Source organism: Dyella sp. OK584 (assembly GCF_057787755.1).
Genome location: NZ_CM173542.1, coordinates 1,374,451 through 1,486,896, shown reverse-complemented (window position 1 = coordinate 1,486,896; position 112,446 = coordinate 1,374,451). Strand labels below are relative to the sequence as shown.

At 59.7% G+C, this 112,446-nt stretch carries 113 protein-coding genes and 4 pseudogenes (2 of these 117 cut by a window edge); 40 read left to right on the top strand and 77 right to left on the bottom strand.

The annotated features are described in order from the left end of the window. A protein-coding gene (locus AC3CBN_RS06705; protein ID WP_488636674.1) for a c-type cytochrome crosses the window boundary here: on the top strand, positions 1–501 show its 3' portion. The gene continues 21 nt to the left of window position 1, outside the view; only the last 501 of its 522 coding nucleotides appear in the window; the start codon falls outside the window, past its left edge; it ends in the stop codon at positions 499–501. A 187-nt stretch (positions 502–688) separates the two neighbouring features. Here AC3CBN_RS06705 and AC3CBN_RS06700 read toward each other — a convergent pair whose 3' ends face one another. Then, positions 689–1,300 carry an acyl carrier protein phosphodiesterase gene (locus AC3CBN_RS06700; protein ID WP_488636034.1) on the bottom strand — a complete coding sequence of 204 codons (612 nt, stop codon included), beginning with the start codon at positions 1,298–1,300 and terminating at the stop codon, positions 689–691. 57 nt (positions 1,301–1,357) lie between these two features. Here AC3CBN_RS06700 and AC3CBN_RS06695 point away from each other — a divergent pair, with 57 nt between their 5' ends. From AC3CBN_RS06695 to AC3CBN_RS06685, 3 genes are all read left to right on the top strand, one after another. Next, positions 1,358–2,047: an alpha/beta hydrolase gene (locus tag AC3CBN_RS06695; protein WP_488636033.1), complete on the top strand. Its 690-nt coding sequence runs from the start codon at positions 1,358–1,360 to the stop codon at positions 2,045–2,047. 72 nt (positions 2,048–2,119) lie between these two features. Beyond that, the gene (gene zapE / locus AC3CBN_RS06690; protein ID WP_488636032.1) at positions 2,120–3,238 is read left to right on the top strand and encodes a cell division protein ZapE; all 1,119 of its coding nucleotides are present in this window, start codon (positions 2,120–2,122) and stop codon (positions 3,236–3,238) included. Positions 3,239–3,449: 211 nt separating this feature from the next. After that, positions 3,450–3,827: a peptidase C13 gene (locus AC3CBN_RS06685; RefSeq protein ID WP_488636031.1), complete on the top strand. Its 378-nt coding sequence runs from the start codon at positions 3,450–3,452 to the stop codon at positions 3,825–3,827. Positions 3,828–4,018: 191 nt separating this feature from the next. Here AC3CBN_RS06685 and AC3CBN_RS06680 read toward each other — a convergent pair whose 3' ends face one another. Then, entirely contained in the window at positions 4,019–5,698 is a 1,680-nt protein-coding gene (locus AC3CBN_RS06680; RefSeq protein WP_488636030.1) for an AMP-binding protein, read from the bottom strand. Positions 5,699–5,819: 121 nt separating this feature from the next. Between AC3CBN_RS06680 and AC3CBN_RS06675 the strand changes: the two genes are divergently transcribed. After that, positions 5,820–7,118, top strand: a complete 1,299-nt coding sequence (locus AC3CBN_RS06675; RefSeq protein ID WP_488636029.1) for an amidohydrolase — start codon at positions 5,820–5,822, stop codon at positions 7,116–7,118. On the opposite strand, the gene AC3CBN_RS06670 is transcribed toward AC3CBN_RS06675, so the two are convergent. Then, entirely contained in the window at positions 7,099–7,572 is a 474-nt protein-coding gene (locus tag AC3CBN_RS06670) for a hypothetical protein (RefSeq protein ID WP_488636028.1), read from the bottom strand. The two genes, AC3CBN_RS06675 and AC3CBN_RS06670, sit on opposite strands and share 20 nt — an antisense overlap. A 30-nt stretch (positions 7,573–7,602) precedes the next feature. On the opposite strand from AC3CBN_RS06670, the gene AC3CBN_RS06665 reads away from it, so the two are divergent. Together AC3CBN_RS06665 and AC3CBN_RS06660 are read left to right on the top strand one after the other, a co-directional pair. Next, positions 7,603–9,891 (top strand): CmcI family methyltransferase, encoded by a 2,289-nt coding sequence (locus tag AC3CBN_RS06665; RefSeq protein ID WP_488636027.1) that lies wholly within the window; start codon positions 7,603–7,605, stop codon positions 9,889–9,891. Next, positions 9,888–10,781: a class I SAM-dependent methyltransferase gene (locus tag AC3CBN_RS06660; protein WP_488636026.1), complete on the top strand. Its 894-nt coding sequence runs from the start codon at positions 9,888–9,890 to the stop codon at positions 10,779–10,781. Before AC3CBN_RS06665 ends, AC3CBN_RS06660 begins: the two co-directional genes overlap by 4 nt. A 4-nt stretch (positions 10,782–10,785) precedes the next feature. Here AC3CBN_RS06660 and AC3CBN_RS06655 read toward each other — a convergent pair whose 3' ends face one another. The 9 genes from AC3CBN_RS06655 to AC3CBN_RS06615 all read right to left on the bottom strand — a co-directional run bounded on the left by AC3CBN_RS06655 (position 10,786) and on the right by AC3CBN_RS06615 (position 21,210). After that, entirely contained in the window at positions 10,786–11,820 is a 1,035-nt protein-coding gene (locus tag AC3CBN_RS06655) for a phytanoyl-CoA dioxygenase family protein (protein WP_488636025.1), read from the bottom strand. After that, positions 11,807–14,233 carry a glycosyltransferase family 2 protein gene (locus AC3CBN_RS06650; protein WP_488636024.1) on the bottom strand — a complete coding sequence of 809 codons (2,427 nt, stop codon included), beginning with the start codon at positions 14,231–14,233 and terminating at the stop codon, positions 11,807–11,809. The genes AC3CBN_RS06655 and AC3CBN_RS06650 overlap by 14 nt, the downstream gene beginning before the upstream one ends. After that, entirely contained in the window at positions 14,233–15,588 is a 1,356-nt protein-coding gene (locus AC3CBN_RS06645; protein WP_488636023.1) for a class I SAM-dependent methyltransferase, read from the bottom strand. The genes AC3CBN_RS06650 and AC3CBN_RS06645 overlap by 1 nt, the downstream gene beginning before the upstream one ends. Further along, positions 15,578–16,960, bottom strand: a complete 1,383-nt coding sequence (locus AC3CBN_RS06640) for an ABC transporter ATP-binding protein (protein ID WP_488636022.1) — start codon at positions 16,958–16,960, stop codon at positions 15,578–15,580. The genes AC3CBN_RS06645 and AC3CBN_RS06640 overlap by 11 nt, the downstream gene beginning before the upstream one ends. After that, positions 16,950–17,717, bottom strand: a complete 768-nt coding sequence (locus AC3CBN_RS06635) for an ABC transporter permease (protein ID WP_488636021.1) — start codon at positions 17,715–17,717, stop codon at positions 16,950–16,952. The genes AC3CBN_RS06640 and AC3CBN_RS06635 overlap by 11 nt, the downstream gene beginning before the upstream one ends. Positions 17,718–18,425: 708 nt before the next feature. Beyond that, positions 18,426–18,629, bottom strand: a complete 204-nt coding sequence (locus AC3CBN_RS06630; RefSeq protein ID WP_488636020.1) for a hypothetical protein — start codon at positions 18,627–18,629, stop codon at positions 18,426–18,428. 66 nt (positions 18,630–18,695) lie between these two features. Further along, positions 18,696–19,373, bottom strand: coding sequence for a methyltransferase family protein (locus tag AC3CBN_RS06625; protein WP_488636019.1), 678 nt, complete (start codon positions 19,371–19,373; stop codon positions 18,696–18,698). A 78-nt stretch (positions 19,374–19,451) separates the two neighbouring features. Further along, complete coding sequence (locus AC3CBN_RS06620; RefSeq protein ID WP_488636018.1) at positions 19,452–20,423, bottom strand: aldo/keto reductase; 972 nt, start codon at positions 20,421–20,423, stop codon at positions 19,452–19,454. Between the two features lie 19 nt (positions 20,424–20,442). Continuing rightward, positions 20,443–21,210, bottom strand: a complete 768-nt coding sequence (locus AC3CBN_RS06615) for an EamA family transporter (protein WP_488636017.1) — start codon at positions 21,208–21,210, stop codon at positions 20,443–20,445. 182 nt (positions 21,211–21,392) lie between these two features. Between AC3CBN_RS06615 and AC3CBN_RS06610 the strand changes: the two genes are divergently transcribed. Continuing rightward, positions 21,393–21,968, top strand: a complete 576-nt coding sequence (locus AC3CBN_RS06610) for a CGNR zinc finger domain-containing protein (protein WP_488636016.1) — start codon at positions 21,393–21,395, stop codon at positions 21,966–21,968. A gap of 63 nt (positions 21,969–22,031) precedes the next feature. Here the strand turns inward: AC3CBN_RS06610 and AC3CBN_RS06605 are convergent, their stop codons facing one another. The 11 genes from AC3CBN_RS06605 to AC3CBN_RS06555 all read right to left on the bottom strand — a co-directional run bounded on the left by AC3CBN_RS06605 (position 22,032) and on the right by AC3CBN_RS06555 (position 34,099). After that, positions 22,032–22,550 carry a hypothetical protein gene (locus AC3CBN_RS06605; RefSeq protein ID WP_488636015.1) on the bottom strand — a complete coding sequence of 173 codons (519 nt, stop codon included), beginning with the start codon at positions 22,548–22,550 and terminating at the stop codon, positions 22,032–22,034. Between the two features lie 85 nt (positions 22,551–22,635). After that, entirely contained in the window at positions 22,636–23,007 is a 372-nt protein-coding gene (locus AC3CBN_RS06600; protein WP_488636014.1) for a hypothetical protein, read from the bottom strand. 72 nt (positions 23,008–23,079) lie between these two features. After that, a complete protein-coding gene (locus AC3CBN_RS06595) occupies positions 23,080–23,508 on the bottom strand; it encodes a DUF4259 domain-containing protein (RefSeq protein ID WP_488636013.1) in 429 nt (142 codons plus the stop codon). Between the two features lie 220 nt (positions 23,509–23,728). Further along, positions 23,729–25,687, bottom strand: coding sequence for a M61 family metallopeptidase (locus tag AC3CBN_RS06590; protein ID WP_488636012.1), 1,959 nt, complete (start codon positions 25,685–25,687; stop codon positions 23,729–23,731). 192 nt (positions 25,688–25,879) lie between these two features. Further along, a complete protein-coding gene (locus tag AC3CBN_RS06585; protein WP_488636011.1) occupies positions 25,880–26,275 on the bottom strand; it encodes a hypothetical protein in 396 nt (131 codons plus the stop codon). Between the two features lie 117 nt (positions 26,276–26,392). Next, a complete protein-coding gene (locus tag AC3CBN_RS06580) occupies positions 26,393–27,010 on the bottom strand; it encodes a hypothetical protein (protein ID WP_488636010.1) in 618 nt (205 codons plus the stop codon). Between the two features lie 1,193 nt (positions 27,011–28,203). Beyond that, positions 28,204–28,590: a hypothetical protein gene (locus AC3CBN_RS06575; protein WP_488636009.1), complete on the bottom strand. Its 387-nt coding sequence runs from the start codon at positions 28,588–28,590 to the stop codon at positions 28,204–28,206. A gap of 45 nt (positions 28,591–28,635) precedes the next feature. Then, positions 28,636–29,901, bottom strand: coding sequence for an IS110 family RNA-guided transposase (locus AC3CBN_RS06570; RefSeq protein ID WP_488635434.1), 1,266 nt, complete (start codon positions 29,899–29,901; stop codon positions 28,636–28,638). 593 nt (positions 29,902–30,494) lie between these two features. Next, positions 30,495–31,778, bottom strand: coding sequence for a M24 family metallopeptidase (locus AC3CBN_RS06565; RefSeq protein WP_488636008.1), 1,284 nt, complete (start codon positions 31,776–31,778; stop codon positions 30,495–30,497). Between the two features lie 92 nt (positions 31,779–31,870). Continuing rightward, a complete protein-coding gene (locus AC3CBN_RS06560) occupies positions 31,871–32,257 on the bottom strand; it encodes a hypothetical protein (RefSeq protein ID WP_488636007.1) in 387 nt (128 codons plus the stop codon). Between the two features lie 462 nt (positions 32,258–32,719). Then, the gene (locus AC3CBN_RS06555) at positions 32,720–34,099 is read right to left on the bottom strand and encodes a hypothetical protein (RefSeq protein ID WP_488636006.1); all 1,380 of its coding nucleotides are present in this window, start codon (positions 34,097–34,099) and stop codon (positions 32,720–32,722) included. A 923-nt stretch (positions 34,100–35,022) separates the two neighbouring features. Between AC3CBN_RS06555 and AC3CBN_RS06550 the strand changes: the two are divergent. Beyond that, positions 35,023–35,227: pseudogene (locus tag AC3CBN_RS06550) on the top strand (MFS transporter); the annotation flags it as partial. A gap of 39 nt (positions 35,228–35,266) precedes the next feature. On the opposite strand, the gene AC3CBN_RS06545 reads toward AC3CBN_RS06550, so the two are convergent. Together AC3CBN_RS06545 and AC3CBN_RS06540 are read right to left on the bottom strand one after the other, a co-directional pair. Next, positions 35,267–35,938, bottom strand: coding sequence for a toll/interleukin-1 receptor domain-containing protein (locus AC3CBN_RS06545; RefSeq protein ID WP_488636005.1), 672 nt, complete (start codon positions 35,936–35,938; stop codon positions 35,267–35,269). A gap of 3 nt (positions 35,939–35,941) precedes the next feature. Continuing rightward, on the bottom strand, positions 35,942–36,805 hold the full coding sequence (locus tag AC3CBN_RS06540) for a Tll0287-like domain-containing protein (protein WP_488636004.1): 864 nt from the start codon (positions 36,803–36,805) through the stop codon (positions 35,942–35,944). Between the two features lie 1,257 nt (positions 36,806–38,062). Here AC3CBN_RS06540 and AC3CBN_RS06535 point away from each other — a divergent pair. The 4 genes from AC3CBN_RS06535 (at position 38,063) to AC3CBN_RS06520 (ending at position 42,038) form a co-directional block, all read left to right on the top strand. After that, entirely contained in the window at positions 38,063–38,611 is a 549-nt protein-coding gene (locus AC3CBN_RS06535; protein WP_488636003.1) for an EF-hand domain-containing protein, read from the top strand. 411 nt (positions 38,612–39,022) lie between these two features. Further along, on the top strand, positions 39,023–40,240 hold the full coding sequence (locus AC3CBN_RS06530) for a hypothetical protein (protein WP_488636002.1): 1,218 nt from the start codon (positions 39,023–39,025) through the stop codon (positions 40,238–40,240). A gap of 3 nt (positions 40,241–40,243) precedes the next feature. Continuing rightward, positions 40,244–41,011 (top strand): Ig-like domain-containing protein, encoded by a 768-nt coding sequence (locus AC3CBN_RS06525; RefSeq protein ID WP_488636001.1) that lies wholly within the window; start codon positions 40,244–40,246, stop codon positions 41,009–41,011. Positions 41,012–41,555: 544 nt separating this feature from the next. After that, entirely contained in the window at positions 41,556–42,038 is a 483-nt protein-coding gene (locus tag AC3CBN_RS06520; RefSeq protein ID WP_488636000.1) for a nuclear transport factor 2 family protein, read from the top strand. A gap of 30 nt (positions 42,039–42,068) precedes the next feature. On the opposite strand, the gene AC3CBN_RS06515 is transcribed toward AC3CBN_RS06520, so the two are convergent. The 3 genes from AC3CBN_RS06515 to AC3CBN_RS06505 form a co-directional block, all read right to left on the bottom strand. Further along, on the bottom strand, positions 42,069–42,998 hold the full coding sequence (locus tag AC3CBN_RS06515; protein WP_488635999.1) for a Dyp-type peroxidase: 930 nt from the start codon (positions 42,996–42,998) through the stop codon (positions 42,069–42,071). A 117-nt stretch (positions 42,999–43,115) separates the two neighbouring features. Next, complete coding sequence (locus AC3CBN_RS06510) at positions 43,116–44,381, bottom strand: IS110 family RNA-guided transposase (RefSeq protein ID WP_488635434.1); 1,266 nt, start codon at positions 44,379–44,381, stop codon at positions 43,116–43,118. A 365-nt stretch (positions 44,382–44,746) separates the two neighbouring features. Next, positions 44,747–45,361, bottom strand: coding sequence for a peroxiredoxin (locus tag AC3CBN_RS06505; RefSeq protein WP_488635998.1), 615 nt, complete (start codon positions 45,359–45,361; stop codon positions 44,747–44,749). Positions 45,362–45,925: 564 nt separating this feature from the next. On the opposite strand from AC3CBN_RS06505, the gene AC3CBN_RS06500 reads away from it, so the two are divergent. Both AC3CBN_RS06500 and AC3CBN_RS06495 read left to right on the top strand, forming a co-directional pair. Continuing rightward, positions 45,926–46,594, top strand: a complete 669-nt coding sequence (locus AC3CBN_RS06500) for a hypothetical protein (protein WP_488635997.1) — start codon at positions 45,926–45,928, stop codon at positions 46,592–46,594. Positions 46,595–46,597: 3 nt separating this feature from the next. Next, positions 46,598–47,248 (top strand): helix-turn-helix transcriptional regulator, encoded by a 651-nt coding sequence (locus tag AC3CBN_RS06495; RefSeq protein ID WP_488635996.1) that lies wholly within the window; start codon positions 46,598–46,600, stop codon positions 47,246–47,248. Between the two features lie 101 nt (positions 47,249–47,349). On the opposite strand, the gene AC3CBN_RS06490 is transcribed toward AC3CBN_RS06495, so the two are convergent. The 3 genes from AC3CBN_RS06490 to AC3CBN_RS06480 all read right to left on the bottom strand — a co-directional run bounded on the left by AC3CBN_RS06490 (position 47,350) and on the right by AC3CBN_RS06480 (position 48,633). Then, on the bottom strand, positions 47,350–47,631 hold the full coding sequence (locus tag AC3CBN_RS06490) for a hypothetical protein (RefSeq protein ID WP_488635995.1): 282 nt from the start codon (positions 47,629–47,631) through the stop codon (positions 47,350–47,352). Between the two features lie 72 nt (positions 47,632–47,703). Then, positions 47,704–48,219 carry a hypothetical protein gene (locus AC3CBN_RS06485; RefSeq protein WP_488635994.1) on the bottom strand — a complete coding sequence of 172 codons (516 nt, stop codon included), beginning with the start codon at positions 48,217–48,219 and terminating at the stop codon, positions 47,704–47,706. A 69-nt stretch (positions 48,220–48,288) separates the two neighbouring features. Beyond that, the gene (locus tag AC3CBN_RS06480) at positions 48,289–48,633 is read right to left on the bottom strand and encodes a hypothetical protein (protein ID WP_488635993.1); all 345 of its coding nucleotides are present in this window, start codon (positions 48,631–48,633) and stop codon (positions 48,289–48,291) included. Between the two features lie 257 nt (positions 48,634–48,890). On the opposite strand from AC3CBN_RS06480, the gene AC3CBN_RS06475 reads away from it, so the two are divergent. Further along, a complete protein-coding gene (locus AC3CBN_RS06475; RefSeq protein ID WP_488635992.1) occupies positions 48,891–50,051 on the top strand; it encodes an IS30 family transposase in 1,161 nt (386 codons plus the stop codon). Between the two features lie 44 nt (positions 50,052–50,095). On the opposite strand, the pseudogene AC3CBN_RS06470 reads toward AC3CBN_RS06475, so the two are convergent. From AC3CBN_RS06470 to AC3CBN_RS06440, 7 genes and pseudogenes are all read right to left on the bottom strand, one after another. Then, positions 50,096–50,340 (bottom strand): annotated as a pseudogene (locus AC3CBN_RS06470) (hypothetical protein). 53 nt (positions 50,341–50,393) lie between these two features. Then, on the bottom strand, positions 50,394–51,074 hold the full coding sequence (locus AC3CBN_RS06465) for a hypothetical protein (RefSeq protein ID WP_488635991.1): 681 nt from the start codon (positions 51,072–51,074) through the stop codon (positions 50,394–50,396). A gap of 440 nt (positions 51,075–51,514) precedes the next feature. Continuing rightward, positions 51,515–52,375: an energy transducer TonB gene (locus AC3CBN_RS06460; protein WP_488635990.1), complete on the bottom strand. Its 861-nt coding sequence runs from the start codon at positions 52,373–52,375 to the stop codon at positions 51,515–51,517. Positions 52,376–52,660: 285 nt separating this feature from the next. Beyond that, positions 52,661–53,713 carry an SEL1-like repeat protein gene (locus AC3CBN_RS06455; protein WP_488635989.1) on the bottom strand — a complete coding sequence of 351 codons (1,053 nt, stop codon included), beginning with the start codon at positions 53,711–53,713 and terminating at the stop codon, positions 52,661–52,663. A gap of 27 nt (positions 53,714–53,740) precedes the next feature. After that, entirely contained in the window at positions 53,741–55,006 is a 1,266-nt protein-coding gene (locus AC3CBN_RS06450) for an IS110 family RNA-guided transposase (protein WP_488635434.1), read from the bottom strand. Positions 55,007–55,354: 348 nt separating this feature from the next. Continuing rightward, positions 55,355–56,281 (bottom strand): MBL fold metallo-hydrolase, encoded by a 927-nt coding sequence (locus AC3CBN_RS06445; RefSeq protein ID WP_488635988.1) that lies wholly within the window; start codon positions 56,279–56,281, stop codon positions 55,355–55,357. Between the two features lie 442 nt (positions 56,282–56,723). Continuing rightward, a complete protein-coding gene (locus tag AC3CBN_RS06440) occupies positions 56,724–57,836 on the bottom strand; it encodes an NADH:flavin oxidoreductase (protein WP_488635987.1) in 1,113 nt (370 codons plus the stop codon). A 133-nt stretch (positions 57,837–57,969) separates the two neighbouring features. On the opposite strand from AC3CBN_RS06440, the gene AC3CBN_RS06435 reads away from it, so the two are divergent. Continuing rightward, a complete protein-coding gene (locus AC3CBN_RS06435) occupies positions 57,970–58,848 on the top strand; it encodes a LysR family transcriptional regulator (RefSeq protein WP_488635986.1) in 879 nt (292 codons plus the stop codon). Positions 58,849–58,981: 133 nt separating this feature from the next. Next, a complete protein-coding gene (locus AC3CBN_RS06430; protein ID WP_488635985.1) occupies positions 58,982–59,518 on the top strand; it encodes a carboxymuconolactone decarboxylase family protein in 537 nt (178 codons plus the stop codon). A 78-nt stretch (positions 59,519–59,596) separates the two neighbouring features. Here AC3CBN_RS06430 and AC3CBN_RS06425 read toward each other — a convergent pair whose 3' ends face one another. Next, entirely contained in the window at positions 59,597–60,655 is a 1,059-nt protein-coding gene (locus AC3CBN_RS06425) for an AraC family transcriptional regulator (RefSeq protein ID WP_488635984.1), read from the bottom strand. 24 nt (positions 60,656–60,679) lie between these two features. On the opposite strand from AC3CBN_RS06425, the gene AC3CBN_RS06420 reads away from it, so the two are divergent. From AC3CBN_RS06420 to AC3CBN_RS06405, 4 genes are all read left to right on the top strand, one after another. Beyond that, positions 60,680–61,216: a carboxymuconolactone decarboxylase family protein gene (locus tag AC3CBN_RS06420; RefSeq protein ID WP_488635983.1), complete on the top strand. Its 537-nt coding sequence runs from the start codon at positions 60,680–60,682 to the stop codon at positions 61,214–61,216. A gap of 33 nt (positions 61,217–61,249) precedes the next feature. After that, positions 61,250–61,747, top strand: a complete 498-nt coding sequence (locus tag AC3CBN_RS06415; protein ID WP_488635982.1) for a YkgB family protein — start codon at positions 61,250–61,252, stop codon at positions 61,745–61,747. A gap of 88 nt (positions 61,748–61,835) precedes the next feature. Beyond that, positions 61,836–62,375, top strand: a complete 540-nt coding sequence (locus AC3CBN_RS06410) for a DoxX family protein (RefSeq protein WP_488635981.1) — start codon at positions 61,836–61,838, stop codon at positions 62,373–62,375. Next, positions 62,287–62,886 (top strand): HPP family protein, encoded by a 600-nt coding sequence (locus tag AC3CBN_RS06405; RefSeq protein ID WP_488635980.1) that lies wholly within the window; start codon positions 62,287–62,289, stop codon positions 62,884–62,886. The genes AC3CBN_RS06410 and AC3CBN_RS06405 overlap by 89 nt, the downstream gene beginning before the upstream one ends. Positions 62,887–62,993: 107 nt before the next feature. On the opposite strand, the gene AC3CBN_RS06400 is transcribed toward AC3CBN_RS06405, so the two are convergent. The 8 genes and pseudogenes from AC3CBN_RS06400 to AC3CBN_RS06365 form a co-directional block, all read right to left on the bottom strand. Further along, entirely contained in the window at positions 62,994–63,209 is a 216-nt protein-coding gene (locus tag AC3CBN_RS06400) for a DUF3820 family protein (protein WP_488635979.1), read from the bottom strand. 116 nt (positions 63,210–63,325) lie between these two features. Further along, a pseudogene (locus AC3CBN_RS06395) lies at positions 63,326–64,486 on the bottom strand (IS30 family transposase). 509 nt (positions 64,487–64,995) lie between these two features. Beyond that, the gene (locus tag AC3CBN_RS06390) at positions 64,996–65,415 is read right to left on the bottom strand and encodes a hypothetical protein (protein ID WP_488635978.1); all 420 of its coding nucleotides are present in this window, start codon (positions 65,413–65,415) and stop codon (positions 64,996–64,998) included. A gap of 83 nt (positions 65,416–65,498) precedes the next feature. Continuing rightward, a complete protein-coding gene (locus AC3CBN_RS06385; RefSeq protein ID WP_488635977.1) occupies positions 65,499–65,801 on the bottom strand; it encodes a hypothetical protein in 303 nt (100 codons plus the stop codon). Positions 65,802–65,866: 65 nt separating this feature from the next. Beyond that, positions 65,867–67,132: an IS110 family RNA-guided transposase gene (locus AC3CBN_RS06380; RefSeq protein WP_488635434.1), complete on the bottom strand. Its 1,266-nt coding sequence runs from the start codon at positions 67,130–67,132 to the stop codon at positions 65,867–65,869. Positions 67,133–67,470: 338 nt separating this feature from the next. Next, positions 67,471–67,941, bottom strand: coding sequence for a hypothetical protein (locus tag AC3CBN_RS06375; RefSeq protein ID WP_488635976.1), 471 nt, complete (start codon positions 67,939–67,941; stop codon positions 67,471–67,473). A gap of 136 nt (positions 67,942–68,077) precedes the next feature. Next, positions 68,078–68,413, bottom strand: coding sequence for an antibiotic biosynthesis monooxygenase (locus AC3CBN_RS06370; protein ID WP_488635975.1), 336 nt, complete (start codon positions 68,411–68,413; stop codon positions 68,078–68,080). 154 nt (positions 68,414–68,567) lie between these two features. Next, on the bottom strand, positions 68,568–69,128 hold the full coding sequence (locus AC3CBN_RS06365; protein ID WP_488635974.1) for a methyltransferase family protein: 561 nt from the start codon (positions 69,126–69,128) through the stop codon (positions 68,568–68,570). Between the two features lie 31 nt (positions 69,129–69,159). Here AC3CBN_RS06365 and AC3CBN_RS06360 point away from each other — a divergent pair, with 31 nt between their 5' ends. Then, positions 69,160–69,582: an antibiotic biosynthesis monooxygenase family protein gene (locus AC3CBN_RS06360; RefSeq protein ID WP_488635973.1), complete on the top strand. Its 423-nt coding sequence runs from the start codon at positions 69,160–69,162 to the stop codon at positions 69,580–69,582. Between the two features lie 62 nt (positions 69,583–69,644). Here the strand turns inward: AC3CBN_RS06360 and AC3CBN_RS06355 are convergent, their stop codons facing one another. The 4 genes from AC3CBN_RS06355 to AC3CBN_RS06340 all read right to left on the bottom strand — a co-directional run bounded on the left by AC3CBN_RS06355 (position 69,645) and on the right by AC3CBN_RS06340 (position 72,921). Continuing rightward, entirely contained in the window at positions 69,645–70,961 is a 1,317-nt protein-coding gene (locus AC3CBN_RS06355; protein WP_488635972.1) for a Xaa-Pro dipeptidase, read from the bottom strand. 250 nt (positions 70,962–71,211) lie between these two features. After that, positions 71,212–71,544: a hypothetical protein gene (locus AC3CBN_RS06350; RefSeq protein WP_488635971.1), complete on the bottom strand. Its 333-nt coding sequence runs from the start codon at positions 71,542–71,544 to the stop codon at positions 71,212–71,214. Between the two features lie 169 nt (positions 71,545–71,713). Next, positions 71,714–71,866 carry a GDCCVxC domain-containing (seleno)protein gene (locus AC3CBN_RS06345; RefSeq protein ID WP_488636673.1) on the bottom strand — a complete coding sequence of 51 codons (153 nt, stop codon included), beginning with the start codon at positions 71,864–71,866 and terminating at the stop codon, positions 71,714–71,716. 182 nt (positions 71,867–72,048) lie between these two features. After that, the gene (locus tag AC3CBN_RS06340; RefSeq protein ID WP_488635970.1) at positions 72,049–72,921 is read right to left on the bottom strand and encodes a helix-turn-helix domain-containing protein; all 873 of its coding nucleotides are present in this window, start codon (positions 72,919–72,921) and stop codon (positions 72,049–72,051) included. A gap of 146 nt (positions 72,922–73,067) precedes the next feature. Here AC3CBN_RS06340 and AC3CBN_RS06335 point away from each other — a divergent pair, with 146 nt between their 5' ends. The 3 genes from AC3CBN_RS06335 (at position 73,068) to AC3CBN_RS06325 (ending at position 76,499) form a co-directional block, all read left to right on the top strand. Continuing rightward, positions 73,068–74,048 carry an alpha/beta fold hydrolase gene (locus tag AC3CBN_RS06335; RefSeq protein ID WP_488635969.1) on the top strand — a complete coding sequence of 327 codons (981 nt, stop codon included), beginning with the start codon at positions 73,068–73,070 and terminating at the stop codon, positions 74,046–74,048. A 199-nt stretch (positions 74,049–74,247) separates the two neighbouring features. Continuing rightward, positions 74,248–75,018 carry an ATP-binding cassette domain-containing protein gene (locus tag AC3CBN_RS06330; protein ID WP_488635968.1) on the top strand — a complete coding sequence of 257 codons (771 nt, stop codon included), beginning with the start codon at positions 74,248–74,250 and terminating at the stop codon, positions 75,016–75,018. Further along, positions 75,015–76,499 (top strand): ABC transporter permease/substrate-binding protein, encoded by a 1,485-nt coding sequence (locus AC3CBN_RS06325; RefSeq protein ID WP_488635967.1) that lies wholly within the window; start codon positions 75,015–75,017, stop codon positions 76,497–76,499. Before AC3CBN_RS06330 ends, AC3CBN_RS06325 begins: the two co-directional genes overlap by 4 nt. Positions 76,500–76,531: 32 nt before the next feature. Here the strand turns inward: AC3CBN_RS06325 and AC3CBN_RS06320 are convergent, their stop codons facing one another. The 4 genes from AC3CBN_RS06320 to AC3CBN_RS06305 all read right to left on the bottom strand — a co-directional run bounded on the left by AC3CBN_RS06320 (position 76,532) and on the right by AC3CBN_RS06305 (position 79,765). After that, positions 76,532–78,157, bottom strand: coding sequence for an MFS transporter (locus AC3CBN_RS06320; RefSeq protein ID WP_488635966.1), 1,626 nt, complete (start codon positions 78,155–78,157; stop codon positions 76,532–76,534). Positions 78,158–78,333: 176 nt separating this feature from the next. After that, positions 78,334–78,708: a hypothetical protein gene (locus AC3CBN_RS06315; protein ID WP_488635965.1), complete on the bottom strand. Its 375-nt coding sequence runs from the start codon at positions 78,706–78,708 to the stop codon at positions 78,334–78,336. A gap of 1 nt (position 78,709) precedes the next feature. After that, positions 78,710–78,853, bottom strand: coding sequence for a hypothetical protein (locus tag AC3CBN_RS06310; protein ID WP_488635964.1), 144 nt, complete (start codon positions 78,851–78,853; stop codon positions 78,710–78,712). Positions 78,854–78,937: 84 nt separating this feature from the next. Then, positions 78,938–79,765, bottom strand: coding sequence for an AraC family transcriptional regulator (locus AC3CBN_RS06305; RefSeq protein WP_488635963.1), 828 nt, complete (start codon positions 79,763–79,765; stop codon positions 78,938–78,940). Between the two features lie 178 nt (positions 79,766–79,943). Here AC3CBN_RS06305 and AC3CBN_RS06300 point away from each other — a divergent pair, with 178 nt between their 5' ends. Together AC3CBN_RS06300 and AC3CBN_RS06295 are read left to right on the top strand one after the other, a co-directional pair. After that, the gene (locus AC3CBN_RS06300) at positions 79,944–81,062 is read left to right on the top strand and encodes an isocitrate lyase/PEP mutase family protein (RefSeq protein WP_488635962.1); all 1,119 of its coding nucleotides are present in this window, start codon (positions 79,944–79,946) and stop codon (positions 81,060–81,062) included. Further along, on the top strand, positions 81,059–82,027 hold the full coding sequence (locus AC3CBN_RS06295; protein WP_488635961.1) for a transporter: 969 nt from the start codon (positions 81,059–81,061) through the stop codon (positions 82,025–82,027). Before AC3CBN_RS06300 ends, AC3CBN_RS06295 begins: the two co-directional genes overlap by 4 nt. Positions 82,028–82,109: 82 nt before the next feature. Here AC3CBN_RS06295 and AC3CBN_RS06290 read toward each other — a convergent pair whose 3' ends face one another. Next, a complete protein-coding gene (locus AC3CBN_RS06290) occupies positions 82,110–82,358 on the bottom strand; it encodes a hypothetical protein (RefSeq protein ID WP_488636788.1) in 249 nt (82 codons plus the stop codon). Between AC3CBN_RS06290 and AC3CBN_RS06285 the strand changes: the two are divergent. Further along, positions 82,354–82,587 (top strand): annotated as a pseudogene (locus AC3CBN_RS06285) (IS30 family transposase); the annotation flags it as partial. The gene AC3CBN_RS06290 and the pseudogene AC3CBN_RS06285 overlap by 5 nt on opposite strands. An 88-nt stretch (positions 82,588–82,675) precedes the next feature. On the opposite strand, the gene AC3CBN_RS06280 reads toward AC3CBN_RS06285, so the two are convergent. Beyond that, positions 82,676–83,572, bottom strand: coding sequence for a LysR family transcriptional regulator (locus tag AC3CBN_RS06280; RefSeq protein ID WP_488635960.1), 897 nt, complete (start codon positions 83,570–83,572; stop codon positions 82,676–82,678). A gap of 109 nt (positions 83,573–83,681) precedes the next feature. Between AC3CBN_RS06280 and AC3CBN_RS06275 the strand changes: the two genes are divergently transcribed. The 3 genes from AC3CBN_RS06275 (at position 83,682) to AC3CBN_RS06265 (ending at position 87,131) form a co-directional block, all read left to right on the top strand. Further along, a complete protein-coding gene (locus AC3CBN_RS06275; RefSeq protein WP_488635959.1) occupies positions 83,682–84,560 on the top strand; it encodes an aldo/keto reductase family oxidoreductase in 879 nt (292 codons plus the stop codon). A 640-nt stretch (positions 84,561–85,200) separates the two neighbouring features. Further along, entirely contained in the window at positions 85,201–85,878 is a 678-nt protein-coding gene (locus AC3CBN_RS06270; RefSeq protein ID WP_488635958.1) for a MarC family NAAT transporter, read from the top strand. Between the two features lie 398 nt (positions 85,879–86,276). After that, positions 86,277–87,131 carry a PA4780 family RIO1-like protein kinase gene (locus AC3CBN_RS06265; RefSeq protein WP_488635957.1) on the top strand — a complete coding sequence of 285 codons (855 nt, stop codon included), beginning with the start codon at positions 86,277–86,279 and terminating at the stop codon, positions 87,129–87,131. A 263-nt stretch (positions 87,132–87,394) separates the two neighbouring features. Here AC3CBN_RS06265 and AC3CBN_RS06260 read toward each other — a convergent pair whose 3' ends face one another. The 3 genes from AC3CBN_RS06260 to AC3CBN_RS06250 form a co-directional block, all read right to left on the bottom strand. Beyond that, on the bottom strand, positions 87,395–87,895 hold the full coding sequence (locus AC3CBN_RS06260; RefSeq protein ID WP_488635956.1) for a hypothetical protein: 501 nt from the start codon (positions 87,893–87,895) through the stop codon (positions 87,395–87,397). A 325-nt stretch (positions 87,896–88,220) separates the two neighbouring features. Continuing rightward, positions 88,221–88,667, bottom strand: coding sequence for a hypothetical protein (locus AC3CBN_RS06255; protein WP_488635955.1), 447 nt, complete (start codon positions 88,665–88,667; stop codon positions 88,221–88,223). A gap of 280 nt (positions 88,668–88,947) precedes the next feature. Further along, positions 88,948–89,391, bottom strand: coding sequence for a winged helix-turn-helix transcriptional regulator (locus AC3CBN_RS06250; RefSeq protein WP_488635954.1), 444 nt, complete (start codon positions 89,389–89,391; stop codon positions 88,948–88,950). A gap of 102 nt (positions 89,392–89,493) precedes the next feature. Here AC3CBN_RS06250 and AC3CBN_RS06245 point away from each other — a divergent pair, with 102 nt between their 5' ends. The 3 genes from AC3CBN_RS06245 to AC3CBN_RS06235 all read left to right on the top strand — a co-directional run bounded on the left by AC3CBN_RS06245 (position 89,494) and on the right by AC3CBN_RS06235 (position 92,565). Then, complete coding sequence (locus tag AC3CBN_RS06245; protein WP_488635953.1) at positions 89,494–90,309, top strand: oxidoreductase; 816 nt, start codon at positions 89,494–89,496, stop codon at positions 90,307–90,309. A gap of 43 nt (positions 90,310–90,352) precedes the next feature. After that, on the top strand, positions 90,353–91,354 hold the full coding sequence (locus tag AC3CBN_RS06240) for an NADP-dependent oxidoreductase (protein WP_488635952.1): 1,002 nt from the start codon (positions 90,353–90,355) through the stop codon (positions 91,352–91,354). A gap of 134 nt (positions 91,355–91,488) precedes the next feature. Then, a complete protein-coding gene (locus AC3CBN_RS06235) occupies positions 91,489–92,565 on the top strand; it encodes an alkene reductase (protein WP_488635951.1) in 1,077 nt (358 codons plus the stop codon). Positions 92,566–92,825: 260 nt separating this feature from the next. On the opposite strand, the gene AC3CBN_RS06230 is transcribed toward AC3CBN_RS06235, so the two are convergent. The 15 genes from AC3CBN_RS06230 to AC3CBN_RS06160 form a co-directional block, all read right to left on the bottom strand. Next, on the bottom strand, positions 92,826–93,524 hold the full coding sequence (locus AC3CBN_RS06230) for a potassium channel family protein (protein ID WP_488635950.1): 699 nt from the start codon (positions 93,522–93,524) through the stop codon (positions 92,826–92,828). A gap of 561 nt (positions 93,525–94,085) precedes the next feature. Next, positions 94,086–94,739 (bottom strand): glutathione S-transferase family protein, encoded by a 654-nt coding sequence (locus AC3CBN_RS06225; protein ID WP_488635949.1) that lies wholly within the window; start codon positions 94,737–94,739, stop codon positions 94,086–94,088. A gap of 211 nt (positions 94,740–94,950) precedes the next feature. Beyond that, positions 94,951–95,112 carry a hypothetical protein gene (locus tag AC3CBN_RS06220; RefSeq protein ID WP_488633722.1) on the bottom strand — a complete coding sequence of 54 codons (162 nt, stop codon included), beginning with the start codon at positions 95,110–95,112 and terminating at the stop codon, positions 94,951–94,953. A 242-nt stretch (positions 95,113–95,354) separates the two neighbouring features. After that, the gene (locus AC3CBN_RS06215; protein ID WP_488635434.1) at positions 95,355–96,620 is read right to left on the bottom strand and encodes an IS110 family RNA-guided transposase; all 1,266 of its coding nucleotides are present in this window, start codon (positions 96,618–96,620) and stop codon (positions 95,355–95,357) included. Positions 96,621–96,951: 331 nt separating this feature from the next. Next, positions 96,952–97,602: a hypothetical protein gene (locus AC3CBN_RS06210; protein WP_488635948.1), complete on the bottom strand. Its 651-nt coding sequence runs from the start codon at positions 97,600–97,602 to the stop codon at positions 96,952–96,954. A 60-nt stretch (positions 97,603–97,662) separates the two neighbouring features. Then, positions 97,663–98,055, bottom strand: coding sequence for a hypothetical protein (locus tag AC3CBN_RS06205; protein ID WP_488635947.1), 393 nt, complete (start codon positions 98,053–98,055; stop codon positions 97,663–97,665). A gap of 72 nt (positions 98,056–98,127) precedes the next feature. Beyond that, entirely contained in the window at positions 98,128–98,565 is a 438-nt protein-coding gene (locus AC3CBN_RS06200) for a hypothetical protein (protein WP_488635946.1), read from the bottom strand. 103 nt (positions 98,566–98,668) lie between these two features. Continuing rightward, positions 98,669–99,007, bottom strand: a complete 339-nt coding sequence (locus AC3CBN_RS06195; protein WP_488635945.1) for a hypothetical protein — start codon at positions 99,005–99,007, stop codon at positions 98,669–98,671. A gap of 54 nt (positions 99,008–99,061) precedes the next feature. Next, positions 99,062–99,385, bottom strand: coding sequence for a hypothetical protein (locus AC3CBN_RS06190; RefSeq protein ID WP_488635944.1), 324 nt, complete (start codon positions 99,383–99,385; stop codon positions 99,062–99,064). Next, positions 99,363–99,683 (bottom strand): hypothetical protein, encoded by a 321-nt coding sequence (locus AC3CBN_RS06185; protein WP_488635943.1) that lies wholly within the window; start codon positions 99,681–99,683, stop codon positions 99,363–99,365. Before AC3CBN_RS06185 ends, AC3CBN_RS06190 begins: the two co-directional genes overlap by 23 nt. A gap of 513 nt (positions 99,684–100,196) precedes the next feature. Beyond that, the gene (locus tag AC3CBN_RS06180) at positions 100,197–100,532 is read right to left on the bottom strand and encodes a hypothetical protein (RefSeq protein WP_488635942.1); all 336 of its coding nucleotides are present in this window, start codon (positions 100,530–100,532) and stop codon (positions 100,197–100,199) included. 111 nt (positions 100,533–100,643) lie between these two features. Beyond that, positions 100,644–101,504 (bottom strand): SDR family NAD(P)-dependent oxidoreductase, encoded by an 861-nt coding sequence (locus AC3CBN_RS06175; RefSeq protein ID WP_488635941.1) that lies wholly within the window; start codon positions 101,502–101,504, stop codon positions 100,644–100,646. Between the two features lie 184 nt (positions 101,505–101,688). Beyond that, positions 101,689–102,087, bottom strand: coding sequence for a DoxX family protein (locus AC3CBN_RS06170; RefSeq protein ID WP_488635940.1), 399 nt, complete (start codon positions 102,085–102,087; stop codon positions 101,689–101,691). A gap of 420 nt (positions 102,088–102,507) precedes the next feature. Further along, positions 102,508–103,800 (bottom strand): hypothetical protein, encoded by a 1,293-nt coding sequence (locus AC3CBN_RS06165; RefSeq protein ID WP_488635939.1) that lies wholly within the window; start codon positions 103,798–103,800, stop codon positions 102,508–102,510. 1,273 nt (positions 103,801–105,073) lie between these two features. Further along, entirely contained in the window at positions 105,074–105,505 is a 432-nt protein-coding gene (locus AC3CBN_RS06160) for a WapI family immunity protein (protein WP_488635938.1), read from the bottom strand. Positions 105,506–105,998: 493 nt separating this feature from the next. Here AC3CBN_RS06160 and AC3CBN_RS06155 point away from each other — a divergent pair, with 493 nt between their 5' ends. Beyond that, positions 105,999–106,472, top strand: coding sequence for a YehS family protein (locus AC3CBN_RS06155; protein ID WP_488635937.1), 474 nt, complete (start codon positions 105,999–106,001; stop codon positions 106,470–106,472). Between the two features lie 234 nt (positions 106,473–106,706). Here the strand turns inward: AC3CBN_RS06155 and AC3CBN_RS06150 are convergent, their stop codons facing one another. Continuing rightward, entirely contained in the window at positions 106,707–107,177 is a 471-nt protein-coding gene (locus AC3CBN_RS06150) for a hypothetical protein (protein WP_488635936.1), read from the bottom strand. Between the two features lie 485 nt (positions 107,178–107,662). After that, positions 107,663–107,791, bottom strand: coding sequence for a hypothetical protein (locus tag AC3CBN_RS06145; RefSeq protein WP_488635935.1), 129 nt, complete (start codon positions 107,789–107,791; stop codon positions 107,663–107,665). A 523-nt stretch (positions 107,792–108,314) separates the two neighbouring features. On the opposite strand from AC3CBN_RS06145, the gene AC3CBN_RS06140 reads away from it, so the two are divergent. The 4 genes from AC3CBN_RS06140 to AC3CBN_RS06125 form a co-directional block, all read left to right on the top strand. After that, a complete protein-coding gene (locus tag AC3CBN_RS06140; RefSeq protein WP_488635934.1) occupies positions 108,315–108,563 on the top strand; it encodes a hypothetical protein in 249 nt (82 codons plus the stop codon). 57 nt (positions 108,564–108,620) lie between these two features. Further along, positions 108,621–110,276, top strand: coding sequence for an acetolactate synthase large subunit (locus AC3CBN_RS06135; RefSeq protein ID WP_488635933.1), 1,656 nt, complete (start codon positions 108,621–108,623; stop codon positions 110,274–110,276). A 64-nt stretch (positions 110,277–110,340) separates the two neighbouring features. Beyond that, positions 110,341–111,822 carry an NAD-dependent succinate-semialdehyde dehydrogenase gene (locus AC3CBN_RS06130; protein WP_488635932.1) on the top strand — a complete coding sequence of 494 codons (1,482 nt, stop codon included), beginning with the start codon at positions 110,341–110,343 and terminating at the stop codon, positions 111,820–111,822. Between the two features lie 384 nt (positions 111,823–112,206). Then, on the top strand, positions 112,207–112,446 hold the 5' end (the start) of the coding sequence (locus AC3CBN_RS06125; protein WP_488635931.1) for a TetR/AcrR family transcriptional regulator. It continues 474 nt past the right edge of the window; 240 of the gene's 714 nt are visible here — the first part of the coding sequence; it begins with the start codon at positions 112,207–112,209; its stop codon lies beyond the right edge, outside the window.

The following is a 112,446-nucleotide window of genomic DNA, read 5'->3' as shown; positions in this document are numbered from 1 at the left end:
TTCATGCGCAGCTTTTCGCTGCTGATCGCGGGCCTGAGTGTGTTGACCCTGCTGCTGATCGGCGGCGCCTGGTTGATCTACGACCACGAGCCCAAGGAAATCAATCCGGAGACTCCCAAGCAGGTGGCCGAGCGCATTGCTCCGGCGGGCGCTGTCTACGCCGGCGACACCGGCCGCGCCGCCATGCAGGCCGCCCAGGAAGCCGCTACCAAGGCTGCCGCTTCGCAGGTCGCGTACGGTGGCAGCACCGACGGCAAGACCATCTACGACAACCTGTGCCACAGCTGCCACACCGCTGGCGTGGCCGGCGCGCCCAAGCTGGGTGACAAGAGCAACTGGGGCCCGCGCGTCGCCCAGGGCTTGGACACCCTGGTCAAGCATGCCATCGACGGCTACAAGGGTCCGGATGGCAACATGATGCCGGCCAAGGGCGGCAACCCGTCGCTGACCGACGAGCAGGTGAAGAACGCGGTGCACTGGATTGTGGATCAGGCCAAGTAAGGCCTGATCAAACGAGCTTTCGAGAAACGCCGCCCAAGGGCGGCGTTTTGCTTTTACTTCCTCTCCCCGCTGGGGAGAGGATTGAGGTGAGGGGCGGGTGCTCGCGGCAACCTTTCAAAAAACGCTCCGACTACACCCCACCGCAAGATTGCCCCCTCACCCCAGCCCTCTCTCCCACAGGGACTACCTACGGGTCGCCCGAAGGGGAGAGGGGGTTATTCGCTTCGATCCATTGCGCTGCGAACGACTGCAGCTGCGGATAGAACACCTCGAATCTCACTTGCAACGGACGCTCCAGCCCGATCAGCACCGGCATCGCCTCACCCACAGGATTGGCACGACTGAGCCGCTGCGAGATGCCGCTCAAAGCAGCCGCCAGCTCTTCGGGCCTGGCATATCCGCCGGGCAGCGCGTGGGCATCCATGTAGCGGCGAAAGCGCTGCAGACCCGGCGGCAACAGCGACTCGTGGCGGCTCAGCAATTCGCGCACGCTGGCGGAATAAGCCTCCAATCCCCGTTCACTCCAGCGGGGAAAGTCGCGCGCCAGCAGGTGATCGAACCACATGTCGAGCAAGATGCCGCCATAGCGACGGTACGGCGGCGGCAGCAGCGTGCGCGCGGCAACCACCTCAGGGTGACTGTCCGTATAAACGTCGATGGCGCGATGCAGGCGGATGCCCGCGATCAACCCTTCGGGCAGCGCCGGATCGGGCTGGCCATGCACGAAATCGCCCATCAGGCCGCCCAGCTTCAGCAGCTCGTCATCGCCGGCCAGCAGTGTGTGGGCCAGGTGATTCATGCACGCCTCCATGCCGGGTGCGACCGGTGGACACACGCGGCGGTTATCATCTTGGCCATGAATCCCGTCATGCTTCCCACCCAACCCGACCATTTTCCCGAGCAGGCCGCCAGCTTCGCGCTCCAGGGGCCTGCCGGCAAGCTTGAGGCGATCAGCGACGTGGCCGTGCCCGAAGAGGCACGACGAGGCACCGCGGTAATCTGCCATCCCCATCCGCTGCAGGGCGGCACCATGCACAACAAGGTGGTGACGATGGTGGAGCGTTCGCTGCGCGAATCGGGCCTGGATACCGTCCGTTTCAATTTTCGCGGCACCGGCGAATCCGAAGGCACTTACGACCACGGCAACGGTGAAGGCGATGATCTGGCTGCCGTAGTGTCCTGGGTGCGCCGCTTGCGTCCGGACGATGCGCTCTGGCTGGCCGGGTTCTCGTTCGGCAGCTATGTCTCGATCCGCAACGCAATGCGGTTGCATGCAGCCGCGCTGGTCAGCATCGCCCCGCCCGCCGGCCGCTGGCCGTTCGAAGGTTTCGAGATGCCCACCTGCCCGTGGCTGGTGGTGCAGGGCGAGGAAGACGAAGTGGTCGATCCGCAGGCGGTGTTCGACTGGATCGACGGCATGGCGAAGAAACCCGAGCTGGTGCGCATGCCCGAGACCAGCCATTTCTTTCATCGTCGCCTGATGGATTTGCGCGGCGTCATCAAGCACGCCGTGCAACCGTGGCTGCCGCCGCTGCGCCAGGACTGATGTCTCGTTCGTTTTACCTGTCCGTTTCGATGCCCCGCCGCAAGCGGGTCGTCCTGAGAGTCTGTCGTACCCATGAGTGACTTCCCCCTGCTTGCGCCCAGCGCGCGTTACCACGAAGGCGTTGCCGCGCACCGCTGGGAGGCCGACCCGGCCCAGCAGGCGCTGCTGCCCGAGTTCGATCGCATGCACGGCGAACTGATCGCCGCCACCGATAACGGCAGCGGCGGTCTGTTTGGACGTCTGAAATCGCTGCTCGGCAACGACGTCCGCGAAGGCGTGCAGGGGCTGTACCTGTGGGGCAGCGTCGGGCGTGGCAAAACCTTCCTGATGGATCTGTTCGTGGCCAGCCTGCCTTCCGGCATGGCGCTGCGCCGCCACTACCATCGCTTCATGGGCGAAGTGCACGAGCAGCTGCGCGCGCTGGGCGAGCGGCAGGATCCGCTGCTGCAGGTGGCCGCCGACCTCGCCGCGCGCTGCCGCGTGCTGTGCCTGGACGAATTCCTGGTCAATGACATCGGCGATGCGATGATCCTGGGCACGCTGCTGCAGTCTCTGTTCGAGCGCGGCGTGACGCTGGTGACCACATCGAACACGGCGCCGGCCAACCTCTACAAGGACGGCCTGCAACGCGCCCGCTTCCTGCCGGCCATCGCGCTGATCGAGAAGCACTGCCGCGTGGTGCAGATGATTTCCTCGCACGATTGGCGCCTGCGCGCGCTGACCCAGGCGCCGGTGTACCTCACGCCACCGAGCGCGGAGGCCGAGCGCGCATTGACGCGCATCTTCACCAGCCAGGCGGAGGGTGCCGTGCAGGAGGGTGGCGAGATCATCCTCAATGATCGCCGGGTGCCGGTGCGCAAACGCGCTGCGAACATCCTGTGGTTCGAATTTTCCGCGCTGTGCGAGGGTCCGCGCGCAGTGTCGGACTATATCGAGCTGGCCAAGGCCGGCCCGGCGGTGATCATCTCCAACGTACCGCAGTTCACCGTCTATACCGACGATGCCGCGCGCCGCTTCGTGCAGTTGGTGGATGAGTTCTACGATCGCCGCGTGAAGCTGGTGCTCTCCGCCGCGGCGCCGATCACTGAGCTTTATGACGGCGAGCGCTTGCGCGCCGAGTTCGGGCGCACCGAGTCGCGACTGATCGAGATGCAGAGCGAGGAATACCTGGCAAGCGAACACTTGCCCTGAAGCTGGGCTCTTGTAGGAGCGCACCCAGTGCGCGACCGTCCCGCGACGGTGCACCGGCAAGCAACCGCTTTGTACGAAACCTGCCACCGGCGCGCAAAGTTTCTGCGCTGCGGCAACCCACGACGCCGTGGTCGCGCACTGGGTGCGCTCCTACATGGGCAAGCATGCGTTGCGCTGGTAACGTGAGCCTTCCCGAAACATCGGAGCCGCCATGTCCATCCTGCTCGCCGTCGCACTGCAACTAAGCCCCGCCACCGGTGCCGACTTTCAAACGCGGGTGGCCCAGGCAAAGCTGGCCGAAGGCGCCGCCACCGGGCCGGCCTATCAGAAGCAGATGTGGGACCGCATCGGCAACCCGACCACGGACGCCTACAAGTCGTGTCTTGCCAGTAATGCACCGGCCGACAAATCACCGTTCACCTTGGTAGCCAACGTGCTCGCCGACGGACGGCTCGCACGCATCGACGTGCAACCGCAGACGGGAATCGCCAAGTGCATGGCCGGCCAGTTGGCCAGTTGGACACTGCCCGCACCGCCGGCGTCGCCCACGCCTTATCCGGTCGAGATCGATTTCAGCATCAAGAAGTAAGCTGCGTGACCGATTGATGCTGCGGAATCAGATGCAGAAAATCATGCGCCCGGCCTTCCATTTGTCTGAGTGCGACGTTCCTCGCCCCTGCAGTGCTTCCGCTGACGGAGACGCTAAGCCGTATCTCACAGTTGTGATCTCGCGACACGCATGACCACAGGATTCGACCCGGTGGCGCACGCGGTGCGCTGCTACAAAGATTTGGCTGCGAGCTCTTCCACCATGGCTTCACGCATCAGGTACTTCTGCACCTTGCCGGTAACCGTCATCGGAAACGCATCGACGAAGCGCACGTAGTGCGGCACCTTGAAGTACGCCAGATGGTGGCGACAGTAGCTCTGGATCTCCGCCTCGCTCGATTCGCACCCCTCGCGCAGGCGAACCCAGGCACACACCTGCTCGCCGAATTTTGAGTCCGGCACACCGAACACTTGCACGTCCAGCACCTTCGGATGGGTATAGAGGAATTCCTCAATCTCGCGCGGGTACACGTTTTCGCCACCGCGAATAACCATGTCCTTGAGACGACCGACGATGGTGCAGTAGCCATCGTCGTCGATCACGGCGAGGTCGCCCGTATGCATCCAGCGTGCCTCGTCGATGGCCTCCCGCGTGCGCGCCTCGTCTTCCCAGTAACCCAGCATCACCGAATAGCCGCGGGTGCACAGCTCGCCCGTCGTACCGCGCGGCACAGTGCGGCCGTGCTCATCCACGAGCTTCACTTCCACATGCGGATGGATAAGGCCCACGCTGTCCACGCGACGCTCCAGTGGATCATCGGGGGTGGACTGGAAACTCACGGGGCTGGTCTCGGTCATGCCGTAGGCGATGGTGACCTCGCTCATGTGCATCTCGCTCACCACGCGCCGCATCACCTCGATGGGACACGGCGAGCCCGCCATGATGCCGGTGCGAAGCGAGCTGAGATCGAAGCGATGAAACTCCGGATGCTCCAGCTCCGCAATGAACATGGTCGGCACACCGTGCAGGCCAGTGCAACGCTCTTCCTGCACGGTCTCCAGTGTGGACAACACATCGAAGCCTTCACCCGGAATGACCATGCAGGCGCCATGCGTGACGCAGGCAAGATTGCCCAGCACCATGCCGAAGCAGTGATAGAACGGCACGGGAATGCACAGCCGATCCTGCTCGGTAAGGCGCATCGCCTCGCCGATGAAATAGGCGTTGTTGATGATGTTGTGATGCGTGAGCGTGGCACCCTTGGGTGCGCCGGTGGTGCCTGAAGTGAACTGGATGTTCACCGGGTCATCGAAACCCAGCTCGCTCTCCACCCTATGCAGCTGCGCGATCGCCTGCGCGTCGCCACGCTCAATCAGCTCGCGCCAGAGACGCGTACCTGGCGCGGCTTCCTCATCGAGCAGGATCACTTCGCGCAGCGCCGGCAGCCGTTCGCACGCCAGTTCGCCCGGGATGCAGGTGGCCAGTTCCGGTGCCAGTGCACTCAGCATGTCAAGGTAATGCGAGGTCTTGAACCGGCGAGGCAGCACCAGCGCGCGACACTTCACCTTGTTGAGCGCGAATTCCAGCTCATGCAGGCGATAGGCCGGGTTGATGTTGACCAGGATCAGCCCCGCCTTGGGCGCCGCGAACTGCAACACCACCCATTCCGCGCGATTGGGCGCCCAGATACCGATGCGATCGCCGCGTTGCAGCCCCAGCGCCAGCAGCCCTGCCGCCGCACGTTCCACTTCCGCGTGAAATTCACGATAGGTCAGGCGCACATGCTGCGAGCGCGCCACCAGGGCGGGACGGTTCGGGTACGCGGCCGCGATGCGGTTGAGCAACGACCCCACGGTGTCGCCAAGCAACGGCTGTCGACTGACGCCCTGGACATAGCTCGCCGCCCGCATCGCATCACCCTCTCTGATCGGCGATCGAGCATAGCATTCACCCTGGCGACTCGTGCCGATCTTCAACGTTTGCGGGAGCGCAGACGCGCTAGGATCAGGGCTCCTCACGTGGAGAGCTTCCATGCGCCATACCGTGCTTGCTTTTGCCCTTGCCACCGCCGTCGCCGCAGGTTCCGTCCACGCCGCCGACACCACGCAACTCGTGCAGAACGAGCTGCCTCAGGTGACCAGCTGGCGTCGCGACATCCACCAGCATCCCGAGCTGAGCAATCGCGAGACACGCACCGCCGCACTGGTTGCTGCCCAGTTGAAGAAGCTGGGCCTGGAAGTGCATACCGGCATAGCGCACACCGGCGTGGTCGGCATTCTCAAGGGAGCAAAGCCGGGGCCGAAGCTGGCCATTCGCGCCGACATGGATGCATTGCCCGTCACCGAGGAAGTGGATGTGCCGTTCGCTTCCAAAGCCAAGGGCGAATACCGCGGCAAACCCACTGGCGTCATGCACGCGTGCGGCCATGATGCGCACACCGCCATGCTGCTCGGCCTCGCCACGGTGTTGTCCGGCATGAAGAAAGACCTGCCTGGCGAAGTGATGTTCGTGTTCCAGCCAGCCGAGGAAGGTGCTCCGGCTGGGGAAGAAGGCGGTGCTTCACTGATGCTCAAGGACGGCGTGTTTCGCGATTTCAGGCCGGATGCGATGTTCGGCATGCACGTGGTCAGCGGGCTCAACGTTGGCATCGTGGCAGTGCGTCCTGGCCCCACCATGGCCGGCTCGGACGCGTTCAAGATGGTGGTGCATGGCCGCCAGACGCACGGCGCAACGCCCTGGAATGGCGTCGACCCCATTGTCACCTCCGCGCAGATCATCGAGACGGCGCAGACCATCGTCAGTCGCAAACTCGATATCGGCACACTGCCGGCCGTGCTCAGCTTCGGCATCGTCGAAGGTGGTTCGCGCTACAACATCGTGCCGGACAAGGTCGAGTTGCAGGGCACGTTGCGCACTTTCGACGCCGGCATGCGCCAGCAGGCCATCGACAGCCTCAAGGGCATCGCCGAACACGTGGCCGCAGCCAACGGCGCTACCGTGGAAACCCAGATCCCCATGGGTGACAGCAACCCGGTGCTGGTCAACGACCCCGCTCTCGCCGTGCGTGTGCGCAACAGCATCGGCAAGGCCATAGGCAGCGATCACGTGATCGAAGCAAAGCCGTGGATGGCTTCGGAAGACTTCGCCTACTTCGCCAAGGAAGTACCAAGCGTGTACTTCTTCGTCGGCTCCACATCAGCGGGACAGGACGCACTGAAGGCACCCACCAACCACTCGCCGAAATTCTTCATGGACGAAGGTGCGCTGAAAGTCGGCATGGAATCGATGTTGCAGGCCACGCTGGATTACCTCAACACGCCGGCGTCCTGACTCTTCGCTGGATGGCCACGCCAGGAGCAACGCCTGGTAACCAGTCATCACTCTTGTTCAGATGCGCCGCCGCGCCGTCCATGACCCGCAAATTGACCCGGGGAATCGACTGCGCGCCCGCTTCAAATCCAAACGAAACCGCCGCGATGGGGTGGGCGCTGGTTACTTTGATGTTGTCCATTTGCCTGGCACGTCGCGGCACTTTCCCGCCATCGCCCTCCGCTGAGGTTCCGCCATGCTGCACCGCCACACAGCCAACTTTGTAAAAAGCATACCTTGGCGTATTGCGCGCATCGGTGAGAAACGCGATCTTTAGTCCCTGGCGGCCCAGCCGCATTGACTGTTTTTGCGAGAAGATTTGATGATTCAGTTGCGCCGTGATCGCCTCCGCACCGTGTCGGACGAAGATGTTGTGGAAGGAGTGGTCGATGGCCTGAAAGAAGGCACCTTGCATGGCTGGGCCTGGTTTCCCCGCAAACCAGGGGTGGCAGCTAGGGTTATCGTACGTGCCGGCAATAACGTGTTGGCCGAGGCTGATGCCACTGCATTTCGCGCCGACCTGGCGGCAGCAGGCAAGCGTGATGGCTATTGTGCGTTTGCTCTCGCGCTTCCGTCGTTTCCCGAAGAAGTCACCACCGTTACCGTAACGGTTGCTGCACGGGAGTTGACGGGTAGCCCGCTAAAGCTACCGGCGACACCCGTGCCATCGACAGCTGAAGGCATGCCGGATGTGTTGCCGCTGCCGCTCGGCAGCAAGCGGCTGCGTGGCTCGTTGGATGCCTGTGGCCCTTCGCGCATTCGCGGCTGGGCCCATTGGCTGGATGCGGCGGCTCACCCGGTCACCTTGCGCTTGCTTGAAGGTGAGCGCGAATGGCTTCGCTTCGAAGCGAGCCAATGGCGCGCCGATCTTGCCGAACTCCGCCAAGGTGATGGCAGCTGCGGCTTCGACCTGCCGCTACCAGAGCAACTTTGCGACGGCAGGCTGCATACACTGGAACTGCGAACGGTCGATGACGACGCATCACCCCTGGCCACATCTTTCCGCATGCGGGCCGCGCCGGCACAGACGACCGCCAAGGCATCGGCCAGGTGGTCGCCGGAGCCGCTGCTGCGTAATGCGGGCGGCGGTACGCTGACCCTCTCGGTGATCGTCAATTTCTACAACATGCCGCGTGAAGCGGCACGCACGCTGACGTCGCTGAGCCGTAGCTACCAATCCGATATCGGTGATCTGGATTATGAAGTGCTGTGCGTCGACAACGGCTCGCAGCCTCCGCTCGATCCGGCGTGGATCGCCGGCTTTGGTCCCGAGTTTCGATTGATTCGCCCATCGCGCCTGCACTCGTCACCCTGTTCGGCCATCAATGCGGCAGCCATGGAAGCGCGCGGACGTTACCTGGCCATCATGATTGATGGCGCCCACCTGCTGACGCCAGGCGTATTCCGCGAGGCTACGCAGGCTTGGCATGAGCAGGCCGATGCCGTGGTCGCGGTGCGCCACTGGTTTATCGGCGGTGACCAGCGCTGGCTCGCCATGGCTGGCTACGGCACCGAACAGGAAGACCGCCTTTTCGAGCGCATTCGCTGGCCCAACAACGGCTACGAGTTGTTCCGCATCGGCGCACCGATTGGCGAGAGTCCCGAACCGTGGTTTGACGGCCTGAGCGAGAGCAACTGCCTGATGTTGCCAACGGCACTCTATGACCGCATGGGTGGCATGGACGAGGCATTCGACGAGGCCGGCGGCGGCTTTGCCAATCTGGATCTGTGTCGCCGCGCCAGTGTGATGGCCGAAGGGCCGCTGGTCTCATTGATCGGCGAAGCCAGCTTCCACCAGTTCCATGGCGGCACCACCACCAACGTGGACGACGCTGCAAAAGACCTGCGCGTGCGCAGCTATGCGCGTGCCTACCGCACGCTGCGCGGCGAGGAATTCACAAGCATTCACCGCTCTCAGCTGCAGTACCGCGGTCGCATGCCATCGGAGTTCGCCACGGGCGTGCGTCAACGCGTGCTGTTGCCGATGCGAATGGAAGTAACAGAGCAAGTGCGGCCTGGGCAACTGGCGCTGCATTTTGATGATGGCGCGCAGGCCTACCTGCAATCGGTCTACGGTGAAGCCGCATTGCACCGCGACGTGACGTGGCTGGGTCACCCGGTGGGCGTAGCACCGGCGGATTTGATCAGTCTGCAGGACATCATCCACCGCGTGCGCCCGGATGCCGTTATTGCAGTGAACTCGCTGGGCGGCCTGACGCACTTCCTGGCGAATGCGCTGCAGGCAGCCGCATGCGAAGGCGCGCGCATTCTGCACGTCAATCCAAACGACGCGGCGGCGCTGCCGCCAAACGTAACCGTGCTGCATGGCAACCCGCAGGACCCCCACACGTTGGCCACCGTGCGGCACTGGACTGGGTCGGCCGAATCCGTGCTCGTCCTGTTTGCCACCGAGCCCGCCGATCAATTCACCAAGGATGCGCTGCATGCATACGGCACCCTTGTTTCACACCGGTCCTACCTGGTGTGCCTCGGCACGCTGTTTGGCCAACCATGGCTGGGTTACTCCAAGCACCAGCACTTGCGTACCATCCAGGATTTCATCGAAAGCGAGGCCGCGTTCGTCATCGATCGCAGCTGCCATCGCCAACTACTCAGCACCTGTCCTTCCGGCTACCTGCGCAAGGTCGGCGGCGCGATTACCGCGGCCAGCTATGACCCTGCGCTCGACGACATTGCCGTCGTGCCATCCACATCTTCGGAGACTTTCGCGTGAACCGCTTCTGGCATCGTTACATCAAGCCGCTGATCGAAACTGCGCAGCCGCGACGCCTCATTGAGATCGGCGCCGACCGGGGCTGGAACACACGCAACATTCTTGACTACTGCCGGGAGACTGGTGCGCGTGCCGACATCATCGACCCGGCGCCACAGCCTAGCTTGCATCAAGTGCTGGCAGATTTCGGTCCGGCTGAATTTCGCTATCACCCGCTCAAGAGCGTGGCGGCGATTCCGCAACTCGACACACCGGATATCGCACTGATCGACGGCGACCATAACTGGGCCACGGTCTACAGCGAACTTACCCAGCTGCATGCGCGTGCCGAGCAGCAACAACTGCCACCTCCGATCGTGTTGGGGCACGACGTGGCGTGGCCGTATGCGCGGCGCGACATGTACTACAACCCCGACGATCTGGAGGCCTCGCAAAAACACGCCTACGCCTATCGCGGCATGCTGCCAGGCGTCAATGAACTGGTCGAGCACGGCATGAATGGCGTGTTGGCCAACGCCCTGCACGAGGGTGGCCCCCGTAACGGTGTGCTTACCGCCTACGAGGACTACATGGCCAGCTCGGGCATCGACTACACGTTCCGCAAGCTGCCGTTCTTCAATGGACTGGGCATCCTGATTCCGGCCGCCCGCATGACGCCAGCCCTGCAGTCTCTGGTCGACAGCTTCTTCACGGCCGAGAGCCTGCTCGAGGCGAGCATGGCGCTGGAAGCAGACGGCATGCACCTGCGCGCCATTCTCGCCCAGACCGAATCGTGCCTCACGCGCCGCACCGAAGCGCTGGAGCGTGCCCGCGAAGCAGTCGAAGTGCAGCGGCAGCGCATCATCGAGCTGGAGCAACAGCTGGCAGCTCGCAACCCTACCGCCGCGTGATCATTCAGAGGCGCAGCGGCACTTGCTGCGCCGGGTAGGCCGAGGGCGCAAAGAACCAGGATTCGATCGCGTAGCGATCCTTGGCGATACCTGCCGGAACGCCCGTGCGATGCAGAAAAAGGTGATCGAACAACAACGCGTCGCCGGGCGCGAATCGCGGGCTCACCGTTGACAACCCCTCGGCCGCCTCCGTCACCATGCCCGGCCCCACCGACCAGCCAAAGTTTGCGCCGTGACTGCCGGTAGGCAGCACGCGAGAAAGCCGACGAGGCAGAATCTCAAGCCCGGACGCATCTTCGCCGCAATGTGACAGGCTCAGCCACAGATTCACGCTGCGAACCTCTGCACCCATGAATGCGCCATCCTGATGCCAGTCGGCCTCGCGCTGGCTGGCCGGAACGCAACGCAACGTGGATTTGCCCACCGACAGCAGCGGACGCTCACCGAAATAGCCGGCAATGGCGTCGACCACTCCGCAGGCCTCAAACAGCGTCGTCACCTCGTGCAACATACGCGGCGAATCGGCTGTCCATACACCGCCAGAACCTTCGATCCAGTAACGCGCTTCGGCCAGGTCGCAGTCTTCGCGCAACGGCAGGCGCGCATACCACGGAGAAATCGGCTCGCCGCCGCCGCGATTGTGCCAATCCATGCAATCGTCGATGGCCTTGCGGATGCCGCCAGCTAGCCGTGCCGCGGTCTCGGGCGACAACAGGCCTCGCACAAGCAGCGCGCCGTGGCGGCGAATGCCCGCCACCAGATGGGCCGCGTCGAGCTGCTCGGCGGCGATTTCCGGCACGCCACCCACGCCGGCGAACGGGTCGGGCAGCGCGTCGGCCCATGGATCGCCCGCAGTCGACTGCGGTGGCTGCTCGACATAGGCAAGGTAACGGCATTCGGCCAGCAACCGTTCCAGCTGCATGTCGTTGCGCCCCTGCAATGCCTCCACCAGCACGGCGATCGCGTCGACATGCCGACGCTCGTGCATCAATGCACGCACGCGCGCAAGCAGACCCGTCTCTGCTTCACAAGCTGCCATTGGCTATCTCCACATTGACTCCTGTCGCCTCGCCAAGCCTCAACCCATTGGCCGGCTCCGGTAACGAAAAGCCCGGTGCATCGCCGGCAAGCGTCTCAGCGGGAACAACTGGCGACGGCCACTCGCGCGGGGGAAAGGCGAGGGTAAATGGCTCACCCGCCAGCGTCAGGTTGGGGTTATAAGCCGGGTCAATTTCGAGCCTGTCTCCCCAGCGACGCTTCATCAACTCCACTTCGCGCTGGAAGCGCGCGCCCTTCTCAGGCGTGTTCTCCTGGCCTCGCGACGCCGACTCGTGATGCGTCAGCTCGGCAAACGGCGTCCAGATGTTGGTGTAGCCACGTTCGCGCAAGCGCAGGCAGAAATCGACATCGTTGAACGCGACGGCAAGCGTTTCATCCAGGCCTCCCACTTCCAGATAAACCGCACGTCGCACCACCAGACACGCGGCAGTCACCGCACTCATCGACTGGGTAAGGCGCGCGCGCGACATCTGCCCCGGATAACCTTTGGGCATGCCGCTATAGGGATGCGCGGCCACGCCGTGCACGCCAGTCACGACACCCGCATGCTGGATGCCGCCATCGGGGTAGTACAGCATCGCCCCGACCGCGCCAACATGCGGTCGCAGGGCGTGGCTGACCAGCTCCTCCAGCCAGTCCGCGGTGATGACCTCGATGTCGTTGTTGAGCAGGCAAACAAGTTCGCTGGTGCACTGTTGAACGGCAGTGTTGTTGATATGCGAGTAGTTGAACGGGTAGTCGTGTGACAAGACGCGCACGCGCGCATCTTTCGTTACGGCGGCGAGGTAATCCAGCGTCTTGGCGTCGGCCGACTGGTTGTCAACGATGACAATCTCGTAGTTCGGGTAGCTCGTGCGCAACAGGATCGAATCCACGCACTGCCGCAACAGCTCCACCCGGTCTCGCGTCGGAATCACGATGCTCACCTTCGGCGGCAACTGCGGCAATGGATGGCGCACGCGAAACATGCCAAGGCAGCCGTCAATTTCCATCACTGCGGTATCGGAATCCCCCAACCGCTGAAAATGTTCACGCACGGCGCGTAGTCCGGCGTCATGCGCGTAGCCTTTCTGTGCCACGCCCTGCGCTGTCGAGCCTTGCACGGCACGCCAGTGATAGAGCACCCTCGGTACGTGGCCAATCTCGTGGGATCGCAAGCGCTCGATGCAACGCAGCGCCAGATCCCAGTCCTGGCTGCCTTCCAGCCCTTGGCGAAAGCCACCGACGGCATTCACCAAGGCGCGCTCATAGACACCCAGGTGGCTGACACAGTTCTGGCCGTAGAAAAGGTCTGGATTCCAGTCCGGCTTGAAGTACGGATCGTAGCGCCTGCCTTCGGTGTCGATCTTGTCTTCGTCCGAATAGGCCATCCGCCATTGCGGGTGCTGCTGCAGCGCCGACACCATGATGGCAAGTGCCTGCGGGTGCAGCTCGTCATCATGATCAAGCAACGCCACATAGTCTCCACTCGCCATAGCCAAGGCGCTGTTCGAAGCGGCGGATATGTGACCGTTGTGCTCGCGCCAGTCAACTCGGATGCGTGAATCGCGGGCGGCATATTCCTCCAGCACGAGACGCACCTGCGGTTCCGTCGAGGCATCGTCGGCGACGCACAATTCCCACAGGGCATAGGTCTGCGCGAGCACGCTGTCCAGGCAACGGCGCAACCAGATTTCGGGCGTGTTGTAGGTTGGAAGCAGGATCGATATGAGGTGCGACTGCTTGGCGTGCGTCTCCGTGACGCTTGCTCGGCCATACAGGTCTATCCAACGCTCATAAGCCGCCAGAGGTGCTCCCTGCCGCGCATAGCATCCGTGCAACCACGCCGCAAAGGCGCCGACGCCATTCCGGCGCAAGCGACGCCATGCCTCGATCAGCACGCCATCGGGGTAAGCTGCAACCTCGTCGCCGTGCCGATATACATCACGCAACATGCGCCACGCCGCGCCCCCGCGGGACAACGGCATCAGCTCGAAACCTCGCACGCGAATCGTGCACGGACCCTCTGCGGGATCGAAACGCAATGCGCGAACGTCGTGTGGCAGCAGTACGACACCCGCATGGCGTCGCCGCCCCGCACGAATAAAGCCAAGCTGCACCGACCAGGCCTCATGCATGCCCTGTCCAAAATCGAGATACAAGCGTGGCGCCATGCGGCTTGGATCATCTCCTTCCATCTCGATCGACAGCCGATACCAGCCGGCGCGCAACGGGAACTGGTCGGTATAACAGGCAAAATGCGGATCGTTGCCCGTGGCACTCCATGTATCCGGCGCCAGCAGTTCCAGCTCGCGCAGGGGGTGCATGCCCAGCCGGCCACCGCATACGGGCCAAAGCCGGTGACGCAGCCAGCGACGCCATTGTTGCGGAATCAGGAGATGGCGAAGTGACATCAGCCGGCACCTCGCTTGAACCAGGACAGGACATTACGACTTGCCAGCTTGCTCAGGCTTTGCTCGACCTGTTCGATGCGCCCCCTGAGCGCCCTGATCTCTGCGTTGCTATCGCGCATGTCCATCCGTTGCCGTGAGAGCTCTGCCATGTCGCGCACAGATTTCGCGTGGCGCTCCATCAATTGACGGGCAGCTGGATCGTCCAGCACGATTTCGTAGGCGATCCTCGCTGTGACTTCGAGCGCACCGTCACCCTCCAGAACTTCCAACGCGCTTCCAACTTCAAATTCGAGGTAGGGATCATTGTCGAACCCGGCCATGCGCAAGCCATCGTCGCGCAAGCCGGGCAGAAATTCTCCGTGTACGAAACCAAGGCGACCGGAGAGATTCTCCAACGGCATGGAGGAACCACCGTCCCGCTTTACGCTGACGCGTTGCAGCTCGTATACGCCGGGGAAATCGGAAAAGTCCAGGCGCAAGTAGTCAGGGCGAACGCCTGGCGGCAGTCGAAATCGCACGTCGACCTGTCGGTCTGCGGCATCCAGGATCACGGGGACTGAGCGGCCGTCGTCGTACCCCTCATGACGTTCCCGGTAATAGAGACGACAAACGATCGGCTGTCGCTCCGGCAAAACTCCGCCGACGGGTCTTCCATCGACTCCCACCAGCGTTGCCGCCAAGGCCTCAAAGAAATGTCGCATCACCGTCGGCTCGTCGCGCGCCTGCCGCACAAATGCCGCGAACGCTTCAGGCACGTCATCGCCGACGATGACGACGCCAAGGCCGTTGCTGTGCATGAAATCGAAGCAGGTGTATTGCGCGGCCAGCTCGTCGAAGAATCGTCGCACGCCAAAACCACGCTCATCCACGCTCGTGTCATGCAGCAACACGACTGCACGCCGGCTCAGTTTACTGCGCCAGCTTTCGAAATCGTGGCGCACGGCGTCGTAGGTGTGAAGGCCATCGATATGCAGCAGGTCGATGCTACCGTCGGCAAAATGGTCGACGGCGACATCGAAATTCATGCGCAGCAGCTGCGAGAAATCGCCGTACAACGGATCGTGACGACCGCGCAGCGCGTCGTAAACTTCCTCGCTATAGCGCGAGGCATGTTCATCACCTTGCCAGCTGTCGACTGCCCAACAACGGGTTGGCAGGCCCAGTCCGCGCACGGCCTGACAAAACGCCAGGTACGAATTTCCCGAATGCGTGCCCAGCTCGACGACACTTAGCGGCTTGAGCAAGTCCATCGCCAGGTAAGCGAACGGGATATGCCCGACCCAGCCATAGGGCGCCACGATGCGCGGCTTCATCAGGATGGCCGGGTGCGCCTCCAGGCGAAACTCATTGCTCATGCGTTACATGCTCCAACCTGATATCCAGCATGGGCAACCCCACCAGTCCAGTTACGTACGAGCCACCCAGGGCCGAGAAACGCAGCGCTTCATGCAGCCAGTGTTGAATCACATGCTGGTCCTGGGTTCCCTCGGCCACGCCAACGGCCACGAAGTAATCGCCATTGCCCAATCGCGGCATCTCGAAACGGAACAAGGCGCGGAACGACTGCCCGGCCGACACCGCAAAACCATCTTCATGCACGAACACGGTGTTTTCGCCAAACAGCAATTGGCCGAGTCTGTCTTTCACGTAGAAGCCGACGATGACGCTATCCATGGCGACTTCGGCCTGCAACTCGATTTCGAGCTCAACACTCTCGCCCGCGTGAACGGTAAACACCGCCTCGCCACTCTCATTGCGTAGTTGCGCATGGACAACCCGGGCGTGACATTCGCCAAAGCCCTCCGCTTCAGGGTTGAAGGGGAAGATGTGAATATCGTTGCGCAGCACCGAACGGTCGATCAGCTCTTGCCTGGCCTGGACTTGTCGACTGCGGCGCCGTTGCACTGGCGCCTTTGGCTGTGACTTGCGCGCGCCAACATGGCCCTGTCGCTCTATCAGTGCGGCCTCCAGGTAGGACTCCATGACCGTTCGCGCTTCGCCTACACGCTGGATCCGCCCATGTTCCAACCAGATGGCGCGGTCGCACAGACTGGTGACGGCGCCCCCGTCGTGGCTGACAAACAGCATGGTGCCGCGCTTGCGGAACTCGCGCAGGTAACGCATGCACTTCTGCATGAAAAACGCGTCGCCAACTGCCAGCGCCTCATCAATGATCAGCACGTCGGCGTCGACATGCACCACCACCGCAAATGCCAGACGCATCACCATGCCGGTGGAGTAGTTGCGTACAGGCTGATCGACGAACTCGCCGATGTCGGCATAAGCGAGAATGTCGCCGATGCGCGCGTCGATCTCAGCGCGACTCAGGCCGAGGATCGATGCGTTGAGATAGACATTCTGGCGCCCCGTGAACTCGGGATTGAAGCCGCTACCAAGCTCCAGCAACGCCGCCACGCGACCGCGCACAGCGACATTGCCCTCGGTGGGTTTCAGAGTTCCGGCGATGAGCTGCAGCAAGGTGGACTTGCCCGCGCCATTTCTACCGACGATGCCAAGGGTTTCCCCGCGGCGCACCTCGAAGCCCACTTCACGCAACGCCCAGAACTCACGATAGAAGCGATGCCGGCCACCCACCAGGCTTTGCAGCATGCGGTGCACAGGCTTCTCGTAGAGCTGATAGCTTTTGCCGAGGCCATGCACCTCGATCGCCACCTCTTTGGCTGCCGCAGGTGACGGCAACATGGCTTCGGCAGGTTCAGAGGACATCGGCAAATCCATCCCGGGTACGCTGGAACCAACCATAACCGAACAGCAACACCGCAAGCGCCACCAGGGTGTACATGCCCAGCGCGTGCCAGTCGGGCGCGTGGCCAAACAACACCACGTCGCGCGTCTGCTCAATGATCAAGGTCAGCGGGTTCCAATGCAGCCACGAGCGATACGGCTCGTGCAAATTCGACGCCGGATAGAACACCGGACTCAGGAACATCAGGATGGCGGAGATCACCCCAGCCACTTGGGCAATGTCGCGAATGAACACACCCAGTGCCGCCATCAGCCAGCAGACGCCGCACAGCAGCAACACGTAGGGTGCGAACACGAAGGGGAGATAGAGCAGGCTCGCGTGCAGCGAATGCTGTGTCAGCAGTACGAAACCCAGCAGCACAATCACGCTAAGCAAGGTATTGAACAACGAAGAGGCGACCGTCACGCACGGCAAAATGGCCAGGGGAAACACCACGCGCTTGACCAGATTGCTCTGCGAAACGATCACCGTGGGCCCCCGCGTGATGCACTCCGCCATCAGTGAATGGACAATCATGCCGGAGAAAATCATCAGCGAAAAATCCGCGCCTGCGGCCAGATTGGGCCAGCGCATGCCGAGAAATTCGCGAAAGGCCAGCGTGTAGACGCCGAGCATCAGTAACGGATTGAAGAAGGACCACAACAGTCCGAGAAATGAGCCGCTGTAGCGACTGGCGATATCGCGCTTGAGCAGCTCCAGGAAGACATCACGCCTCATCCAGGCTCTTCCCAACAGGGATTTCTGTGCCTTATCCATCATTGTTCCAACCTCAGGCCAATTGTCTCAGGGGTCGGCCGGACCCTTGCTGTGGAGAGAAACCGGTTGTTTGTGCAGGACGGTTCCCCTTGGGCCTCGTTGCTTCCACTCCCGGAGCGATACACCCTGGAATTTCTTCAGACCAGGCAATCAGGCAGCGCGAGTCGCCCCCAACTACCGACTCGGCCGTTTGCGAACTCGCCATTCCCCGGAAACAGACACTCCGGCGGCTTGCATCCATCAACAGTGGCATCGAGGAGACACTTACATTCCGGAAAATCAGGGCCTCAGTATCCTGAAAGGCCCCCGGGAAGTACACACGATTTCCCGGGCTATCGACACATCGGCCCAGCCCCAAAACCATCGGTCGCGACAACCATCGTTTGACTGGACTGCCTTCCACGCGCGAATCAGGCACGTGCGGGAGCTGCCACGAGAACTCGGCCAGTCCCTTGCGAGGGACTGCGGTAAGGAGGCGGCCGATCCAACGGCTTTACTTTGGGGACCGATACCCAGTCCAAAGCTGGGGCCCTCGATATCGCTGGCTCGCGATGGAGCCCACCATCCGCCCCACCTCAACGTGCCAGCCTCGAGATACCAAACAGCCAGTCACACCAAGGAATACGTCATGAGGCCTGCACGCACGGGTGATTGGCGTGGCGAACCCGCTCAGGCCAAAGCACTGGCGTCGCGCACGCTTTCAGCCATGACGTGCACACCACCGTGCCGCCCGGCCTCGCCAAGGTATGGTCCGGCATGAGGAGAGACCCGCCTGGCGAAGTGATGTTCGTGTTCCAGCCAACCGAGCAAGGCGCTTCGGCTGGTGAAGAAGACGATGCTCAACGCCGGCATGGAATCGATGCTGCAGGCCACGCTGGGCTACCTCAACACGCCGGCGTCCTGAGTCTTCCCTGCCCGCGGGACTTGCGGCTCCGGTCGCTACCAGATGCCCGGAAGCAGCCGGAAGCGCACCTGCCTGCGATATGCCGCGTAACCAGGCAGCTCGTGCTGCAACTGTTGCTCTTCGTCCACCAGACGAACGGCCAGCATCAGCGTTGCCGGGACGGCAGCCAACCAGGCCCATAGCGAACCAAGCGCAATCGGGGTCACCAGAAAAGCCACGGCACTGGCGAGATACATGGGATGACGAACCCACGCGTACGGGCCGGTGGACACAACCGTCTGATCGGGCGCGACCTCCACGACACTTCCCGTATAGCTGTTCTCCCTGAAGACGAAGAAGATCAGCAATAGCGCGGCGATCAGCAAGCCATCCGCCAGCAATGACATGGCCCCGGGCAGGCGTGACCACGACCATCGATGGTCGAGCCCCGCGACGATGAAGATCAAACCGATACACACGCCCGAAATGGACTGGGTGATCTGCTGGTTGCGCGAACGCTCGGCCGCGGGGCCGGCCTTGAGGCGTCGGCGGACCAGTTCCGGATCATGTCGGAGGAAGTACCCGGTATTGAAACCGGTTGCGACGGCGTACACGGCCCAGTAGAGCCACGCCTGCCAGTACTGAAGCGTCCATGCCGATACGAACAGCAGCAGGCCAAGTATCAGCTGCGTATTCAGCACACCGGCCCAGGCACTCGAAGATAAATTCTTCATGGTGTGATGGCTTCAAGCGGAACCGGATCACCACAAGATGCCACGTTGCAACGGCACTCCCGCTTGCCTCGACAATGTCTATGCATGACCAAGCACTCGATGAGGCTGGTAGGGCGCTTCAAGATTCGCGCATTCCTCAGGCGACAGTGTCAGTGCCATCGCCTCAACCGCCTGTTCGAGATGCGACAGCTTGGTGGCACCCATGATCGGCGCGCTCACGCCTGGCTGATGCAGCAACCATGACAGCGCCACTTGTGCCTGCGCGACACCGCGATCGCTGGCGAGCTGTGCCACGACATCAACGACCCGATAGTCGTGGTTCGCGTAATACAGCTCGTGGGCAAAGGTGTCGTTGTCTGCGCGCGTGGTCGTCATTTCACTGCGAGGTCGCGTCAAAAAACCCCGGGCCAGCGGACTCCATGGAAAGATCGCCACGCCTTCCGCACGGCAAAGCGGCAGCATTTCCCGCTCTTCTTCACGGTAAACCAGGTTGTAGTGGTTCTGCATCGAAATGAAACGGGCCCAGCCGTATCGCTCGGATGTCATCAGCGCCTTCTGGAACTGCCAGGCATACATGCTGGAAGCGCCGATGTAGCGCGCCTTGCCGGAACGCACAATATCGTTGAGCGTCTCGAGCGTTTCCTCGATCGGCGTTTCGTCGTCCCAACGATGGATCTGGTACAGATCGACGTAGTCCATGCCAAGGCGTTGCAGCGACGCATCGATCGCATCCAGCAAGTGCTTGCGTGACAGTCCCCGCTGATTCGGCCCCGTGTCGGTGGGATAGAACACCTTGGTGGCGACCACCACTTCGTCTCGGCGCGCGTAATCGCGCAAGGCCCGCCCCAACACACGCTCACTTTCTCCGCCGGAATACATATCCGCGGTATCAAAGAAGTTGATGCCGAGTTCCAGCGCGCGCCGGATGATCGGCCTGCCCTCCTCCTCGGTCAGTATCCAGGCCTTGGCTGTCGGTGTGCCATAGCTCATGGCGCCGAGGCACAACCGTGAAACCTTAAGACCGCTGCGTCCAACGTTGACGTACTGCATGACAACTCCCGCCTGCCAATTAGCTGGCTGGCCGATGAAGCGCAACGCCAGATGCCACCAGCGCCACACCGACGCCTTCGGCAAACGAGGGAATCTGGCGAAGAACGATGATGCCGATGATCACCGCCGTCGCCGGCAGCAATGCAACGAACAACGCATAGGTCGACCGTGGCAGGCGGCTCATCGCCAACTGGTCGAGCACATAGGGAATCACCGACGAACTGATGCCGACCGCAATACCTGCACCCAAGGCGATAGGGTCGAGCAACGCGGGAGCGGCATCGCGAAAACCCAGCGGGGAGATGATCACGCCCGCCAGCATCATGGAGGCACCGAGTCGATCGATAGGACTGGTCGCTGGGTCGGCCCTGGCGACGTCATGCGCCAGCACGATGTACAGCGTGAAGAGAATGGCGTTGGCGAAAGCCCATACAAAAGCCATGGGCGTGCCCGCGAGCCGAACCTCCGTCAACAGATAGACCCCGCCCACGGTCACAACGAGCGCCGCCAGATTGCGCGTCGAACGCGCGCCCGCCAGCGCCAACGCCACCGGCCCGGCAAACTCGATAGCCGCCACCGTGCCCAACGGCAACTCGGCGATGGCCCGGTAGAAGCAATAGTTCATGGTCGCGAAAACGGCGCCGAGTGCAGCAATCGTCCATCGCGTACGGTTCGTTGCCGCCAGGAAGGCCCGCCAGGGCCGCCGCCAGAATGCAAACACCAGCGCGGCAGAGACGATGCGCAACCACGCAACGCCCGCGACCGGCACGCGAGCAAAGAGAAGCACCGCAAACGAAGGCCCCAGGTAGTGAAAAATCGCGCTACCTACGAAAAACGCCTGTGGTGGAATCCGCCGTGCGAGCGGCGCCAGCCTTGATCTGTTATTACCATCTATCGCGCTCATGATGGTGAAGTTTATAGACCCATAAACCTCACCAGTCAACAATAAATAGATGGTAAACTTGGCACATGGATGCGATCGACCTCAACCCTGGCGACTACCAGGGCACGTACAAGCTCGTGGGCGGCCGGCTCTGCCTGGATTTCGTCAACACGATCAGCTGGCCGGAGACGGACCAGGCACACGACTGGCTGACGTCCCCAGAGAACGTCAAGCACTGGTTCGCAGCGGTCGACCTGCCCTTCCCGCGCGGCAAGGACATTGAACTTCAAACCTTGCATGAGGCGCGCCGGTTGCTTGCCGCTGTGCTCACACCATTGGCACACGCGGAGCAGCCAAAAAATGTCGCCATCGCGGACCTGAGCAAAGCGGTGGCAAGAGCCAACCAGGGGCGCGTCATCGACCCCGCCACGCTTGCCTGGCGCTGGCCATCGCCGCACAACACGGCGGACGCGTTGTCACCCATCCTGATCGACGCCGCCGAACTGGTCACTGCGGGCAATCACGACCGCTTGCGCCACTGCCCCTCATGCGACTGGCTGTTCGTGGATCAAACCCGCAACGGCCAACGCCGCTGGTGCGACATGGCCGACTGCGGCAGCCGGGACAAGGCACGCCGTTACTATCATCGGTCGAAGTCGTAACGCAGTAGATCAGTCAGCCTGCTTTCGGCCAGCAGCGGACCCTGCGCACGCACAGCGGTTCTTTCATGGAAGGGACGGAAAATGAAATTTCTGTCTGTATGAAATAACGATATCGCCGCCCACCCTGCACGTGGTGTTTTCGATGGCCTCGGTTGCCGATGAATCGTGGAGTTCAAAAACGACGTACTGGGCCTCAAAGCGATGACCCGTGCCTTTGTCGAGCGGAAGCTCAAAAGTGAACTCTTTGACGCTTGACTTAGCCGCACCATCAGGATTGCCCTCAAGCGTCGGCATCGAACTTGTCACAGTGCAAACAAGCTTCGTTCCTGGCTCAGCATTTTTGTAGTCAAATTCGATGCCGGTCCACGTGCATGGCACTTCTCTCTTGTCATAGACGCAGGATCCCTGGTCAACGACAAAGATGTCTTCGGTGGGGTGGCAAACAAACCCGGGACTGCCAGCTCTGACCTCCGTCTTGATACAAGCAAGGCCAGTCTTGACGTTGGTAATTTCAATCGCGTGGACGTCGGTTATTGCGGAGCCAAAAACCAACGCCGTCAAAACAAACAGTAGTCCGCGCATCTCCCCTCCATAGCATCCATTGGCTGGTCATCATCAAGCTAGGCTGGAATGGTCGCCTTGGGTCGCTAGCGGACCTTTCCAGTCTCTATGACGATTGCACTTTAACGTCTCGCGCCGAGCGAATGCAGACCATCTGCATTTCACCCTGTTTGGCCTTGGTAACGGGGCAAACTTCCAAGTCTGCGATGGCAGACTGATCAAAGGTGACCACTCCTTTGATGTTCGCTGGGGCGTCTTCATCCTCCGCTGGAACTACCCCGAGCAACCTTTCAGAACCGATCTGCCAAATCCGCATCGACGGGGTTCCGTTGTAAAGCGAAACGCGCCCTCGCAGGGTAAAGCACTTTCCACCGATGACGGGTGCTTCTTCGCATGCCAATACGACACTGGCCACAGAGCCCAAAGCTAGCGCGAAGCAAACGGAGCCCGCCATCTTCTCCAGCCACGAAATCACCATCCCAAAGACTCCCTCAAACCTCTTGATAAGGTCCGTTTCGGGTCGGAAGCAGACATCTCGCGCCTATGCAGGTCACTGGCCTGAACGGCTGTGCTTCAGGCCTTCTGCAAGCGATTCAACATTGCGAATCCAGGCGGCAAACAAATCCTCATCCTCTTCCCAAAGCTCTCTGAGTTCGCTGGACTCGCCACATACCCGCAGACAAGCCTTTGAACCAAGTTCAGCCAGCGAGGAAAAGTCAAGCCTGGAAAGTCTCTCGCGCCAACTTATCCGGGCTTCGGTTTCGTCATCGTCCAACGGCTCCCCGCTTTTCGCAGAGACGATGACCGCCGCAGAAGCGAGCACCGCTTGGCCAGCGTCATATTCCAAGTAGTCCGCAGCAAGTGCGGTCTCGAACGCTTCCTGCATGACAACCCGTGGGTCGGCCTGCGGGATTAGCTGCTCTTCGAGGAAATCCAAAGCGGAGTCGTCCTCGAAGACTTTCGCACCCCAAGCGCCCATGCGCCCCTCCATAGGTGAATAGTTGTCTGAAACACCAAAATAGCCGGCTCGCGACTACTCCGAAAGTCGACTCTGATCGCCCCTTACAGAGGTCCGCTTCGGGTTGCGGATTCAACCGATCGACGCAACACCCTGCAGCAACGGCGCGCGGAGCGGTGCGGCGTAGGCAATATCTACCTACGCCGTACCGCTTCGCTCATTCATGCACATACCTCAGCGCTTACTTTCGCGGCGCAATAATCTCGTCCAGGTAATTGGGCGTGCCTTCAACGCGCACGAGGTGCGGGTATTGCAAGCCGTCGTGATAATCCACCGGCACCGTGCGATAGCCGCCCTGGTACTTCAGCAGTAGTTGGATGGGCGCCTTGCTCGACTTGGCGGCTGCGATTGCACTCTTCAGCACGTCGCTAGAATAGGTCTCGCCGTTCACCGCGACCAGGGTGGCGCCAGTGCTGACGCCGGCCTTGAACGCTGGTCCGTTCCAGCGCACGTCATTGACCTCATTCTTGTCGTTCATCGTCAGGCCGATTGACCAGGCGAAGTTGTACAAGTGTCGGGACGGTTCCTGTCGGCTGTTGTACTGCTTCTCGAACTCGCTTTCCTTGTCGGTGTAGACCAGCTTCCAGCCGGTGGCCGCGATGCCGTTCTCCAGCGGCGGATCGAGCGTACTGACGCGGGCGCGAAGGAAGCTCGCCCAGTCATACGCGACTACGCCATTCAGGGCCGCCACCACGTCGTCAAAGACATAGGTCTTGGTGACGTAGCTTCCGTTGTCGACGCCGAAGAACGCGCGCGCAAAATCATCAAGCGATTTGTGGTCATTCGTGAGGGCGCGCAGCTTGGCGTCCACTTCCAGCCACATCATCTGACCGCCGCTGTAGTAGTCCTCGCTCATCTGCCAGCTTCGGTACGGCAGGCTCGAGCGACGGGCGGCGGTGGGGTCGTTGGTGGTGTCTTCAAGCGTGCGCCACTTGAAACCTTCGCGGTTACGGTCGTAGTTGGCCGCCACCATGGCCATCGCGTCGCGGAACTGCTGCGGCGTCCACATGCCGGCGCGTGCGGTCAGCACGTAACCCCAGTACTGCGTCTGCCCCTCATACACCCACAGTAGTGAATCGCCCATCGGCACGTTGAAGTTGGGCGTCCACAGGTCGGCCGGACGACGGAACTTGCCGTTCCACGAATGCGCGTACTCATGAGCCAGCAGGTCGCGGTCAGGCGCGGCGTCCTTCCATTCGGTGAAGTAGTCGGTGCCCAGACCATCCTCACTGGACTGGTGATGCTCGGTGCCATTGCCACCAAGCTGATCCGACAGCGAGAACAGGAAGTCGTAGTGGTCATAGTGGTGCGAGCCGAACAGACTCTCCGCCTGCGTTACCAGGGCGCGGTGTACCTTTACCTGCTCAGGCGTCATTTCCAGGTACTTCGGCGCGTCCGCAACGATGTCCATGAAAACCGGCGCCTTGCCGCCCGGGTTGAGATCGACACGCTTGAAGTACCGGCCGGCGTAGATCGGCGAGTCGACCAGCGTGTTGAACGTCACCGGCTTGAAGGTGATGGTGTCGCCCGACTGCGAGGCTGTCTCCAGCGCGGTGCCGAGCTGCCAGCCATGCGGCAGCGTCACGCTGGGTGCGAAGGTGATGCCGCGCGAAAAATAGCCTGCCGGATACAGCGCCACCTTGCTCCATTCCATGTCCATCATGCGGTCGGTGATCTCGAAACCCTCGCTGTCGGTGCGACCCGACAGGTACTGGAATGACGCATCGATCGATGACACGCCTTCGGGCACGTCGAGATGAAGCGCGTACACGTTGTACTTGTCGCGCTTCCACATAAGTGGCTTGCCGTTGGCGCTGAGTTCAAGGCCGGCAAGCATGGCGATCGGGCCTGTCGGTGAGTGGTCACCGGGAATCCACTGCGGGTACAGCAGCGTCAACGCGCCTGCCTTCACCGGAATCGTTTCCTTGACCCGAAAAATGCCCTGTGCCGTGTCGCTGGCATCGACGTGAATCCCCACCGTGCCGAGGTACGGCGTGTCCTGAGGCGGCGGCACATCATCGGTATGCGCTTGCTGCGCACCAGCGGTGCCGGCCGCGAACGCCATCGCGACGGCCAAGGCGAGGCGCGAAAACATACGACGCGCGGCAACCGGCGAACCGGCGAGAGGGACACGGGACATGACGGGCTCCGACGAGCGAATGGATGGTGGCGCAACTTAACACCACCGGCGCAAGGCAGGGCTAGAGGGGTGAACGCGTTTTAGCCCGGCTGGACACGGTTTGTTCGCAAGAGGACGTCCGCCAACGGTAAAACATGATGTGATGCCAGAGCATGGACGGCGGGGTGCCCTGCATGGCGCGGCAGGAAATCCTTACCCGGCGGAAACAGAAATATAGATATCTGTGCAACCGCTGACGATGCCCTGCTTGACCATGTCATCAAGGGTCGATCGCTTTCGTGAGCCATCAGCGTCCAAGACGCTGAAGAACGCAGGACCAAAATCGTCCTTGACGCCGGGGTGTGCATCGAAAGCCTCTTGGAGCTTCTTCGCGTTAGCTGCCGATGCCCGGTCGCAAACGTTGCGCCCTTCAATCTTGTTGATGTTCACCGAGTAGACGTCAGACCCACTGATGCCGATAGACAAGCCCGTGCTCGTAACCACGTCCTCAACTATTTTTGCCAGACGCGTATCGACCTTTGGTGAGTCCGCTCCGATCGCCGCGCACGAAAGACAAAACAGTAGGAATGCAAATGCGATTCTTGGCATACCGCTCCTTCCTGTCTGGACTGAGTTCATTTGTGTCGTGCAACTACGGGGCATGGGAGAAATGTACGGCATGGGTCAAAAGCGGACGCTCCTGCCATTGGCTTACCCAAGCCAAACTCAATAGAGGTCCATCCGTTTTCGTGGCTTCACTGCCTGAAAAAACGAGTGTCCAAGCATGATGTCTGTAACGAGTCGCGCGATCACGGCAGGTATGGCGATTAGCGCGTGAACAACCATGGCGGCCGACGCGTAGAAGAAAAATTCCAGCATGCGAAGCGTGGCAAGCGGCCCCCGAGTCTTGCTGGAAACGAATGCTGCCCTGAGCGCGGCGACATCGGGCCACCGCTCTTGGTCGACGTCCTTACGAATCCGGGCTTGGTAAAGGTTACGACTACAGCAGCCACGAACAAACGACCGCCACATTCGCCGTGGCTTGAGCACAAGTCCTGTGGAAAGTGCGATGAGATTCATAAGACCGAGCGCCGGCGAAACGAACATCGAACCCGTTCCAAGTTCCCACGCACTCACCTCGCCCTCACCGATGCGTCCGACGCTGTAGCCCGTCATCAGGTGATGGAGATCGTGATACTTCAGATAGCGATGGCGCACTTCAGTATTCGGTAGAGGTACAAGCATGCAGCCAGTGAACACAGGCACAGTGCGCTGCCGCGCCCCCAATACCGGACCAAAGCCGCTGCGCACGTAAAAGTCTTTCAGCTCGTCACTTAACGCCATGAAGCCCCCTCGAAGCTCCGGCTACTGCGCACCCATCGGCGGCGAAGCCCACTCTTGAATCCTATTCGATGTCCGCTCCGGGTCGGAAGCGGACCTTTCTGCCAGCGTCAAACCGGCCAATCCTGTCACGGGCCCCAATAGTCGAACTTGAATACGGTTCCGCGTGTAACTTGGAACAAAATGCCGTTCGATCCTTCAATGGTTGGGTCTACCGCTCCGCAGTCGATCGCATGAGAGCCGGGTGCTATCGGTGCCGCGTCCCCAAGCTTGTGAGGCCAGACCTTACCGTCGATTCTGATCGGAAAACAGGCACTCCCACTGCTACTCATCACCGCAAGGTATGTCTCCCCGTCCGAGGTTTTCTCAACAGAGCCTCTAAGCGGGCGGTCTGAGCAAGATACGAGCAACACGGCGCCCATCGCCATAAAAATCGGAACCCGCATTGCTACGCCCTCCCTTCGTGGTGAACTGTCGGCTACGGGTCGCAAGCGGACGGCTTAGCTTGCTCCACCCAAGCCCCTGAGGCCGGGAAATTCAGCGATGGCCCCGCAAAGCCCGAAGAAAATAACCGCCTTCAAAATGAGCTCAGCCCAAGGGTATGGCAGCTTACCGTCCGGGTTGCTCCAACCACCGGGAGCGTCGTCATCAGCGGTCACAACGTGGCCTATGAAGGCCCAGCCAGCAAATCCAGTCACCGTGAAGATGTACGGAACGGCAAGTGTCAACGAAAGAACGACTACCGTTGATACAACAACAACCAATAGGACGATGTAGCGCCGCCTATCCGACATCGTTTTTTGCCCCTTAATGGTTAGGTCTGCTCCGGGTCGGAAGCGGACCCTTCGTCTTGCTTCACGTCGCCCTCGCTGAAGGCCAGCCACGCTAGCCGAACCGCCATCCCAAAGCCAACCCCAAGATCCCCGCGAAGGCCAGCCCACCAGAGACCACGATGGCAGTCCAATAGAGGCCGGGATCTTCGGATCTCTTGTACGTTCGATGCGTAAGTATCGCTCCCCCCGTTACAAGGCCACTGATTAAATTGAATAGAACAATGCAGACACAAGCCAACACGATCCAGTTCTGACCAAGCCAGCTACTTGTCTGCACAGATATTCCCCTCTTTCCGGATTGCACCAGCAATTTGAAGCCGATCGTTTAGGTCCACTCCGGGTCGGAAGCGGACCTCGCACACCTTACGTTGCGCTTGTGTAGAACTTCTTCAAATCTGCCACATCATTCGGGCTCAGGTGATAGCCAAAGACCGGAATGAGGTCGGTGAACTGCTTTTGCGAGAACCAAGAGCGAAAGAGCGGCCAGTATTCGCGACGCTGCGGCAGGTGTTCATAAAAGGCACACGCAGCGGCGGTCGAGGCTTCACTTGGAAGGCGGCCTGCTTCTTCTGACATGCACCAATCCGCATACCGTAGAAAGCGCCTCACCATGTTCTGGTCGCCTTCGGTGACGGCATCTTCGAAGCGAAGATGGAGCTCAATCCACATCGCCATAGGCGTCTTAGCGCGATCAATGACCTTCCTGTGCTCAGGAAGGTGCTCGATAGCTTTGCGTTTCCATGTGCTCATGACCATCCCTCCCTGAATGTCGGCTTCATGCCCTGAGCCGTTCCGTCAACTATCTGACGAAGCCAGGCCAGCGAGCAAGGGCGAGCCACGGCGCTGCAGGGCCATAAGGTAGCGCGACTCGTCGTAGGGTGTGTGGGACTGCCAACAGCGATGCAGGATGCGGATCCACTTGAAGGCTAGCGCACGCACGGCCACTTGGTGCGGGCTGCCCTTGGCGCGCTGTTGGCGATAGAAGGCTCCGGCCCAGAAGGACTTGTTGATCGTTTGGGCAGCCCACTCGATGAAGGTCTGGCGGACGAACGTAGGGCATTGCCAACGCCAGTGCACCCAGCTTTTCTTGCCGCTTCGCTCCGTCACCGGCGCCACACCGGAATAGCGCTGCAGTTGCTCGGCGCTGGCGAAGCGTTCGCGTTGCTCGCCGAAGGCAGCCAACAGCCGTGGCGTCAGGATCGGCCCACTACCCGGCAAGGCTTCGAAGAGCGCGTAGTCCGGAAGCGTGGGAGCGAGCACGGCAATCTCTTCGTCGAATCGTTCGATCGCACGCAGTGCCACCTGCAACTGCTCGACCAGGGCCTCAGCCAGCAGCTGATGCGTGGTGATCACGGCCGGATCCTCGGTCAACGGCATGGCTGTGCGGATCGCCTCCACGCGGTCGGCAATGACCGTGGCAAAGCGTACGTTGTGGGCACGGAAGAACGCTTCAAGCGTGGCCTTGCGCGCCCGCTTGGCCTGCTTGAGCGTGGGCCAACGTCGCAAGAAATCGAAGAACACCACGGTATCGTGCTGCTTAAACCAGTCCAGTAGCTGGGGGTAATACTGCTTGAGTGTGTTGCCCAAGCGATTGACCAAGCGCTTCTTGTCGTCGACCAGCAATCGTCGCTGCTCGACGAGGAAACTCAAGGTGCGCATCTCCACACTTTGGGGTTTGAGCGGCGTAACTCGGTCGGGATAGCGTTGCATCAGCTCCAATGCCAGCTGTGCATCGGTCGGATCGTCCTTCGCCCGGCTGGGTTTGAACGCCCTGCGATACATGGCCAGCAGGCTGGCATCGATCGAAAACAGAACGATGAAATCGTACTTCTGCAGTGCATACACCACGGGCCCTTTGGCCAGCTCCAACGCGATGGCAATGCGCCCACCGAAGCGCTGATGCAATCCACGCGCCCACGCATCGATGGCATCGGGCTGATGGGCGAATGTGCCGAACTCATACGCGTCGCTGCCAGCCGGTTGCAGGCAGACGTCGTGCTTCGCATCCGCCCAATCCAAACCGATGAACGCCGTAAAATCGTCATCCCGATGTGTGCGCATACGTCACCTCGTGGCGTGATCACGATACGAGACCTGCGTGCTTAAGCTCGGCGAAGCCAATATAGAGAGCCGATCACTCGGCGAGCCCTGAGTATTCGTTAGGGAACTCAAGCGCACCGGCCGGCTCGAAACCAAAGCGGCGAACATCGGATGTTTGGGTCGGAATATTCGTAGCCGGCCGGTGCAAGTCCCGCCCTCGCTGCCAGCTACCTGGCAGCCGTGACATGGTCACCGAGAACGGAACGGAATACCTATATTGGGTCGGAAGCTGACATATCCAGTCTGACTACAGTCACCAACTTGGGGCCGCTTTCAGCGCCATAGCGGCGTTGTCTGATCAGTCCGTTGGGCTAGGACAATAACGACGGTAACCGATGCTTCGCGATCAAAAACGTGGCCGCCTCACGCCGCTCGGACCGGTTTACAGTTTTCGGTCAATCAGATCCTTCTGGGCGCGGTCCTCCAGCGCCATGTTCGCCCTCGCATTCGGCCCACTTGAGCCATTCTCCAAGACTCCGTTTAGCCGCTTTGAACGGCTAGCATTTATAGAGCCACCGACTTTGCCGGTAACTACTTACTTGCCCCGGAACCGATCAGATCGGATCTTCGATCGACCTGGCGAGCTCGGTGAAAAGTTTCGGGCCGGCCTCGGTCATATGCCAGCAGTCTTCCAGCCGGATGCCGAATTCGCCGGGAATGTAGATGCCCGGCTCGTCGGAAAAACACATGCCGGGTGCCAGCGGCGTGGCGTCGCCATGTACGAGATAGGGCGGCTCGTGGCCGTCCAGCCCAATGCCGTGGCCGGTGCGGTGAGGAAGACCGGGCAAGTGGTAGCCGGGGCCCCAGCCTTCCTTTTCGTAGTAGGCGCGCACGGCGTCGTCGATGGCGCCCACTGGGGTGCCCAACTTGGCGGTGGCCAACGCGAGCTCCTGGCCCCGCTTGACGGTGTCCCAGACCTTTCGCTGTTTCGCAGTCGGCTGGCCCATCACCCAGGTGCGCGAGATGTCCGATTGATAGCCATGCACGGTGCAGCCCACGTCCATCAGGATGACCGAGCCCTCGTGCAGGGTCTGCGGCTGGTGCGAGCCGTGCGGATAGGCGCTGGCCTCGTTGATCAACACGAGGGCGAACTCCGGCGCACCGCCCAGGGCCACGGTGGCGGCGTTCATCATGGCGGCGATCTCGTCGGGGCGCATGCCGGGGCGGACGTTGCCATGGACGTAGCGCAGCGCCGCCAGGGTGACGTTATTGGCGGTTTGCATCAGCGCGAGTTCGGCCGGGGACTTGATCAGCCGGACGGCTTTCACCAGAGCGTCGCCGGAAACCACACGGTAGGCCCCGGCGCTTGCCTCACGCACCCCGTCGACGATGAACAGGCGCGTGGTGGATTCGAAGGCGATCGGGCCGGAGGTAACCCCGCGGTCGGCAAGCGCGCCAACAAGGCGGGCGAACGGGCTCTCATGCTCATTCCAGGGCCGCACGTCGCCGCCCACCGCCAGGGTCTCGCGAACCGACGGCTCTTCGAAGGCCGGCGTCACGACGACGATGTCACCCCGGGCCGGGATCACGGCGGCCGTCGTACGCTCCGAGCGATGCCACTGGACGCCGGTGAAGTAGTCCAGGCTGGAGCCCGACTCCAAGATCAAGGCGCCAATTTTCTGATCGACCATCAACCGCTGCAGCTTGGCGATCCGCGCCAGGCGCTCCTCCACCGAAATCGGCTTGGCGCCGGCGGTCATGGAGGCCAATCCGGCCAGCCCGGTAGGCGCAGGAGATGCAGCAGGCGCGGCCTGCGCCGAACGGCCGGCCAGCATAAGGGCAGTGGACGCAGCGGCGGTGGTGGCTACAGCTGCAGCGAGAAAGTCGCGACGACGCATGGAGACTCCGAACCGGTTCTAAGGATGCTTCGCAGTATGAGGCCGGAGACGGCCTCGTGAAGGTCGGCGTCGGGTCGGAAGCGGACCTTAGCTCAAGAATGTCTTGGCTTGCCGAATCGTGGATTGCGCCAGAATGCCAACAACCAGAACACCCCACCCGCAATGACTGCGTTTATCCCGGCTGACAGCACCAAGGACAGTCCGCTTGCTATGAAGTACTCCTTTGTTGAGCTAGCAAACCAGAGCACAAGAAACATCGCCGCGGCCAAGAGCGCTCCGAGCACAACCTGCCACCATGCGATCCAAGCTTTCCGGACAAATATCCAAATAAGTGGCAGCCCAAAAAGCACCATTACTATGTAATAGATCGCCAATTCGAGCTTGAACCACCAAAGGGTGTAGGGCCCGTAAGGTGGAAAGAGGTAAGCAAGCTGAAGGAGCAAAGGGGTGACTGCTATTGCGAGCAAAACACGCAGCATCTTGGGTACCCCGACTCAGTTCAATGATCCGAAAGGTGGCAAGTCCGTAGAGTGCAATGTCTGCTTCGGATTGATTGCGATTTCAACCAATCAATGCAACACATGGGCGAAAACGTTCGTAAGTAACTGGAAATTCAACGCCTTCCTCGGCTGCCCGTTGAAGGGGTGTACTACGCCCTGGGGTTGAACGGCTCCCTAAATTTGGGCACTTCCGGCCTTCTTGCTTTCGTTTGATGAGTACGGAGCCCAGGCGCCATCACAACACGCTCCCCGTTTGCACAAACTTTGGGTGTTGCATTGACCGGTTGAGTCCGCAGTCGGAAGCGGTCATTTCCATTTGGTCGTCAAAACAATGAGGCTTGCATAGCCGGCTGGCCTCTTCCTAGTGGACGAGACAACGTCGTCACTACTTGGAGTGAACACCGTACGCGGCATCTGGGCAAGGTTCCCTGCCTCTTTCGTTTATGAATCATTGCCCTGGGCGTCGTATACCTTGCCTATACACCGATCGTCGCTTGACAGATCGCTTGGCCCGTCGTCGTACCACGAGATGCCTTCGCATGGCCTCGTGTTCGGCCCCTCCGATGTCGACATAAACTCTTTCCACATGACGGTTCGCCTATCAGAAAGAACGACCCAGTAGATGGGCCTTATACCCTCTTTCACCAGAACGGCGTCGTGTACCAAAGGCGAGGTCGCTTTCAGATCGACAAGCGCCTTCATGTCATGCATCTGACGGACGAACTGCGTGATGACTTTCTTACTTGGCCACGCAGCGGGATAGCCGTATCGGATCGAGAAATCAGCGTGATCACTGGACAATACCCGCGCCAACAGCACGGGGGAGGACTGGACCAAGCGGAGCATGTTCCGAACGCGATCGAGTTCTCCTGCGTTTTTCAAGCCAGTCCCTGCGAGCGCCATACGCGCCCTGACGGTAAGATTGGACGGACTTTCGGCCAATCGAAGATCGGCATCTACGTTCGAGCCATTCCAGTGGTTTAGGGAAATGCGCTCAACGGTGAAATGCGCTTCCATCGCGCTCAATACGCCCGGTGCTTCTTTTTCGACTTGGAATCGGGTAATTGCATCCTCGAGACCGAACGACAATGTTTCATCGAAGTCGCTCTCACTGAAAACCCCTTCCAAGTTGGCAAGGTTGACGGCCTTGTCCGGCAGCAAAGCGTGCACGGCCCGAGCGATGGCCGGGGAGTAGGTCAGGTTGCCCCTGTTGTTAATCCACGGCAACAGGAGGTGATGCTGTGAGCTTGAGCACGCCGTCATTGTGGAACCGTCGGCGAGCGTCAGCGTGACCTTTACGTAAGGGTAGTCATCCGTATGCTTTGCGGAAAATCCGTGGGCAAGCACCGCACCCAACACTTCTGGATTTTTCAGACTTTGACGCCATTCGGCAATCCGTTTTGCGAGAGGCGGCGCGACTCGAGTCAAGCCTGCTTCTTTCAGACTCTTGTCGATCTTGAATTGAACGCCATTGATGGCAGGCTCAAGATCACGCAAATCGAGCATCGGCTGAGGTTGCTCCGATACCGCATCACGCAGGTGTGCGATCAATGCAGGCGGAACCACGGTAGATGCAAACGATAGATTCTCGGGTCCCTTGTCGGACCAATGCCGTTCGCTATGGCTGCCCGTCAGGCTATAAACGTTGCCCTGCCTTTCGATCACGATGTGGTCCTGCAAGGGCGAGCGTGGATCTAACCCCGCCCAGCGCGATTCGATTTCTACGCGCTTCACAGTAGAGCTGGCGGTGCTCTGCGCTAACGCCGTCGAACACAAGCCAAGTGATAGCGCCAGGAGCATATACCGCATGAATAAATCCATCCAACGCCCTCCGTCATGGGTCTCACTTGGGACCTTCAAGTCAAACTGGCGAGGTGACATCCGCTTCGGGTCGATAGCGGGCATTTGGGGTTGCGGGCCGACTAGCTGTCAGGACTGCCACCCGTATCGATGCCGCCTTCATTTGATAAGGACGGCTCCGAATGGACCGTTTGTCGAACTATAGATGCCGCCACCAACGGACTGCAGGAACAACAGGTACGTCGATCCGGTGACACAACATGCGGGGTCAAATTCAGCGATGGGACCATCGACGAGAAGCACGATTTCATCGACCTTCGGGCCTTTCAGAGACTTTGTGACCCTTAAATGTGCACACGAGTAATCCCTTCCACAGCCCTTTTGGTCGACTCGAAGGACAGTGGCAATGGCAACGAGGTCAGACGTCGCTGCCCTCTCTTCCAGGCTTCTCTCCGGCACCTGATTGCTCAATGCGACGTCGATTGGCCCGATTGCAAGCAAGAAGGTTACGATCAACGACAGGGTGCTAAATCTTAGTCCTGACATAAGAATCCCCTGTAAGCCCAACGTCTGCTTTGGATCGAAAGCGGACGTCGCCGTGTGCTGACTATCGCAAACAACCCGCGCGCAGTTCCAGAATTTCCGAGCGTTCGCTAGTTGGTTCGCCGGTCAGCTCCCATCCCGAGGCCCGATAGAAACCGTAAGCGCGCAGCGCCGGATCGGACGGAACGGCAAGCCAGGTGCTCTTGGCGCCCCACACCGCAGCCAAGCGAAGACAGTGAATAGAAGCTTCCTGGCAACCCCTTGGCTTGATAGGCGGGAAGAATCGAGAGCCCCGGAATTTTCCCGGTATCCATATTTCTCACACAGTGGCCGACAACCAGAGCGGCATGTACACATTTCCAGCTTCGGATCCGACCGTTCGCAACATGTGCGTACGCGAGCTGGTGTTGGGCGGCTGGTTCCTTTCGCCTGCGATAGGTGCCTTCCTGAGCGTCTCGCTGGCCGGCTATATCAGCGCCGAAAACGGCATGACCGTCGCTTCGGCGCTCTCCGGCTTCACTCGGCTTCTGGCTGCTGGCCGGGGCGGCCGTACCGTTGTTGTTGATCTCGCCGCGGATCAACAAGCTGATGCATGGCGTGCGCTGATCAGCGCGCAAAGCAGCGCATGCACGATCGCTCCGCCCGCTATTTGTCCTTGCCGATCCGCCAGCAGGCTTCAAGGAAAATCCGTCGTTCCGGCTCGCCGTCAATTTCCGGTGCGAGGCGCCGCGCAAGGGCATCCAGGTCGCCGCCGCCCTGTGCGGCCCGACGTACCAGGTGTCCGGCCACGGGCCCGATGCGCTTGGCCAGTTCTGCCTCCAGCTGGCGCAAGTGCGCCGCGTCGACGCCGCCGGTCGGCTGGGTGCTATCGCCCCGCGATGGTCGGTGCTCGGCGGGGAGGTTGTGGGCGGCGACCCCGCCGAGGGCCATATCGAGGTAATCGCACAGGCGATCGATGTGCGGTTCGAGTGGCGGCGGGAATGCATCCATCCAATGTTGTGTGCTGAGGAAGTACTCCAGGCTCTTTGATGGCAGCACATCCTCGATCCGAAACGGAAGTATCGGCAACTGCTTGTGCACGGCCCGCTCTACCTCGCGCCGCACTTGGCCCGAGTCGTTGCTGCTGCCGGAGAAGACCAGAACCATGAGTCGCGCACTGGAAATCGCATCGATGATTTCGGCGGCCCAGTCGGCTGCCGGTGATACGTCGCGCGGCGCGATCCATACGCTGATGCCGCGCGCCTCCAGACGCTGCACGAGCGCGAACGCAACTGTTCGATCCGGCTGCGAGTAGCTGACGAACAGGTCGTGTGCCATGGCTCAGCCGCCTAACATCCGCAGCGCCTTGTCCAAGCTCTTGCGCATGCGGTTAAAGGCGGCCGACAACGCCGCCACTTCAGGCCCTCCGCCACTCGGGAATTCCGGGGCTGAGGTATCGCCGAGGCTCACCTGGTCGGCTATCCGGGCGATCCGGCGCACCGGGCGGATGACCAGCACATAGAGTGAGGCGTTGACGATCAACAGTACGCTGGTGAGCATCGCAGCGATGGCGGTCAGCACGTCGCGGCGCACGCGCTCGGCGCTCGACTCGGCACTGGCGAACGGCACCGAGACGATTTGCGCGCCGACGACCTCGTTGGGCTGCCAGCCAAATCCGTTGTCGCGGCCATAGCGCGCTAGCATCGTTGCGGGTGCCGCCGAAGGCAGGCTGTGACAACCCAGGCAGCCGGCATCGACACGGATCGGGCGAGCCAGGTAAAGAGTTTTGCCTATCGGGGTGTCGCGTGTTCCGCTCACTTGCCTGGCGGTGCTGTCGTTGCGGAAGCGCTGCACGATGTCCGCCTCCCAGTCCGTCGCGCGATCGCGTGGATTGGTCGGGTTGAGCGTGGCTTCCTTGTAGGAGTAGTCGGGGTGCTCTTTGTGCAGTGTGAGGAAGTTTTGCGTCGCGGCGTAGAACGGCACGCTCTGCGGGCGGAACGCACTGGCCATCTTTTCATCGAGCAACGGCACGATTTCGGTATCGGTGTAGGAGCGGACCGCCGAAGCGCCGTCCAACATCAAACCGGCTTGGGCAAGCACTTCGCGCGTCGCGTTTTCCTGCAGCGTTGATGTCACGACCAGAGAGATCGCGACCATGCCGAGCGCGAATGCGACAAGCAGTATGAGGTTGATCCGCAGCAGCACGCTCGGCCCCCTTGCCGGAGCACAGGTCCACGGACCCGACCCCGACGGTATTCATGGCAGTTGGAACTTCGATAACGTCCTGCAGACGCGCCACCCATGCCCTCTTGGAAATCATGACACAAAGCGCCAGGCGGGGGACCCGCCCGGTTTTTGCGTGATTTTTCCGTCAAAGCGGGGGTTTGTTACCGCCGCGAAGGGTGGGGTTGATCGACTTTCGGAGATCCCTGGTTGCGAGCTCGATAGGGATTTAAGGCGCGCTTGGCCGCGGCTTGCCGAGACTGATCTGCAACGGATTGGGATTCGCCGACCTTGTATATGCGCTTCCCCGCTTGGTCGGCGGCAGCAACGGGCTGATTCCGTTCTGGCCGTTGATGCTCTTTTACGTGCTGCAGACGGCATCGAAACCATCACTTGGGTATGGATGGTGTCGCGATGAAAAAGTCGCCTCCCTGCCCGTACTCCGCTACTTCTGATTAGTAAGGGATTGCATTGGCTCGGCGATCTTCAATGCTATTGAGGACTGCATTCTCCATCCCGTGAAAGCGCGACTTGCCGGATGATGGCCATCTGAAAATGTTCGCTTTGGGTCGACAGCGGGCATTACCTGCAGTATCACGCCTTGGTCTCGCGCGAGCTGCCAATGGCGGACGTCACCTCATCCACATGGCTGCCGATCCACCAAGACTTGCCTCTTATCGACACACTTCTACCGGGCTTGATTCCGCCAGAGAGCCTGGTGGGCCAGAAAAATTGGACGCTTCTTTGACTTGGCAGCACCACCTCAATCTGGTTGGATCCCCATGTACACGCGCCAGGGACTTCTCCGAGTAGTGACCGTTCCGGTATGCGACGGTCACTCGTCTATCGAGGCGGCGGGCCAGCATCAAAAACGCTAAGTGGGCGCCGGATGGAAGCATCCTGTGCCGAGTGGCGTGGGCTGTCACAGATTAGTCAGCACAAACGTCCTCCTTATATGGACGCCGCTACTGCCACCTTTTGCCACCTCCGCCCAAGCCTGCATGGGATTGCCCACCGCATGCTCGGTGCCGTAACAGCCGGCATGACACAAGGCCAGGCTCAATCGGCAGCCTGAAGCGATCAGAACTTGCTCTTACTGCGCAACCGAAACAGATCACATTGCAACTGAGATTCTGGACAGAGCTCGGAAGTTCTTGTCGAGCAGCATCCGCGGGTCCGTGCCTCTGACAGGCCGGTGGCACGAACTAAACATCCACGCACAGCGCACGACAGGTGATCATGAGCAACAGCATCTCGTCCATCTCACAGACAAACCCGTATACATCAGTATCGGCGCCGAACGGTGGATCCAGCGGCAACCTGGGATCTACTTCGTCACCGCGGGCGGCTGTCTCGCAGGCCAGTGACTCCGTGACGTTGAGCGATTCCTCGCAATTTCATTCTCTACTCGAGCGTTACGGCTTAAAAGTCGAGGGAGGGACGCTGGGTCAGCTCTTTTCCCCGGCCTTCTTTGCAGGTGCCGACTCCAATAACGATGCGCGACTTTCTTCTTCAGAGTTCACGTCATTCGTCGAGCAGAATGGCGGCAATGCAAGTCAGGCGAGCAGGCTCTATCAAGAGATGGGTGGCGGTGACAACGGCCTGTCCTACGATCAGTTTCGCCAGGGCGTTGGGCAAGGTGACGCGAAGGACTTCTTCAATAACCTGGTGATGACGCGCATCAAGGGCTCGAGTTCCGACCACGCCATGTGGCTGCAGGGGCTGGCTCAATTGGGCGCCGAAAGCGATGCGGCCAGCACCAAGATTGCCAAAGAGCTCAACGGCTGATTGGTTCTCAGCTTTTCAGGTCGGGCCTTGGCAAGAGAGGGCCCGACCAAACGGATTCCAGACACGATCGCGCTGGCAACAGGCCCCACCACGCGTTCGACGGATGGTTGACGGAGCAGGTCGAGCGCTTCCAGGAATACGGTGCCTTGACCGGTTGAAGTGTCCACCGAAAGAGGCCTTTGCTTACGCATAAAACACGCCGGAAGTAGCACATTTTGTCTTCGGCTATTGATGCCAATCGATCACCACAGTGATTCGTCGCGCGTAGCTACCGGTAAGAGTTGGAGACTCCATAGCATCGGCGCAATATACGGAGCTACCCGGCCCCGCCTTGCAAAGCATGCAAGCCAATACGGGCGATGACTCCAGCTCGCCGGAGTTTCATTTCACAGTCGTACCAAGGGGTAATTTATGCGCATTTCAACTATTGCCATGGCCTGTATGTTGGGGCTATCCGCTAATGCATTCGCCGCGGACGTCAAGTCGATTTCGCGACTGGCCGCCGGGCCAGACGACGTCCTCTTTGTTGCCGACTGGAAGGCCGCCGAGGTTCACGCGATCAAGCTTGCACCTGTTTCCCACCAACCCGCAGGTGCGGGGTTCAACGTTCTTGACCTGGAAAAGCTGCTGTCCGACCAGGTAGGTGGTGCCAGGATCAACGTTGAGGATATGGTCGTGCGTCCTGGCACCGGGGAGGTGTATGTAGCCATCAGCTATGGTGCGGACAAGACCCCGGCACTGTTTATCGTGACCAGCGACAAGAAGGCACGCCGCGTTGACCTGAAGGCCGCGCAGGGGACCTCGATCGCGCTTCGCGACGCGCCAACGACAAACGAAAAGTTCTGGAAGCAGATCCCCGAGCGCAGTTTCACGGTCACCGATATGAAGTGGCGCGATGGTGAACTCTTCGTCGCCGGACTTTCGAATCAGGACTTCGCCTCGACCTTGCGTCGGGTCCACTACCCCTTCGACGCCAAGCAGTCGATCACCTCCGTCGAAATCTTCCATGGCGGGCACGACCAGTTCGAGACACGCGCGCCGATCCGAGCAATGAGCTTCGCGGACCTTGGTGGCAAGCCCTACCTCATCGCCGCCTACACCTGCACACCGCTGGTAATCATTCCGCTCGATGACCTGAAGGATGGTGCGCACGTGCGCGGCAAGACCGTCGCCGAACTCGGCTACGGCAATACGCCCGCCGACATGGTCTCATTCACGAGGACCGAGCAGGGGAAGGCCAAGGACTTTCTCATGCTTGTGAACTACAACCGCGTGTCGGATGTCATCCCCGTGTCGGAACTGGAGGCGGCACGTGTCCGCCCCGGCATCGAAAAGCAGGTTCCGTATGGGCAGATCACCGGGCTTGCTGTGGGGGAGGCCCCTCTTGCGGGCGTGATGCGCATTGACAACCTCGACGACCAGTCGTTCGTTGTCGTTCGCCGTGACCTCCAGCGCGATGCTCTGCAACTGGTCTCCATGGGTAAGGACCTGAGCTTCCGGTTGACGGATCACATCTCGGAGTACACGTTTCCCGATTTCAGTTTCAAGGGCAAGGCACCCCAGCAGAAATACGTCAACATGCTGCTGAAAAATGAAGAGCTACCCGAGTTCATCAAGGCGTCGGAGTAAATCATGGGGCTGCGTCGACTCCTTGGTGGCGCAGCCCTTGCGGCCGTACTTCAGGTCGCACAGGCCGGGCAACCGGAGCCGCACATTGTCCTCGTCCAGCCATCCGCGGCAGAGGTTTCCGCCAATCTCCTGCGCTTGTCCATCATGTTCGCGGCGCCGATCGAGGGGCCCGTACTGCCGAGGATCGCACTTCGGCGCGCCGATGGAGGATCGCTGCAGGAGCCGTTTCTGCAGCAGGAATTGTGGTCGCCCGACGGAAAGATTCTGACACTCCTGTTGAATCCCGGACGCGTCAAGACCGGCCTTATTGCGCGGGAACAGTGGGGGCCCATCATGCGTCAGGGTGACGACGTGATCCTCATGCTCGACGGACGCCCCATCAAGCGGTGGCATGTGGATCCCGTGGATGCGAACGGCCCGGTCCCATCGGCATGGAAGCTGGCATCCGTGCGCCCCACGTCGCGACAGCCCCTTGTCGTCACCCTTGATGGGCCGATCGACGGCCGGGACGCTGACTATCTGGCAGTCGTAAATGCCGATGATCATCTCGTGGATGGGCACGCGATGCTGCGGGATGGCGAAGCGACTTGGACATTCACGCCGGACGCGGCATGGGAGCCCGGCGAGTATCGGCTTATCGTGCGAGGCACGCTGGAAGATCCGGCCGGCAACCGCCTGGGCGGACACTTCGAGACCCCGATGAGCTCAGCGCAGCCAGCCGCAACCGATTCCATCATTGCCTTCAAAGTCGGTCCGCTCGATCCGTTGTAGTGCGACGCCCCGCTTTACACCTTGCCGGACAATGCACGCGCGCTACTGGCGTCGAAGCACCGCGTTGCCGAGCCGACTGGTGACGTAAATGAAAGGTGCCGCAGTGGTGGCAGCTTTCATGCTGCGGCACGATCTGCGCCTTTGAAACCATGGGCGAAGACTCAATCCACCTGACGTCCTTGTTGACCGCCGTTGCCCCCTGAGTGTGGCTTCCGCCGCAGTCGCCACCACTTCTCCCGCGCGGGCCTTTTCTCCGCTTCGGGTCGAAAGCGGCCACCCTCTGAGCGGCGATGGCATTCCAACCAAACATCACGCCGTTGTGCCTCTTTGCTTCATGACATGGGCTCCATTTACACGCGGCACCAATGCGCTTTAAGAGCGGACGGGCGCCGGCCTCTTCAGCAAACCAAAGCGTTCGCGAGCCGCCGTTCGCACCTCAAAAATGCCGCTAGGCACGGCGAGGCGGCCGTTTGTACCAAAGGCGGTGCGCAGCTCCCTGGAGCGTTTCAATCTGACCCAACATCCACAACAGCCAGGGGTCGTCATGTCCCGCATCACGCTCTCCATTGCCGCACTGGCGATGCTCTGTCTTGCCAACACCGCCATGGCCACCAATGGTCCCACGCCTGCGGGCCCGCACGAAGCCGAGAAGACCGAGGATGGTGCGAAGGCGGCGGACGACCATTGGCTGCGCGCCGAGGTGACCGGCGACACGGCCTTCCTAGAGCAGTTGTTGCTACCGGGCTATCGGTCGATCGGTGCGGACGGTGTCACGCACTCGCGCGAACGGATCATAGCCGGCGCGGCGAAGAACAAAGACTCGGATGCTGAGAAGCAGAAAGTGGATGCGTGGATGAAAGCCCACCCCACCGGCACTCACGTGCTCCTACAGGGCGATGTCGCCGTCGTTTCCTTCTACGACCCCAACCTGGGCATGGAGAAGGGTGTTCGCTCCTCCGACATCCTGCTTTATGAAAACGGTGGCTGGCACGCGGTTTACTCGCAACACACCGCGCTGAACAACTAGAGCGCGATCCTACGAGCAGTGCAGTCCCATCTAACCATCGCCAAGGCTCTCCAGGAATGTAGCCGATGGGATGAAGAACAGGGTTCCGGTCACGGCTCTACTGTAGTCAAGCAAGCGGTCGTAGTTACCAGGCGGGCGGCCGACAAACATGTTTTGCAACATCTGTTCAATTCGCTGTGGAGAGCGTGCGTAACCGATGAAGTAGGTGCCGAATTCCCCTTTGCCGATGTCGCCGAACGGCATGTTGTCGCGCACGATATCAAGCTGCTTGCCGTTCTCGACGATCGTCGTCAGTGCATTGTGCGCATAGGTCGGCTTTACGGAATCCTCCAGTTCGATGTCGGCCATCTTGGTCCTGCCAACGATCTTTTCCTGCTGTTCTACGGGCAGAGAATTCCATCGTTGCAGGTCATGAAGATACTTCTGCACGATGACGTAACTGCCGCCCATGAATGTCGGGTCTTCCTCGCCAATGATCGCAGCGTCCATGGCCGCCTGGTCCACCGGATTCTCCGTCCCATCGACAAAGCCGATCAGGTCGCGGTCGTCGAAGTAACTGAAGCCGTGCACTTCGTCGACCGCAACCACGGCATCGTGGAGGCGGGACATGATCTGGGTCGCCAGCTCAAAGCACAGATCCATACGCGTCGCGCGTATATGAAGCAGGATGTCTCCAGGCGTGGACACGGCATGATGCTGCCCCTGTATTTCTCGAAACGGATGAAGATCTTTGGGCCGCGGTGCCCCAAAGAGTTGGTCCCATGCATCGGAACCAAAGCCCATCACGCACGACAGGCGCCCTTCAAGATCGCGGAAACCCACCGCGCGCAACAATCCTGCCAAGTCGCCACAAACTGCCCGGACGGTGTCACGGGACGGCGGCTCTGGCCTCAACGTAAGCACCAGGAAAATGGCGGCGCGCGTAAGCTTGGCTACGACCGGCTGCGGAATGGTGGACACGCTGCACTCCCAGGTGTTGTTTCGTTCGTTCAATCACGATCCGCCCCTGGCGAAGGGGAAACCACAACCCTTCTCGCTTGCGTAGCCGGCGCCCGCTTCATGCCCTGAGCCGTTCCGTCAACTATCTGACGAAGCCAGGCCAGCGAGCAAGGGCGAGCCACGGCGCTGCAGGGCCATAAGGTAGCGCGACTCGTCGTAGGGTGTGTGGGACTGCCAACAGCGATGCAGGATGCGGATCCACTTGAAGGCTAGCGCACGCACGGCCACTTGGTGCGGGCTGCCCTTGGCGCGCTGTTGGCGATAGAAGGCTCCGGCCCAGAAGGACTTGTTGATCGTTTGGGCAGCCCACTCGATGAAGGTCTGGCGGACGAACGTAGGGCATTGCCAACGCCAGTGCACCCAGCTTTTCTTGCCGCTTCGCTCCGTCACCGGCGCCACACCGGAATAGCGCTGCAGTTGCTCGGCGCTGGCGAAGCGTTCGCGTTGCTCGCCGAAGGCAGCCAACAGCCGTGGCGTCAGGATCGGCCCACTACCCGGCAAGGCTTCGAAGAGCGCGTAGTCCGGAAGCGTGGGAGCGAGCACGGCAATCTCTTCGTCGAATCGTTCGATCGCACGCAGTGCCACCTGCAACTGCTCGACCAGGGCCTCAGCCAGCAGCTGATGCGTGGTGATCACGGCCGGATCCTCGGTCAACGGCATGGCTGTGCGGATCGCCTCCACGCGGTCGGCAATGACCGTGGCAAAGCGTACGTTGTGGGCACGGAAGAACGCTTCAAGCGTGGCCTTGCGCGCCCGCTTGGCCTGCTTGAGCGTGGGCCAACGTCGCAAGAAATCGAAGAACACCACGGTATCGTGCTGCTTAAACCAGTCCAGTAGCTGGGGGTAATACTGCTTGAGTGTGTTGCCCAAGCGATTGACCAAGCGCTTCTTGTCGTCGACCAGCAATCGTCGCTGCTCGACGAGGAAACTCAAGGTGCGCATCTCCACACTTTGGGGTTTGAGCGGCGTAACTCGGTCGGGATAGCGTTGCATCAGCTCCAATGCCAGCTGTGCATCGGTCGGATCGTCCTTCGCCCGGCTGGGTTTGAACGCCCTGCGATACATGGCCAGCAGGCTGGCATCGATCGAAAACAGAACGATGAAATCGTACTTCTGCAGTGCATACACCACGGGCCCTTTGGCCAGCTCCAACGCGATGGCAATGCGCCCACCGAAGCGCTGATGCAATCCACGCGCCCACGCATCGATGGCATCGGGCTGATGGGCGAATGTGCCGAACTCATACGCGTCGCTGCCAGCCGGTTGCAGGCAGACGTCGTGCTTCGCATCCGCCCAATCCAAACCGATGAACGCCGTAAAATCGTCATCCCGATGTGTGCGCATACGTCACCTCGTGGCGTGATCACGATACGAGACCTGCGTGCTTAAGCTCGGCGAAGCCAATATAGAGAGCCGATCACTCGGCGAGCCCTGAGTATTCGTTAGGGAACTCAAGCGCACCGGCCGGCTCGAAACCAAAGCGGCGAACATCGGATGTTTGGGTCGGAATATTCGTAGCCGGCCGGTGCAAGTCCCGCCCTCGCTGCCAGCTACCTGGCAGCCGTGACATGGTCACCGAGAACGGAACGGAATACCTATATCGGGTCGGAAGCGGACGCTCACATCTTATGTATCCGTGACTATATATACGTCGGCGTTCGCTTGGCGGCATCCCTGCTGCATGGAGAACGCCGATATATGGGTGCCCCTCAGGGCGCCTTCCCGGACTGTAGCTGCTGGACAATGGCAAGTGACTTGCTCACATGATCCTGCGGATGAAGGTGGTCGGTTTCCGAGGAGAAGACGGCCGCAACCTTCCCGTCGCGCCCAATGACGAAGGTGGTGCGCGATATGAAGCCATGGTCGATCACTACGCCTCGTACATCGGTCGCGTTGGGCTCGGCCTCAGACATTTTCAGATCGTACGAAGCGGCGATCTTGCCGTCAGGGTCGGACGCTATCGGAAATTTTCCGGCGCAGTAGTTCGGATCAGCCGAGAATGAATTGAGTCGCTGAATGCTGTCGGCCGAAACGCCGATGATCGTCGCCCCAGCGGCCGTAAACTTTGCCGCTTCAGTGGCGAAGGCATGCGCTTCAATATCGCAGCCACCGGTATAAGCCGACGGAAAGAAGTACACGATCACCGGCCCGCTCTTGAGCGCATCGGCAAGCGACAGCGTGAAATTTTTTCCGGCCTTGCTGGCCTGGGCGGTGAAGATGGGTGCGGTTGTACCTTGACCTATTGCTGCAAACGCCGACGGCACCATGGCCGTTCCAGCGGCCAGGACAGCGGCAGCCAGCGAATACATAAGACGCTTATTCATTGCAGTAACCCTCGTTGTACACGTGGAAAGAGACAGTGCGGAAGCCCCGTCCGGGCCGCGATCCATGTTCTCGATGAAGCACATCATCACCCATGGCGAATGCGCAGGCTGTGGACAGAAAGCGACTTTGACCACGTGACGTGAGTCGAACGCGGCCACCGAGATATCGTGGGTAATGATGAGGCATGAAGAGCGACGACGTCGAAGAAAATTCAGGGGCGGCGGAACGCAAGGTGAGTGCCTTTGATGCAACCAAAGGTTGCCGTCAGCTCAGACATAGACCACGGCGCGAGAACCTGCGAATTCGCAGACAAGTGTCCGCCTTGAGTCGAAAGCAGACATCACGAATATGCCGCGCGACATTCCGCTCCCCAACATCCGATTACTGCGGGTGCTCCATACCGGCACAGCGCCTGAGTGTGGCGCGATCTGGGTGCTTTCCGCAATCAGGGTTAGGCGCCATGTGACCAAGTAGAATAGGCTTTACACATAGACCTATTGCGCGTAAATCTGGGGCCTCCAGACTGTCCGGAGTCGCATTGGGCGGCATCACCGGAGACACCCATGAAACCTCGTTCCTTGCTGTTCGCCATCGCCGCCATGGGCTGCGGCGCCATGCTTGAGCCGGCCCTGGCTATGTCGGCAGCGCACGACATGGCAGCAATGACCCAGAACGCGCCAGCCGCCGCACCGGTCACCGCGCCAAAACTGCAGGCGGCAATGCGTGCACTGTGGCAAGGCCATGCACAACACACGCGCGAGTACGCCATGGCCGTGCATGCGCATGACAACGCCAAGGCGAAAGCGGCTGCCGATGCCGTGGTCGCCAATGCCAAGCAGATCGCCGATGCCGTGGCAGGCTTCTACGGCAAACCCGCGGGTGAGCAAATGCTGACGTTGCTCGCCGGTCACTGGGGCGGCGTGAAAGCACTCACCGATGCGCGCGCTGCCAACGACTCCGCCGCCGCGAGCAAGGCCATGACCGACCTCAACGAAAACGTCGTCGCCATTGCCAAGTTCCTCTCCGGAGCCAATCCCAACCTGCCAGAAAATGCCGTACAGGGATTGCTCGCAGGCCACGTGGCGCATCACTCTGCGCAGATTCAAGAGATCATGAGCGGCGATACACAGGGTGAACAGGTCACCTGGAAAGCCATGCGAGCCCATATGAACACCATTGCCGATGCGTTGAGCGGTGCGATCGCCAAACAATTCCCGGACAAAGCAAGCTGAGTCATGAGTGCGCTCGGACAACTCGGTGCCACGCAACAGCGCCTATTGCGACATCTGTTGATGGCCAACGAAGGCGGCACGGTGGAATCGCTGTGCGCGCAGTTGCGCATCAGCCATAACGCGGTCCGCCAACACCTGAGTGCACTGATAGCGCGCGGCTGTGTGGAACGCACACAGTCGCGCCCCAGCGGAGGGCGCCCCGTGACGTGCTACCGCCTGACAGAGGCGGGGCACGCCCTGTTTCCTCGTAACTACGGAACCATCGCAGCCGCACTGTTGAGCCAACTGAACGCACGCCTTGGCGAAGCTGAGCTTGAGACGCTATTGCGAGAGCTGGGCCACACGCTGGGTCTTCGAGAAGTAGCGCCCGATGCGAACACACCTCAAGCCGAGGTGGTGCAGGCACTTGCTCAACGACTCGATGCACTGGGCTACGAAGCCGTCGCTGCGCGGCATGGCGATGAACTGCAAGTCGAAGCCTTCAATTGCGTATTTCACGCACTCGCCAAAGAGCTTCCACAGATATGCAAATTTGACCTGGCCTACATGGAAGCCGCCAGCGGAAGACGTATCCATCACCTGGAATGTATCGTTCGCGGCGGCCACGTCTGCCGCTTCCGTGTGGGGGTGCCGCTGCCGCCGGAGAAAGGCTAAAGCCGCTGGATGATTTGCAGACTTGTCCCCGGGCAGGCATTCAAGGAAGGAGCTGGAATGTCCGCTACGCTCGAAAGCGGACATTCCTAGCCTACCGAAAACTAGCCAAGGCCGAGCTTCAACACGAATCCGGCAACCATTGCCGCCAAACCAAACCATCCGTAGAAGCGGCCGCGGCGGTCATACCCTTTGCTTCTAATAGACGAGACGAGATCATCAGCTCGGACAGTCAACAAATGACTATTCAATAGGGCTGAAATGCCCGAAAGCAGCCCTCCAGCACTGATGAGCGCTGATGGCAGAGAGTGCTCTATCGAAGCATAGACCAGTGCGCAGCCCAAGACGGCCATGAAGAAGTAAATCAGTACGCGCGCCACATTCATCCAGGCATCAGTCCTGTGAGTTGGAAGTCCTCTACGTCCGCTTGAAGTCTGCCGTCGGAAGCGGACGTTTAATCAATCTAAGACGCAATCGCGAACAGTAAGGACATTGTTTTCGCCTTTCTCGCCCGCGTAGACGGTTGTGAACGTGATTGCCCGTGTTCTTTTATCAACGATCGTAATCTTTTTGAGAGCTCTTCCTCCCACGTCCAGCAGCGACGCATCTCCTTCTCTCAAGAGATGCACCAAGGTCGATTCTATGGGCGTCACGACGTACCAGTCGGAAAAGCTGTACCTAAAAAGATCATGGTCTTCGTGTAGCGGCATATCTGCGCGGATTGCCTTGACTAGGGGAACGTCTTGGGACGACGGATCCAACTTGTCCAAGAACTTCGTCATCGCCGCCTGGCTTACAAAGACTGTGAAGTACAAATCGGTTCGATAATAGAAGCCAGGTTCTGTCGGTCTACCCGGAGGCTTCACAACGACTGTTTTCGTGCCTGGCTTTTCTCCGGGGCTGAGACAGCCATCGGCAGCCGCCACGACGGGGTAAACCAATGCGAGGAAAACCAAGATCTTGAATTTCTTCATTAGCGCCTCAAAATGCCGGCAACAATAAAGTCCGCTGTGGGTCGGAAGCGGACGCTAAATTAGTGCCCTTCACGAGCGGTCCCGGAACGCACTCCACCACAGCACACAGATGATAAACACTGTAAATGCCACTGCATGAGCAGTGAGCAAGGTAAGAGAGAGCTGACCAAGTCGCCTTAGCGCTGGATCTGAAAGGTCCTTGAAGCGCTTTCCTTTCAGGTAAGCCATCTTCGATGGAAGGATCGGCCCGTATCGCGTCGGCAGTGACGGCCGGGGAATGGAATTGGCGAGCTCAGGATGTTGTGCAATGAGTCGCTGAAAGAAGCGCCCTGAAACGATGCATGTGGCGAAGGTCAGGCTGGCCGCTACAACCCCGGCAGCTATGGCCAAAACGGCCGCAAGACTGAATGTCATGGGAGTCAACTGCTCAATATTCGGGCTCGTGGGCCCGGCCATACATCCCTGATCACGCTCGGAGATCCCTGCGCAACCCCCCTGTTCCAAATGAAGCTTACCGGCGCTGAGTCCGGCTAACAATGGAATGTCTAAGTGAATCCGGCTCGCAAAGCTATCGCTGCACGCGAGCTGTCATGCAATGTCTGCTCCGGGTGGCGGCCTCAACCGATCGATGCAACACACTAGCGACTGCGCAAGCAGCAGGAGTGTTGCAGATGAGGCACCGGACCCGAATCTATTACACCGATGAGCAAAAGTCCCAGATGTGGGATCGCTGGCAGCGGGGTGACTCGTTGCACCAGATTGCCCGGCTGTTTGATCGACACCATTCGTCGGTTCGCGAGATTCTCGCGGCTTCCGGCGGCATCCGTCCACCCATGCGACGCCGCTCGCCCCGAGCGTTGACGTTAGCCGAGCGCGAGACCATTTCGCGGGCTTTGGTGGCGGGGCATGCCATCCGCGCCATCGCGCTGTCCCTGCAGCGCGCACCCTCGACCATCAGTCGTGAGATGGCCCGCAACGGTGGCCCGGGAGCGTACCGTGCCAGTGAGGCGGATGAGGCGGCCTGGGCTAGAGCACGACGCCCCAAGCTCTGTAAGCTGTCCACGCATCGGGTCTTGGCGCGATGGGTAGCGGCGAAGCTCCAGCACCACTGGGCGCCCCAACAGATAGCCGGATGGCTGAAGCACTCTTATCCCGACGATACGAGCTGTCAGGTGTCACACGAGACGATCTATCGCACGCTTTACATTCAGTCCCGCGGAGCCTTGAAAAAGGAGCTCCTCGCGCATCTTCGGCGATCGCGCGCGATGCGCCGTTCGCGCCATCACACGCAAAAGACTGACGACCACGGAAGGATCACCGGAACTGTCTCCATCAGTGAGCGACCGGCGTGTGTCGAGGATCGCGCGGTGCCCGGCCACTGGGAAGGTGACTTGCTCTTTGGTAACAAGAACAGTCAGATCGCCACCCTGGTCGAACGGAAGACGCGTTACGTGATGCTGGTCAAGGCCGATCGGCGTGACACCGAGACGGTGATCAACGCACTGATCAAGCACGCGCACAAGTTGCCTCGGGAGCTCTACAGGTCGCTCACTTGGGATCGGGGATCAGAGATGGCGGGTCACCATCGCTTCACCCTGGCCACTGACATCAAGGTCTACTTTTGCGATCCGTACCATCCCTGGCAACGTGGCTCCAACGAGAACACCAATGGACTGTTGAGGCAGTACTTTCCCAAAGGCATGGATGTATCGGGTATCACCCAAGCGAAGCTCAATGCTGTCGCAAGAGAATTGGACGAGCGGCCTCGAGAGACGTTAGGCTTTGAAACACCGGCCGAACGATTCCAACAAGCTGTTGCATCGACCGGTTGAGGCCGCCGTCGGAAGCGGACGTTGCACATATGCGCCGAACAGCTTTACATGGGCGATTTACGCCTTTGCTTGCCTTCCTCGTATTGCTCAGCCGTTATCTCATCTCCGTAAAGCAGCGCGTCATTGAACTGGCGATTGTCATGCGGAACCGAGCCGGTGTATTCGGCCTTTCCGTAGACACGTACAAAGACCTTTTTGCCAGGTGGTCCCATCGGAACATCACCTCCTCAAACGGATAGTCGAGGTAGATGTCACGCAGAGCGAAGTGCTCTCCCTTACCAACCAGCATGACTCGCCTCCAGTTCTGTGATGTCTGTTATGGGTCGGAAGCGGACCTCGCCCCTACTGGCCCTTCACTCTTGGCCCCAACTGGCTCCCGAACTTCCTAACTAACTCAGACGAGTTGTACTCGCGTCGAATCTGTCCATCGCGCACAGAAAGCTCGTACCCTCGAATAGTCCCCATGTCTTTGCAGCTACTATGCGGAGGTGCTTCCGCGACTACTAGCAAAAGGTCGGGACCAAGCCACCCGGCTGCGGCAACATTTGGGATCTCGTCGCACCCACCTTTTCTGGTTTGAAACCTGGCCGCAATCAGCGGCGACACGTCGAATTTTTTCGCACCCGCTGGAACCAATGTGTAGACGGTCGCTGCCCAGGTGCCGACCCAGCCACCATCACTCGCGGTGACAGCGAACTCCTTCGAATCCGGCCCCCACGACACCTCTGCCAGGTCTTCAATGTCCAGCGGGCTCGCTACTGCCGCCCCGTTCGCCCCATATACGACCAGCTTGTTTTCGTTGACCTGCAGGGTAAGCCTCTGGTCCGGGGACCGAATCGTGGCGATCCTCGGCCCATCGGGCGCATCGGCTATGGCGGTCGGGCCGGGCCACAAGTACATGGCCCTCGCATCCCACTGACCTGGTCGCTTGATCTCGACTGCATCCGGCTCGCCAGCACAAGCCAACATGCTGCAGGCGGCAATCGCCGCCGCAATCAGCCCCAGAAGCACCGATCTACTCATGGATTCCATACTCGTTCTGATTTTTTGTCAGTTGACCAAGGATGAGGGAGACCGAATTCCGTCTGCTTCATGCCCTGAGCCGTTCCGTCAACGCTCTGCCGATGCTATCGCGTATCGAGGCATCCCCGGATTCGCCTCCACCCCGACCGATCGGATGCATCCGTCCTGCTCTAACTCTCTCAGCGCAAGCATGAGGCTTCCGATCATTTCAGGGGTCGTGGCAGCCAGATGCCGGTCAAGCTGGTACCAGGTCCACGCCCCGTCGTGCTACGCGATTGCCGCGAGAACACGCGACTTAAAGCTGTTGTAGTCCATAGCTTCCCCTTGGGTATCCGCTCTCAGCGTGGCGTCCGCTCAGGGTCGCAAGCAGACCGCGGCATCATCAGCCCTCTCTGACTGCCGCGAGCGCATAAACCCCCAAACCCGCCAACTGCCGCCTCCTAACTGCCACCCAAAGGCGTAGTCAGCTTTACCGATGAGTCGGTAAGGTGAACGGTACCGTCAGCCATGGCATCCGATGCCTGGGCATGCGCATCGGGCTCAGCTTCGCCAAAAGTCACCGCAGCGCGCGGCCCCGGGATGTAGACGTCCCAATCGCCCGGCCCAGGCTGCTTAGGCTCCGGGGTGCCATAGACGCGCCCGATGAAAGCGACGGGAACCCGAACCCACCAACCGGATTGGTTGGCGAACTTGCCTGATGTTGGCACGTGCCATGTCCAGGACTTCAAAGCCTTGGTGGCGGCATACTCAAGGTCCTTTCGAAAGCGCTCCTGAGCATCAGCGGGTACTGCCGTGCGCAGATTCACCTGTTCAGCAATGGCCTTCTCGGAATGGCCGTCCTTTCCAACCAAGATCAACGTATAGACCGTGCCGCTTACCCCTGCGCTAAGCGATGTCCCGGGATATAGCGGTTGCACTTGTTTATCCGGCTTCACGGTTTCGTCGACGGATTCGAAGTCATCGTCAAACGAGGCCGAAACAATGCTTATGGTGTCGTGCTTATCGTCGACGACCTTGGCCAGAAGACGGATGGTCATTCGCTCGGTGATATCCACCGGCAGGGTCATGGCCCTTTCAAATGTCCACGTGGGGATGTTTTTGTCCAGCAAGTCACGAACGAACGGCGGAAGCTTCGCTGCCTGGTCAATGGTGTAGCTATCCACCTTGCCCTCGGGACTGATCTTCACCGTGCCGGTCACCAGAGTACTCGCCACTACTTGCTTGCGCAGATCGTCTGCGTGGCCAGCAAACGCTATCAATCCCAGGCACGCGCAAAGCACGGCCGCCTTCCCTATTCGCATACAAGCCCCCTTGTTTATATGTAGAAGTCGTAACAATAGATTCCGGTCAAATCAGCGCGTCCAAGTCCGCATTGAGTCGGAGGCAGACACTCGCTTTCCGAAACTGACATGCACTCATGCAACCTTCTCCACAAACGTTTGCTTTCCAGGGCCGGATCAGCGAAAGAACGGCCTACTCACGTAACCCAACGAATCAAGAATATGGATGTACGCACAGCCACAGATCGGCCCGGTGAGGAGGCTTCCGAACTCAATGGTCCAGCCGCCTTTTCGGTAGCCTCGTTGCTATTGGGCCGCCTTTGCGAGCACCTCTCTGAATTCTCCGTTTTGAGACAGTGCCTTGGCGAGGTCGCGGCCGGTGCGTAGCTGGTCATCTGACATCTTGCCTTGAATCTTCTCGACATTGCCCGGAGCGTAGTTGTCCTCTGAGCCGTCCAATGCCGCGGATACGGTATAGAGCGCGTACGCGATGACTAGATCTCTACGAACCCCATCGCCCTTCTGGTACAGAATGCCGAGGTTGTTCATAGCCATCGCATGCCGGTGCTCTGAGGCTTTGAGAAGCCAATCGGCGGCCATGCTCATGTCGTGGGGAACACATTGGGCCTTCTCATACAGAGATCCAATCTCGTACTCCGCTTGCGCCGAGCCCTGGCTCGCTGCCTTGTTGTACCAGGCCATACCCCTGGCACAATCCTGCGTGACCTCATCGCCACTCACGAACCGCGTGCCCAGGTTCACCTCCGCCGTGACATAGCCAAGCGCGGCTGCTTTTTCGTACAAAGCCGTGGCCCGTGGCTCATCCCACTCCACGCCCAAACCCTTGGCATACATGGTGCCGAGATTGTTTATGCCACCGGGATATCCGCGCTGAGCGGCTTTCGTGTACCAGGCAAAAGCCTCCTTGTAGTTCAACGCTACGCCGTTGCCTGTGTCGTACATAATGCCAATGCCGTTCTCTGCACGGCCATCCCCCTGATCTGCCGCCTGACGATACAGAGACATGGCGAGTACAGGGTCTCGTGCTACCCCCTGGCCCTCGAGGTACATCTCGGCAAGAAGCGTTTGTGCCGGAGCGAGCCCATGTTGGGCCAAGGGCTGTGCAATCTGGAGTGCTGACGCGTATTCGCCACGATCAACCGCAGCCCGCGCTGTATCTATCCGTGAACTGTCGTCGTCACGCTTTGAAATACCGGTGCTGCATCCGCAACACAGTGCAATGACAGCCAAAAGTGCCAGTTGACGCATGAGCTTGCATCTCCCCTCAGAGACAAGAAATGGTCCGAACGAGCTGATTTTTAACCCGTCAGTTGGTAAGCAATCACGGTAGCCGACCATGTCCGCTTCATGCCCTGAGCCGTTCCGTCAACTATCTGACGAAGCCAGGCCAGCGAGCAAGGGCGAGCCACGGCGCTGCAGGGCCATAAGGTAGCGCGACTCGTCGTAGGGTGTGTGGGACTGCCAACAGCGATGCAGGATGCGGATCCACTTGAAGGCTAGCGCACGCACGGCCACTTGGTGCGGGCTGCCCTTGGCGCGCTGTTGGCGATAGAAGGCTCCGGCCCAGAAGGACTTGTTGATCGTTTGGGCAGCCCACTCGATGAAGGTCTGGCGGACGAACGTAGGGCATTGCCAACGCCAGTGCACCCAGCTTTTCTTGCCGCTTCGCTCCGTCACCGGCGCCACACCGGAATAGCGCTGCAGTTGCTCGGCGCTGGCGAAGCGTTCGCGTTGCTCGCCGAAGGCAGCCAACAGCCGTGGCGTCAGGATCGGCCCACTACCCGGCAAGGCTTCGAAGAGCGCGTAGTCCGGAAGCGTGGGAGCGAGCACGGCAATCTCTTCGTCGAATCGTTCGATCGCACGCAGTGCCACCTGCAACTGCTCGACCAGGGCCTCAGCCAGCAGCTGATGCGTGGTGATCACGGCCGGATCCTCGGTCAACGGCATGGCTGTGCGGATCGCCTCCACGCGGTCGGCAATGACCGTGGCAAAGCGTACGTTGTGGGCACGGAAGAACGCTTCAAGCGTGGCCTTGCGCGCCCGCTTGGCCTGCTTGAGCGTGGGCCAACGTCGCAAGAAATCGAAGAACACCACGGTATCGTGCTGCTTAAACCAGTCCAGTAGCTGGGGGTAATACTGCTTGAGTGTGTTGCCCAAGCGATTGACCAAGCGCTTCTTGTCGTCGACCAGCAATCGTCGCTGCTCGACGAGGAAACTCAAGGTGCGCATCTCCACACTTTGGGGTTTGAGCGGCGTAACTCGGTCGGGATAGCGTTGCATCAGCTCCAATGCCAGCTGTGCATCGGTCGGATCGTCCTTCGCCCGGCTGGGTTTGAACGCCCTGCGATACATGGCCAGCAGGCTGGCATCGATCGAAAACAGAACGATGAAATCGTACTTCTGCAGTGCATACACCACGGGCCCTTTGGCCAGCTCCAACGCGATGGCAATGCGCCCACCGAAGCGCTGATGCAATCCACGCGCCCACGCATCGATGGCATCGGGCTGATGGGCGAATGTGCCGAACTCATACGCGTCGCTGCCAGCCGGTTGCAGGCAGACGTCGTGCTTCGCATCCGCCCAATCCAAACCGATGAACGCCGTAAAATCGTCATCCCGATGTGTGCGCATACGTCACCTCGTGGCGTGATCACGATACGAGACCTGCGTGCTTAAGCTCGGCGAAGCCAATATAGAGAGCCGATCACTCGGCGAGCCCTGAGTATTCGTTAGGGAACTCAAGCGCACCGGCCGGCTCGAAACCAAAGCGGCGAACATCGGATGTTTGGGTCGGAATATTCGTAGCCGGCCGGTGCAAGTCCCGCCCTCGCTGCCAGCTACCTGGCAGCCGTGACATGGTCACCGAGAACGGAACGGAATACCTATAATGGGTCGGAAGCGGACCTTTAGGCGCCCGATCTTTCGTTTAGACCGGCCAGCCGGTTCTCCGCCGTGAAGCTGCCGGTCCAATCGAAGGGCTTATTTCACATTATTGCTTTGGTCATGCAAGTGGCTGTAAGCGGCCGGCACATTGACTTGGTTATGCGCCCAATCGAACAGGCTGTATTCGCCATAATCGGCCATCTCGACGGTCTTGAGCGTCTCCTCGACCGAGCGGCCCTCTTCGACCGCTTTACTGACCGCGCTGTCGAGTTCGCGCAGGTAGCGCAGCGGAAACTCTATATCCGCCGGGCTCATCGGTCGGCCGTGACCGGGGATGATGGTGGCGTCTTCCGGCAGGAAGTCGCGAACTCGAGCGAGCGTGGCCATCGTTTCCTTGTGCCGTCCCTCCAGCAGCCACGGAAGCGCCGGCGAGGGTGCTTGGATCATGTTGCCCACCCACAGCACCTTGGCGTCGGGCGCCCAGATGACGAGGTCGCCGGGTGTCTGCGCGAAACCAAAGTGGCGGATCTCTACCGTGCGCCCGCCGAGATCGACGCTGATCATGTCAGGAACGGTGATATCGGCGGAACGTGACTGCACGCGCTCGATGCCCTTGCCCTTGCCCATGAGGCCGAGCATGAACTGACGGTCGTCCTCGAAGTTTTCATCCATATAACGTTTGGTGGCCGGGTGTTGGATCACCACCGTGCTGTCGGGGAACAAGTAGTTTCCATAGGCATGATCGCCGTGATAGCTGGTGTTGACCAGAAAGCGAATCGGCTGGCGCGTTTCTTTGCGCACCAGCCCGATCAGTTGCGATGCGAGGTCACCATTGAGCATCGCCTCGACGACCAGCACACTGTGCTCGCCGATGATGAAGCCGGCGGTCGTGGCCACATGGTCTTTCGCAAACACGTCGTCAGGCATGACCGCAAAGACGCCAGGCGCCAACTCTTTCGACGTGAGGTTCACCCGCGAGGCATCCCACGGGGCTGTGGATTCATGATCAGTTTCGTGCGACATCGTTTGTTTCCTCAAGGTTGTATGACGAAATGCAACGCCCGCCGGGCACGTTGAAAAAGCAAAGACAGGGTGTCCGCTCGGCGCTAGTCTTTTTAAAGCTCTCGCGTTCGCCGCCATTTCAGGGACGGCTTTCGTGTCACCGGGAGCCACCGCTCCCACGGTGCCGTCAATGGCGTCAAGCAATGTTCCAATCTCATGGGTCGCGTGTAACGCAACCGGAATCTGCGGATCTGGCGAATCTCAAGCCCGAAGTCTTCGCTCGGTGCGAAGCGCTACGTTGGCGTGCGCTCAGCGCAAGCGATCGGTGCCTTGTCATCCGTCATTTAGCAAAACCATCGACGGCCCGACGTGAATTTAGTTAAGGGGTAGTTCCGCTGATTGGCTCGCACGTGTCGAAGTATTCCAACGACGTCGGCATGCTTTGTAACGGCCAACAGGTTGCTTAACGACGCAGCGCCAACTCGCTGTCTTTGATATCGGCGATCGGTCCAAGAATGGCGCTATCGAAGGGTCGCAACGCATGTCCGGCGGCCAAGAGCGCTGGCATATTCGGATTGGCCAATGCGCCTCGCCCCATGGCAATGACATCCACACCGGCGCGCAACAATGCTTCGGCGCGGCCAAGATCGTGAAGGCTGCCGTTGGCAATAATCGGAACATTCGGCGCGTATGTTTTGGCCAGTGCAGCCAACGAGTCGACACCGCCTTCAAAGGCCGGGCGCCAGGCTTCGAACTCGGTGACGTGGATGAAATCGACGCCAGCGTCGGCCAACGCGGAGAAGATGATGGCCGCATCCACTTCGCCACCCATCCACTTGGCGTGAAAATCATTCACCTTGCCTTGGGAGATGCGAATACCCACCGGTGCAGTGCCGTGTATCGCGCGCTTTACGCGACGAACCGTCTCCACCAGAAGGCTGACTCGATTGGCGACGCTGCCGCCCCAGCGGTCGGTCCGCTGATTCGAATATTCGGTGAGGAATTGATCCAGCAGATACCCATTGGCTCCGTGGATCTCTACCGCATCGAACCCGGCCACGGTGACTGCACGTTTGGCGCTTGCCACGAAGCCCTCGATGGCCTCTTCGATCTGCGCCTCGGTCATTGCCATCGGAACCTTGTAGGGCCCCTCGCCGTAGTAGAACGCCAGCTGCTGGCCCTTGGGTTGAATCGCGGAAGGGCCGATGCTCTCGTCGCGATGGCGATTGCCCTGGCTCAAGGCACCCGCATGCATGAGCTGCGCCACGATCTTTGCGCCTGAGGCGTGAACGGCCGAGGTGACCGCCTGCCAAGCCCTCGCCTGCTCGTCATCGGCCAGTCCAGGCTGGTTGAGGTAACCCTGCGAGTAGGCGTGGTCGGGATAAATGCCTTCGCTGATCAAAAGTCCGAACCCACCCTCGGCAAAGCCGCGGTAGTACTCGACCATTCGTCCGGTCGGCAGTCCCTCAGGCGTCGCGGTGACGCGGGTCATGGGAGCGACGGCCAGGCGATTGGCCAAGAGGACGCCATGCATATCAAACGGCGTTAGAATGGGTGACGGCTGATCGGCGGGCATGTTTCGCACTCCTGGTAGCAACTGGGTCATCAGGGCGCCACGCATTGGCGTCTGTGCTACATGCTAAGGAGATTTGGCAGGGTGCCTAGCCGCTGGGAACGAGATGCGGCCTTATCTGAATTGGATGTACTGCATGCATCTGCCGGATGTTCGGATCTTTGCGATGGTGGCGTCAGGCAAGAGCCTTTCCGCCGCAGCCAGGCGGCTAGGTATCACGCCGATGCAGGTGTCCCGGCGCATCGCCGCCCTGGAAGAAGAGCTCAGCACGCGCTTGCTGCACCGGACAACGCGCTCCGTATCGCTCACTCCCGAGGGCGAAGCTTTTCTACCGTATGCGCTGGTGATCCTCGATGCCGAAGAGGGCGCGCGTAGTGAACTGGGGCAAGAGCGCTCTGCAGTTCGCGGTCATCTCAAACTCACCGCACCCAGCGTTTTCGGCCAGGAAGTGATCCTTCCTTTGCTGACAACCCTCTTGAGGCAACACCCCGGACTCAAGGTCGAACTCGATTTGAGCGATCGGGTATTCGACATCGTCGCGAGCGGCTACGACCTGGCCATTCGCATCGCAACGTTGAAAGATTCCGACCTGGTCGCGCGCCGGCTCGCCGCCAATGCACGTGTCCTTTGTGCGTCCCCGGAATATCTCGCTGATCGCGGCGTCCCCAGAAAGCTCGCCGATCTGGATCACCACGACTGCATTCTGCTCACGCCGGTGGGTAAGTGGCCTTTCGTGATCGATGGCGAGCTCCATCGCGTGCCACTGTCAGGGCGCTTCACGACGACGAGTGTCGAGGCCGTCAGGGCAGTCGCGTTGAATGGATGCGGAGTCGCCATGCTCGCGCGCTGGGATGTGCGGCAATATCTGCTGACAGGACGCCTGGTGGAGCTGCCGCTTCAAGATGCATCGACCGAGCAACTGTCCATTTGGGCCGTCACGCCCACCCGTCGTTATGTGCCACCCCGCGTCAAAGTCTTTCTTGATGCCCTCGAGCTCGCGCTGTCTGCCGATTGACGCAAACGTCCGCCACGATCCGTTCGGCCCGATCGGCGAGACGAATGAGCATAAAACGGACAATGTAAAGCATTAAAGAACTCCATCCCCACAACTAAAGTGACTCCACCTCAACACCACCACGGAGTCACTTATGTCACGCATGCTTACCCCCGCCGTCGATGCCGCCACCGGTGCAACGGCCGAAGTCTTCGAGCAAATTCGCAAGGTCGCCGGCGGCGTCCCCAATACCTTCGCAGCCATTGGCGCCCTGAACCCGGCAGCCCTGCAAGCGGTCCTGAATGCCGATGGCGTTCTGGCCCATGGCTCGCTCACCAAGCAGGATCAGGAAACGATCAAGCTGGTCGTCAGCGCCGTCGCCGGCTGTGACTACTGTGTCGCGGCGCATAGCGTGCTTGGCAAGATGACTGGCCTGAAGCCGGACGTGCTCGCCCAGCTTCGCGCTGGTGGCGCCACGGGCGACGCGAAGCGTGATGCGCTGGTGGGTTTTGTCCGCACGCTTACAAAGACCTCGGGCACCATCACCGACGACGAGTTCGTCGCCATCAAGAACGCCGGTTATACCGATGCACAGCTGGTCGATATTAGTCTGGCGATCGCCGTCACTGTGTTTACCAACGTGTTCAATCGCATCAACGACACTGACGTGGATTTTCCCGCGGTGAAGTGAGTGCGTCATGGGGGCGCCGCAACGGCGCCCCAGACCCGGTGCGCTGAAGAGCCGTGATGCCGCCAGTGCACAGGCGAGCTATAAGAGATCGGCCATGCCTTCGTTGACGTCGGCTTGCTTGCGCCAGCGCGCTGGCGTCTCGCCCATATGAAGTTTGAACGCGCGTTGGAACGCCGCCTCGGATTGATATCCCACGGCCTCCGCAATCGCGCCCGTCGAGTTTGATGTTTTCCGCAGCTCGTTCGCCGATAGCGTCATGCGAATATCAGTGAGCAAGTCACTCGCCGAAATCCCGAACTTTTCCTGGAAAAGGCACACAAACGTCGCGCGCGACATATTGCACTTGTCGGCCAGCAGCGGCAGCGTCCATGCATGCCCGGGATCGTGGAACATGGCTTCCAGCGCTGGTGCCAGTCGCGGATAACCGGCCAAAGCAAGCAATCCGGCAGGAGCTTGCTGCGACTCGCTGGAGAAGCGCAGCGTCAGTGCGAACAGCGCAGTCGACAAAGCGTCGAGCATGGCGCGACCTCCCAGGAAATCCGCCCCACTCTCTGCCTGCATGAGTGCCATGAGACCGTGCAACTCGGCGCCGCTTCCCGGATTTCCCAAGACTTGCCTGGACAGACCGGTACGCACGATCAGCCGCGGTGGAAGATAACGGCGCAAGAGTCGAGCGTGCTGCGGGGACAATACAAAGCGACCGCACAACATATCCAGGCGAGCGCCTGTTCCTTTGTTCTCGCTGAAAACCACGTTGGCCGCGATTCGGCTCGTGGCTGGCTTGGCCCGTGCACCACTGCCATCGTGCAAGGTGTGCGCTTCGTCATTGACCATGAGCAACAGATCGCCGGCCTTCAGTTGCTCCGTACCTCCCCCATGCGGATCCGCCAGCGAAGCGGTGCCACTCAACACGATGTGATAGGCCATCTCACCGACTGCCGACGCCTCCTGGTCGATGCGCCATGGCGCGCCGTATTGGCAGCGCAGATCGAGCTGCCCCCGTACTGGCGTGATTTCCAGCAGACGACTTAGCCAATCGAGCGGTGGGGACATGGCGAGTCTCCATTGATACTTTTGAGCATAAAAACAATACATGTGAACATTAACGTGCTCAGCACGGCCGCGTAAAGTGCGCATCACCACTTAACGAAGGCGTGTGTCATGCAGCGCATCAACACTCCCAAATTCGAGTCGGCTACGGGGGCAGCAGCAGCCATCTTTGAGCGAATCCGTGAATCCACCGGTGCCGTACCCAATTGCTACGCAGCCGTTGGGCATCTGAACCCCGCGGCACTGAAGGCCATTCTGCAAGCCGACGGCGTCCTGGCCTCGAGTTCACTGAGAAAGCAGGAGCTGGAAATCGTAAAGCTCGTCGTCAGTGAAATCGCGCGCTGCGACTACTGCATGACGGCACACGGTCTGTTGTCCCTCCTCGCGGGCCTCTCACCGGAATCACTGAAGGCCATTCGCGAAAAGCGGCCCACCGGCAATCGCCGCCATGACGCGCTGGTTCGCTTCGTCCATGCGGTGGTGACGACGCGCGGGACCGTCAGTGACGACATCTATGCCGAGATCAAGTCGGCTGGGTACACCGACACGCACCTCGTGGACATCAGCCTGGCCATCGCCACGGCGACGTTCACGAACGTCTTCAACCGCATCAACGACACGCCGATCGATGTCACGGCATTCGTCTAAGTCATCCCATCACAACGATTGAGGTAGATCGCCATGAACGCACTCATCCAACTCCTTGCAAAGTCCGGCCTCTTGAAAAAGGATCTCGATTACCACCTGCTTCGCGCGGCGATGGTCGTCATCTTCGCGTGGTTCGGCTACGACAAATGGTTCCAGTCCGAGATCACCGCACTGGCACCGCTGATCGAGCACGGGCCGCTGATCTTTTGGACCATCCCGGTACTGGGCATTCACGGCACCGCCATCCTCCTGGGCACCGCCGAATGGAGCTTCGGTTCGCTGATACTGCTGGGCTTCTGGAACAAGAAGCTGGGCGTGCTCGGTGCCCTGGGCTCCATCGCCACGTTCATCTCCACCCTGACGATCCTCCCCTTCGTTCCCGATGGTTGGGATGCCGGTGCCGGCGGTTTCCCCGCGATGGCGATGAATGCGGCCTTCCTGTTGAAGGACCTCGTACTGCTGGTGGTTTCGGTTTATCTCCTCAAGCAGGACGTGGTTCGCTCGCTCGGCCACGAAAGCCGCGAGTCATAAGTCCGACACCGCAGAAACGCCGGAGGGCGCCATCCCTCCGGCGACCGATAACGACGACACCAGCATCCCCCACCAAGGCGGCCTTCACATGAACCAGAGATTCATCGCCGGATTTTTAAGCGCTTCAACGGCCTTGCGGCATTGGCAAGCGTTGCCGTTGAGGCTCATCGTGGGATTTGGCTTCATGCAACATGGCTATGCGAAGCTCGCGCGCGGGCCGGATGCATTTGTTGCCATCCTGCATGCGATCGGAACGCCGCTGCCCGAGTACCTCGCTTGGGCCACCATCGTGGTTGAGGGCGCAGGCGGATTTCTGGTTCTCGCCGGGGCACTCGTGCCCTTCGTGGCGCTCCCAATGCTGACCGTGCTCCTTGTGGCCATCTTCACGGTGCATCTGCCGAACGGATTCAGCTCGATCAAGTTGCTGTCCTACGACGTCGCCGGCGCGCACTTCGGCCAGCCCGGCTACGAGACAGATCTGCTCTACGGAGCAGCGATCATTGCACTTCTCATCGGAGGCTCAGGCCCCTATTCGCTTGATGGCTACCTGGTCTCTCGTCGCCGTCGAGAGAGAACCTATCACGAGCGCCACACGGTCAATCGCTATGTCCACCGCATGCATCCATGAAGCAAAGAGGGGCTACTGCGTCTATTGGATCGCTGCAGCCTTGTTTTTCAGCATCGCTGCCATCGGATACATGCCGCCGCTCCTCGTTGGACAGTCGCTTGGCACGACACCGTTGATGGCACCAATGGGCGCCTCAGCCATGCTGATGTTGACCCAGCCAAAGAGTGACTTCGCCAAGCCTTGGACCGTGTTGATCGCAAACGCGGTGGCTACCGGCATTGGATTGCTCATGCCACACCTAATTTCCTCACCGGTGATCGCTGGAGCGGCTGCGATGGCAGCCACGGTGATCACGATGGGTGTGCTGCGCACTATCCACCCGCCGAGCGCAGGCGTCACCCTGATGGCCGCGTCGCTTGGGGCACAGTCCCTGCCCGTAAGCCTGGAGTTCCTGGTCGGGAAAGTGATGCTGGGGACAGCGCTGCTAGTCCTCGTAGCGGTCTCGCTGAATTACGCCGGCAATTTAATCTTCGCTGCGAGAAAGCCCCCGAAAGGGTCAGCTAGTCCATAAGGAACAGTCCCTGCGAGCCGAAGGAAAAGGTCCGCTATGGGTCGACAACGGACATAATCAGGCGCCGGTTTCCATCAGAGAACTCAAGGCCACGGGTATCCGTGTCCTTATTGACGCTTTCGTAGCGGATCGAGCAACGGCTTCAATCCATTGTGATCAAGTTCGAGTGCCAACGCGAGCAGGTTTCCAAGATCGCCAGGTGGAAAGCCTTTGCGCGCATACCATGCAAGGTAGGCACCAGGCAGGTCAGCGATGAGGCGACCTTGGTACTTACCATAGGGCATGGTCATGGTGACCAGACGGTGCAGGTCTTCGGGCTTCAATTGCCGAACAGCCGCAAGCGATCGGTTTGAGGTGCGATCTCTTGATTTGCACTCTTTGCCATGCACTCTCTCGAACTCAAACCCATTACTTCGTGTGTCCGCTGTGGGTGGCGGTCTCAACCGGTCGATGCAACAGCTTGTTGGAATCGTTCGGCCGGTGTTTCAAAGCCTAACGTCTCTCGAGGCCGCTCGTCCAATTCTCTTGCGACAGCATTGAGCTTCGCTTGGGTGATACCCGATACATCCATGCCTTTGGGAAAGTACTGCCTCAACAGTCCATTGGTGTTCTCGTTGGAGCCACGTTGCCAGGGATGGTACGGATCGCAAAAGTAGACCTTGATGTCAGTGGCCAGGGTGAAGCGATGGTGACCCGCCATCTCTGATCCCCGATCCCAAGTGAGCGACCTGTAGAGCTCCCGAGGCAACTTGTGCGCGTGCTTGATCAGTGCGTTGATCACCGTCTCGGTGTCACGCCGATCGGCCTTGACCAGCATCACGTAACGCGTCTTCCGTTCGACCAGGGTGGCGATCTGACTGTTCTTGTTACCAAAGAGCAAGTCACCTTCCCAGTGGCCGGGCACCGCGCGATCCTCGACACACGCCGGTCGCTCACTGATGGAGACAGTTCCGGTGATCCTTCCGTGGTCGTCAGTCTTTTGCGTGTGATGGCGCGAACGGCGCATCGCGCGCGATCGCCGAAGATGCGCGAGGAGCTCCTTTTTCAAGGCTCCGCGGGACTGAATGTAAAGCGTGCGATAGATCGTCTCGTGTGACACCTGACAGCTCGTATCGTCGGGATAAGAGTGCTTCAGCCATCCGGCTATCTGTTGGGGCGCCCAATGGTGCTGGAGCTTCGCCGCCACCCATCGCGCCAAGACTCGATGCGTGGACAGCTTACAGAGCTTGGGGCGTCGTGCTCTAGCCCAGGCGGCCTCATCCGCCTGGTTGGCACGATACGCCAGCGGGCCGCCGTTGCGGGCGATCTCTCGACTAATGGTCGATGGCGCCCGCTGCAGTGAGAAGGCGATAGCGCGGACGCCATGCCCAGCGACCAGTCCGCGTGAAATGACCTCGCGCTCGGCCAACGTCAACGCGCGCGGCGAGCGTCGACGCAACGGTGGACGGATGCCACCTGAAGCCGCGAGAATCTGGCGAACCGCCCCATGGTGTCGATCAAACAGCCGTGCGATCTGATGCAGCGACTCACCACGCTGCTAGCGATCCCACATCTGGGACTTCTGCTCTTCGGTGTAATAGATTCGGGTCCGGTGCCTCATCTGCAACACTCCTGCTGCTTGCGCAGTCGCTAGTGTGTTGCATCGACCGGTTGAGACCGCCGTCGCAAGCGGATGGTTCGTCCTGAGTCGGGCTGCGCACACTACGTCGCCGAACTCATATTCGTAACGATGATCGCAACAATGAGAAAAACTGCCCAGATGATGAGAACTGACCTCCCAATCCAGCCTCGAAGCACAAGCCCGTCGTGAGTCAGGAGACGCTCTATGAAAAGAGCGTTCAAGGGATTGCCGATCGTAAGCCGTTCGTAGTCAGGATCAGATCTTTCTGTGTAACGGGAGCCGCCTGCGATGAAGCGGACGACAAGCCCGCTTAGACAAACGAAGGACGCGGCCATGGCTGCAAGGAAAAGGTCGCCTACTGTCATAGACACAGTCCTTCTAGGGCTTGGAGAGTTCCGACTACGCGCTGCGCCACCTGCTTCGCCAAGATCTTATCCGAAACGAAAAGGTCCGCTACGGGTTGGAAGCGGACGTTAGATGCAGTGTGCTCAACTATTCGCGGAAAGAAAAATGGCGGTCCGCTCGGCACTGGCAAGCACGTTGTGAATCCATGTGAATCCGTCGACGTCTTCGTCCTCCATGGCAAAGAAGTTCCAAAACGGCTTCTCCGGTACATAGGTGACTTTTTCGATCAACTCGCCACCGTCGTAAACGAAGAACGTGCGCCGTTCCTCCTCCTCGACCACCGCGACCCTGATGCTTGGAGTGACGGACACCAGCGCTCCACCGAGCAGTAGCCACGGCTGCCCGTGCATGGCTCCGAGCCCAAATTGCCGCCCTCCGCTCTCGAAGAAAGTTCCGTTGGTCTTTGACTCCTCGCCGTCGGCAGTCGAAAACTCTTTGATCGACTGACCGTCGTCACTTACCTGAATGCGATTTCGGAAGCGCTCCATGTTTCTCAGGATCACTAAGGCATCCCCTGGCTCGATCGATTCAACCCGGCGACGTCCGCTCCGGGTCGGAAGCGGACATTGTCTACTAAGTCTTTTCCTCAAAATGCGTTTCGGGCAAATCCTATAACGACCACGGCAACGGGTAAGAAAAATAGGATCGCAACGGCGATAGCTCTGCGCCTAGCGCCGTGAAATGCAAAGCCAGAAAGCCAGAGTGAGAGCGCTGCAACAGCCAGCCCTGCACCCGTAACAAGCGTCGCTTTTGCGTAGTAAGCCGCTTGCCAGTCGCCAGGAGTAGCGCGACCAAAATCCCGTATCGACATCAGATAGCCGGAGGCCATAAGAAACCATCCAATAAGGATTAGGGCTAAGGCGAGGTTCGCACTGATGTTCGGCTTCAACGGAGGAACTCCAGTCTCTGGTTAGGACAATCGGGCATGTCCGCTTCATGCCCTGAGCCGTTCCGTCAACTATCTGACGAAGCCAGGCCAGCGAGCAAGGGCGAGCCACGGCGCTGCAGGGCCATAAGGTAGCGCGACTCGTCGTAGGGTGTGTGGGACTGCCAACAGCGATGCAGGATGCGGATCCACTTGAAGGCTAGCGCACGCACGGCCACTTGGTGCGGGCTGCCCTTGGCGCGCTGTTGGCGATAGAAGGCTCCGGCCCAGAAGGACTTGTTGATCGTTTGGGCAGCCCACTCGATGAAGGTCTGGCGGACGAACGTAGGGCATTGCCAACGCCAGTGCACCCAGCTTTTCTTGCCGCTTCGCTCCGTCACCGGCGCCACACCGGAATAGCGCTGCAGTTGCTCGGCGCTGGCGAAGCGTTCGCGTTGCTCGCCGAAGGCAGCCAACAGCCGTGGCGTCAGGATCGGCCCACTACCCGGCAAGGCTTCGAAGAGCGCGTAGTCCGGAAGCGTGGGAGCGAGCACGGCAATCTCTTCGTCGAATCGTTCGATCGCACGCAGTGCCACCTGCAACTGCTCGACCAGGGCCTCAGCCAGCAGCTGATGCGTGGTGATCACGGCCGGATCCTCGGTCAACGGCATGGCTGTGCGGATCGCCTCCACGCGGTCGGCAATGACCGTGGCAAAGCGTACGTTGTGGGCACGGAAGAACGCTTCAAGCGTGGCCTTGCGCGCCCGCTTGGCCTGCTTGAGCGTGGGCCAACGTCGCAAGAAATCGAAGAACACCACGGTATCGTGCTGCTTAAACCAGTCCAGTAGCTGGGGGTAATACTGCTTGAGTGTGTTGCCCAAGCGATTGACCAAGCGCTTCTTGTCGTCGACCAGCAATCGTCGCTGCTCGACGAGGAAACTCAAGGTGCGCATCTCCACACTTTGGGGTTTGAGCGGCGTAACTCGGTCGGGATAGCGTTGCATCAGCTCCAATGCCAGCTGTGCATCGGTCGGATCGTCCTTCGCCCGGCTGGGTTTGAACGCCCTGCGATACATGGCCAGCAGGCTGGCATCGATCGAAAACAGAACGATGAAATCGTACTTCTGCAGTGCATACACCACGGGCCCTTTGGCCAGCTCCAACGCGATGGCAATGCGCCCACCGAAGCGCTGATGCAATCCACGCGCCCACGCATCGATGGCATCGGGCTGATGGGCGAATGTGCCGAACTCATACGCGTCGCTGCCAGCCGGTTGCAGGCAGACGTCGTGCTTCGCATCCGCCCAATCCAAACCGATGAACGCCGTAAAATCGTCATCCCGATGTGTGCGCATACGTCACCTCGTGGCGTGATCACGATACGAGACCTGCGTGCTTAAGCTCGGCGAAGCCAATATAGAGAGCCGATCACTCGGCGAGCCCTGAGTATTCGTTAGGGAACTCAAGCGCACCGGCCGGCTCGAAACCAAAGCGGCGAACATCGGATGTTTGGGTCGGAATATTCGTAGCCGGCCGGTGCAAGTCCCGCCCTCGCTGCCAGCTACCTGGCAGCCGTGACATGGTCACCGAGAACGGAACGGAATACCTATATCGGGTCGGAAGCGGACGTCCCAAGACCGCTATGGCACTACTTCGTAACACGGCCCTATGGCCGTCATCGATGTAGAGAAGGTCATTCTCTCGCGCTCCGAAACCACAAGGGGAGAATGCCCACCCGCACAAGGAAAAACCACGCAACCACTCCACCGACGCCTGCGATGAGTGCCAGTAGATGCGCGTCCAAATAAAACCACTGCTTGGAACTGCCATTGATCACATAGGTAAAATTTGTCGAGGCTTTAACAATGTGCGTCCCTTCGACCAATGGGCTTTGTTCGAACTGATATCCGAATGGCACAAAGTCACTGACCGATCCATCCTGCCTAACGATCGAATAGTGAGTCACACAACGGTTGTTTAGGGGCTTCTCGCATACTTGGTAGGGCGCGCCAACCACAAAGTCTTCGGCCGAAAAAAATACGGTTGCTATCCTGTTTGCGCAAAGCAAGACAACGAAGCCGCTCCAGAAGACAAGCGCGATCGCAGCCACAAACGCGAAAGGGTTGGACGCGAGCTCATCTGGGTCAAAAATTGGCCTACGCATGTTTCACCACGTTCCCTTTGACGGTCTATTGAAAGGTCCGCTCTGGGTCGAAAGCGGACATCTCGCGCACGCCAATCGTCGCATAACGACCGCCACGCGAGATCGTTGTTCAGCAAGGCATAGTTCGTCGGATGCGCTAGGAGCCTTCCTGCCGAAGTGGAGCCAGGAAGTCGGATACGGGCTCGAGAATCAGCTCCGGTAGAGTCTCAGCGATGGCTTCTCGTAGTTGTTGCCAGGCATCTGGGTCGACAGATGGGCGGGCGAGACCCTCAGCCTTTGCCGTGGCGGATGGCCACTGTGTATAGCTGTACCAAATATTGTCGGGGCCACGGTGCAGGCGCGAGCCCAACGATCCCCGTTCGGTCAGCAGCAACTCTGTAACTCGCGACCAGGCCCGGACGAAGGACTCTTCTGATCCCGGATGTAGACGCCAACGGTAGATGGCGCAGAAAGCTGGACTAGCGTTGTCCATATCTCACCCTAGTAGCTGTGGAAATTTTGCAATTCTCTCGCTTCAACGTACAGGACGATAGGCATCTCGTGGCGCTTGCCGGGAACGTGCGTTTCGGGCCGAAAGCCCATCTTCCGAACTTGCAGCCCGACTGGCCCGAGCAGGAAGCCGTCGGTCAATAGATCCACGGAATAAGACGTTTGGTACGTGATGCGTATTGGCGATAAGCCTCGCCGAATGCCGCTGAGAGTGCCGCATCTTCTTCGCGAATACGGTAGAGGTAGATGTACGTGGTTATGCACATCATCACAATCACGCTCAACCAGTTGCCCAACGCGAGGGCCAAGCCGAGGAAGGCGATCAGCGCACCCAGATAACTCGGGTGCCGCACATAGCGGTACAACCCGGTTTCCTTCAGCTGATGGTCAACCCGAACGGCCACATTGGGTGTGTGGAAACGACCAAGCTGCACGATCGCCGTTGAGCGCACAACGATGCCGACTCCCATGATCAGCAGGCCCGCGACCTGCAGTCCAACCCAATGAATGGCTCCCACCGTGCCGTACGACAAAGCGATACTGGCTGCATAAGCTAGCGGGTTGCCGATCATGAGCAATTTCAGGGAACGGCGATCACGGTTCTCGGCCTCGCCTGTTTTAAGGCGAAAAACGACGATGGCATCGACCATAAGCCACAGGAAGAAGACGACCAGAGCAATGCCACGCACGACGTGCATACCAGCCTCCTGACTCTCGCATCACAAAACCATGTGGATGATGCCTCAGATCCGCCTTGACCAGAGGTTCTGGTCCGGCGCGTACCGGCCCGGGCATCCCCTGATGAAGAGGAGTGACACCCTGAGCTACGACATCATCTGGGAATTTTTCGTACCCGTCGCCCGCGTGGCTGATTTTGAATCGGCTTATGGCCCGGAGGGGCCTTGGGCTCAGCTTTTCAGGCGAGCGCCAGGTTTTATCGAAACGAAGCTGCTGCGCTGCCGCGAGCACACGGGGCGTTATTTCACTGTGGATCGCTGGCAGTCGGACGAAGCATTCGAGAGCTTCAAACTCAACCTCGCGGCCGAGTATCAAGCCTTGGATCGACAGCTTGAAGGCATTGCGTCGTCAGAGGTACGCCTGGGTGCATTCGATACGCTTTCGCAGATCTCCTTGCCGCCCACGCTCCCTTAGCCGAACGTGCGTGCCGAAACTCATCGGCACGCACGCCCTTCCACAACCGCCAGTTTGTTACCTCAGCGCTTGAACTCGTTCTTGTCGACCGCGCCGCCCTTCATCACGAACGAAACGTGTTCGAGTTGCGTGATGTCCTTGATGGGATCGCCGCCAACGGCAACGAGGTCGGCGTAGTAACCCGGCGCCACGGCGCCCACCTTGTCCTTCATGCCGAGCAGATCGGCGGCGTTGACCGTGGCGGCCTGGATGGACTGCATCGGCGTCATGCCCCACTTGGTCATCGCGGCGAATTGCTTGCCGTTCCAGCCGTGCGGATAGACGCCCGCATCGGTACCAAAGGCGAGTTTTTCACCGGCTTTCACAGCGTGCTGGAAGTTCTCGCGTTGCATGCGGCCGACCAACTTTTCCTTCTCGATCATGGTCGCCGGGAAACCCCGCTTTGTGTATTCGCTGAGGATGTAGTCGTCATTGTAGACGTCGAAATCGAGATAGGTGCCGTGCTGCTTGGCAAGTTTCAGGCCCTCCTCGTCGATCATGCTGCTGTGCTCGACCGAATCCACGCCGGCGCGTATGGCCATCTTGATGGCTTCCGCGCCGTGCGCGTGCGCTGCCACTTTCTTTCCCCAGCGATGCGACTCATCGACGATCGCGTTCATCTCTTCCTGCGAATATTGCGGCGCGCCCACCGACGTCTCCGCGCTGAGCACGCCCGCGCTGGCCATGAACTTGATCACGTCAGCGCCGTTCTTGACGTTCTCGCGCACGCGATGGCGGATGGCGTCCACGCCATCGGCTACGCCGTCTACTTCATGGAATTCGATCCACGGCGAGAAGCCCGTGGTGCCGTCGGCGTGACCGCCAGTCGCGCCCAGCGGCGGGCCAGACACCAGCATGCGCGGGCCGGGGATGTCCCCGCGATTGATCGCGTTGCGCAGGGCAACATCGACAAAGTCACCGGCGCCGAGATTGCGCACCGTGGTGAACCCGGCGTCCAGCGTGCGCTTGGCGTACACGGGCGAAAGAATGGCGGAGTCGATCGAGCTGCGCTTGAGCACGGCCTCGTAATAGTCGCCCTTGACCTCTCCCGGGTCGCCGGTCAGGTGGACATGACAGTCGATCAGGCCGGGCAACAAGGTGGCGTCGCCGAGGTCGATCACGTTGGCCCCGGCTGGCACCTGGCCGTCGTAACGCACTTCGGCAATGCGCTCGCCCTCAATGATCACCAGGGGATTGTTGCGCACCGTGCCGGTTTGCACGTCTACCAGGTGGGCGGCGCGCACGACGACTCGCGTTGGGGAAGGCACGTCATCGGCCCGGGCAGCGGCGGTGGCTCCAAGGGCCAGCGTGATGGCGGCGAAAAGAGGTAGCAAGCGCATGAGACAACTTCTCCGTGGGCAATGGGCAAGGTAGCTGCACGGGCGGACAGCCGGACGATGCGCGTTGCGCCACGGTCATGCGATATCCCCCTTCGCCACCTTACCGCGAATGGCGGCGAGGTAAACCACCTCTTTGGTCACGAATGACAATGCCGCGGGGGGTCGATGCTCCTCAGAGGGCAGTCCACGTTCTGCTAAAAACAGGCACCTCGTGCTTGTACCGAGCTGGCAGACCCGTTTCCAAAAGCCCTCAGGGCCAAGCACGCCACATGGCAAACAGTATGAATGCGAACAGCGCCAGACCCGCAGGAAGCAATACACGAACCCTACGAGCGTAATAACCCGCCAAAGGTGAAGTCAGTTGATTCGCGCGTGGGCTGAAAGCTGTCCGGATGACCGCCATGGTGACATTCGGATCACCGAGACGTGGCAGCCCGTCATAGAGGAAGCTTAGGGAACCTCTGCGTTGCACCCACTCGGGCCGCTCAGAATTGACGATCCCATAGAACTTGGTGATCGCATACAGATAGGCGATGGTATTCAAGACGAAGAGCCAGCCTGCAACGATCATCAATGTCTTCATGGACTCCCCCCTTACCGTAGAAGGCTCTGGACCCGCACCGACCCGATATCAAGCCGCCCGTGTGTCAGTCGGAGCAGATCTTCACAATCTCTACGTCCTTGTATGTAGCCGCACTCGGTGACTCGGGGGAGACAGAACGAGGGTTGCTGCCGGTTGCACCAAGGGCACCTTAGTGCCCGCTGCAACACGACTTCTGCTGCTGAACCGGAGGGCATGGCATCGTGCCGTAGGAACAGAACACGCAACAGTCACCGGGCTTGGGTCGCAACAGAGCGCCGCATCCTGCGCAGTCATAGAAGAAGATGCAGGCGTTTGTTGGCATCGTTTCGGTTCCCTGATGGCCGCACTCCGGACAGGTCAGCGTGCTTTCCAATTTCAGCGGTGCGATTTCGGTATCCATGACGACCTTCTATAGCGGATGGCCCGCCGTGCCATCGTGAAGTTGAAAACGAGAAATTCGGGGCAAATGCAGACGATCGAGAGTGAACTCGCTCCATCACTGCTTCATTGAAACGAAGCCGCGATCTGGGTAGGGCTTAATCCCAACACGCGACGCATGCAGCGAGCCATGTGGCTCGGATGCGCAAAGCCCGCCTCCAGCGCAATATCGGTGAGGCTCCTTCCCCCTTCGAGCAGCCGCACTCGCGCGCGCTCCACACGCCGCTCCAAGACAAAGCGATGGGCCGGCATGCCTACCGCTTGCTTGAACAGCGGTTTGAAGTGCGACAGGCTGAATCCCGCCACGCCTGCAAGCTCAGCGAGCGTAAGGTCTTCATCGAGATGCGCCTCGATGTACTCGATCACGTGGCGCAGTCGCCATGCCGGTAGAGCGCGACCAGGCTTGGAAGTTGCGTCTCGCTTGCGAGATTGCAGGGCGAGCAGGCGTGCGGCAAGTGCGGAGGCGAGGCTGTCGGCGAACAGCCGGCCACCCGGATATGCGTCATGGTCTTCGGCTTGCATCATCCAGCCGATGCGCTCGACCTGCGGGTCGCGTATGTGAATCGAAGGCGCCAGTTCGGCATCTCGCGTGCTCAGCCCCATGGCCTCGGCGGTGTTCTGCAGAAGCGACGGTGTCAATCGCAGCAACAGGGAACGCGCTGGCTGTGACACCGTCCAGCGAGTGGTCGCGCGTGAGGGCACGACACAGAACTGGCCATGGATGCGCACCCCTTTCCGCTCGTAGTTGCCTGCGCGGTAGGTAACCGGCACGGGGTCGCCGAGGTGTAGGCAAAGAACATGCCGGTCATCCACGGGCGATTGGAACACTCCGGGGGGAACCGGCGAAGTGAGCACGTCCAGTAGCGGCAGACGTTCCTGCCTGACGCTGGACAGCAGCGCGGCGGAAGGACCGGGGTAGCAGGAGGGTCGATCGCTCATGGCCGGATGCTTCTACGCGGCCGGGCGCGGTGCAAGTGCCGAAAATCATCCGCCTGTGTCCGGCACCGGCCGTTTGTGCGCGCGGCGCAGCGGCGACATTGCCAGCATATGCACATGCAGAAGCATTCGCCGCATGGAGACTCGGAATGAAGCGTAGGCAGTTCTTGAAGTTTACCGGCGCGACGTTCGCCGCCGGTGTCGTTGGCGCGCTCGTGTCGCGCGTGGATACCGTCCGCGGCGCAGTGGCCGCAGGCAACTCGCAACCGACCAGCGCGGAAGCATTTCGCGCGGCGCGACGCTTCGCTGACCTCCCGTTCGGCAAGATCGCCTATGTCGAGCGCGGATCGGGCGACGTGGCATTGTTTCTGCATGGCGCGCCGCTCAACGGCTTTCAGTGGCGCGGAGCGATCGATCGGCTATCCGCTTACCGGCGCTGCGTCGCACCCGATTTCATGGGGCTCGGATACTCACAGATTCCCGAGCACCAATCGCTGGCTGCCAGCGCCCAGGTCGCGATGCTCGCGGCCTTGCTCGATACGCTTGCGATCTCCAAGGTCGACATTGTCGCCAGCGATAGCGGCGGTGCGGTCGCGCAGTTGTTCGTGGTTCGCTATCCCGAGCGCGTAAGAACGCTGCTGCTGACAAATTGCGACGTCGAGCCCGACAGCCCGCCGTCCAAGGTCAAGCCGGTCATCGAGATGGCGCGCGCCGGAACACTCGCGGACTCGACCGCCAAGTGGCTTACCGACAAGGCGCTGGCACGCTCGACGTTTGGTGCGGCGGTTTATCACGATCCCAGCCGCTTTGCCGATGAAACCATCGAGTACTACGTGACCCCGCTGGTGAGCTCGCCGTTACGCCGGGCGCAATACCACGCTTACCACATCGCACTGGAGCCCAACCCGCTGGTCGGTATCGAATCGGTGCTCAAGCGCAGCACGGTTCCGGTACGGATCGTGTGGGGTGCCAGCGACGATATCTTCCCACTGGCGGATGCCCACTATCTCGATCACACGTTTCCACGATCCCAAGGCATTCGCCTTGTGCCCGGAGCGAAGCTGTTCTTCCCGGAGGAATACCCTGAGATCATTGCCGAAGAGGCGAAACGTTTGTGGCATGTGGCGTAACTTTGGCGGGCTTGGAGGATCAGGATGCTGGCGCCCCACGGCAACCAGCGAGCATGACGTGGTCGCCGCCGGATGCTTGCAGTACAGTCATGACCCATGCTGCAGGCCTGCCGACACCACGCTTCCACGCTGAGAGCTGCCGGTTCATCTGGCCGGGAAAGCGCTCGCGTCATACCGTCGGTTTGCCATGGAGGTGGTCTTGTCCGGGGCTGATGCGGCGCCGGCCGCAGCCTTCGCACTGGAGCGCGTAAGCAAGCGCTACGGTGCCGTCGTCGCGCTCGACGACATCAGCCTGGCCATTGCTGCGGGAAGCACCACGGCGCTCATCGGAAGCAGCGGTTCGGGCAAGTCGACGGTGCTACGTCTGCTGCTGGGCCTGGACTGGCCTGACCAGGGTGTCGTCAAAACGGACGGCCAGATGCTTGAGCGATCGCATGCCCTGGCGTTGAGGCAAAGGGTCGGTTATGTCATCCAGGAAGGCGGCCTGTTTCCGCACCTGACCGCCCTGGGTAACCTAGCGTTGCAGCCACGCTATCTGCGATGGAGTGCCGAGCGGATCCGCAAGCGTGCGGAGGAGCTGGCCGAACTGACTCATCTTCCGCATGACGTGCTTGAGCGCTATCCCGCTGAACTTTCCGGCGGCCAGCGTCAGCGCGTCGCGCTGATGCGCGGCCTGATGCTGAACCCGGATGCCCTGCTGCTTGATGAGCCATTGGGCGCGCTCGATCCCATTGTTCGTCACGAGCTCCAGGACGAGCTCAAGCGCATCTTCGATCAGCTAGGCAAGACGGTGATTGTGGTGACGCACGACTTGGCCGAGGCGGCATGGTTCGCCGAGCGCCTGATCCTTCTGCGAGAAGGCAAGGTGGTGCAGGACGGCCGGATCGATGATCTGTGCGACCGGCCCGCGGACGACTTCGTCCATCGCTTTGTGCAAGCGCAGCGGCGATTGCCGGAACCGGCCGCATGAAACGCGCATCGCTGATGATGCTACTGCTGTTTGCGTTGTCATCGACATCGCTGTGGGCCGTGCCGGTTCGCATCGGCTCCAAGCAATTCACCGAGTCGGTGATTCTTGGCGAAATGGCACGACTTGCAGCGGGTGAAGCAGGCGTCCAGGCGCAGCATCGGCGCGAGCTGGGCGGCACAAGTATCCTTTGGAGCGCCTTGCAACACGGCGATATCGACGTCTATTCGGAATATACGGGCACGATCACGCATGAGTTGCTCAAAGGCGTGGCACCCGATGCCGACATAGCCGAGCTGCGCGCGAGGCTCAAACCGCTCGGCATCGGCATCACCGATTCGCTGGGTTTCAACAACACCTATGCCATCGGCATGCTTGCCGACCGGGCGGCGCAGCTTGGTATCACGCGGATCTCCGACCTGGCGCTGCATCCCCAATTGCGCTTTGGCTTCTCCAATGAGTTCATGGATCGCGTAGACGGGTGGCCCGGAATTCGTCAACGCTATGGTTTGCCGCAGGCACAGGTGCGCGGCCTTGACCACAGCTTGTCGTATCGCGCCGTGGCGAGCCGTGCTGTCGATGTCATCGACCTTTACAGCACCGACGCAGAGATTCCCTATTACCGCCTGCGCACGCTCGATGACGACAGGCATTACTTTCCACGCTATGAGGCGGTGTTTCTCTATCGCCTCGAACTGGAACAGAACAACCCCGCATTTGTCGCCGCGTTGCGCAAGCTTTCCGGTCGTATCGACGAGGCGTCCATGCAACAGATGAATGCCGAGGCGAAGCTCAAAGGCATCAAAGAAGGCGAGATCGCCGCACGCTTTCTGGGCGTGCCAGCGGATGATGACGGTTCGGGATTCTGGTCACGTCTGCTGCGACGGACCAGCGAACACGTCAAGCTGGTGATCCTTTCGCTCGGCATGGCTGTGCTTCTCGCCATTCCGCTGGGCATTCTGGCTGCGCAGTGGAAGCGAACAGGCCAGCTGGTCATGGGTTTTACCGGCATCCTGCAGACGGTGCCTTCCCTGGCGATGTTCGTGTTCATGATCCCGCTGTTCGGCATAGGAACATGGCCGGCGATGGTTGCCCTGTTTCTCTATAGCCTGCTGCCCATCGTGCGCAACACTCACGCAGGCCTCACCGGCATCCCGCTCGAACTTCGCGAATCCGCCGCCGCGCTGGGCCTGCCTGCCGGCTTCCGGCTGCGTCGTGTGGAATTGCCCATGGCCATGCGGTCGATACTGGCTGGTATCAAGACAGCCGCGGTAATCAACGTCGGCACAGCTACCCTCGCCGCATTGATCGGCGCGGGCGGTTATGGCCAGCCGATTCTTACCGGCATTCGTCTGGACAATATCGGACTGATACTGGAAGGCGCGGTGCCCGCCGCGCTGCTAGCGCTGCTCGTACAAGCGATGTTCGAAGGTGTCGAGCGCTGGCTTACGCCACGAGGCCTGAGAATCGAGGCGCGGCAATAGAGGCGTGCTTCGTGTCTGCACCGCGCGACGTGCTACGCCACTGAAGCGGGGCCGGATGCTTGTTGTTGATCGACTCCTTTCATCGGACGCCACCGCATTTTCCCCTGGATGAGCGTCCACGCGCTGATGGCACTCAATAGGGCGAGCGCGGCGGAAACCAGCATGACCCAACGGAAGCCGCTGACGAACGCGATGCCCACGGCGTGCTTCACGGCAGCGGCTGTCGGGTTGCCATCCGGAATCTCCATGCCAGCCAGTTTCTGGCGTTGTGCCTCGACCGAGGACAACAGATCTGCTGACACCTGCATGGTGGCAAGTTCGGCGTTCAATCTGGTGTTGAAGGCCCAAGTCAGGACGATGCCGAACAATGCGATGGCCAGCAAGGCAGCCACGCGAGAGACCGCATTGTTGATGCCCGAAGCCGTGCCCGCCAATTCCGGACCAACGGCGTTCATCACCGTGGTGGTCAGCGGCGCCACGGAAATACTCATGCCGAGCCCAAGAATGCAGATCGCGGGAAAGAAGGTCGTCCAGTAATTGCTGCCTATGGACGGCCATGCAAACAACGCGAACCCGACGGCTGCAATCGTCGGCCCCACCACGAGTGGAAGTTTCGGACCGAACACGTCAACCAGAGTTCCCGCCCAACGAGACAGCATGAACATGATGGCAATGAACGGCAGCAAGGCCGCCCCTGCCGATGTCGCGCCATAGCCTTGCACCTGAATCAGGTTGAGCGGCAGAAAGAAAAGGCTCCCGCCGAGCGCCGCATAGAGCAGCAAGGTCAGCACATTGGCGCCGGTGAAATTGCGTTCGCGAAATAGATACAGCGGCAGCATGGGCGCGGCGGCGTGCATTTCCACGCGAATAAAGGAGATGAGCGCCGCGACGCCAACCGCAGCCGCGATCCACACGGGTGTGGCCATCCAGCCGCGCGACGGCGCCTCGATAAGCGCGAACACAACGCCCGCCAGCCCCACGGTTGCGAGACACGCGCCCATCACGTCGATAGCGCTGCGACCTCCGGTGCCAAGGCTCTCGGGGACCTTGGTCGCGCAAATAACCATCAGCACGACACCGACCGGCGCGTTCACCAGGAATGCCCAGGTCCACGAATAATGATCGACGAGGAATCCACCGATCACCGGGCCGATGGCGGCAGTGATGCCGCTGAAGGCCGACCACGTACCGATGGCGGCGCCTCTTTCCGACTGCGGAAAAGTGGCACTGATCAGCGCCAGGCTGCCTGGCACCAACAGGGCCGCGCCCATGCCCTGGATTGCTCTTGCCGCAATCAACAAGCCGACGTTGGCCGATAGCGAGCACGCGATGGACGCAAGCGTGAACAGGCCGATGCCGAGCATGAAGATGCGCTTGCGCCCAAAGTGATCGCCGAGCACGCCGCCCACCAACAGCAACGATGCGAGGAACAGCGCATACGACTCCATGATCCATTGCGCTTGAGAGGTCGTGGCGCCTAGCTCACGTTGAATGGCGGGCAAGGCGACATTGACGACCGTACCGTCGATGAAAGCCAGGCTGGATCCGAGGATCGCGGCAACAAGCGTCCAGTGCCGAGAAATCACTGGGCAAGCAATCGCCGCCTCGCCATTGATGATGACGCCGCTATCGCAGGGAGGTTTGCCGATCTGGCTCATGACATGCACAACGGATACCGGAATGGCCGGAGCTTACTCCGTGCATGGCAAGGCGATGTATGGATGCGTTGGCTCGTCAGGTTATGCAACGCCGTTGATGTTGAGCAAAGCGCTGTCATGCCATCGAGGATGGCCCGCGATACGCCAATGAGCGGGCGCGGGCAATGGACACCGAACTAAGGCCTGTCGATGGGGACGGAAAGCTGAAGGTTCCCGCCAAGGTCAAACTGCCTGATGTTGGCCGCTGCCGACATGGATGGCTCGTGCACACATACGCGCCTGTCTTTCGTTGCGACCCATAGATCGGCGTTGATCCGATGCACGAACTCCGCTTTCGTTCGCGCTGCACGATAGGCACCTATCTGCTTCTCGACATCAAGTACACGGGCGACTCGGTCTTGCTTGTCGTCGCCCGTGTACTTGTTGTGCAGCAAGGTTTGCACTCGACTCGCCAACTCGTCGGGCGCGGCGATCAGCTCATCGCTGCCGGACACGGCCTTGGCCAGACCGAGTATCGCCAAGGCCAGGGCAAGGCGCGCGCCATCGAACATATCAGGCACTTCCCTTGGCGCTGGCTTCACGCAATTTATCTGCGCATTCCTCACAACACACTTCGACCACGCGATTGCCAATGGTCACCTGGATGGCAGTGTCGTCCAAGGGGTAGTCGCACGCGGCACAGGTTTTCTCGCTCATGTCATTTCTCCTGAAGGTGCCCTTGAGTGGGCACGCTCAGGAGACCACCGCAGACGGTGGCGCGCTGTCGAATTCTTTAGCTGTCTACGCTTGGGCGGCGCGGCGGAAGTCTGTCGGCGAGCGGCCGAAGGCTTGCCGGAATGCCTTGGCAAAATGGCTATGGCTGGAGAAACCAAGCTCGGCGGCGAGGGCCGACAGGTCTTCATACTGATCGATAACGTCGAGCGCTCGCGCAAGGCGCAACTGCAGCTGATAGCGATAAAGCGGCACGCCTTCGACCTGCCGGAAAACCTGGGTGAGATACACCGGCGAGCTGCCGATCGCCTTGCCGATATCCGCCAGCGTCCAGCGTCGCGAAAGATCACTGGCCAACAGCACCTTCACCCGATCGGCCAGGCGACGGCGCGCATGGGTGGAGGTTGGCTCCCGCGAGGTCCGCGGCCCCAGGCTGCGACAGACCAGGGTCAGCACCAGCGCCTCCGCTTCCAGCGGCTCGATGGTCCCGTTATCGAGACTGTGGCGTAGCAAGGCCACCAGCGCCTGCGCACGCGCATCGATGCGCTGGGATTGCTGCCGAAACGCCGTACCGGAGCCAGGCGCTATGAGCGCCTTGGGTGCAAGCTCCGCCAGCACGGACTCGTCAAGGCTCAAGGACAGGCACCAGTCGCCGCCATCCAAAGGGTGGCTGACCTGATAGCCCTCGTCCGCATTGAAGAACAGCACATGGTTGGCATCCGCTACGGCCTGATCCGTACCGAGATGTCTTGTGTAGACACCGCGATAAGGAAAAACCAGCTGCGTGGATGCGGCACATTCCTCTGCACTGCGATGGCGGCAGGTGCCACTGCAATGGACATTTCGCAGCGTCAATGATTCCGACGACAGCAGAACGTGGGATGTGAGGATCGACATGATCGCTACGCCAGATGGCACCCGCTCGCGGTACGAGTCGCAATAGTAGGAGCTTAGCAACCCTTTGCCAGGCCCGCCTGTGCCAGCGATACGGTTGCTAAAGATTCTGACAGCGCGCCAGGGCTGCCCATGGTCTCCTTCAACCACCCCGTTGGCGGGTACAAAAGAGACCGTGGCCATGAATCGTGAACAGACAAGCCGTGCAGAGCATTTCCATCGATTGCATGCGGGGGCCAAGCCTCTCGTGCTGCCCAATGCGTGGGATGTAGCCAGCGCCAGGATCATCGAGGAAGCTGGCGCCGACGCCATTGTCACCACCAGTGCAGGCATGGCCTGGGCGCAGGGATATCCCGATGGCGAACAGATGCCGGTTCATGAACTGCTGGCTGTCTGCCAGCGAATCTGTAGTGCCGTGTCCGTGCCGGTCAGTGTCGATATCGAACGCGGCTACGGGAAGGACGCGGAGGACACCGGCGGACTCGTGGGCGCACTTATCCAGATGGGTGTCGTGGGCATCAACATGGAAGATGGCGTGGCTTCAGGCACCAACACCTTGACGCCCTCGTCTGTGCTCAGCGAACGCATTGCATGCGCACGCGCCGTTGCGCAGCATCACAACGTTCCGCTTTTCATCAATGCGCGCATCGACACGTACTTTGTCGAAGGCATGGAACCTGCGGCGAGGTTCGAGGAAACGCGGCGACGCGCGCTCGCCTATGTCGCCGCCGGCGCCGATGGCATCTTCGTTCCTGGTCTTACCGACCTGGACGCGATCGCTCAGCTTGCCCGGATGCTTCCCGTGCCGCTCAACATCTACGCGGGTTATTCCGGCGCCCCTGGCGTAAAGGAGCTCCAGCAAGCAGGCGTGCGCCGCGTCAGCCTTGGTTGCGGCCCCATGCAGGCGGCGATGGCACATCTGGCAATCATCGCCAAAGAGGCGCTGATTGAGGGTCGCTACGACACCATGGCCGCGCATATGCTAACGGTCAGTCAGGCAAACGCCTTGTTCCGGCCCAATCTCATGCGCCATGAAAAGCCGACACGCCGCGCACCGGATACAGGCATGGGCGACGGCCCCGTGGCCTTGCTGTTCGCTCGGCCAAGGGCTGATTCCCGACGCGATGGCGTATTCAAAGACAAGGTCCAGCTAACGACACGCAATGGCACGCACCTGTTCGCAGCGGATGGCGCAACCGATAACATCGGCTGGCAAGATTACTGGCATGGGTCGCTGTCGCGCCTGATGGCGGCATTCCATAGGGCACGCCCTGGCGAGACTAAAGAAGGTTCGCGATGACACTCACCCGACTGCGCACGATGGCTTGGATGTTGATCGCCTGCAGTTTCATCGCATCGACTTGCGCAGCGTCGGACATCTCAGCGACTGGTGACGACTTTCGCCAGTCGCGCGAGGATGCCTGGTGGACCGGCCCTCTGATAGCCAATTCAGCGGGAGCATTACCGCAAGGCCATTACCTCATCGAGCCTTATCTCTACGACGTTCGCTCATCACACACCAACAGCTTTGGCTCGCTGACCTATATGGAGTACGGCATCACCGATCGGTTGATGGTCGGGTTGATTCCCGTGTTTGGCTACAACCGGGTGGCGAACGGACCCAACAGCACTGGCATCGGTGCGGGCGACCTAAGTGTCCTGGCGCAGTACAGCCTGACGCGGTTTCGAGATGGCAGCGGCGTGCCCGACATTGCACTGATGGTGCAAGAGACGTTGCCCACAGGTAAATATGACGAGCTCGGCCAGCGGCCAGCAGACGCCCAGGGCAGCGGGGCATATACCACCACGGTGCAGATCAACACGCAGACGTATTTCTGGATGCCTAACGGTCGAATCCTGCGCATGCGCTTCAACGTTGGCCGATCCTTTTCCCGCAGGGCATCGGTCAATCATGTCAGTGTCTATGGCACACCCGAAGGCTTTGACGGATACGCACAGGCCGGTGATTCGTTTCTCGTCAACGCCGCGTGGGAATACAGCCTCACCAGGCGTTGGGTGCTGGCGTTTGACCTGGCCTACCGACATTCGCTTGGCACTCGCGTGGACGGTTGGGTCACAACCACGGATGAGTCCTACGGATTGACCTACCGCACACGATCAAGCGAGAGCTTCGGATTTGCGCCGGCCATCGAGTACAACTGGCAGAGCAACCTTGGCCTCCTCATCGGCGTTCGTGTCTTCACGGGCGGCCACAACAACCCCACAACCGTCACGCCCGCGATTGCGTTGAATTACGTTCACTAGTGCGGCCCAGTCCGACGAGCGGGATTTTCGGAACCGACTTTTGCGACGCGAGGCGTCGAAGGCGAACACGAAGAGATGGGCCTCAACCCACGACGTGAGTTCGCCATTCGTCAGAAGGCATCCCTTCATCGGAAAAAGTGCGCCTTGCCATTGCCATCGTGGCCTGAAGATCGAGCGCCAGAAACTTCGTACCCGGAATCGGATTGAAAACGTAGAATTCAATGGGCTTGAAGCCAAGGCGGTGATACAGCCCTTGCGTGGCTTCCATCGTCGGCAAGGTGTCGAGGCAAATTCGACTCCCAACTCCGACCCTCCCTTCCTGTTCTTCCACGGATATCCAGGTGTACTTTTGCGATCCGCAGCATCCGTGGCAGCGTGGCTCGAACGAAAATACCAACGGCCTGCTCCGCCAATATTTCCCCAAGGGCACTGACCTGTCGGGCTACTCGCAAGCTAAGCTTGACGCGGTTGCGCGGCAGCTCAATGAGCGACCGCGGCAAACGTTGGGCTTCGATACACCGGCCGAACGATTCCAGCAATGTGTTGCGATGACCGGTTGAATCCGCAACCCATAACGGACCTCGGAGGTTCGGCGTATCAGGGGACGACACGCCTCGAATGCTGACGGCCAAAAAATCTTGCCTCCTGTCACCGAGCTCGAATGAAATCTACAAACGCCCGTAGCGGCGCCGGTAGATGCCGCCGGCCGGGGTAGTAGAGAAACGGGCCGGTAAACGTCTGCCACCAGGGTTCCAACACAGGCTCAAGGGCGCCGCTGACGAGGTAAGGCTTCAACCAGTCTTCGAAAAGATGGATCACGCCTAGCCCGTCCACGGCGGCCTCAACGGCCAGGTCCACTGCGGAACCCAGGCGCACCAGCAGCGGCCCGGTGGGGTCAACACGCACGACTTGTCCGTCGCGTTCAAATTCCCAGGCAGGAATGGCGCCACTCGGAAACTGCCCGCGTAAACATGCATGGGCGAGTAGGTCTCGCGGGTGCTCGGGCCGACCTCTTGCTTCGAGATAGGCCGGTGACGCGGCAGTCGCGAAGCGCTGAAAACGCGGACCAATAGGTACCGCAATCATGTCCTGCTCAAGTCGTTCGTCGTAGCGAATGCCGGCGTCACACCCAGCCGCGAGCACGTCCACGAAGCTTTCCTCGGCGATTACTTCCAGCTTGATCTCGGGATAGGTCTTGAGAAATGGCGTAACGATCGAAGGAAGAACGATGCGGGCGACGCTCGCGGGTACGTTGAGCCGCAGCGTCCCCGTTGGTCGGTCTCGAAAGCTGTTGATCACGTCCAGAGCGGCTTCCACTTCACCGAGGGCGGGTACGAGCCGCTCGGCCAGGCGAGCACCCGCCTCCGTGGGGAAGACACTGCGGGTCGTGCGGTTGAGTAGCCGCACACCCAAGCGGGTTTCCAGGCGGCGCACTGCCTCGCTCAGACTCGATGCGGATGTGCCACTCGCGCGCGCGCCTTCGCGGAAGCCTCCCGCCCGCACCACGGCCAGAAACGCCATGAGGTCCTGAAGATCTGCCGCCATTGTTCGAATATCCGCACAACCCGTGCCGATTTAGCCGGATTATCGCGCGATCGGTCAATGCCTATAGTCGGGCCGTACTTACTTTCCAACCGCACTATTCGGAGGCCATATGACCAACCTAACGGCATCGGGGACCTTTCTGCTGGGCGACCGCAAGGTAACCCGCATGGGCTACGGGACGATGCAGCTTGCCGGCCCCGGCGCATTCGGGCCGCCGAAAGACCCCGAAGCGGCGCTCACCGTGCTTCGCGAAGCGGTGGCATCGGGCGTGGATCACATCGATACCAGCGACTTCTATGGGCCGCACATCACCAATCAACTGATCCGCAAAGCGCTGCACCCGTATGTGCAAAACCTGGTGATCGTGACCAAGGTCGGTGCGGTGCGCGGCGCCGATGCGTCATGGAGTCCGGCACAAAGCCCGGCTGAACTGACTCGCGCGGTGCATGACAATCTGCGCAACCTTGGCGTCGATGTTCTGGACGTCGTGAACTTGCGCGCCATGGGGAACATTCACGAACCCGGAGAAGAGTCGCTCGAGGCGCAGTTCACGGCATTGGCCGAACTGCAGCGGCAGGGGCTCATCCGGCACCTTGGTTTGAGCAACGTCACCGCTGTCCAAGTGGCGGAAGCGCAACGCATCGCCAAGGTCGTATGCGTGCAGAACCATTACAACCTCGTACATCGCGATGACGACTCGTTTATCGAAGAGCTCGGCCGGCAGGGTATTGCCTACGTTCCCTTCTTTCCGCTCGGCGGTTTCACGCCGCTCCAGTCCGAGACTTTATCGGCCGTTGCCAAAAGACTCGATGAGACGCCGATGCAGGTTGCACTCGCTTGGCTGTTGGCGCGCGCGCCAAACATCCTTCTTATCCCGGGTACTTCCTCACTGAAGCATCTGCGAGAGAATCTGGCGACGGTCAAGCTTGTACTCACGGAAGACATCCTTGCCGAGCTGGAAGCGATCGGGAAGGGCGGCGGCCACTGACGGCCCGGCAAAGAGGGCCTGCCCGTAGTCCACGTTAATCCGCCTTTGGCCACGAGGTTCGGTACTAGGTTGGTTTTCTGCGAGCCGGCGTACTGCGCATGGCCATGGTCGTCGTATGCATTCCATCCATCATCGATGAATCTGCCAGCCGCAGATGAGTCAACTTGGTACTGTTTTCCAGTCAAGTTGTTTGGATGAGCCTCGTGTCCGCTTTCGACTGCGATTTCAACCGGTGAACGCAACACATGGGCGAAAACGTTTGTACGCAATTGGAAGTTCAACGTCTTCCTCGGCTGCCCGTTGAAGGGGTGTGCTACGGGAAGAAGTTGCACGGCGCCTCAAATTTGGGCACTTCCGGCCTTCTTGCTTTTGTTTGATGAGCACGGAGCCTGGGCGCCATCACAACACTCCCCCGCTTGCACAAACTTTGGGTGTTGCATTGACCGGTTGAGTCCGCAACCCAAAGCGGACATTACCAGCCCCGTGTTCATCACCAGCGCGATGGTCAGACCGAACCGGATTGGTGGTCAGCCATCACCGTAATCGGCACCTGAGCGAAGCGATCACAATTTGATCATCCGCATGGGTACATAAAAAGCGCCATTGATCTTTCGTCAGTCAGAGTCAGAGATCGACGCCTATGCACGGGTTTCTGAATGATGTCGTCGTGGGGTTGCTTGGCCTGACGACCATCGCCAATCCGATTACCAGCGCCACGGTGCTCCTGGCGCTCACGGGACGCTACCCCGCTACGGAGCGTAATCGGCAGATCTTCCGGGCCACCATCTACGTGGCGGTTGTTCTGCTGATCTGTTTCTATGCCGGCAGTGCCGTCATGAAAGTCTTCGGCATCTCTCTACCCGGGTTGCGTCTTGCCGGCGGGCTGATCGTTTCCTATATCGGGTTCGGCATGCTGTTTCCACCGTCCAGGGTTGCGGAAGACGAGGCGCAGGCCGAAATGGCCGCCAACGCGCCGACGGCGCAACTGCCCGATGTCGCCTTCATTCCCTTGACCATGCCCTGCACCACAGGGCCGGGCACGATTGCCTTCCTCATCAGCGCCGCCTCGACCATCCCTGAGCGAAACTTCTCTTACAACGTGAATTTCGCTGTGGTAGCCATTGTGTTGCTCTTTGCGCTGGAGTTCTGGATATGCCTGCGCTGCGCGACTCCCATCATGCGGTTGCTTGGGGAAAAAGGCATTGACGCACTGGCGCGCGTCATGGGGTTCCTGCTCGTCTGCCTCGGCGTGCAATTCGCCATCAACGGCATTCAGGACCTGCTGAAGGTGTGGGGCTTCATCACTGCCCAAGCGTGACGGAAGTGTTGTAGCCCCATGCGAGCATCCCTGCGAGATAGACCAGTAAGCACGCAATAACGATTGCGATGACTGCGGTGTAAAGCAGCCTCATGGGCGCTCTCCCATGTCTTGTGCAGTTGTAGCCTGGACGCTGGCGATGTCTGCTTCGAGGGGAAGGCGGCCAACGGTAACCCGTCGAAATACGGCTGTTCAGGGTTGCCTACCTATCGTTGATGCTCGATACCCAAAGAGCCAGCTGCCATGTCCGGTTCGCGGCCAGAATGGGACGTTGGCAGGCGCCAGGCCGGGCCACCGGATGCACGCAACCCATCTTAAGATGGCCACATGTGCCTAAAAATGCGAAAATGCGCGGTTAATGGCTGCCCTCGCTGCGCCAACTGCCCCCCAGAGACACCGTGAAGACCCCCCAAAGCTTGCAGGCGCTGATCGATGACGGCGTCATTGATGAAGTGCTGCGACCACTCAAGAGTGGCAAGGAAGCGGCGGTATACGTTGTCCGCAGCGGCGACGAAGTACGGTGCGCAAAGGTCTACAAAGACTTGGCACAGCGCAGCTTCCAGCAACGCGTGCAGTATCAGGAAGGTCGCAAGGTACGAGGCAGTCGCGAGGCGCGTGCGATCGGCAAGGCCAGCAAGTACGGGCGCAAGCAGCAGGAAGTCGCCTGGAAGAACACCGAGGTCGATGCGCTCTACCAATTGCGTGTCGCCGGCATGCGTGTGCCTGAGCCGTATGGCTATTTCCACGGTGTGCTGGTGATGGAACTGGTCACCGACGCCGAAGGCTTCTCCGCGCCACGCCTAGGTGAGGTTGAACTCAGTGCGGAGAAGGCGCGTGAATACCATCATGTACTGGTTCGGCAGGTAGTGCTGATGCTGTGTAGCGGTTTGATTCATGGCGATCTGTCCGCGTACAACGTATTGGTCGGCCCGGATGGTCCGGTAGTGATCGATTTCCCACAAGTCGTCAGCGCCGGGGGCAACAATGCGGCGCGCGCGATGCTGCTGCGTGACGTCAACAACCTCACTGCACATCTTGGACGTTGGGCACCCGAGCTGTTGGACACGTGGTACGGCGAGGAGATGTGGGCGTTGTTCCAAGCCGGCGACCTGCGACCCGATACGGAACTGACCGGCGAGTTCGAGCCAGACGAAACCGAGGTCGATCTCGACAGCATCCGCCAGTCCATTAATGATGCACGCGAAGAAGCGCTGATCCGACAGCAGGGCCGCGAAGCGGCGGCGGAAAACTAGAACCTGTTGGAAGCGTCGACGCGTCCCTGTCTCAAACTTTCTTTCACACCCTGAGATAACGCGATGTCGCGGCGACATCGCGCCGTTTCTTCCGTTGCCCAACGCGGCCCTGCTGATGCGCAAGCGGCGGATCCACATGACGCCCAGCCCCACCTGCACCAGTCTCGGAAGCACTTCCTTTCCCAGGAATGAGGTGAATGAAATTAGTCCGCTTCGGATCGGGAGCGGACGCTCCGGTAGGACGCGCGTTCTGGTTGGAAAGGCTAACGAACGTAACGAAGCGAAGTTTTTGAGGCGACCAGATCGGTCGCTTCTCCTGCGCTCCCGACGGTAATTCCCGAGTCCGGCAGCCATCTTATCGAGCCCGGTCTTTTCAGCAGAATGCCATCGGCGAAACGGATAGCATCTGGGTAAGTCGACCATTGCAACTTCGAAGAGGCGTTGCTGCCCACTTCGACACCCACCTCCGAAAACGATACTGCCACTTCGGTCCCAAAGCCTGACTTGCGTTTGAATTTCATCATAAGGCCTTGCTTCGTCGCCCAGACGCCGCTAGCGGTGATCAAGCCGAAGAGCACGATAAACGCCACAACGTGGTCAACCACGGAACCATTGGTAGTTGCGACAAAGACAGACGCGCCCACCAAACCAATCGTGCCGTACTGAATAGGCAACCTAAGCAACCACGGGCCTTGCTGATATTGCCGGTCAATCACAGCTTTGAAGTAATCGGCATCACATCGATACTGATATCTAACCTGCATGTAGCCCCCCGTTTTTTTCGCCGACCTTGTCCGTCGCGGCAAGCGGTGACGCCATACCGCTGCTCGTGCCTATCAACACCGTGGACCTGGAAGACCTGCTTGGCCACGTCAACTCCGATGCGCACAAGCTTCATGGTGGACTCCTCCTCGCCAGCGACTGGTTCTATCGCTTCCAGTCTGGCACTCGATGCCGAAAACGGGGAGGAGTCCATCTCATTGCTTTGGGTCGGAAGCGGACCTGAGCGACATGCTCGACTTTCGAGTTGAAGTTGCGCTTCTTAAAGTATCTGTTCTTGGGCAAATCATTTCGAAAAAGGCTTCAGCTCTACTTGTCTTTGTCTTCCGAAATTGTCATGCCACCTATGCTCACGCCGAGATCGATACCTTGGCCCGCGCCTGATAGCGCAAGGGAGACCTTGCCCTTGGTGAGCACCTGTGCCGTCCCAGACTTCACGGCACCTGCGCTGGCATCAGCCTGTGCGTAAGTACCCAGTACATCACCTATCTTGGTGATATCGCTAAAATTTCCGATGCCATTATCAATGCGTGATTTACCGGCCGTCAGTCCACCGCCATGACTTTCGATCTTGACCTTCATGGTTTGACCGTTAGTGCACGTAACCACACCCTTGCCGCTCGTGTGCTTGTAGATGACCGACCAGCCGGACAGACTGAATCGCATGGTGCATTCCAAGGCAGCGGCACTGGCGATCTGGGAGACGGTTAGCGCACACAGCACTATGGCCGTCTGAACGAGGCGTCGATCTTTCATAGGATGACTCCGTGACTGAGCGTGAAAGTTCTAGCTGTCAATCGTGTGTTGGATGATGGACACCTAGGGCCTGATGACGATGACCGGGAGCATCGATTTACCACGCGTCCATGCGACCACGGCAGCTCATCGTCCCGCAAAGGCGTGCTTCAGCAAACCGTAGTTTTACGGAGAGTCCGGCTCACCAATCAGTCCATGCTGCTCTGGGTCGAAGGGTCCGCCACGGGTCGGAAGCGGACACTTTCGCTGGTCCGCTGCGAACTCGCAAACGGGTACCAGGTCAACTTTCACCCGGCATAACGACGCGTATTGAGCGAGTTCCAATCTTTGCGCCGGTGACCTCATCGACAGCCACCGCCTTGATCTCGGTTCCCGTCTCCGCGTCGAGGAAGCGCGTCAGCTTGCCTCCGCTGCGGTATTGCTGTCCCCACGCGCCAATCATGAAGAGCACCGGAAGGAAATCGCGACCGGCAGCCGTCAGCACATATTCCTCACGCGGTGGATGCTCCGAGTAGCGCCGCTTCTCCAGCAATCCCTCCTCGGTCAGCGTGCCTAGCCGCTGGGTCAGCATCGTCGGTGCGATGCCTAGACTTTTACGGAACTGGTCAAAGCGCGTGAGGCCGGCATGGGCGTCTCGCAGGATCAGGATGCTCCACCGGTCGCCCGCAAAAGCCAGGCTGCGCGCAATCGGGCAAGGCTCATTGCAAAGATTTTCGTCGTTCATATCAATTTAATAGTGACTTACTTCGGAATCGATAGTATAGTCGATATGAAATCGATAGTGACTGTCGACGATATGTGACTTTCCCCGGTGGAGCTTTGGATCATGAGCAAGAACGGTATGGGTGTCGCCCTGGTCACCGGGGCGTCTTCAGGCATCGGCGAGGCCACGGCGGACCAGCTCGCCAAGGCGGGCTATAAGGTCTTCGGCACCAGCAGACGACCTGCCTCAACGGGGAGTCGATCGTTCGAGATGCTGGCCCTCGACGTCACTCGCGATGAGTCCGTCGGGGCACTCGTGGAAGAGGTCATTCGGCGGGCCGGTCGCATCGACCTGCTCATCAATAACGCTGGCTTCGGCGTTGCTCCGGCGGGTGCGGAAGAAAGCTCCATGGAGCAGGCGCAAGCGATTTTCGATACCAACTTCATGGGTATCGTCAGAATGACGCGTGCCGTCGTCCCCTACATGCGACAACAAGGACACGGTCGAATCATCAACATCGGTTCCGTACTTGGGTTCCTACCCATGCCCTATATGGCGCTGTATTCGGCCACGAAGCACGCCGTCGCAGGCTATTCGGAAGCACTCGACCATGAACTGCGCACTATGGGCATTCGAGTCTCCGTGGTCGAACCTGCCTACATCAATACATCGTTCGATGCGAATTTGATCAAACCTGACGCGCCACTCGACGTGTACCGCGAGGTACGCACTGGCGTGGAGAGGCGGGTGAAAGAGGTGCTCGTTGGCGCGGACGGGCCCGATGTCGTAGCCAGGATGGTGCTAAGCGCGGCCATGTCAAACCGCCCGAAGATGCGTTACGCACCGGGACTGGCCCGCCGCATGCAATTCCTCCGGCGATTCGCACCAGCCAGCGTGCTGGACGCGGGAGTACGAAAAGACCTGCGGCTGCAAGCATAAGTATGTTCCCGCAATCGACACATCTACGAGAGAAAGAAAGATCATGAAGGCATTTGCCATTGATCGATACAGCAAAAAAGATCCGATGCGCCTCGTTGAAGTGCGAGAACCTGAGCTTCGGGACGATGACGTGCTGATCGAAATTCACGCCGCAGGTATGAACCTGCTCGATTCCAAAATCAAAAGCGGCGAGTTCAAACTGCTCCTGCCCTATCGGGTGCCGCTCGTGCTCGGCCATGATGTGGCCGGCGTCGTGACTAGGGTTGGATCGCGAGTTCGGCAATTCAAAGTAGGCGACGAGGTCTATGCGCGACCGCCTGATCACCGCATTGGCACGTTTGCGCAGTTCATCGCTGTGAATGAGGGCGATGTCGCGCCCAAGCCGACCAACACCACGATGGCCGAAGCGGCATCGATTCCCTTGGTTGGGTTGACGGCCTGGCAAGCCTTGGTCGAACGAGCCCATCTGAAGAAGACAGACAGGATTTTTATTCAGGCGGGATCCGGCGGCGTCGGCAGCTTCGCCATTCAATTGGCCAAACATATCGGAGCGACGGTCGCCACAACCACGAGCAGCGCCAACATCGACTGGGTGAAACACCTCGGGGCAGACATCGTCATCGACTACAAAAAAGACGATTTCGAAAAGGTATTGCAGGACTACGATGTAGTCCTGCATAGCCAGGATGCAACGGTGCTGGAGAAGTCCCTTCGAGTTCTGAAACCTGGAGGAACTCTCATATCGATTTCCGGCCCGCCTGACCCGGCGTTCGCAAAAGGCATTGGAGCGCCATGGTACGTGGGCCTCATCGTCCGCCTGTTGAGTTCGAAAGTGAGGAAAGAGGCGATCCGTCGAAACCTGAAGTACTCGTTCCTCTTCATGCGATCCAACGGGCAGCAGTTACGGGAAATCACCCGACTCATCGAGGCCGGAGCCATCCGTCCCGTGGTTGATCGAATTTTTCCCTTCGAGTCGGCCAATGAAGCCCTAGCCTACGTCGAAGCGGGACGCTCGAAGGGCAAGGTAGTCCTCAACGTCCAGTAACCCACCTTCTTGGAGTACCCGGCGACCACCTCTGCGTGGTGCAGCCAGCCTCCCGCGACCGACATTCAAGCGCCAGATCCACGCCACTACCCAACGCGAGATGTCGAACGACGTGCAGCCATTCAAGGAACACCATGCTTTTTGAACCGCTCAATTCCGGGACCATCCAGCTCGCCAACCGTGCCGTCATGGCACCCATGACACGCAGCCGTGCCGTCGACGCCAATACGCCCAATGTACTGATGGCGGAGTACTACGCTCAGCGTGCTTCAGCGGGCCTGATCGTCACCGAAGGCACCTCACCGTCGCCCAACGGTCTGGGCTACCCACGAATTCCTGGGCTCTTCAATGATGCGCAGGTACGCGGATGGAAAGCCGTCACCGATGCAGTCCACGCCAGGGGCGGCAAAATCTTCGTGCAGTTGATGCACACCGGCCGCGTGTCTCAGCTGGCCAATCTGCCTGCGGGCGCGGAGGTGCTCGGGCCAATGGCCGTGGCGTGCCCCGGTGAAATGTACACTGACTCGCACGGCATGCAGCCACACAGCGCACCGCGTGCGATGACGACGGCCGACATCTCCCATGCTGTGCGTGAGTATGCCAAGTCAGCACAACTCGCGATCGAGGCAGGATTTGACGGAGTCGAGTTGCATGCCGCGAACGGCTATCTGATCGAACAGTTTCTCAACGCCAATGTGAATCAGCGCACCGACGTCTATGGCGGCGACATTGAAGGCCGAAATCGATTCGCACTCGAGGTCGCTCGCGCTACTGCCGACGTGATTGGCGCCCATCGCGTTGGCATTCGGCTGTCGCCGTATGGCGTATTTAACAGCACGGGGGCCTTCCCCGACGTGGAGGCACAATACCTGGCGCTGACTCAGGAACTGTCGGAATTGGGCCTGCAGTATCTTCACTTGTTGGATCATTCTGCGATGGGCGCGCCGCCTGTACCTGTCGAATTGAAGTCTCGGCTTCGTGCCTCATTCCAGGGTTTGTTCATCCTTGCCGGCGGCTTCGATCGCGCCAACGCCGAAAGCGAGCTCGAGGCCGGACGGGCAGATCTCATCGCCTTCGCACGTCCGTTTCTGGCTAATCCAGACCTGGTGGAGCGCATGCAGGCCGATGCGGCACTAAATGCCGTGGACATGGCCACCTTCTACACCACCGGCCCCAAGGGTTACACCGACTATCCAGCACGTGAGGGCTAAATTGTTACAGCGGTGACTCGTTCACAGTGTTAGCGCCACACGATTGGTCTGTCGTAGCGTTGGATTGTGGCACCCGCTTGAGCGCTTGGTCTGAGAGTGTCCGCTCCGGGTCGAAGGCAGACCTTGGAGCTAGCTTCGCTCAATGCACAAAACCTGTCTGGGATGATGCTCTGTAGTGGTCTCCATGGCCTCTTGAAGTGCCGCTCCATCTGCCGGATCAACCCGGTACTTGAGGCCCGTTAGATCAAAGCCTTGACCGCCTACGGCGTTTTGTCGTCGATGTAACTCTCTCGGGGGGGATATACCCCGGCCAAGCGGGCAATGAGTATCGCGACGAATAAAACTCCGGCTATCTGCTCGATCATGCATATGCCGCGCGCCTGGCGCGTAAGCGGCGCAATGTCTCCGAAGCCCGTGCTGGTGAGCACGGTTATGCTCAGGTAAAGGGCATCGGCATAGACCAGTCGGCCCGGCTGTCCGACGATCATGTACGACTGCGGATAGAAGAATCCGATGATCGCGTAAAGGTACGCCCAGAGCACACCGATCAGGAGGTATGCAGCCGCAGCGCCGTACAGCTTGTCCTGCGTCATTATCCGCGGCTGGAAAACGTATCGGACTAGATACGAGGTGGTGAGGAAATAGAGTGCTGCGCTGAGCATCCAAGACCACGCCAGTTCCAGGTCGCTGTCGTGCCAGAGGCCGAGATACTGAAACCACACCGCGGGAACGGCGAGCAACATCGCGATGACGAACGACAGTGTCGTTCGCCCGACAGCTGCAACAGTCGCGATGAGGAGGAACATGTTTATGCCGTTAACAACCAGGCGGCCGTGGTCGCTCGCGGGGGCGAACGACACCACGCCGATGAGAACGATAAGCACGGCAAACAACCAGAAGCAGCGTTGGGAAAAAATGCGCGACAGGGCGTCGCGTGCGGTACCGATACCCATACCCATACTGACCTCTCGCACGGTTCGTATTGAGTTTTCCCAAAACTTCCTCTTCCGACAGGTCGTGTTTAGCCTCAATCGAAAGGAAGAAAAAAAAGCCATGCCGTAGGCGATTCGCAGTTCAATACGCGAGCTGCCTCCAGAGCTCAAACTGACAGGGCCGCATGACGACTGTCCAAGGCACCGCGACAATCCGGGGTTGTGCCGTCGTTAACGAATGGCGCGTTGCCCACCGATATGCATCGGGTGCTCGTGAACTACATCCAGCCTAGCTGCGATCGCACCGGCGAATCACCCGGCCGGTATTCGCCGGTAGCGGACGACGCAGGAAATAGCATCACTTCCCCCTCTGAAAGCGTTACCCCGCCTGGCTGGCAATCGTTGCCCCTGACCCGTGAAGGCCAGGACAAAGGGTCTCAGGCTTGGGTCGAAATCGGATACTGCGCTTGTTCGCCATTGCTTGAAACGGCTCCCATTCCGGCCACCCCAGGTCTGGCCGTCGAAGGCCATATCCAAGAAAGCGAACCAAGGCTCTGACGGCGGTATTGAGCTCTGCGCCGAGCTTGATCAGTCAGCTGGTGGCTTGCCGGTGTTAGCCGCCAATTGCGCGGCAAAAGCGCGCTGGTAGGCTGGCCGCGCTTCGCCACGGGCTACATACGCCGCGAGGTTCGGAAATTCGTCCAGGATGCCTGATGGCTTCGTCCTGAGCAGCACCGACACCATCATCAGGTCGCCCGCGCTGAAGGCGCCATCCAGCCAGTCGGCATCGCCAAGGCGAGTGGAAAGCTGGCCCAGGCGCTGGCGGATGCGGTCCACGACCAGCGGCAGGCGCTCCGTGCTCCACGGCTTGTCGCCCTCCTGGAACTTGGCGATGACGAGTTCCAGGATGCTGGGCTCAACGGAGTTGAGGGCGGCAAACATCCATGCGATCGCGCGCGCCCGGGCATGGGCATCCTTCGGCAACAGGCCCGTATGCTGCTCGGCGATATGCAAGACGATCGCACCGGTTTCGAACAAGGCCAGATCGCCCTCTTCATAGGTTGGAATCTGGCCAAAAGGATGAAGGCTTAGATGGGCGGGTTCCTTCATCGCCTGGGACGACACACACCGAACATCGTAGGGCTGGCCCACCTCTTCCAGCGCCCAGCGAACGCGCGTATCGCGCGCCAGCCCCTTGCCGCCGTCGGGCGACCGCTCAAAGGCGGTAATGGTGATGCTCATCGTGACGTTCCTTCTGGCAAGAATTAAGGGCGGCAACGCTGGCAGGCCATCAAGACGAGGTCACTGCAATGGCAGGCACTCTTCTCTATTGAGCCCGACTCGCCGCCCGACCTAGGAACGACGGACGGGATTCTCGGAAATCGACATCGTCCAGCACAATTTTCGACGGATGAGACCTAGGGCGCGAGGCCAGTTTGGGTCGGACGCGGACTTAAGAACCTACGGCAACCGCCGAGGTGGTAACACTCGTCTGACTGGCGACGACGTTCGATGCGGATGCCGGTGTAGCAGTGATCATTGCGCCGATCGTAAGAACGCAAATAGCGAAGCAGGCGGCGAACAGGCTGTGCAGGACCAGGTTTTCGAATTTCATGACTGCTCTCCTAGGAGGTTGGTTTTGCTCTCGCTGTAGACGGAGCAATCACCGTGCCAAGCTCGAAACCACTGGAATGCCGCGCCACTAAGCCGCTCTTACGGAAGTCCGCCTTTTGCGAACACTGTCCGCGGACGGTGTCCGGACAGATGCGCTGCCTACGAACGTGACCGAAAGAGCAGCGGGAACCGTCACTGGTCTACCTCGGAGTGTCCCATTGCTTCATGCCCTGAGCCGTTCCGTCAACTATCTGACGAAGCCAGGCCAGCGAGCAAGGGCGAGCCACGGCGCTGCAGGGCCATAAGGTAGCGCGACTCGTCGTAGGGTGTGTGGGACTGCCAACAGCGATGCAGGATGCGGATCCACTTGAAGGCTAGCGCACGCACGGCCACTTGGTGCGGGCTGCCCTTGGCGCGCTGTTGGCGATAGAAGGCTCCGGCCCAGAAGGACTTGTTGATCGTTTGGGCAGCCCACTCGATGAAGGTCTGGCGGACGAACGTAGGGCATTGCCAACGCCAGTGCACCCAGCTTTTCTTGCCGCTTCGCTCCGTCACCGGCGCCACACCGGAATAGCGCTGCAGTTGCTCGGCGCTGGCGAAGCGTTCGCGTTGCTCGCCGAAGGCAGCCAACAGCCGTGGCGTCAGGATCGGCCCACTACCCGGCAAGGCTTCGAAGAGCGCGTAGTCCGGAAGCGTGGGAGCGAGCACGGCAATCTCTTCGTCGAATCGTTCGATCGCACGCAGTGCCACCTGCAACTGCTCGACCAGGGCCTCAGCCAGCAGCTGATGCGTGGTGATCACGGCCGGATCCTCGGTCAACGGCATGGCTGTGCGGATCGCCTCCACGCGGTCGGCAATGACCGTGGCAAAGCGTACGTTGTGGGCACGGAAGAACGCTTCAAGCGTGGCCTTGCGCGCCCGCTTGGCCTGCTTGAGCGTGGGCCAACGTCGCAAGAAATCGAAGAACACCACGGTATCGTGCTGCTTAAACCAGTCCAGTAGCTGGGGGTAATACTGCTTGAGTGTGTTGCCCAAGCGATTGACCAAGCGCTTCTTGTCGTCGACCAGCAATCGTCGCTGCTCGACGAGGAAACTCAAGGTGCGCATCTCCACACTTTGGGGTTTGAGCGGCGTAACTCGGTCGGGATAGCGTTGCATCAGCTCCAATGCCAGCTGTGCATCGGTCGGATCGTCCTTCGCCCGGCTGGGTTTGAACGCCCTGCGATACATGGCCAGCAGGCTGGCATCGATCGAAAACAGAACGATGAAATCGTACTTCTGCAGTGCATACACCACGGGCCCTTTGGCCAGCTCCAACGCGATGGCAATGCGCCCACCGAAGCGCTGATGCAATCCACGCGCCCACGCATCGATGGCATCGGGCTGATGGGCGAATGTGCCGAACTCATACGCGTCGCTGCCAGCCGGTTGCAGGCAGACGTCGTGCTTCGCATCCGCCCAATCCAAACCGATGAACGCCGTAAAATCGTCATCCCGATGTGTGCGCATACGTCACCTCGTGGCGTGATCACGATACGAGACCTGCGTGCTTAAGCTCGGCGAAGCCAATATAGAGAGCCGATCACTCGGCGAGCCCTGAGTATTCGTTAGGGAACTCAAGCGCACCGGCCGGCTCGAAACCAAAGCGGCGAACATCGGATGTTTGGGTCGGAATATTCGTAGCCGGCCGGTGCAAGTCCCGCCCTCGCTGCCAGCTACCTGGCAGCCGTGACATGGTCACCGAGAACGGAACGGAATACCTATATCGGGTCGGAAGCGGACGCTTTCCGTATCCAAGCTTGGTACCCGTCACCCACTCAGACGAGAGCTACCCGAGCCTTCAACGCGCTTCTTGTTCCGCCGAGCCCGCGTCGAGTCGTAACGAATCAGCCATCTGCTTTATTACCGGTGCCCAGGTCTGTTGTTCGTTCGGGGCGTACTCAAAGCGCACTGTCACGAGGGTATCGCCCCGAATGACGGCCTTCTCGTATACAACTCGACCCTTCGAATTCAAGCAGGAGTACGCCACAAGTTTTGGCTTACTGACCTGATACGTGACTTTGCCGCCGTTACAGTCATAGGTGAGGTCACTCTTCAATATCGCAGTCGGGGAGTCGTCGTTCACGTTGTATTCCCCCCACACCCGAATATCCGCATCTCCCTTCTCCGGGGCAAACTTCAAGCCGTCATGGTTATCGGCTTCATCGCCAGCGATAAGCAGCGGAGATGGGTAATCAACGACATATCCAAAGCGAGAATTTTGATACGAGGCGACCCCAATTCTGGAGCCCGGAACTTGAGGCGCCACAACTGGATTCGCTATCGGAGTGGATGGATTCGCTCTGTCGACTACCGCTTGGCGGAGCGCCCCATGACGATTCATCCAGACGTAGGTGGCGCTGGCGAAGATGCCAACGATCAGAACGAGGATCGCAGCCCACACCTTCCTTTTGGACATCCACTTACTCCAATTGAAAATCACCGGAGACATCGAAGCTCGGCCTGCGCATTCTGTCCGCTCCGGGTCGATAGCGGACTTCTCACGCTTCTGTCAGTTAACAATTTTCATGTCAAATACGATGGGCAAACCATTGATCCCAGCGTAACTAGGCGGGTCTGGGAATGGCGCTTTGGCAAATTTCTCCACGAAGCACTGGGTCATCTTGGTTTGGGGTCGAAACTCCACACGATCCAAAGAACGATTCGCTAGTAGATCAGCCACAATGACAAAGCGGTCCGTGTCAGCCTTCACGTCTTTTGGGAAGCACTGGTGCATGGCTTCTGCCACGTAATCGCCAGTGGCTCCAATGAGCACCTTTTCATACGCTTGCCCCTGGTCTGTGTCCTCAAGCTTCTTGGCGATTTCGGCCCGCCGCTCGAACGAATCCGCCGCCAAGGCGCTCGCGGAAGCCACCACCAGAAAAATTATCAGAATCGATCTCACATAGCCCCCTGCCTGAACCTGTAGAGATGTCCGCTTTGGGTTGCGGATTCAGCCGGACATTGAAGCATGCCGTCAATCCAACTTGGCATCGAGTTTGCTACCCCTTTGCGAGGCTCCCCTTGCGTCATCGATGTTCTTCTTATCCAACGCATCGAACTCGTGCCACCACTTATCAAACTCCGCTTGATCGCCGGCGTAGTGGCCGTGCCGGACGACCTGGGATTGACCGTTCTTTGTCTCGACAGCTCGAATCACCACCGCCGGATACGCGGGATGATTGGGTTTGGTAAAGACGTAGAGAGCGGGTTGGCTCGGATCGTTGAACAAATCGATGATGTAGTACTGAGGCTGCTCTGTGAGCACGGCACCTTTTTTATGTGCCAGCTCGTCGAAGTAAGACGTCCACTGCTCAAAGGTTATTTTGTCGGTGGAGAACTTCCACTTGAGGTCCTGAGCGCAGGTGCTCATGGTGATACACAGGGTCAGTACTAGAGCAGCAACTTGACGCATAACCTCTCCCGAACGTAACTGCCTAAGTCAGCCGCTAACGCTCGGCTGTGGTCGCGCCGCTGATGTCCGCTCCGGGTCGAGAGCGGACCTTTCGATGCGTACCCTAGATGCGGCGCTCGATGTCGTAGCCGCCGAGCTCCTGAAGCTTTTCTAGCAAGCTATCGATTAGTTTTCGGCGTGCGGATGTGATGGTGATTTCACCCGGATCACTTTCAACGCTAACCGAGACCTCTTCCCCACCAAACTCATACGTAGCGTAGGTCTCTGCAAAGGCGACAAGTCCCTCTGAGGCCTTTCGAGACATTCCCAGACGGTCGAAGTCCTCAAAGAGCTTTCTGGAAGCCCAGTTCGCATATGGGTCGTCGACCTTGTGCCCGTGGATGAATACAAAGGGCTTGCCAGCCACATCAACGGTGGTGCCCGAAATCTTCTCAATGGTCATTGGTTTCCCCTCTCGAGCGGTCAATGCCCGCTGCAGGTCGACAGCGAACGCCCGCTAGACATTCAGGACGGTCCTGACACCGAGTTCGAGAAGTCGTGCCTTGCAGGCGTGGAACAACCATTCATCGTCAATGAGAAGGTCAAGCGGCCGGCCGTCATGGCCGAGTCGGCTGATCACGGAACCATTCTCTCCGTCCTCGATGAAATAGTGTTCGAGCGTGACTCCATCACTGAACAAGTATGCGTCAACATCGCCGATCAATTCGTGCGCTTTCAATGGATACCCCGATTCCCCTGGACAGGCTAGGAGCATTTGGCCGTGCACTGCAATGTCGGCTTTGGGTCGGAAGCAGACCTTACGTCTGCTGCTCTCGCTCATGTCCCGTATCGAAAAATTCATCGAGGTAGTCCCGAGGTGAAAGGTCACTTTCGCGAAGCAAAGAGAAGACCTCAACACCCGATGCTTCTACAGGCTCAAACAGGGCAAAAGCTTGCGAGAAACCTAGGTATTTGCTGCTTTCTTCCGCGTAGGATCGAGCATCGATTTCAGCCATCTCAATTGCATCGCCGATGGTCTCCGCCTGCCAAAGCGTGATTCGCTCTTCATATAAATATTTGAGTTTTTGATCATCACGTTGGCCCCAAAGGAAAATACTTCGAACGGAGAACGAATCCATTTGTGTAACCTTGACTTAGTTGGACTTCGTTGGGTTGCTTCTCGCGCTTTGCCAAGTGTCCCTTTCGGGTCGGAAGCAGACCTTACCAGCCGGCGAGCCGGCCGGATGCCACCTCTGCCACCAAAGCCTCCGCTAAAGCGCGGTAAACGCCTTCTGGGCCCGTGTCATCCGCGACATATCGTATGTGGACAGGGTGAAAGCTCGTTCCGTATGAGGAGTTCGCAGCGGCCACACCGTCGCAAACAGCGCTCGAAATGGCCGTGCAATCCAGCTTCTGATGGACTGCCTCTGCTAGCGGCGGCAGTTCCTCGCATACAAGGTCGGACATTGCCTCCTGGGCAACCTTCAACTGCAACAGGTTGTGCTTTGGCCCCGAAATTCGAGACACAAATAGGAAGCCATCTACTTGGCCGAACTGCATGAATCCCCCCTTCCTTTGCATCCATGACGACGTCCGCTCCGGGTCGGAAGCAGACCTTGGAACAAGTCCAAGTATTCAATAGTTTCGTCAACTCAGCGTAGCCATGGCGGGGTTGGTATGGAGTTGGGCGGAGGGACGATGACCGAGAGATCGGGCCTACCTTCAAACGAGACATGCTTTCCGTCCAAGACACCGAGCAAACGGCTGGAAGAGCGAGCCCACTGATCGACGATCTTCACTTTGTCACCGTGCCTGTCCGGAACATTGAAACCGAACAGGCGCAATTCGCGCCCAGCTTGCAAGGCATCTACTTCGGCCCATCCGAAGGCACCCTCAATAGGCGCATTGTCTTTGATCCACGCGACCAAGAGTGCATTGGCCTCCTGCCAGGTTTCATCACCTTTCGCCTCAACGTATCGGACTGTCATCAAGCGCCTCAGATAGCTGATTCTTAGGTCTGCTTCGGGTCGGAAGCGGACCTTACTGTCTTGCCCAGCGAGTCCGCGTTGGAGCGACTCAACGCTGCTTCTACGCACCTGCTATCGGAAGTGTTTAAGGAAGTCGTCTAGCACATGCTCCGCCTTATCTTTCGCCGAAAGAAGTTGAAGCATGTGGTGGGACCGCTCGTTTGTGAGGTAGGGCGCCGAAGAAAACCAGCCGCCATCCACCACGATGTCGGTCCCGGTGATATAGGAAGATTCGCTACTCGCAAGGAACAACGCCGTATTGGCGATTTCCTCCGCCTTTCCGCTACGACGCAGCAAGACAGTATTGTTCATCGCGCTCGACTGCATTTTTTTCATTATCGGATTCGACTTCATCGACGCCGTCAGGTCGGTTTCGATCCAGCCGGGCTGGATGACATTTGAACGGATTCCCCAGTCCGCATAAATGTAGGCCGCAGACCGCGACACGCCCTCAAGGGCCCATTTGGAGGCGGAGTATGCGGTGCCAAAGGTGCCGGTGATTCCAGCGACCGAGCCAATATTGACGATGGAGCCGCCGCCTGATTCTTTGATCAGCGGCGCGCAGGTTTGAATGCCGCGCACCGTGCCAGTGACATTGGTTTCGAAAATCTTGTTCCACTCCTCTATGTCGACCTCTGGGAAGCGGACGAGGGCGTTGCTGCCAACGATGTTCATGAGGATGTGAAGGCCGCCCGCTTTTTCTTTAGCCTGAGCAACGGCAGCATTCCAGTGGTCCTGATTGACTACATCCAGCTCGACAAAGTACGCCTTGCCGCCGGCTTCGTTGATCTCTGCGGCCAGCGCATTGCCGCGCTCATGGCTTCGGCCGGCAATAAAAACGGTGGCGCCCTCTCTCGCGAAGAGCCGCGCAGACGCTCGGCCCATACCACCGTAACCGCCGGTGATCAGCGCGACCTGGTTCTCAAGCCTCATGACGAGCCTCCTATACGCATGGTTGCAGATCAGCCGCAGGACGACGCATTGCGCACGTCCCCATATGGATACGCCCGATGTTACAAAGACGTGGCGTGAAAATGCCGTCCATCGTCATCGAGCGAATCCGCCCGATAAGACGGAGTGTCCGTATATGGGGCGTTACAGGTCCTTAGGTTTTGACCTATGCCTCACACTGCCTGTCCGGCTTAGTCGCCCACCAAATTAGGGCGATCATGGCCAACTGCGCGAGCACCCGAAGCGTTGCAAGCGTCGGAGCGAGGCCAACCTGCTCGATCGCTTCAGGATGGATCACCTGACTGATAGCCGCAGGCAGTGTCGCGACGAGCAAAGCGATCGTGCTCCACCGTGCCACGGCGCGCAAAGGAGGCACAAAGAAGCATATGCCCATTGCAGTCTGGATGACGCCTGTAGCCCCGTTGACCAAAGCACGGTACGCGTGCAGCGAATCAGGGACAAGTTTGATGAAGAAGTCGGCGCTGGTGAAGTGGGCGATGCCAGCCCCCGCGACCACAATCCCGATGGTGATGCGGATGATGTTTCTGAGGGACGCCAGGTTCATTGATTGATCCATCAGGTGGTTGCCAAGCGTCCGCTTGGGGTCGAAAGCAGACCTTAGAGCTGCCAGCGTTCGGTAATTGCTTCCTTGATCGTGTTGTCAGGATCAACGCCAAGTTCAACAAGTTTTCGGCGCAATACCTCGATATGCCACCAGGGACATGAGGGGTCCCCGCACGGCTTGTCTGCATCCCCCTCATGCTCAAACTCAAGGTGAAAGCAGAGCCAATGCATGTGCTCGAAGAGCTCATAGGAGTCTGCATTCTTCTCTACGGGCTGCTGGCATCGAACACAAACTGGCGGCGTCGTCACTGGAGTTTCCACTTAGCGCTCGGTAAGAAAAGGGAGGTTTGGGCAATTGAGGTCATGTCCGCTGTGGGTCGGAAGCGGACATGGCACATGGCCGCTCATCATGCCCCAAACATCACAGTTCCCGCCCATCGGCGCCGTAGACCTTGCCCAGGCAGCCGTCCTGATACTCCGACGAGAATCCATCGCCCAATGGAACCGGAAGGCACATTGTGCCGACCGTCGGCGTCGGCTCATACGATGTCTGCTTCCAGAGGACGGTTCGGCGATCGGCAAGGACAATCCAGAAAGCCGGCGGATTTCCCTCCGCGACCATCACCGCTCCGTGCATCAACGCGGGCTGGGTTGTCAGCTCCGGTAGCTTCTTCATGTCTTGCATCTGCCGTACGAATTGCGTGGCCGTCGCCTGGTCGAGCCAGATCGTGTCGGAACCGTCCTGGATGTGAAATTCAGTGCGTGGAAGTGACTTCATGCGTGCGATCAGTACCGGGGAGGACTGGGCCAGCTGCAATTGATGGCGAGCCCGGGTGATGTCGGCCTCGTTCGCCATGGACTTGCCCGCCAGCAGCAAGCGAATGGTCAGTAGCAAGTTCGACGGGCCCTGTGGAAGCTGCAGGTCAGCTTCCAAATACCGCTGCTTGTCTGAAAGATAGCCAACCCTCGTCACATTGAAGTTCGCATCCAACAGGCGAACCGCGTCAGGGGCTTCCTCCTCCGAGCGAAGCCGGGCCAACTCTGGAGCCAGGCCGGTCAGGAGAATCCATTCGAGGTCGTAGCCGTCGAACTTACCCTCAAGTCGCTCCCTGTTAGTGACTGCCTTGGGCAGCAACTTGTGCAGCGCCCGCGTAAGGTCTCCCGAATAGGTGCGCTCACCTTGGCCATTCGTCCAGGGAAGCATCAGGTATTGCTGTGAATCGGATTGCGCGGACAGCGTGGTGCCGTCGCCAAGGGTCACCCGGATTTCGATGTGGGGCGAGTCATCCGTATGCCTCACGTCGAAGCCCTTCGTCACCGCCTCGGCGAGCGCGGCGGGCTGGCGCAAGTTGTCGCGCCAGGCATGCACCTTCGTGGCAAGACTCGCTGGCGGCGGCAGCACCTGTGTCTGCGTCAGGATCTTGTCGATCAGTTCCTGGGCCTGCCCGATCCCCGGCTCCAGCATGCGCAGGTCGATGCGTGGCTGCGGCGGTGCCCGCATGGCATCAACCAGGCGGGCCACGTCGGCGGTTGCAATGGTCCGTGGAGGAAAGGCGCGCTCGGGTTGCGGCTTACTGTCACGACCTCGGCTATGCCCGCCGGTCAGCCGATAGGAGGCGCCATCCCTGACGATGATGACCCGGCTCTGGAGTGGGGCCATGTAGCTCAGGCCATCCCAACCCGATTCCACGACGATGCGCTCGGCCGTGGTCATGGCCGCCTGACCATAAGCATGAAGTGCGATGCACCACAGGATGCCGGCGACAAACCACGGGCGCCTCCGCGCCATCCGATCACAACGCACGTCTGCGGTCGCCTCTTTCGGTCGTGATGCTCTCCCTGTTGCAGTCATGCTGCCCTGCGGGTGTGTTGTCATGATCGCACCATGGAGTGGGCGTCTTCGTCGATGATGAGACGACAGAGCGATTCTAAGGTCTGCTTTGGGTTGCGGATTCAACCGGTCGTTGCAACACACCTCCTGCTGTCGCAGTCTATGGGTGTTGCAACGACCGGTTGAATCCGCAGTCGGAAGCGGACCTTACCGAGTCGTTCCTTCGTCAGTCATCCGATACGAAACATTTTGGACGTCTGTCAAATAAACGGTCAGATTGTCCTTGCTCACACGAAGGACGCCAACGAAGTCTGCTTCGACGATCTTGTCGACGGTTCCTGGCCGACCGACCTGCATGATGACTTTACTGGCATCTGCAAACGCACCCCGTGCTCCAGTTACGTCCAAGCCTGCGCTGGACCCTGGGCAACCCGAGTCGATCAAGGCCGATCGATCCATGCCATTGCTGACAATCTGCGCATGAAACGCGACTGAGATGCCTTTATATGTGCTCGGGCGACCCACAAGGTCGCAGAACCCAACCCTAACCGGCGATCGGGAGCTCGAACCTCCAGAACAACCACACAGGAGCATCGCCGCAACGAACGATGGCCAGACTAGCCTCACGCTTCCCCCAAAAGCTTGTTCAAAGGACCGGTATCCACCGGCTGGGCAAGGTCCGCTCCGGGTCGGAAGCGGACATCATGGCCGCCTCCGAACCCCGCTAGGCGACTGCGAATTTCCCCTTGAGGCAGCCTAGTGCAACGCCAGTATCGGCGCACTCAAATAAATAGAATCTAGTTCCGTCTGCGGCATGGACGAACCAGACATCCGCTTCGTGATCGATGTGATTCTTTAGGCCCTCGACCAAATTTGCCAGGTCGGAGATTTGGACAGCAGTTCCACGGCCTTGCGCAAGGCGCAATCGAATGGTGTAGGTGCCGAGGAGACGGCTTACGGGTAGGGACCGGTCATCTTTCCTGATGGCCGATCCGCTGGTGACAGCGGCGAGCAACTCCACCCTATGTGGAAAATCATTCTCGACTGCTAGGCAGCGCGGCAAGTTGCTCATCAGTTGCCACCTTCTCCACTATGCAAAGTGACTGCTCCGGGTCGGAAGCGGACGTTCCGCCTAGCCCTCCAAGATCAACCTGTATCAAGCCCGCACTGGAAAAACCTTAAGCAACCGCGCGAGGCTTTGAACCGATGACTGCAACTGCGTTTGGTCAAAGGCGAAGGAGAACGCAAGCGTATTTCCTATCCCCGGTTGGTCCGCTGCGCGTCCTGTCAGGCGAATATGGCCTCGCCCATCACCGACCAGGTCGAGGCTTAGCTGCTCTTCCAGAGTCCTGAATTTCGCCTGCCCCGTAAGCGCGTCATACAGCTTGGCTGCTTCTCCGTGGAATGCCTCCATTTCAACGGTGAAAAAACTTGCGCTGAAGAACCCCGTGAAGCCGTCAACCTTAACTTCCACGGCGACGGACAGCCAGTTGTCATCGAAGTACTCGCCAGCCGGTTCCCGCTCATAGCCGAGAACATCCATCCTTAGCTGCTCGCCACCGTCACCTACAAAAAGAACCGAGTGCATTTCATTCCTCGAACCGGGTACGCGTGCTGGGCGTCTCGACCATCATGACAAGGTCTGCGTTGGGCCGAAAATCGGACGTTCCTAGAACACAGCCGACAGTACCCGACTGCAGCCCTGTTAAGCACCAGCAGGACGTTCAGTGTCTGCCGGATTTGATATTAAGCCGTACCAGAATACGCAGAATGCACCGCATGAAATGCGCGCGTCGACCCCACGCCGCGTTTAGTGCGGCCCAATCGATTGCTTGCGACCGGCACTTTCTTGATACATGCACGCCGGCGAAGTCAGATATGAGAGCGTGGCTGAGCTAAAATTAGGCCGCCCCCAAGTGAGCCCGATTTTCGGATGACTGGCGAAAGCGGTAGGTAAGCAACGCTCTCCGCCAGGCGCGGCGCATACCGACAACATGGACGTCGGCTTGGTCCCAGCCAGGATCATGAATTGACAAGTGCAACGCCCTAGGGCCATGAGGCGCGGCGCCACAGGACAAGCAATGATCAACAACGACGTACTACGAAGCGTTCGCTACATGCTCGATCTCAGCGACAACAAAGTTGTCGAGATCACCAAGCTGTCTGATGCCGATATCCCGATCGATAAATCGGACGTGCAAGCGTTCCTAAAGAAGGACGATGAAGAGGGTTATGCGGAGTGCAGCAATCAGGTACTCGCACACTTTCTTGATGGATTGGTCTTCTACTATCGCGGTAAAAATGAAAGCCTCCCGCCACGACCGATTGAAAAGCGCGTTACCAACAACGTGGTGATGAAAAAGCTTCGTGTCGCTTTCCAGCTCAAGGATGTCGATATGCACCAAGCTTTCCATGATGCCGGTTTCCCGATCTCCAGGCCGGAACTCACCGCCCTATTCCGCCAGCCCGGCCATAAGAATTTCCGCCTCTGCGGAGACCAGCTGCTTCGAAACTTCCTTAAGGGATTGACGCTACGCGTACGGGGAAACGGCTGAACGACCACAGTCAGCTGCTGCGGGGCTTGCGTCATCTCGTAGATGGCATAGACAGGCTCGCCCTCCCAGTCGATGCGTGGGGCGCGTGCAGATGCGAATACGTCGGACAGCGCTTTGGTCATGTCTATATCCGATCACTGAGGATGTCCGCTATGGGTCGGAAGCGGACGTCCCAAGACCGCTATGGCACTACTTCGTAACACGGCCCTATGGCCGTCATCGACGTAGAGAAGGTCATTCTCTCGCGCTCCGAAACCACAAGGGGAGAATGCCCACCCGCACAAGGAAAAACCACGCAACCACTCCACCGACGCCTGCGATGAGTGCCAGTAGATGCGCGTCCAAATAAGGCCACTGCTTGGAACTGCCATTGATCACATAGGTAAAATTTGTCGAGGCTTTAACAATGTGCGTCCCTTCGACCAATGGGCCTTGTTCGAACTGATATCCGAATGGCACAAAGTCACTGACCGATCCATCCTGCCTAACGATCGAATAGTGAGTCACACAACGGTTGTTTAGGGGCTTCTCGCATACTTGGTAGGGCGCGCCAACCACAAAGTCTTCGGCCGAAAAAAATACGGTTGCTATCCTGTTTGCGCAAAGCAAGACAACGAAGCCGCTCCAGAAGACAAGCGCGATCGCAGCCACAAACGCGAAAGGGTTGGACGCGAGCTCATCTGGGTCAAAAATTGGCCTACGCATGTTTCACCACGTTCCCTTTGACGGTCTATTGAAAGGTCCGCTCTGGGTCGAAAGCAGACACCCGGCTCGATCCGTTGTGATCATATCGTTGGTGCGCACGCGACAGCCACACGCTCCAGCTCCGAGCAATCCACGGATGAGATGACCACTTCGACTATTCCCCCAAAGGGGTTGGCCCAGAACGTCTCCGTCGTCCGACAAAGCCCCCACCGGGCTTGCCGCCCCATGGTTTTCCTCGGGCGCCCCTAACGACATCTCCATTTTGTACAACATCGCATAAAATACTTGACCGTCGCTTTCTTAGCTAATATTATTCGATTCAGTACAAAATTAGACGCCGAGGCAATACGGGCGCGTCGCAGACACAGGAAACCAGCTCACGGCGATTCATCGCCATTACTTGTCGGACCTCATGTATGAACGCCACACGCTTCTCAACACATAGCGCGCTATCACATAAACGTATCGTCGCTAGCGCGCTGATACTAGCTCTCAGCCTTGCCGCTGGGCCACTGCTGGCCGAGCAGGCCGCCGGCGGGCACAGCGCGGCGAGCGCCACGCAGCAGCGCCAGTCGCTGCAGGCGACGGGGGGGGTGATGAAGGGCGAGACGCATCGCCCAGCCGAATCAGCGGGCGCGCGGACTGGGATATCGACTATCCCTCGCAGCTCGCACCTCAAGCCTTGTATTCATCTCGCGATACGGACGCGGCAGTCGCTGTGGTCACTTGCACCGACGTGAATGGCTGCGCGCCACAACCTCTCCTGCCATAAGCAGCCGCAGCGCTGATGACCCAGATCCGGTTGGCTGATGCGAGCCAAGGTGGCCAAAGGGACTGTTAGCCAGGATGGCGCGCAGGAGTAGTCTTCTACGGGATGCTGGGCGCGCCATCGCAAGCATGGAGGCGATGACACCTTGGTCCAATGGTGGTTGCAGTGGGTGCCGAGTACGGTATTCAAAGCGAATCGTCGCTGGCCGTGGAAACCTCGCAGCCAATTCGCGCCACGTCTATATCGATGACGAGCCATCACCATTGGATCGTCTCGGGTTGCACTCGTTGATTGCCCGTAGAGCGAACGTTTTATCCTCTAAAGAGCAAAAGCCCTGTTTAAGAAATATGTCGGATAAGGAGTCAGCCATGATTTCAGCCATTTTCTTGATCGCGCGCCACGTTGTCACCACAGAGCAGCTGGAAGAAGCGCCGGAGCTTATCGAGCGCGATGGCGTCACCTTCTCCCTTCGCGGCGGGCCTCGACAACCAAAGCCGACCGACCGCGTCTGGGACAGTGTCGCCGTGTATGCCCCCGACGAACTGACGGAAGAAGAGTTTCAGGAACTCTATGAGGCCAACCGGCCTGAAGTGCCCGAGTTGAATTTGCACTATTGAATGTTTTGACCCGACCACATCGACTGTAGTGGCGAATGCCACTTGAGGTAGGCCGCCATGGCAAAAGGCTCTGATCTACTGGTTAAGGCGCTGGAGAACGAAGGCGTCGAACGCATCTTTGGGATCCCCGGAGAGGAGAACTTGGATTTCGTGGAGTCGTTGCGGGCGTCGAAGATCGAGCTCGTGCTTACCCGCCATGAACAAGCCGCCGCTTTCATGGCCGCAACGCAAGGGCGGCTCACAGGTCATCCCGGTGTGTGCTTATCGACGCTTGGTCCCGGCGCGCTGAACTTTACGACCGGTGCGGCCTATGCGCATCTGGGCGCGATGCCGATGCTGATCATCACCGGACAGAAAGCAATCAAAAGTGCGCGGCAGGCCCGCTTTCAGATCGTCGACATTGTGGCCGCCATGCGACCGTTGACGAAAATGACGCGGCAGATTGTGTCAGCGGCATCGATACCTACGTTGGTTCGCGACGCATTTCGCGTAGCAAGCGAAGAACGACCGGGGCCCGTACATCTGGAGTTACCGGAAGACATTGCTGTGGAAGAAGCCGAAGCGCGACTCCTGCCGCCCCACCTGGTCGACAACCCCGTCGCGGGTCCCCTGGCCGTGGAGCGGGCCGCCGCGATGATCGCGAACGCCGCATGCCCCATCATCATGGTCGGTGCCGCAGGCAATCGGCCGCGGCTTGTCGAGCCGCTATCGGATTTTGTACGGCGGTTGCAGATCCCATTCTTCAACACGCAGATGGGCAAAGGCGCTGTCACGGGCGGTTCGAATCTGTATCTCGGTACGGCGGCGCTTTCCGAACACGATTACATTCATAGCGCGATCAAGCGGGCGGACCTGGTGATCGCGATCGGCCACGATACGGTGGAGAAGCCCCCGTTTCTGATGGGAGGAATCACCGGCGGACCGAAGGTGATCCATATCGGCTACGAGTCCGCTCATGTGGAGCAGGTGTTCTATCCGGATGCGGAGCTCATTGGCGATATCGGCGCCGACGTCACCGCGCTGGCCGACCGTCTGGAAGGCCATGTGAAAGTCGATCCGAACATGCTGGATCTGCGCAAGCGCATCCTCGATCGCATCAACGAGCGGGGCGACTCCGCAGCGTTTCCGCTCATTCCCCAGCGTATCGTGCGTGATGTCCGCACGGCGATGCCTGACGATGGCATCGTCTGCCTCGACAACGGCATGTACAAAATCTGGTTCGCGCGCGGATATCGCACGTACGTGGCCAATACCCTGCTGCTGGACAACGCGCTGGCCACGATGGGAGCGGGCCTTCCTTCGGCCATCGCGGCAAAGATGCTTTATCCACATCGACGCGTGATGGCGGTCTGCGGAGACGGTGGCTTCATGATGAACAGCCAGGAGTTGGAGACAGCCGTCCGGCTGCATCTTGATCTGGTGGTACTGATCATCGAAGACAATGCCTTTGGCATGATCCGCTGGAAACAGGCTGTCGATAATTTTTCTGACTTTGGCATGACCTTCGGCAATCCCGACTTTGAGTTGTATGCCAAGGCCTATGGTGCACATGGGCACCGTATAGGGTCTGCCGACGCACTTTTGCCGACGATTGAAAACGCTTTCAAGTCCGGCGGCGTGCATCTGATCACCGTTCCCGTGGACTACAGTGAGAACACTCGCGTGTTAATCGATGAGCTGAGCGGCCTCCCAGATAACATCGAATCGCAATGATTGATTGATTTCTCAATCGAGATGGAGCGGCATGCCGCTCCCATCACTCGCATCGAGCACCATGATGAAACAACGACTTTCTCTGCATAACCCGGCTCTTCTGGCACAAGCCAACTACATCGGTGGTCGCTGGACAGCCGCTGGCGAGAATGGGACACCCGTCACTGATCCTTCCACGGGCGACGTTATCGGCAAGGTTCCCAACGCCGGCGCCGACGAAGCACGCGCCGCCATTGAGGCCGCGCATGATGCGTTTCCCGCGTGGCGAACGAAGACGGCAAGCGAACGCGCCGCGCTTTTGCGCCGCCTGGCCGTTTTGATCACCGAAAACACCGAGGATCTGGCGCGCATTCTCACTTCCGAACAGGGAAAGCCGCTGCGCGAAGCCCGTGGCGAAATTGGCATGTCGGCCGCCTACATCCAATGGTTTGCTGAAGAAGGACGTCGGACTTATGGCGACATCATTCCTTCGCCATGGAAAGATCATCAGATACTGGTAACCAAGGAGCCAGTGGGCGTGGTGGCGGCCATTACGCCGTGGAATTTTCCGTCGTCGATGATCGCTCGCAAGCTTGGGCCGGCGTTGGCTGCCGGATGCACCATCGTCATCAAGCCCGCCCCGCAAACTCCCTTGTCGGCGCTTGCCTGGGGCGTGCTGTGCGAAGAGGCGGGCATTCCTGCTGGCGTGGTCAATATCGTGACGGGTGATGCCCGCGCTATTGGTGGCGAGCTTACGAGCAATCCTAAGGTGAGAAAGATTACCTTTACCGGCTCCACCGCCGTGGGCAAGCTGCTGCTCGCGCAGGCTGCCCACACCGTAAAGAAAGTATCAATGGAGTTGGGCGGAAACGCGCCCTTTATTGTTTTCGATGATGCGGATCTGGAAAGTGCAGTGCAGGGAGCGATTGCTTCCAAATATCGCAACTCCGGCCAGACCTGCGTCTGTACCAATCGACTGCTTGTGCAAGAAGGTATCTACGATGTCTTCGCGAAACGGTTGTCCGAAGCCGTCGGCAAGCTCAAGGTAGGTGATGGCTTTGAAGCGGATGTCGACAATGGCCCGTTGATCAATGCCGATGCCATCAACAAGATCGAAGCACATGTGCGTGATGCTTCGTCCAAGGGTGCCAAAGTCATTGCCGGCGGGAAGCGTCACGCGCTGGGTGGCACGTTTTTCGAGCCCACGGTGTTGACTGACGTAACATCGGATATGGCGGTCGCCAGCGAGGAAACTTTCGGACCGCTCGCACCGCTCTTCCGATTCAAAGACGAGGCTCAGGCGATCCAGATCGCCAATAGCACCGAGTTCGGCCTCGCGTGCTACCTCTACACGCAAGATCTTGGTCGCATCTTCCGCATGTCATCCGCGCTCGAATACGGCATGGTTGGCATCAACGAGGCGCTGATCACGACCGAAGTTGCGCCGTTCGGCGGCGTGAAAGAATCCGGGCTGGGGCGCGAGGGTTCCTATCAAGGCATCGAGGACTATCTCGACACGAAGTACCTGTGCATTGGCGGACTTGGAATGAAATCTTCCGCGCCGTAACGAACGCACAATCGGTGCGTGGTGCTCGGGCGCTCTTTGCACGCGCCACCACTGATCGGAGTGACCTCCACCGACAGAAGTGTCCCCATCATGCTTGTTTGCAGGAGCGCGAGACGCTGATCGTCTGTGGCGGATGCGGCTCCGCACGCGTCCGCCACCCTTCGCCTTCGTGAATTCTCGGCTAGAGCCTGAGGGAAAGCGCTCGCACCATCCCGTCAATCTCCGTGAGCCTGTCCGCCTGGTTTTCAGTTCACTATCCGCGCGGTACAAATCCGGGTAACCCTGTCTCGACCACTTCGTTGAATCGGAACCTTGTCAGGATGGTGTGCTGCATTTCATGCAAGGTGTCTTTGGGGAGGGCCGGGACATCGACGTTTCCCTTGCTTGTATTTTGTACTTGTTGGAATAATATTTAATGAGACACCTGAGGTCAGGTTTTTTTGTATGCGTACCAGTACCAAATTAGATAAGGCCGCAGACAAGGCGACGGCAACGGCGACCAAGAAGCCGCGTGGTCGACCGCGCGCCTACGAGCCTCAGGTCGCCCTGCGACGGGCGGCTGACGCCTTCTGGAAGACCGGGTACTCCGGCACGTCGCTCGACGACATCACAGCGGCGACCGGC

Bases quoted from the DNA above. Each gene is read 5' to 3' on its own strand.
- AC3CBN_RS06300 (WP_488635962.1), top strand. From the start codon at position 79,944: ATGAATCGTGAACAGACAAGCCGTGCAGAGCATTTCCATCGATTGCAT.
- AC3CBN_RS06675 (WP_488636029.1), top strand. From the start codon at position 5,820: ATGCGCCATACCGTGCTTGCTTTTGCCCTTGCCACCGCCGTCGCCGCA.
- AC3CBN_RS06680 (WP_488636030.1), bottom strand. From the start codon at position 5,698: ATGCGGGCGGCGAGCTATGTCCAGGGCGTCAGTCGACAGCCGTTGCTT.
- AC3CBN_RS06625 (WP_488636019.1), bottom strand. From the start codon at position 19,373: ATGAAGAATTTATCTTCGAGTGCCTGGGCCGGTGTGCTGAATACGCAG.
- AC3CBN_RS06545 (WP_488636005.1), bottom strand. From the start codon at position 35,938: ATGGCACACGACCTGTTCGTCAGCTACTCGCAGCCGGATCGAACAGTT.
- AC3CBN_RS06190 (WP_488635944.1), bottom strand. From the start codon at position 99,385: ATGAGCGAGAGCAGCAGACGTAAGGTCTGCTTCCGACCCAAAGCCGAC.
- AC3CBN_RS06220 (WP_488633722.1), bottom strand. From the start codon at position 95,112: ATGAAATTCGAAAACCTGGTCCTGCACAGCCTGTTCGCCGCCTGCTTC.
- AC3CBN_RS06200 (WP_488635946.1), bottom strand. From the start codon at position 98,565: ATGCGTCAAGTTGCTGCTCTAGTACTGACCCTGTGTATCACCATGAGC.
- AC3CBN_RS06155 (WP_488635937.1), top strand. From the start codon at position 105,999: ATGATCAACAACGACGTACTACGAAGCGTTCGCTACATGCTCGATCTC.
- AC3CBN_RS06670 (WP_488636028.1), bottom strand. From the start codon at position 7,572: ATGCAAGGTGCCTTCTTTCAGGCCATCGACCACTCCTTCCACAACATC.
- AC3CBN_RS06245 (WP_488635953.1), top strand. From the start codon at position 89,494: ATGAGCAAGAACGGTATGGGTGTCGCCCTGGTCACCGGGGCGTCTTCA.
- AC3CBN_RS06130 (WP_488635932.1), top strand. From the start codon at position 110,341: ATGAAACAACGACTTTCTCTGCATAACCCGGCTCTTCTGGCACAAGCC.
- AC3CBN_RS06610 (WP_488636016.1), top strand. From the start codon at position 21,393: ATGGATGCGATCGACCTCAACCCTGGCGACTACCAGGGCACGTACAAG.
- AC3CBN_RS06575 (WP_488636009.1), bottom strand. From the start codon at position 28,590: ATGAGCACATGGAAACGCAAAGCTATCGAGCACCTTCCTGAGCACAGG.
- AC3CBN_RS06525 (WP_488636001.1), top strand. From the start codon at position 40,244: ATGGGGCTGCGTCGACTCCTTGGTGGCGCAGCCCTTGCGGCCGTACTT.
- AC3CBN_RS06555 (WP_488636006.1), bottom strand. From the start codon at position 34,099: ATGGATTTATTCATGCGGTATATGCTCCTGGCGCTATCACTTGGCTTG.
- AC3CBN_RS06580 (WP_488636010.1), bottom strand. From the start codon at position 27,010: ATGGCGTTAAGTGACGAGCTGAAAGACTTTTACGTGCGCAGCGGCTTT.
- AC3CBN_RS06480 (WP_488635993.1), bottom strand. From the start codon at position 48,633: ATGACATTCAGTCTTGCGGCCGTTTTGGCCATAGCTGCCGGGGTTGTA.
- AC3CBN_RS06570 (WP_488635434.1), bottom strand. From the start codon at position 29,901: ATGCGCACACATCGGGATGACGATTTTACGGCGTTCATCGGTTTGGAT.
- AC3CBN_RS06375 (WP_488635976.1), bottom strand. From the start codon at position 67,941: ATGCGTAGGCCAATTTTTGACCCAGATGAGCTCGCGTCCAACCCTTTC.
- AC3CBN_RS06645 (WP_488636023.1), bottom strand. From the start codon at position 15,588: ATGAGCAATGAGTTTCGCCTGGAGGCGCACCCGGCCATCCTGATGAAG.
- AC3CBN_RS06165 (WP_488635939.1), bottom strand. From the start codon at position 103,800: ATGACCACGGCCGAGCGCATCGTCGTGGAATCGGGTTGGGATGGCCTG.
- AC3CBN_RS06340 (WP_488635970.1), bottom strand. From the start codon at position 72,921: ATGAGCGATCGACCCTCCTGCTACCCCGGTCCTTCCGCCGCGCTGCTG.
- AC3CBN_RS06460 (WP_488635990.1), bottom strand. From the start codon at position 52,375: ATGCGAATAGGGAAGGCGGCCGTGCTTTGCGCGTGCCTGGGATTGATA.
- AC3CBN_RS06655 (WP_488636025.1), bottom strand. From the start codon at position 11,820: ATGGCAGCTTGTGAAGCAGAGACGGGTCTGCTTGCGCGCGTGCGTGCA.
- AC3CBN_RS06535 (WP_488636003.1), top strand. From the start codon at position 38,063: ATGAGCAACAGCATCTCGTCCATCTCACAGACAAACCCGTATACATCA.
- AC3CBN_RS06185 (WP_488635943.1), bottom strand. From the start codon at position 99,683: ATGGATTCGTTCTCCGTTCGAAGTATTTTCCTTTGGGGCCAACGTGAT.
- AC3CBN_RS06435 (WP_488635986.1), top strand. From the start codon at position 57,970: ATGCATCTGCCGGATGTTCGGATCTTTGCGATGGTGGCGTCAGGCAAG.
- AC3CBN_RS06475 (WP_488635992.1), top strand. From the start codon at position 48,891: ATGAGGCACCGGACCCGAATCTATTACACCGATGAGCAAAAGTCCCAG.
- AC3CBN_RS06505 (WP_488635998.1), bottom strand. From the start codon at position 45,361: ATGAATAAGCGTCTTATGTATTCGCTGGCTGCCGCTGTCCTGGCCGCT.
- AC3CBN_RS06640 (WP_488636022.1), bottom strand. From the start codon at position 16,960: ATGTCCTCTGAACCTGCCGAAGCCATGTTGCCGTCACCTGCGGCAGCC.
- AC3CBN_RS06500 (WP_488635997.1), top strand. From the start codon at position 45,926: ATGAAACCTCGTTCCTTGCTGTTCGCCATCGCCGCCATGGGCTGCGGC.
- AC3CBN_RS06210 (WP_488635948.1), bottom strand. From the start codon at position 97,602: ATGTCTCCGGTGATTTTCAATTGGAGTAAGTGGATGTCCAAAAGGAAG.
- AC3CBN_RS06170 (WP_488635940.1), bottom strand. From the start codon at position 102,087: ATGAACCTGGCGTCCCTCAGAAACATCATCCGCATCACCATCGGGATT.
- AC3CBN_RS06280 (WP_488635960.1), bottom strand. From the start codon at position 83,572: ATGGCGGCAGATCTTCAGGACCTCATGGCGTTTCTGGCCGTGGTGCGG.
- AC3CBN_RS06590 (WP_488636012.1), bottom strand. From the start codon at position 25,687: ATGTCCCGTGTCCCTCTCGCCGGTTCGCCGGTTGCCGCGCGTCGTATG.
- AC3CBN_RS06270 (WP_488635958.1), top strand. From the start codon at position 85,201: ATGCACGGGTTTCTGAATGATGTCGTCGTGGGGTTGCTTGGCCTGACG.
- AC3CBN_RS06485 (WP_488635994.1), bottom strand. From the start codon at position 48,219: ATGAAGAAATTCAAGATCTTGGTTTTCCTCGCATTGGTTTACCCCGTC.
- AC3CBN_RS06445 (WP_488635988.1), bottom strand. From the start codon at position 56,281: ATGTCGCACGAAACTGATCATGAATCCACAGCCCCGTGGGATGCCTCG.
- AC3CBN_RS06650 (WP_488636024.1), bottom strand. From the start codon at position 14,233: ATGTCACTTCGCCATCTCCTGATTCCGCAACAATGGCGTCGCTGGCTG.
- AC3CBN_RS06695 (WP_488636033.1), top strand. From the start codon at position 1,358: ATGAATCCCGTCATGCTTCCCACCCAACCCGACCATTTTCCCGAGCAG.
- AC3CBN_RS06320 (WP_488635966.1), bottom strand. From the start codon at position 78,157: ATGAGCCAGATCGGCAAACCTCCCTGCGATAGCGGCGTCATCATCAAT.
- AC3CBN_RS06685 (WP_488636031.1), top strand. From the start codon at position 3,450: ATGTCCATCCTGCTCGCCGTCGCACTGCAACTAAGCCCCGCCACCGGT.
- AC3CBN_RS06430 (WP_488635985.1), top strand. From the start codon at position 58,982: ATGTCACGCATGCTTACCCCCGCCGTCGATGCCGCCACCGGTGCAACG.
- AC3CBN_RS06455 (WP_488635989.1), bottom strand. From the start codon at position 53,713: ATGGTCGGCTACCGTGATTGCTTACCAACTGACGGGTTAAAAATCAGC.
- AC3CBN_RS06225 (WP_488635949.1), bottom strand. From the start codon at position 94,739: ATGAGCATCACCATTACCGCCTTTGAGCGGTCGCCCGACGGCGGCAAG.
- AC3CBN_RS06420 (WP_488635983.1), top strand. From the start codon at position 60,680: ATGCAGCGCATCAACACTCCCAAATTCGAGTCGGCTACGGGGGCAGCA.
- AC3CBN_RS06310 (WP_488635964.1), bottom strand. From the start codon at position 78,853: ATGAGCGAGAAAACCTGTGCCGCGTGCGACTACCCCTTGGACGACACT.
- AC3CBN_RS06510 (WP_488635434.1), bottom strand. From the start codon at position 44,381: ATGCGCACACATCGGGATGACGATTTTACGGCGTTCATCGGTTTGGAT.
- AC3CBN_RS06565 (WP_488636008.1), bottom strand. From the start codon at position 31,778: ATGCGTCGTCGCGACTTTCTCGCTGCAGCTGTAGCCACCACCGCCGCT.
- AC3CBN_RS06180 (WP_488635942.1), bottom strand. From the start codon at position 100,532: ATGACAGTCCGATACGTTGAGGCGAAAGGTGATGAAACCTGGCAGGAG.
- AC3CBN_RS06195 (WP_488635945.1), bottom strand. From the start codon at position 99,007: ATGACCATTGAGAAGATTTCGGGCACCACCGTTGATGTGGCTGGCAAG.
- AC3CBN_RS06350 (WP_488635971.1), bottom strand. From the start codon at position 71,544: ATGAAGACATTGATGATCGTTGCAGGCTGGCTCTTCGTCTTGAATACC.
- AC3CBN_RS06410 (WP_488635981.1), top strand. From the start codon at position 61,836: ATGAACCAGAGATTCATCGCCGGATTTTTAAGCGCTTCAACGGCCTTG.
- AC3CBN_RS06275 (WP_488635959.1), top strand. From the start codon at position 83,682: ATGACCAACCTAACGGCATCGGGGACCTTTCTGCTGGGCGACCGCAAG.
- AC3CBN_RS06305 (WP_488635963.1), bottom strand. From the start codon at position 79,765: ATGTCGATCCTCACATCCCACGTTCTGCTGTCGTCGGAATCATTGACG.
- AC3CBN_RS06240 (WP_488635952.1), top strand. From the start codon at position 90,353: ATGAAGGCATTTGCCATTGATCGATACAGCAAAAAAGATCCGATGCGC.
- AC3CBN_RS06295 (WP_488635961.1), top strand. From the start codon at position 81,059: ATGACACTCACCCGACTGCGCACGATGGCTTGGATGTTGATCGCCTGC.
- AC3CBN_RS06415 (WP_488635982.1), top strand. From the start codon at position 61,250: ATGAACGCACTCATCCAACTCCTTGCAAAGTCCGGCCTCTTGAAAAAG.
- AC3CBN_RS06135 (WP_488635933.1), top strand. From the start codon at position 108,621: ATGGCAAAAGGCTCTGATCTACTGGTTAAGGCGCTGGAGAACGAAGGC.
- AC3CBN_RS06605 (WP_488636015.1), bottom strand. From the start codon at position 22,550: ATGCGCGGACTACTGTTTGTTTTGACGGCGTTGGTTTTTGGCTCCGCA.
- AC3CBN_RS06635 (WP_488636021.1), bottom strand. From the start codon at position 17,717: ATGAGGCGTGATGTCTTCCTGGAGCTGCTCAAGCGCGATATCGCCAGT.
- AC3CBN_RS06215 (WP_488635434.1), bottom strand. From the start codon at position 96,620: ATGCGCACACATCGGGATGACGATTTTACGGCGTTCATCGGTTTGGAT.
- AC3CBN_RS06520 (WP_488636000.1), top strand. From the start codon at position 41,556: ATGTCCCGCATCACGCTCTCCATTGCCGCACTGGCGATGCTCTGTCTT.
- AC3CBN_RS06490 (WP_488635995.1), bottom strand. From the start codon at position 47,631: ATGAATGTGGCGCGCGTACTGATTTACTTCTTCATGGCCGTCTTGGGC.
- AC3CBN_RS06145 (WP_488635935.1), bottom strand. From the start codon at position 107,791: ATGCGTCTCGCCCTTCATCACCCCCCCCGTCGCCTGCAGCGACTGGCG.
- AC3CBN_RS06450 (WP_488635434.1), bottom strand. From the start codon at position 55,006: ATGCGCACACATCGGGATGACGATTTTACGGCGTTCATCGGTTTGGAT.
- AC3CBN_RS06465 (WP_488635991.1), bottom strand. From the start codon at position 51,074: ATGAGTAGATCGGTGCTTCTGGGGCTGATTGCGGCGGCGATTGCCGCC.
- AC3CBN_RS06140 (WP_488635934.1), top strand. From the start codon at position 108,315: ATGATTTCAGCCATTTTCTTGATCGCGCGCCACGTTGTCACCACAGAG.
- AC3CBN_RS06370 (WP_488635975.1), bottom strand. From the start codon at position 68,413: ATGGACAACGCTAGTCCAGCTTTCTGCGCCATCTACCGTTGGCGTCTA.
- AC3CBN_RS06495 (WP_488635996.1), top strand. From the start codon at position 46,598: ATGAGTGCGCTCGGACAACTCGGTGCCACGCAACAGCGCCTATTGCGA.
- AC3CBN_RS06260 (WP_488635956.1), bottom strand. From the start codon at position 87,895: ATGCAGGTTAGATATCAGTATCGATGTGATGCCGATTACTTCAAAGCT.
- AC3CBN_RS06160 (WP_488635938.1), bottom strand. From the start codon at position 105,505: ATGCACTCGGTTCTTTTTGTAGGTGACGGTGGCGAGCAGCTAAGGATG.
- AC3CBN_RS06530 (WP_488636002.1), top strand. From the start codon at position 39,023: ATGCGCATTTCAACTATTGCCATGGCCTGTATGTTGGGGCTATCCGCT.
- AC3CBN_RS06560 (WP_488636007.1), bottom strand. From the start codon at position 32,257: ATGCTGCGTGTTTTGCTCGCAATAGCAGTCACCCCTTTGCTCCTTCAG.
- AC3CBN_RS06150 (WP_488635936.1), bottom strand. From the start codon at position 107,177: ATGCGTAGGCCAATTTTTGACCCAGATGAGCTCGCGTCCAACCCTTTC.
- AC3CBN_RS06585 (WP_488636011.1), bottom strand. From the start codon at position 26,275: ATGCCAAGAATCGCATTTGCATTCCTACTGTTTTGTCTTTCGTGCGCG.
- AC3CBN_RS06250 (WP_488635954.1), bottom strand. From the start codon at position 89,391: ATGAACGACGAAAATCTTTGCAATGAGCCTTGCCCGATTGCGCGCAGC.
- AC3CBN_RS06380 (WP_488635434.1), bottom strand. From the start codon at position 67,132: ATGCGCACACATCGGGATGACGATTTTACGGCGTTCATCGGTTTGGAT.
- AC3CBN_RS06425 (WP_488635984.1), bottom strand. From the start codon at position 60,655: ATGCGCACTTTACGCGGCCGTGCTGAGCACGTTAATGTTCACATGTAT.
- AC3CBN_RS06230 (WP_488635950.1), bottom strand. From the start codon at position 93,524: ATGGGTATGGGTATCGGTACCGCACGCGACGCCCTGTCGCGCATTTTT.
- AC3CBN_RS06620 (WP_488636018.1), bottom strand. From the start codon at position 20,423: ATGCAGTACGTCAACGTTGGACGCAGCGGTCTTAAGGTTTCACGGTTG.
- AC3CBN_RS06345 (WP_488636673.1), bottom strand. From the start codon at position 71,866: ATGCCAACAAACGCCTGCATCTTCTTCTATGACTGCGCAGGATGCGGC.
- AC3CBN_RS06235 (WP_488635951.1), top strand. From the start codon at position 91,489: ATGCTTTTTGAACCGCTCAATTCCGGGACCATCCAGCTCGCCAACCGT.
- AC3CBN_RS06315 (WP_488635965.1), bottom strand. From the start codon at position 78,708: ATGTTCGATGGCGCGCGCCTTGCCCTGGCCTTGGCGATACTCGGTCTG.
- AC3CBN_RS06600 (WP_488636014.1), bottom strand. From the start codon at position 23,007: ATGGTGATTTCGTGGCTGGAGAAGATGGCGGGCTCCGTTTGCTTCGCG.
- AC3CBN_RS06365 (WP_488635974.1), bottom strand. From the start codon at position 69,128: ATGCACGTCGTGCGTGGCATTGCTCTGGTCGTCTTCTTCCTGTGGCTT.
- AC3CBN_RS06355 (WP_488635972.1), bottom strand. From the start codon at position 70,961: ATGCGCTTGCTACCTCTTTTCGCCGCCATCACGCTGGCCCTTGGAGCC.
- AC3CBN_RS06700 (WP_488636034.1), bottom strand. From the start codon at position 1,300: ATGAATCACCTGGCCCACACACTGCTGGCCGGCGATGACGAGCTGCTG.
- AC3CBN_RS06405 (WP_488635980.1), top strand. From the start codon at position 62,287: ATGGCTACCTGGTCTCTCGTCGCCGTCGAGAGAGAACCTATCACGAGC.
- zapE (WP_488636032.1), top strand. From the start codon at position 2,120: ATGAGTGACTTCCCCCTGCTTGCGCCCAGCGCGCGTTACCACGAAGGC.
- AC3CBN_RS06440 (WP_488635987.1), bottom strand. From the start codon at position 57,836: ATGCCCGCCGATCAGCCGTCACCCATTCTAACGCCGTTTGATATGCAT.
- AC3CBN_RS06335 (WP_488635969.1), top strand. From the start codon at position 73,068: ATGAAGCGTAGGCAGTTCTTGAAGTTTACCGGCGCGACGTTCGCCGCC.
- AC3CBN_RS06255 (WP_488635955.1), bottom strand. From the start codon at position 88,667: ATGAAAGATCGACGCCTCGTTCAGACGGCCATAGTGCTGTGTGCGCTA.
- AC3CBN_RS06175 (WP_488635941.1), bottom strand. From the start codon at position 101,504: ATGAGGCTTGAGAACCAGGTCGCGCTGATCACCGGCGGTTACGGTGGT.
- AC3CBN_RS06360 (WP_488635973.1), top strand. From the start codon at position 69,160: ATGTGGATGATGCCTCAGATCCGCCTTGACCAGAGGTTCTGGTCCGGC.
- AC3CBN_RS06325 (WP_488635967.1), top strand. From the start codon at position 75,015: ATGAAACGCGCATCGCTGATGATGCTACTGCTGTTTGCGTTGTCATCG.
- AC3CBN_RS06595 (WP_488636013.1), bottom strand. From the start codon at position 23,508: ATGGGCGCTTGGGGTGCGAAAGTCTTCGAGGACGACTCCGCTTTGGAT.